This is a genomic window from Mesorhizobium sp. NPDC059025 (assembly GCF_042739655.1).
Taxonomy (GTDB): domain Bacteria; phylum Pseudomonadota; class Alphaproteobacteria; order Rhizobiales; family Rhizobiaceae; genus Mesorhizobium.
Genome location: NZ_JBHYIM010000012.1, coordinates 55726 through 169372, shown reverse-complemented (window position 1 = coordinate 169372; position 113647 = coordinate 55726). Strand labels below are relative to the sequence as shown.

103 protein-coding genes, 1 other RNA gene and 1 riboswitch (2 of these 105 running past the window's edge) are annotated in these 113647 nt (G+C 62.8%); of the genes, 46 read left to right on the top strand and 58 right to left on the bottom strand.

Going from position 1 to position 113647, the window contains the following annotated elements:
• The 3 genes in view from coaE to ACFWYE_RS24775 are tightly spaced (each overlapping or abutting the next) and all read right to left on the bottom strand, a layout consistent with a single transcriptional unit that may run on beyond the window.
• On the bottom strand, window positions 1–582 hold the 5' portion of the coding sequence (coaE, locus tag ACFWYE_RS24785; RefSeq protein ID WP_379114884.1) for a dephospho-CoA kinase. It extends 24 nt beyond the left edge of the window; the window shows 582 of its 606 coding nt (coding positions 1–582); it begins with the start codon at window positions 580–582; the stop codon falls past the left edge of the window.
• The gene (locus ACFWYE_RS24780) at window positions 579–1418 is read right to left on the bottom strand and encodes a shikimate dehydrogenase (protein ID WP_379114883.1); all 840 of its coding nucleotides are present in this window, start codon (window positions 1416–1418) and stop codon (window positions 579–581) included. The genes coaE and ACFWYE_RS24780 overlap by 4 nt, the downstream gene beginning before the upstream one ends.
• The gene (locus ACFWYE_RS24775; RefSeq protein WP_379114882.1) at window positions 1411–2010 is read right to left on the bottom strand and encodes a Maf-like protein; all 600 of its coding nucleotides are present in this window, start codon (window positions 2008–2010) and stop codon (window positions 1411–1413) included. The genes ACFWYE_RS24780 and ACFWYE_RS24775 overlap by 8 nt, the downstream gene beginning before the upstream one ends.
• Window positions 2011–2169: 159 nt before the next feature.
• On the opposite strand from ACFWYE_RS24775, the gene ACFWYE_RS24770 reads away from it, so the two are divergent.
• Entirely contained in the window at window positions 2170–3015 is an 846-nt protein-coding gene (locus ACFWYE_RS24770) for a hypothetical protein (protein WP_379114881.1), read from the top strand.
• A 20-nt stretch (window positions 3016–3035) separates the two neighbouring features.
• Here ACFWYE_RS24770 and ACFWYE_RS24765 read toward each other — a convergent pair whose 3' ends face one another.
• Window positions 3036–3833 (bottom strand): class II glutamine amidotransferase, encoded by a 798-nt coding sequence (locus ACFWYE_RS24765; RefSeq protein ID WP_379114880.1) that lies wholly within the window; start codon window positions 3831–3833, stop codon window positions 3036–3038.
• Window positions 3834–3877: 44 nt separating this feature from the next.
• A complete protein-coding gene (locus ACFWYE_RS24760; protein ID WP_129412364.1) occupies window positions 3878–4099 on the bottom strand; it encodes a DUF6356 family protein in 222 nt (73 codons plus the stop codon).
• 100 nt (window positions 4100–4199) lie between these two features.
• Between ACFWYE_RS24760 and ACFWYE_RS24755 the strand changes: the two genes are divergently transcribed.
• The 9 genes from ACFWYE_RS24755 (at window position 4200) to ACFWYE_RS24715 (ending at window position 10978) form a co-directional block, all read left to right on the top strand.
• Complete coding sequence (locus ACFWYE_RS24755; RefSeq protein ID WP_379065105.1) at window positions 4200–4670, top strand: Lrp/AsnC family transcriptional regulator; 471 nt, start codon at window positions 4200–4202, stop codon at window positions 4668–4670.
• Window positions 4671–4740: 70 nt separating this feature from the next.
• Complete coding sequence (locus ACFWYE_RS24750; RefSeq protein WP_379114879.1) at window positions 4741–5283, top strand: Chromate resistance protein ChrB; 543 nt, start codon at window positions 4741–4743, stop codon at window positions 5281–5283.
• Window positions 5267–6499: an MFS transporter gene (locus ACFWYE_RS24745; protein ID WP_379114878.1), complete on the top strand. Its 1233-nt coding sequence runs from the start codon at window positions 5267–5269 to the stop codon at window positions 6497–6499. The genes ACFWYE_RS24750 and ACFWYE_RS24745 overlap by 17 nt, the downstream gene beginning before the upstream one ends.
• 66 nt (window positions 6500–6565) lie before the next feature.
• Complete coding sequence (gene dut / locus ACFWYE_RS24740; RefSeq protein ID WP_379065099.1) at window positions 6566–7051, top strand: dUTP diphosphatase; 486 nt, start codon at window positions 6566–6568, stop codon at window positions 7049–7051.
• On the top strand, window positions 7051–7710 hold the full coding sequence (locus ACFWYE_RS24735) for an HAD family hydrolase (RefSeq protein ID WP_379114877.1): 660 nt from the start codon (window positions 7051–7053) through the stop codon (window positions 7708–7710). The genes dut and ACFWYE_RS24735 overlap by 1 nt, the downstream gene beginning before the upstream one ends.
• A gap of 199 nt (window positions 7711–7909) precedes the next feature.
• A complete protein-coding gene (locus ACFWYE_RS24730; RefSeq protein ID WP_379114876.1) occupies window positions 7910–8716 on the top strand; it encodes an isocitrate lyase/phosphoenolpyruvate mutase family protein in 807 nt (268 codons plus the stop codon).
• Between the two features lie 109 nt (window positions 8717–8825).
• Window positions 8826–9206 carry a hypothetical protein gene (locus ACFWYE_RS24725; protein WP_379114874.1) on the top strand — a complete coding sequence of 127 codons (381 nt, stop codon included), beginning with the start codon at window positions 8826–8828 and terminating at the stop codon, window positions 9204–9206.
• A gap of 178 nt (window positions 9207–9384) precedes the next feature.
• Complete coding sequence (locus ACFWYE_RS24720; RefSeq protein WP_379065093.1) at window positions 9385–10377, top strand: adenosine kinase; 993 nt, start codon at window positions 9385–9387, stop codon at window positions 10375–10377.
• A 22-nt stretch (window positions 10378–10399) separates the two neighbouring features.
• Window positions 10400–10978 carry a histidine phosphatase family protein gene (locus ACFWYE_RS24715; protein WP_379114873.1) on the top strand — a complete coding sequence of 193 codons (579 nt, stop codon included), beginning with the start codon at window positions 10400–10402 and terminating at the stop codon, window positions 10976–10978.
• Window positions 10979–11060: 82 nt separating this feature from the next.
• Here ACFWYE_RS24715 and ACFWYE_RS24710 read toward each other — a convergent pair whose 3' ends face one another.
• A complete protein-coding gene (locus ACFWYE_RS24710; protein WP_379114911.1) occupies window positions 11061–11990 on the bottom strand; it encodes a LysR family transcriptional regulator in 930 nt (309 codons plus the stop codon).
• 151 nt (window positions 11991–12141) lie between these two features.
• Between ACFWYE_RS24710 and ACFWYE_RS24705 the strand changes: the two genes are divergently transcribed.
• A complete protein-coding gene (locus tag ACFWYE_RS24705) occupies window positions 12142–13674 on the top strand; it encodes an MFS transporter (RefSeq protein WP_379114910.1) in 1533 nt (510 codons plus the stop codon).
• Between the two features lie 15 nt (window positions 13675–13689).
• Here ACFWYE_RS24705 and ACFWYE_RS24700 read toward each other — a convergent pair whose 3' ends face one another.
• Both ACFWYE_RS24700 and ACFWYE_RS24695 read right to left on the bottom strand, forming a co-directional pair.
• Complete coding sequence (locus ACFWYE_RS24700; RefSeq protein ID WP_379114872.1) at window positions 13690–14157, bottom strand: hypothetical protein; 468 nt, start codon at window positions 14155–14157, stop codon at window positions 13690–13692.
• 41 nt (window positions 14158–14198) lie between these two features.
• The gene (locus tag ACFWYE_RS24695) at window positions 14199–16484 is read right to left on the bottom strand and encodes an NADP-dependent malic enzyme (protein ID WP_379114871.1); all 2286 of its coding nucleotides are present in this window, start codon (window positions 16482–16484) and stop codon (window positions 14199–14201) included.
• Window positions 16485–16614: 130 nt separating this feature from the next.
• Between ACFWYE_RS24695 and mutS the strand changes: the two genes are divergently transcribed.
• Together mutS and ACFWYE_RS24685 are read left to right on the top strand one after the other, a co-directional pair.
• A complete protein-coding gene (gene mutS, locus ACFWYE_RS24690; protein WP_379114870.1) occupies window positions 16615–19353 on the top strand; it encodes a DNA mismatch repair protein MutS in 2739 nt (912 codons plus the stop codon).
• 226 nt (window positions 19354–19579) lie between these two features.
• Window positions 19580–19918 carry a protamine-2 (modular protein) gene (locus tag ACFWYE_RS24685; RefSeq protein ID WP_379065084.1) on the top strand — a complete coding sequence of 113 codons (339 nt, stop codon included), beginning with the start codon at window positions 19580–19582 and terminating at the stop codon, window positions 19916–19918.
• A gap of 54 nt (window positions 19919–19972) precedes the next feature.
• On the opposite strand, the gene ACFWYE_RS24680 is transcribed toward ACFWYE_RS24685, so the two are convergent.
• The 8 genes from ACFWYE_RS24680 to ACFWYE_RS24645 all read right to left on the bottom strand — a co-directional run bounded on the left by ACFWYE_RS24680 (window position 19973) and on the right by ACFWYE_RS24645 (window position 28851).
• On the bottom strand, window positions 19973–22030 hold the full coding sequence (locus ACFWYE_RS24680; RefSeq protein ID WP_379114869.1) for a putative bifunctional diguanylate cyclase/phosphodiesterase: 2058 nt from the start codon (window positions 22028–22030) through the stop codon (window positions 19973–19975).
• A 177-nt stretch (window positions 22031–22207) separates the two neighbouring features.
• The gene (locus tag ACFWYE_RS24675) at window positions 22208–22561 is read right to left on the bottom strand and encodes a hypothetical protein (protein WP_379114868.1); all 354 of its coding nucleotides are present in this window, start codon (window positions 22559–22561) and stop codon (window positions 22208–22210) included.
• Window positions 22558–23355, bottom strand: a complete 798-nt coding sequence (locus ACFWYE_RS24670; RefSeq protein WP_379114867.1) for a DUF899 domain-containing protein — start codon at window positions 23353–23355, stop codon at window positions 22558–22560. The genes ACFWYE_RS24675 and ACFWYE_RS24670 overlap by 4 nt, the downstream gene beginning before the upstream one ends.
• 151 nt (window positions 23356–23506) lie before the next feature.
• Window positions 23507–24520 (bottom strand): FecCD family ABC transporter permease, encoded by a 1014-nt coding sequence (locus ACFWYE_RS24665; RefSeq protein ID WP_379114866.1) that lies wholly within the window; start codon window positions 24518–24520, stop codon window positions 23507–23509.
• A 2-nt stretch (window positions 24521–24522) separates the two neighbouring features.
• Complete coding sequence (locus ACFWYE_RS24660) at window positions 24523–25470, bottom strand: ABC transporter substrate-binding protein (RefSeq protein WP_379114865.1); 948 nt, start codon at window positions 25468–25470, stop codon at window positions 24523–24525.
• A gap of 23 nt (window positions 25471–25493) precedes the next feature.
• Window positions 25494–26366 (bottom strand): ABC transporter ATP-binding protein, encoded by an 873-nt coding sequence (locus tag ACFWYE_RS24655; RefSeq protein WP_379114864.1) that lies wholly within the window; start codon window positions 26364–26366, stop codon window positions 25494–25496.
• Between the two features lie 84 nt (window positions 26367–26450).
• Window positions 26451–26657: riboswitch (cobalamin riboswitch) on the bottom strand.
• A 146-nt stretch (window positions 26658–26803) separates the two neighbouring features.
• Window positions 26804–28021: a zinc metallochaperone GTPase ZigA gene (gene zigA, locus ACFWYE_RS24650; RefSeq protein ID WP_379114863.1), complete on the bottom strand. Its 1218-nt coding sequence runs from the start codon at window positions 28019–28021 to the stop codon at window positions 26804–26806.
• A 227-nt stretch (window positions 28022–28248) separates the two neighbouring features.
• Window positions 28249–28851 carry an NAD(P)H-dependent oxidoreductase gene (locus ACFWYE_RS24645; protein ID WP_379065068.1) on the bottom strand — a complete coding sequence of 201 codons (603 nt, stop codon included), beginning with the start codon at window positions 28849–28851 and terminating at the stop codon, window positions 28249–28251.
• A 77-nt stretch (window positions 28852–28928) separates the two neighbouring features.
• Here ACFWYE_RS24645 and ACFWYE_RS24640 point away from each other — a divergent pair, with 77 nt between their 5' ends.
• Together ACFWYE_RS24640 and ACFWYE_RS24635 are read left to right on the top strand one after the other, a co-directional pair.
• Window positions 28929–29540, top strand: coding sequence for a TetR/AcrR family transcriptional regulator (locus ACFWYE_RS24640; RefSeq protein ID WP_379065066.1), 612 nt, complete (start codon window positions 28929–28931; stop codon window positions 29538–29540).
• Window positions 29541–29672: 132 nt separating this feature from the next.
• The gene (locus ACFWYE_RS24635) at window positions 29673–30413 is read left to right on the top strand and encodes an SDR family oxidoreductase (RefSeq protein WP_379114862.1); all 741 of its coding nucleotides are present in this window, start codon (window positions 29673–29675) and stop codon (window positions 30411–30413) included.
• Here the strand turns inward: ACFWYE_RS24635 and ACFWYE_RS24630 are convergent.
• Together ACFWYE_RS24630 and ACFWYE_RS24625 are read right to left on the bottom strand one after the other, a co-directional pair.
• Window positions 30367–31287 (bottom strand): LysR family transcriptional regulator, encoded by a 921-nt coding sequence (locus tag ACFWYE_RS24630; protein WP_379114861.1) that lies wholly within the window; start codon window positions 31285–31287, stop codon window positions 30367–30369. The two genes, ACFWYE_RS24635 and ACFWYE_RS24630, sit on opposite strands and share 47 nt — an antisense overlap.
• Before the next feature lie 19 nt (window positions 31288–31306).
• A complete protein-coding gene (locus tag ACFWYE_RS24625) occupies window positions 31307–31630 on the bottom strand; it encodes a hypothetical protein (RefSeq protein WP_379114860.1) in 324 nt (107 codons plus the stop codon).
• 297 nt (window positions 31631–31927) lie between these two features.
• Between ACFWYE_RS24625 and ACFWYE_RS24620 the strand changes: the two genes are divergently transcribed.
• Entirely contained in the window at window positions 31928–32392 is a 465-nt protein-coding gene (locus tag ACFWYE_RS24620) for a DUF1348 family protein (RefSeq protein ID WP_379065058.1), read from the top strand.
• A gap of 95 nt (window positions 32393–32487) precedes the next feature.
• Complete coding sequence (locus ACFWYE_RS24615) at window positions 32488–33054, top strand: TetR/AcrR family transcriptional regulator (RefSeq protein ID WP_379114859.1); 567 nt, start codon at window positions 32488–32490, stop codon at window positions 33052–33054.
• A 17-nt stretch (window positions 33055–33071) separates the two neighbouring features.
• Here the strand turns inward: ACFWYE_RS24615 and ACFWYE_RS24610 are convergent, their stop codons facing one another.
• The 4 genes from ACFWYE_RS24610 to cueR all read right to left on the bottom strand — a co-directional run bounded on the left by ACFWYE_RS24610 (window position 33072) and on the right by cueR (window position 35491).
• Entirely contained in the window at window positions 33072–33992 is a 921-nt protein-coding gene (locus tag ACFWYE_RS24610) for an NAD(P)/FAD-dependent oxidoreductase (RefSeq protein WP_379114858.1), read from the bottom strand.
• A gap of 7 nt (window positions 33993–33999) precedes the next feature.
• Complete coding sequence (locus tag ACFWYE_RS24605) at window positions 34000–34458, bottom strand: Rrf2 family transcriptional regulator (protein WP_379065052.1); 459 nt, start codon at window positions 34456–34458, stop codon at window positions 34000–34002.
• Between the two features lie 92 nt (window positions 34459–34550).
• A complete protein-coding gene (locus tag ACFWYE_RS24600; protein ID WP_379065050.1) occupies window positions 34551–35051 on the bottom strand; it encodes an MmcB family DNA repair protein in 501 nt (166 codons plus the stop codon).
• A 38-nt stretch (window positions 35052–35089) separates the two neighbouring features.
• A complete protein-coding gene (cueR, locus tag ACFWYE_RS24595) occupies window positions 35090–35491 on the bottom strand; it encodes a Cu(I)-responsive transcriptional regulator (protein ID WP_379065048.1) in 402 nt (133 codons plus the stop codon).
• A 233-nt stretch (window positions 35492–35724) separates the two neighbouring features.
• On the opposite strand from cueR, the gene ACFWYE_RS24590 reads away from it, so the two are divergent.
• Window positions 35725–36336 carry a L,D-transpeptidase gene (locus ACFWYE_RS24590; RefSeq protein ID WP_379065046.1) on the top strand — a complete coding sequence of 204 codons (612 nt, stop codon included), beginning with the start codon at window positions 35725–35727 and terminating at the stop codon, window positions 36334–36336.
• A gap of 168 nt (window positions 36337–36504) precedes the next feature.
• On the opposite strand, the gene ACFWYE_RS24585 is transcribed toward ACFWYE_RS24590, so the two are convergent.
• The 6 genes from ACFWYE_RS24585 to ACFWYE_RS24560 form a co-directional block, all read right to left on the bottom strand.
• The gene (locus ACFWYE_RS24585) at window positions 36505–37074 is read right to left on the bottom strand and encodes a NifU family protein (RefSeq protein WP_379065044.1); all 570 of its coding nucleotides are present in this window, start codon (window positions 37072–37074) and stop codon (window positions 36505–36507) included.
• Window positions 37075–37194: 120 nt separating this feature from the next.
• The gene (locus ACFWYE_RS24580) at window positions 37195–37686 is read right to left on the bottom strand and encodes a universal stress protein (protein ID WP_129412331.1); all 492 of its coding nucleotides are present in this window, start codon (window positions 37684–37686) and stop codon (window positions 37195–37197) included.
• A 244-nt stretch (window positions 37687–37930) separates the two neighbouring features.
• Window positions 37931–38998, bottom strand: coding sequence for a tryptophan--tRNA ligase (trpS, locus tag ACFWYE_RS24575; RefSeq protein ID WP_379114857.1), 1068 nt, complete (start codon window positions 38996–38998; stop codon window positions 37931–37933).
• A gap of 116 nt (window positions 38999–39114) precedes the next feature.
• Window positions 39115–40308, bottom strand: coding sequence for an acyltransferase family protein (locus ACFWYE_RS24570; protein WP_379114856.1), 1194 nt, complete (start codon window positions 40306–40308; stop codon window positions 39115–39117).
• A 92-nt stretch (window positions 40309–40400) separates the two neighbouring features.
• Window positions 40401–41999: a murein biosynthesis integral membrane protein MurJ gene (gene murJ / locus ACFWYE_RS24565; RefSeq protein WP_379114855.1), complete on the bottom strand. Its 1599-nt coding sequence runs from the start codon at window positions 41997–41999 to the stop codon at window positions 40401–40403.
• A 56-nt stretch (window positions 42000–42055) separates the two neighbouring features.
• Window positions 42056–44854 carry a [protein-PII] uridylyltransferase gene (locus tag ACFWYE_RS24560; protein WP_379114854.1) on the bottom strand — a complete coding sequence of 933 codons (2799 nt, stop codon included), beginning with the start codon at window positions 44852–44854 and terminating at the stop codon, window positions 42056–42058.
• 162 nt (window positions 44855–45016) lie between these two features.
• On the opposite strand from ACFWYE_RS24560, the gene ACFWYE_RS24555 reads away from it, so the two are divergent.
• Window positions 45017–47539, top strand: a complete 2523-nt coding sequence (locus ACFWYE_RS24555; protein WP_379114853.1) for a heavy metal translocating P-type ATPase — start codon at window positions 45017–45019, stop codon at window positions 47537–47539.
• Window positions 47540–47774: 235 nt separating this feature from the next.
• Here the strand turns inward: ACFWYE_RS24555 and nhaA are convergent, their stop codons facing one another.
• From nhaA to ACFWYE_RS24505, 10 genes are all read right to left on the bottom strand, one after another.
• Window positions 47775–48968: a Na+/H+ antiporter NhaA gene (gene nhaA, locus ACFWYE_RS24550; protein WP_379114852.1), complete on the bottom strand. Its 1194-nt coding sequence runs from the start codon at window positions 48966–48968 to the stop codon at window positions 47775–47777.
• A gap of 204 nt (window positions 48969–49172) precedes the next feature.
• The gene (locus tag ACFWYE_RS24545; RefSeq protein WP_129412325.1) at window positions 49173–49736 is read right to left on the bottom strand and encodes an ActR/PrrA/RegA family redox response regulator transcription factor; all 564 of its coding nucleotides are present in this window, start codon (window positions 49734–49736) and stop codon (window positions 49173–49175) included.
• 105 nt (window positions 49737–49841) lie between these two features.
• Window positions 49842–51173 (bottom strand): ActS/PrrB/RegB family redox-sensitive histidine kinase, encoded by a 1332-nt coding sequence (locus ACFWYE_RS24540; RefSeq protein ID WP_379065028.1) that lies wholly within the window; start codon window positions 51171–51173, stop codon window positions 49842–49844.
• Between the two features lie 152 nt (window positions 51174–51325).
• The gene (gene hrpB, locus ACFWYE_RS24535) at window positions 51326–53785 is read right to left on the bottom strand and encodes an ATP-dependent helicase HrpB (RefSeq protein ID WP_379114851.1); all 2460 of its coding nucleotides are present in this window, start codon (window positions 53783–53785) and stop codon (window positions 51326–51328) included.
• A 66-nt stretch (window positions 53786–53851) separates the two neighbouring features.
• The gene (locus ACFWYE_RS24530) at window positions 53852–54679 is read right to left on the bottom strand and encodes a dipeptide ABC transporter ATP-binding protein (RefSeq protein WP_379114850.1); all 828 of its coding nucleotides are present in this window, start codon (window positions 54677–54679) and stop codon (window positions 53852–53854) included.
• Window positions 54676–55527: an ABC transporter ATP-binding protein gene (locus ACFWYE_RS24525; RefSeq protein WP_379114849.1), complete on the bottom strand. Its 852-nt coding sequence runs from the start codon at window positions 55525–55527 to the stop codon at window positions 54676–54678. The genes ACFWYE_RS24530 and ACFWYE_RS24525 overlap by 4 nt, the downstream gene beginning before the upstream one ends.
• A 1-nt stretch (window position 55528) precedes the next feature.
• Window positions 55529–56446, bottom strand: coding sequence for an ABC transporter permease subunit (locus ACFWYE_RS24520; RefSeq protein ID WP_129412320.1), 918 nt, complete (start codon window positions 56444–56446; stop codon window positions 55529–55531).
• Between the two features lies 1 nt (window position 56447).
• On the bottom strand, window positions 56448–57455 hold the full coding sequence (locus ACFWYE_RS24515; protein ID WP_379114848.1) for an ABC transporter permease subunit: 1008 nt from the start codon (window positions 57453–57455) through the stop codon (window positions 56448–56450).
• Window positions 57456–57520: 65 nt separating this feature from the next.
• Window positions 57521–59113, bottom strand: coding sequence for an ABC transporter substrate-binding protein (locus tag ACFWYE_RS24510; protein WP_129412318.1), 1593 nt, complete (start codon window positions 59111–59113; stop codon window positions 57521–57523).
• Window positions 59114–59266: 153 nt separating this feature from the next.
• Window positions 59267–60088 carry a hypothetical protein gene (locus ACFWYE_RS24505; protein ID WP_379114913.1) on the bottom strand — a complete coding sequence of 274 codons (822 nt, stop codon included), beginning with the start codon at window positions 60086–60088 and terminating at the stop codon, window positions 59267–59269.
• On the opposite strand from ACFWYE_RS24505, the gene ACFWYE_RS24500 reads away from it, so the two are divergent.
• Entirely contained in the window at window positions 60087–61778 is a 1692-nt protein-coding gene (locus ACFWYE_RS24500) for a long-chain fatty acid--CoA ligase (RefSeq protein ID WP_379114909.1), read from the top strand. The genes ACFWYE_RS24505 and ACFWYE_RS24500 overlap by 2 nt on opposite strands.
• Window positions 61779–61979: 201 nt before the next feature.
• A complete protein-coding gene (locus ACFWYE_RS24495; protein ID WP_379114847.1) occupies window positions 61980–62321 on the top strand; it encodes a hypothetical protein in 342 nt (113 codons plus the stop codon).
• A 30-nt stretch (window positions 62322–62351) separates the two neighbouring features.
• Here ACFWYE_RS24495 and ACFWYE_RS24490 read toward each other — a convergent pair whose 3' ends face one another.
• From ACFWYE_RS24490 to ACFWYE_RS24460, 7 genes are all read right to left on the bottom strand, one after another.
• Window positions 62352–63293 carry a 2-hydroxyacid dehydrogenase gene (locus ACFWYE_RS24490; protein ID WP_379114908.1) on the bottom strand — a complete coding sequence of 314 codons (942 nt, stop codon included), beginning with the start codon at window positions 63291–63293 and terminating at the stop codon, window positions 62352–62354.
• Window positions 63294–63335: 42 nt separating this feature from the next.
• Window positions 63336–64967, bottom strand: coding sequence for an ABC transporter ATP-binding protein (locus tag ACFWYE_RS24485; protein WP_379065010.1), 1632 nt, complete (start codon window positions 64965–64967; stop codon window positions 63336–63338).
• Window positions 64964–66109 carry an ABC transporter permease gene (locus tag ACFWYE_RS24480; RefSeq protein WP_379114846.1) on the bottom strand — a complete coding sequence of 382 codons (1146 nt, stop codon included), beginning with the start codon at window positions 66107–66109 and terminating at the stop codon, window positions 64964–64966. The genes ACFWYE_RS24485 and ACFWYE_RS24480 overlap by 4 nt, the downstream gene beginning before the upstream one ends.
• Window positions 66109–67215, bottom strand: coding sequence for a microcin C ABC transporter permease YejB (locus ACFWYE_RS24475; RefSeq protein ID WP_379065006.1), 1107 nt, complete (start codon window positions 67213–67215; stop codon window positions 66109–66111). The genes ACFWYE_RS24480 and ACFWYE_RS24475 overlap by 1 nt, the downstream gene beginning before the upstream one ends.
• 63 nt (window positions 67216–67278) lie before the next feature.
• Window positions 67279–69138 (bottom strand): extracellular solute-binding protein, encoded by a 1860-nt coding sequence (locus ACFWYE_RS24470; RefSeq protein WP_379114845.1) that lies wholly within the window; start codon window positions 69136–69138, stop codon window positions 67279–67281.
• Window positions 69138–71000 carry an ABC transporter substrate-binding protein gene (locus ACFWYE_RS24465; protein WP_379114907.1) on the bottom strand — a complete coding sequence of 621 codons (1863 nt, stop codon included), beginning with the start codon at window positions 70998–71000 and terminating at the stop codon, window positions 69138–69140. The genes ACFWYE_RS24470 and ACFWYE_RS24465 overlap by 1 nt, the downstream gene beginning before the upstream one ends.
• Window positions 71001–71175: 175 nt before the next feature.
• On the bottom strand, window positions 71176–71784 hold the full coding sequence (locus tag ACFWYE_RS24460) for a c-type cytochrome (RefSeq protein WP_379114844.1): 609 nt from the start codon (window positions 71782–71784) through the stop codon (window positions 71176–71178).
• Window positions 71785–71972: 188 nt separating this feature from the next.
• Here ACFWYE_RS24460 and ACFWYE_RS24455 point away from each other — a divergent pair, with 188 nt between their 5' ends.
• Together ACFWYE_RS24455 and ACFWYE_RS24450 are read left to right on the top strand one after the other, a co-directional pair.
• Window positions 71973–72701, top strand: a complete 729-nt coding sequence (locus ACFWYE_RS24455) for a 3-deoxy-manno-octulosonate cytidylyltransferase (protein WP_379114843.1) — start codon at window positions 71973–71975, stop codon at window positions 72699–72701.
• A gap of 17 nt (window positions 72702–72718) precedes the next feature.
• Window positions 72719–73585 (top strand): prephenate dehydratase, encoded by an 867-nt coding sequence (locus ACFWYE_RS24450; protein WP_379064998.1) that lies wholly within the window; start codon window positions 72719–72721, stop codon window positions 73583–73585.
• Window positions 73586–73675: 90 nt separating this feature from the next.
• Here ACFWYE_RS24450 and ACFWYE_RS24445 read toward each other — a convergent pair whose 3' ends face one another.
• The 3 genes from ACFWYE_RS24445 to ACFWYE_RS24435 all read right to left on the bottom strand — a co-directional run bounded on the left by ACFWYE_RS24445 (window position 73676) and on the right by ACFWYE_RS24435 (window position 75576).
• Complete coding sequence (locus ACFWYE_RS24445) at window positions 73676–74077, bottom strand: RidA family protein (protein ID WP_379114842.1); 402 nt, start codon at window positions 74075–74077, stop codon at window positions 73676–73678.
• 95 nt (window positions 74078–74172) lie between these two features.
• A complete protein-coding gene (nudC, locus tag ACFWYE_RS24440; protein ID WP_379114840.1) occupies window positions 74173–75120 on the bottom strand; it encodes an NAD(+) diphosphatase in 948 nt (315 codons plus the stop codon).
• 36 nt (window positions 75121–75156) lie between these two features.
• Complete coding sequence (locus ACFWYE_RS24435; protein ID WP_379064992.1) at window positions 75157–75576, bottom strand: HIT domain-containing protein; 420 nt, start codon at window positions 75574–75576, stop codon at window positions 75157–75159.
• A gap of 148 nt (window positions 75577–75724) precedes the next feature.
• Between ACFWYE_RS24435 and ffs the strand changes: the two genes are divergently transcribed.
• The 6 genes from ffs to ACFWYE_RS24405 all read left to right on the top strand — a co-directional run bounded on the left by ffs (window position 75725) and on the right by ACFWYE_RS24405 (window position 81210).
• Window positions 75725–75821: signal recognition particle sRNA small type (gene ffs, locus ACFWYE_RS24430), an RNA gene on the top strand.
• A 106-nt stretch (window positions 75822–75927) separates the two neighbouring features.
• Window positions 75928–77739, top strand: a complete 1812-nt coding sequence (locus ACFWYE_RS24425; RefSeq protein WP_379064990.1) for a DNA polymerase III subunit gamma/tau — start codon at window positions 75928–75930, stop codon at window positions 77737–77739.
• 13 nt (window positions 77740–77752) lie between these two features.
• Window positions 77753–78076 (top strand): YbaB/EbfC family nucleoid-associated protein, encoded by a 324-nt coding sequence (locus ACFWYE_RS24420; RefSeq protein WP_054311855.1) that lies wholly within the window; start codon window positions 77753–77755, stop codon window positions 78074–78076.
• 259 nt (window positions 78077–78335) lie between these two features.
• Window positions 78336–79211, top strand: coding sequence for a cell wall hydrolase (locus tag ACFWYE_RS24415; RefSeq protein WP_379064988.1), 876 nt, complete (start codon window positions 78336–78338; stop codon window positions 79209–79211).
• A 108-nt stretch (window positions 79212–79319) separates the two neighbouring features.
• Window positions 79320–79925 carry a recombination mediator RecR gene (gene recR / locus ACFWYE_RS24410; RefSeq protein WP_379114839.1) on the top strand — a complete coding sequence of 202 codons (606 nt, stop codon included), beginning with the start codon at window positions 79320–79322 and terminating at the stop codon, window positions 79923–79925.
• Between the two features lie 22 nt (window positions 79926–79947).
• The gene (locus ACFWYE_RS24405) at window positions 79948–81210 is read left to right on the top strand and encodes a lytic murein transglycosylase (RefSeq protein ID WP_379114838.1); all 1263 of its coding nucleotides are present in this window, start codon (window positions 79948–79950) and stop codon (window positions 81208–81210) included.
• Window positions 81211–81223: 13 nt separating this feature from the next.
• On the opposite strand, the gene ACFWYE_RS24400 is transcribed toward ACFWYE_RS24405, so the two are convergent.
• The gene (locus ACFWYE_RS24400; RefSeq protein ID WP_379064986.1) at window positions 81224–82225 is read right to left on the bottom strand and encodes an LLM class flavin-dependent oxidoreductase; all 1002 of its coding nucleotides are present in this window, start codon (window positions 82223–82225) and stop codon (window positions 81224–81226) included.
• A 299-nt stretch (window positions 82226–82524) separates the two neighbouring features.
• Here ACFWYE_RS24400 and ACFWYE_RS24395 point away from each other — a divergent pair, with 299 nt between their 5' ends.
• Window positions 82525–82953 carry a DUF6481 family protein gene (locus ACFWYE_RS24395; protein ID WP_326892945.1) on the top strand — a complete coding sequence of 143 codons (429 nt, stop codon included), beginning with the start codon at window positions 82525–82527 and terminating at the stop codon, window positions 82951–82953.
• 191 nt (window positions 82954–83144) lie between these two features.
• Here ACFWYE_RS24395 and ACFWYE_RS24390 read toward each other — a convergent pair whose 3' ends face one another.
• Together ACFWYE_RS24390 and ACFWYE_RS24385 are read right to left on the bottom strand one after the other, a co-directional pair.
• Window positions 83145–84293 carry an NAD(P)/FAD-dependent oxidoreductase gene (locus ACFWYE_RS24390; protein WP_379064983.1) on the bottom strand — a complete coding sequence of 383 codons (1149 nt, stop codon included), beginning with the start codon at window positions 84291–84293 and terminating at the stop codon, window positions 83145–83147.
• A gap of 95 nt (window positions 84294–84388) precedes the next feature.
• Window positions 84389–84997, bottom strand: coding sequence for a helix-turn-helix domain-containing protein (locus tag ACFWYE_RS24385; RefSeq protein WP_379064981.1), 609 nt, complete (start codon window positions 84995–84997; stop codon window positions 84389–84391).
• A 200-nt stretch (window positions 84998–85197) separates the two neighbouring features.
• On the opposite strand from ACFWYE_RS24385, the gene ACFWYE_RS24380 reads away from it, so the two are divergent.
• From ACFWYE_RS24380 to ACFWYE_RS24365, 4 genes are all read left to right on the top strand, one after another.
• On the top strand, window positions 85198–86022 hold the full coding sequence (locus ACFWYE_RS24380) for a creatininase family protein (RefSeq protein WP_379114837.1): 825 nt from the start codon (window positions 85198–85200) through the stop codon (window positions 86020–86022).
• Between the two features lie 81 nt (window positions 86023–86103).
• Window positions 86104–87726, top strand: a complete 1623-nt coding sequence (locus ACFWYE_RS24375; protein WP_379114836.1) for an ABC transporter substrate-binding protein — start codon at window positions 86104–86106, stop codon at window positions 87724–87726.
• A 289-nt stretch (window positions 87727–88015) separates the two neighbouring features.
• A complete protein-coding gene (locus ACFWYE_RS24370) occupies window positions 88016–89791 on the top strand; it encodes an adenylate/guanylate cyclase domain-containing protein (protein WP_379114835.1) in 1776 nt (591 codons plus the stop codon).
• A 125-nt stretch (window positions 89792–89916) separates the two neighbouring features.
• Complete coding sequence (locus tag ACFWYE_RS24365; RefSeq protein WP_379114834.1) at window positions 89917–94287, top strand: cytochrome P450; 4371 nt, start codon at window positions 89917–89919, stop codon at window positions 94285–94287.
• Window positions 94288–94356: 69 nt separating this feature from the next.
• Here the strand turns inward: ACFWYE_RS24365 and ACFWYE_RS24360 are convergent, their stop codons facing one another.
• Together ACFWYE_RS24360 and ACFWYE_RS24355 are read right to left on the bottom strand one after the other, a co-directional pair.
• Window positions 94357–95031: a Crp/Fnr family transcriptional regulator gene (locus ACFWYE_RS24360; protein ID WP_379114833.1), complete on the bottom strand. Its 675-nt coding sequence runs from the start codon at window positions 95029–95031 to the stop codon at window positions 94357–94359.
• A 165-nt stretch (window positions 95032–95196) separates the two neighbouring features.
• Window positions 95197–95898, bottom strand: a complete 702-nt coding sequence (locus ACFWYE_RS24355) for a response regulator transcription factor (RefSeq protein WP_379114832.1) — start codon at window positions 95896–95898, stop codon at window positions 95197–95199.
• A gap of 441 nt (window positions 95899–96339) precedes the next feature.
• Here ACFWYE_RS24355 and ACFWYE_RS24350 point away from each other — a divergent pair, with 441 nt between their 5' ends.
• The 5 genes from ACFWYE_RS24350 to ACFWYE_RS24330 all read left to right on the top strand — a co-directional run bounded on the left by ACFWYE_RS24350 (window position 96340) and on the right by ACFWYE_RS24330 (window position 104544).
• Window positions 96340–97782, top strand: coding sequence for a calcium-binding protein (locus ACFWYE_RS24350; RefSeq protein WP_379114831.1), 1443 nt, complete (start codon window positions 96340–96342; stop codon window positions 97780–97782).
• A gap of 218 nt (window positions 97783–98000) precedes the next feature.
• Window positions 98001–98282, top strand: coding sequence for a hypothetical protein (locus ACFWYE_RS24345; RefSeq protein WP_379114830.1), 282 nt, complete (start codon window positions 98001–98003; stop codon window positions 98280–98282).
• Window positions 98283–98550: 268 nt separating this feature from the next.
• Window positions 98551–101298, top strand: coding sequence for a calcium-binding protein (locus ACFWYE_RS24340; protein ID WP_379114829.1), 2748 nt, complete (start codon window positions 98551–98553; stop codon window positions 101296–101298).
• 24 nt (window positions 101299–101322) lie between these two features.
• The gene (locus tag ACFWYE_RS24335; RefSeq protein WP_379114828.1) at window positions 101323–103137 is read left to right on the top strand and encodes a type I secretion system permease/ATPase; all 1815 of its coding nucleotides are present in this window, start codon (window positions 101323–101325) and stop codon (window positions 103135–103137) included.
• A gap of 138 nt (window positions 103138–103275) precedes the next feature.
• On the top strand, window positions 103276–104544 hold the full coding sequence (locus ACFWYE_RS24330) for an HlyD family type I secretion periplasmic adaptor subunit (protein WP_379114827.1): 1269 nt from the start codon (window positions 103276–103278) through the stop codon (window positions 104542–104544).
• Window positions 104545–104624: 80 nt separating this feature from the next.
• Here ACFWYE_RS24330 and ACFWYE_RS24325 read toward each other — a convergent pair whose 3' ends face one another.
• A complete protein-coding gene (locus ACFWYE_RS24325) occupies window positions 104625–104750 on the bottom strand; it encodes a hypothetical protein (RefSeq protein WP_101938428.1) in 126 nt (41 codons plus the stop codon).
• 249 nt (window positions 104751–104999) lie between these two features.
• On the opposite strand from ACFWYE_RS24325, the gene ACFWYE_RS24320 reads away from it, so the two are divergent.
• On the top strand, window positions 105000–105407 hold the full coding sequence (locus ACFWYE_RS24320; protein ID WP_379114826.1) for a GFA family protein: 408 nt from the start codon (window positions 105000–105002) through the stop codon (window positions 105405–105407).
• Window positions 105408–105431: 24 nt separating this feature from the next.
• Here ACFWYE_RS24320 and ACFWYE_RS24315 read toward each other — a convergent pair whose 3' ends face one another.
• Window positions 105432–106691 carry a DNA recombination protein RmuC gene (locus ACFWYE_RS24315; RefSeq protein ID WP_379114825.1) on the bottom strand — a complete coding sequence of 420 codons (1260 nt, stop codon included), beginning with the start codon at window positions 106689–106691 and terminating at the stop codon, window positions 105432–105434.
• A 102-nt stretch (window positions 106692–106793) separates the two neighbouring features.
• Here ACFWYE_RS24315 and def point away from each other — a divergent pair, with 102 nt between their 5' ends.
• The 4 genes from def to truA are packed head-to-tail and all read left to right on the top strand — an operon-like array spanning window position 106794 to window position 109545.
• The gene (gene def, locus ACFWYE_RS24310) at window positions 106794–107324 is read left to right on the top strand and encodes a peptide deformylase (RefSeq protein WP_129412289.1); all 531 of its coding nucleotides are present in this window, start codon (window positions 106794–106796) and stop codon (window positions 107322–107324) included.
• Window positions 107325–107338: 14 nt separating this feature from the next.
• A complete protein-coding gene (gene fmt, locus ACFWYE_RS24305; protein ID WP_379064952.1) occupies window positions 107339–108274 on the top strand; it encodes a methionyl-tRNA formyltransferase in 936 nt (311 codons plus the stop codon).
• Window positions 108271–108780, top strand: a complete 510-nt coding sequence (locus tag ACFWYE_RS24300) for a GNAT family N-acetyltransferase (protein WP_379114824.1) — start codon at window positions 108271–108273, stop codon at window positions 108778–108780. The genes fmt and ACFWYE_RS24300 overlap by 4 nt, the downstream gene beginning before the upstream one ends.
• Before the next feature lie 9 nt (window positions 108781–108789).
• Window positions 108790–109545 carry a tRNA pseudouridine(38-40) synthase TruA gene (truA, locus tag ACFWYE_RS24295; protein ID WP_379114823.1) on the top strand — a complete coding sequence of 252 codons (756 nt, stop codon included), beginning with the start codon at window positions 108790–108792 and terminating at the stop codon, window positions 109543–109545.
• Between the two features lie 7 nt (window positions 109546–109552).
• Here truA and ACFWYE_RS24290 read toward each other — a convergent pair whose 3' ends face one another.
• Window positions 109553–110128: an Lrp/AsnC family transcriptional regulator gene (locus ACFWYE_RS24290; protein ID WP_379064948.1), complete on the bottom strand. Its 576-nt coding sequence runs from the start codon at window positions 110126–110128 to the stop codon at window positions 109553–109555.
• A 48-nt stretch (window positions 110129–110176) separates the two neighbouring features.
• Between ACFWYE_RS24290 and ACFWYE_RS24285 the strand changes: the two genes are divergently transcribed.
• Complete coding sequence (locus tag ACFWYE_RS24285) at window positions 110177–111373, top strand: MFS transporter (protein WP_379114822.1); 1197 nt, start codon at window positions 110177–110179, stop codon at window positions 111371–111373.
• Here ACFWYE_RS24285 and ACFWYE_RS24280 read toward each other — a convergent pair.
• Together ACFWYE_RS24280 and dapE are read right to left on the bottom strand one after the other, a co-directional pair.
• Complete coding sequence (locus tag ACFWYE_RS24280) at window positions 111370–111957, bottom strand: transporter (RefSeq protein WP_379114821.1); 588 nt, start codon at window positions 111955–111957, stop codon at window positions 111370–111372. The genes ACFWYE_RS24285 and ACFWYE_RS24280 overlap by 4 nt on opposite strands.
• Window positions 111958–111967: 10 nt before the next feature.
• Window positions 111968–113155 (bottom strand): succinyl-diaminopimelate desuccinylase, encoded by a 1188-nt coding sequence (gene dapE / locus ACFWYE_RS24275; protein ID WP_379064944.1) that lies wholly within the window; start codon window positions 113153–113155, stop codon window positions 111968–111970.
• 139 nt (window positions 113156–113294) lie between these two features.
• Here dapE and ACFWYE_RS24270 point away from each other — a divergent pair, with 139 nt between their 5' ends.
• Window positions 113295–113647, top strand: the 5' end (the start) of a protein-coding gene (locus tag ACFWYE_RS24270; protein WP_379064942.1) for a 2-dehydropantoate 2-reductase. The gene runs 667 nt beyond the window's last position; 353 of the gene's 1020 nt are visible here — the first part of the coding sequence; its start codon is at window positions 113295–113297; its stop codon lies off the right edge, out of view.

The following is a 113647-nucleotide window of genomic DNA, read 5'->3' as shown; positions in this document are numbered from 1 at the left end:
TTCCCCTGATAGCTCGGCGATGATCGCCCGGATGGCCGCCCGGGTGACGTCAAAGCTGGTGCCGGTATCGACCACATAGTCGGCCAGCCGCCGCTTTTCGGCGTCCGGAACCTGTTTGGCGAGAATTGATTCGAACTTCTCTTCGGTCATTCCGGGGCGCGCCAGCACGCGTCGACGCTGCTGCTCCACCGGTGCGCTCACCACCACGACCTTGTCGACACGGCTGCGGCCACCGGTCTCGAACAGCAGCGGAATGTCAAGCACGGCAAGTGGCTCCCCTGCTTCCCTGTGTCGGGCGAGAAACGCGTCGGCTTCGGCGCGCACCAGTGGGTGGATAATGCCTTCCAGCATCTTGAGCGCGGCTACGTCGCCCAGCACGCGCTGGCCAAGCAGCGTGCGATCCACGGTGCCGTCCCGTGTCACGCCTGGAAAGGCCGCTTCGATCAAAGCTGTCGCCTTGCCGGAGTAGAGCCGGTGCACCGCCTCGTCCGAATCATGCACCGGCACGCCGGCTTCGCGGAACATCTTCGCGGCGGTTGATTTGCCCATGCCGATGGAGCCGGTGAGGCCGAGGACGATCAATGGCTGGCTCCCAGATCCGCAACGACAAGGTCGCGTAGTTCCGGCGTGACCTCCGGCCGCCGGCCGAACCAGCGTTCGAAACCAGGCACCGCCTGATGCAGCAGCATGCCCAGACCATCGACCGTTTTCAGACCGCGCCGCCTGGCTGCGGCAAGCAGCGGCGTTTCCAGCGGCACATAGACGATATCGGTGACGATGGCATGGGCGGGCAGGCCGGCGGGGTCGGCAGGCAGGCCCTCATTGCCGTGCATGCCGAGCGCGGTGGTGTTGATCAGCAGTCCGGCATCGGCATTCAACTCATCGGTCGCCTCGCTGCCATGCGCAGAAACGCCGGCACCGAACTGATCGCGCAGTTCCATTGCGCGCGCTTTCGTGCGGTTGACGATGCGGATGTCGCTGACGCCGCGTTCCTTCAGGGCGTGTATGATGGCACGCGCAGCGCCGCCGGCGCCCAGCACCACGGCGGGGCCGTTGCCGGCCCAGCCCGGTGCGTATTCGTCGAGATTCGCGGCGAAGCCATGCGCATCGGTGTTGCCGCCGCGGAGCTCGCCATCCTCCGTCCACAGCGTATTGATGGCGCCAATCTGTTCTGCTGCCGCGTCCCGGCGTTTGACGACCGCGAACACGGCTTCCTTGTGCGGGATGGTGACGTTGCCACCATTGAAGCCATTCTCGCCAAACGCAGACAGGAACGCGGGCAGATCGCCCGGCATGACATCGATCGCTTCGTAGCTGCCGGCGATGCCGTAGGTCTTCAGCCAATGGCCGTGGATTTTCGGTGAACGCGAATGCGCGATCGGATGGCCGATCACGAAGGCCTTTTTCATTTCAGCCATCGATGGCACCGAGCGACCTGAGTTCGGTCAGCAGTGGCAGCAGCGGCAGGCCGACGATGGTGAAATGGTCGCCTTCGACCTTTTCGAACAGCTGGATGCCTTCACCTTCGATCTGGTAGGCGCCGACGCTCGAGAGCGCTTTCGCGCCGACCCGCGCCAGATGGCGGCCGATGAAGGCGGGATCGAGCTTGCGCATGGTGAGATTGGCGACGCCGACATGGCGCCACAACACCGCGCCGTTGCGCACCAGCACGGCGGCACTGTTCAGCTGATGTGTCTTGCCTGACAAAGCCAGCAGATGGCGGCGCGCCCCTTCCATGTCGGCTGGCTTGTGGAACACCTCGTCGCCCAGCGACAGTGTCTGGTCGCAGCCCAGCACCAGGGCTCCCGGCAATCGCTCGCTCACTTCGGTCGCCTTGGCTTCGGCCAGGATCGTCGCCACATCCTCCGGCGAAGCGCCGCTGTCCTTGAGCGGCGCCTCCAGCGCGCGCTCGTCGACATTGGCCGGTACCGCTTCGACATCGATGCCGGCATTCTTCAGCATGGCCAGCCGAAAAGGGCTGCCTGACGCCAGGATGAGTTTTTCGGCCACTCCTGCCTCCTTACGCTTGTTAGCCTCCGGCTATAACATGCCGGGTGACGTTGGAAGGATGAAATCCGAAACCCTTTTGCGACTGCGGTTTTATGGTGCCCTTTTGTCGGCACGGGCAAAGCCAGATCGTGCGTGATTGAACGTTGGGAGAAAAAGTTCTTGGACACAAAGCGGCGCGCGCTTCTGGGCCTGATTGGAGCATTGCCTGCCTGGCGGACTTCGTTTGCGGCGACGTCCGGAGTGGGAGAGAGCCCGACAGAACCATCCGAAACCGAAGCTGTCAAACCGCGCCACGTCCTTTGCTTTCTTGGCAGGGATCGCGATTTGAGCCCCTTGCTGGATGCGGCGTCGAGTGCCGTTCGGGATTTCGCCGACGGATTCATCGCAGATGAAGCCTATTCCCAACCTGAACCGGACAATCGGATGGTTGAATCCTTCAATGTCTGTTGGGATCGGGTCGAGCCAGGTGCCTGGACGGAAGCTGACGAAGCTGCCGTCGCCAGCCATCAATCCGTTCTCTACGTGCTCGGCCCGCCGATGACGAAAAGCAATGCGGTCACCGTTACCATCGGAGCCTTGTTCCTTGTCGACCACATGATCGACAAGGGTGCCGTGGCCGTCAAAGGCGAGAGCGCCGGCATAGCGCATGGGCTGGTTCGCTGGAAACAGCTTGCACTCCAGGGCGCTGCAGCCTTGAAGGCGGACGATGCTCTCGGACAAAGGCGGATCGGGCGGCTTGCCTTCGCCAAGCGCCCCTTGTCGGCCCGGGGCTATCTGGAAAGTGTGGGCTTCCACCTCGTCGGATTGCCGGAGGTCTATGTGCCGATATCCCAGGCCAGCGAGCGCGAGGCTGTCGCGACCATGGACGCCGTCGCCGATGAGATTGCCACACAGGGGCTCGAGGCGATCCTTAAGAAACGCGGTGCAAGTCTTTCGTTCGAATCCCAATATGCGGAGGACGAATTCAAGTTCAATCCGTATGGAACAGTCAAACTAGCCGGCTGACGGAGTGCAGTCTGGTCGGCCTATTCGGCCGCGATGGGAAGCGTCTCGGCGGTGGGTGTAAAGGACTGGATGGTTATCCCGGCCTTCGTCATGGTGACGAAACTCGCCGGCGGGATGGCCTGCCATTCGGCTCCTTCGCAATCGAACGGCTCAGAGACGATGCAGCGGCCGCCGTGAAACGCCGACGTATAGAGCGTCGGCGCCTGGCCATCGGTGGAATAGCGCACGGCATGCACGGCCTCGCCGTCGGAGAACGCGGCGGTCAGTTTCAACGCCGGATCGACACCCGCCCGCCGGGCAGCGTCGAGCACGCGTCTGGTCGCCTTTTCCAGCGCGCTTTGCGGATCGCTTTCCAGCCCCTCGTCCACCATCAGGAAGAAGAACAGTTCGGAATCGGTCGTGCCTTCGATCTGGTCATAAAGCGCGTCCGGCAAAGTCGCTTCGAGCGTGCGCCGAATGCGGTCGAAGCCGCCGATCTGGCCATTGTGCATGAACGACCAGCGACCGGAAACAAAGGGGTGGCAGTTGGCGCGGCTGGTGGCGCCACCGGTCGAGGCGCGCACATGCGCCAGGAACAGGCCGGAGCGGATCTGCCGGCACAGGCTCTTGAGATTGGGATCCGACCAGGCCGGCAGAATGTCGCGGTAGAGGCCCGGTTCAGCGCGGCCGCCATACCAGGCAAGCCCGAAACCGTCGCCATTGGTCGGTGATTTTGCCTCCTGCGCGCAATGGCTCTGCGCGATCAAAGAATGACAAGGCGCGCTGACGATGTCTTCCAGGAAGACGTCTTCACCGAGATAGGCCGCCCATCGGCACATGTTTCAACGCCCTTCAGGCACACTGGCTCCAGCCACTTTCTGGATCACGCCTGCGGACGCCGGTTGTGCGTGCGCTCGTAAAGCTGGCGGATGATCCCGCTTGCCGTAGTTTCGAACAGGAAGGGTAAGAAAGCATGAATGAGCGCCGCGCCGCCGGCCATGAACAGTCTGCTGGCGAACCAGCCGGCGAAGCGCATGTGTTCGAAATAGCTTTCATCGACCGAATGCGGGTGGTCGGTGAACAGGCGGGCGATGCGCGTCGTCATGGTGATTCTCCCATCTTTGCGCCATCGTCCCACGCAATCTCGGGACTTTGATCCCAATTTGTCCTTGCTAGGCATTCTCGATTGGGACAATCATCCCAAAATGACCCATGAACTCGATACGATCGATCGAAGAATCCTGGCCGAACTGCAGCGCGACGGCACGTTGTCGGTCGACCAGCTCTCGGAACGGGTCGGCCTGTCCCGCAACGCCTGCTGGCGCCGGGTCAAAAGACTGGAGGACGAGCGCGTCGTTACCGGCCGGGTCGCGCTGGTCGATGCCGACAAGCTCGGCCTCGGTCTCTCGGTGTTCATCATCGTGCGCACCTCCAGCCATGATCCGGACTGGCTAGCCAGGTTCCGCATGGCGGTGACGTCCTTTCCCGAGATCACCGGTGTCTACCGCATGTCCGGCGATCTCGACTACGTGCTTCGCGCCCGCGTCGCCGACGTGAAGGCCTACGACCGGCTCTACCAGCGCCTGATTGCCAAGGTGCCGTTGTCCGACGTGTCGGCTTCCTTCGTCATGGAGGAAATCAAGGAAACGACCGTCGTCCCGGTGGAGATTCGCTAGCGCCGGATCGCGGCCCTCGACTGCCGCGGTTAATGCCTGTATGTTACAGCGGTAACATTTGGGCTCAACCATGGTTTCCCTTTCCTGGCTCCTGCTGACCTATAAGGTACCGCCCGAACCGGCGACGAAGCGTATTGCGCTGTGGCGGAAGCTGAAAGGCATGGGCGCGGTCTATCTGCAGAACGGTGTCTGCCTGCTGCCCAGGACCGACGATCACATCCGCCGCCTGAAGATGATCGAAAACGACATCCTCGAAATGGCGGGCGAGTCCGTCATTCTGGAGACCGTGGCTCTGGATCGCGTGCAGGAGGACAAGGTCGTGCAGCGCTTCCGCGCCGATCGCGACGACCAGTATCGTGAGTTTCTGGGCCGCTGCGCGGATTTCGAGGCCGAGATCGCCAAGGAAGTCGCCATCAGCAAGTTCACCTACGCCGAGCTGGACGAAGAGGACGCGGATCTCAGGAAGCTTCAGGGGTGGCTCGAGAAAATCCGCAAACTCGACTTCTACGAAGCGCCGCTGGCCGAGGAAGCAGCGGAACGCCTGCGTGCCTGCGAGGCTCTGCTGGACAGCTACGCCAAACGAGTCTTCGAGGCCCATGACGAGAACCGTTGAGACGAACGACACTACCGGCGGCCCGGCACCCCGTCGGGGTCTCCCGGCCGGCGTCTGGGCGCTCGGTTTCGTCTCGATGTTCATGGATATCTCCTCGGAGATGATCCACGCGCTGCTGCCTGTCTACATGGTTGCGGTGCTCGGCACCTCCAGCCTGACCGTCGGTATCATCGAAGGCATCGCCGAGGCCACCGCCTCGATCACCAAGGTGTTTTCGGGAGCGCTCAGCGACTGGCTCGGCAAACGCAAGATGCTGGCTGCGCTGGGTTATGGGCTGGCTGCGATCACCAAGCCGGTCTTTCCGCTGGCGCCGTCGATCGGCTGGCTGGTCGCCGCTCGTTTCATTGACCGCATCGGCAAGGGCATTCGTGGTGCTCCGCGCGATGCGCTGATCGCCGACATCACGCCGCCGGAACAGCGCGGCGCCGGCTTCGGCCTGCGGCAGTCGCTCGACACCATTGGCGCTTTCATCGGCCCGCTCCTGGCCATCGCGCTGATGTGGGCGACCGCGGATCATTTCCAGGCAGTTTTCTGGATCGCCGTCATCCCGGCCTTTTTCGCCGTCTTCCTCATCATCGTCGCAGTGAAGGAACCTGAGCGGCCGGCGGGCCTGCGCAAGGTTCGCATGCCGCTCAGGCGCTCGGAGCTGCGCCTTCTGGACGCAACCTTCTGGCTGGTCGTGGCAGTCGCGACCGTCTTTACGCTCGCCCGTTTCAGCGAGGCCTTCCTGATCCTGCGCGCGCAGTCGATCGGCCTGTCGTTGGCGCTCGTGCCGATCGTGCTGGTGGTGATGAATCTGGCCTACTCGCTGTCGGCCTATCCGGTCGGTGTGTTTGCCGATCGCGTCAGCCGGCCGGTGCTTCTGGCCGTCGGCCTTATGCTTCTGGTGGTCGCCGACCTCGTGCTCGCCCTGGTTCCCGACATCCGGGGTCTGCTCATCGGCGTCGCTCTGTGGGGGCTGCACATGGGTTTCACACAAGGCCTGCTGGCAACGTTGATCGCCGATGCGGCACCGGCGGAGTTGCGCGGTACCGCCTTTGGCGTGTTCAACCTGATCACGGGCGTCGCCCTGCTGGTCGCCAGCGTGGTGGCCGGTTTCCTCTGGGATCAGATCGGACCGCAGGCCACCTTCCTGGCCGGCGCTGCTTTTGCGCTTGTGACCCTTGTCGGCCTGCTGTCTTTTCGAGCCCGGCTGTCAAAGCCTGGCAGTCGGTGAAAGATTCGCGTTGAAACACGGGTAACCGGTTGACTAACCGCGCGGCTCGCCCGATAGGATCGCGCCATGCACCCGACACCTCAAAATCAATCCGTCTTCGGCCAGACGGTCGGTTTCGTCCGCCTGCCGCATGGCGAGGGGCTGGCGCTGCCGGCCTATGAAAGTGCCGGCGCCGCCGGCATGGATCTCAGGGCTGCCGTTCCCGAGGATCGGCCGCTGCTCATCCTGCCCGGCCGCCGCGCCCTGGTGCCGACCGGGCTGGTAATGGAAATCCCCGAGGGCCTCGAAGGCCAGGTTCGCCCCCGTTCCGGCCTTGCGCTGAAACATGGCATCACCTGCCTCAACACGCCCGGCACGGTCGACAGTGATTACCGCGGCGAGGTCAAGGTGCTGCTGATCAACCATGGCGATGAGGAGTTCTACGTCGAGCGCGGCATGCGCATCGCCCAGATCGTCTTCGCGCCCGTCGTGCAGGTCCGTTCCGAGGAACGCAGTCTCGCCGGTGGCACCGATCGCGGCGGCGGTGGTTTCGGATCGACCGGAACTGCCTGATGGTGCTGCCGGGCCTGGTCATCTTCGACTGTGACGGTATCCTGGTCGATACCGAGAACATGGCCAATGAACGCCTGGCGCTGTGGCTTACCGAGGCCGGCTATCCGGTCGATTTCAACTATTGCCGCAAGCACTTTTCCGGCCGTTCGATGATCTCCGTGCGCAACGAGATCCTCGAAGTGGCAGGCATCGATCTCGGCGAGGATTTCGCTGATCGCTGGAACGTCGGCCTGCCGGAGCTTTTTGCGAAAGGCGTGGACGAAATCCCCCATGTGCGCGGCGTGATCGATGCCGTGCGCGCGGCCGACATTCCCTATTGTGTCGCTTCCTCGGCGCGCGTTTCCAAGATGCACATTACGCTCGGCGTCACCGGGCTGCTTCCGCTGTTCGAACACGCCATGTTCAGTTCCACCATGGTCGGACGCTCGAAACCGTTCCCGGACCTGTTCCTGCATGCGGCCAGGGAAATGGGTGTTGAGCCGGCCGATTGCATCGTCATCGAGGATTCGGTGGCCGGCACCACGGCCGGTATTGCCGCCGGCATGCGGGTCTTCTCCTACCACGGCGATCCGCACTCCGATCCCCAAGGGCTGGAAAAGGCGGGCGGCATCCTCTTTGCCGACATGCGCGACTTGCCTGGGCTGATCCCGCTGCGCTGAGCGATCCTAAAGCTTCATGACCGTTTCGTCGCACCTGCTGCCGGCGTTTTGGCAGGAGTGTACCGCGCAGGCTGCCTGAGCCAATCGCATTCGTTTGCTGCGTTTGGGCGGTCTCGGTAGTCTTCAGCTCCTGAAATTCGCCACAGCCGTCTTTTAGATCGAAGGCTGCGGCCGGCGCGTCTTTAGCGGAGAGACTTCGATGGACAAGGGCAAGATTTTCCGAGACCTGCACGCAGAAACCTTTGTCATCCCCAACCCGTGGGATGTTGGTTCGGCCAAACTGCTTGCTTCGCTGGGCTTCAAGGCGCTGGCCACGACCAGTGCCGGCTACGCCTTCTCGCGCGGCCTGCCGGACGGTGCGATCGGCTTCGAGGAGATGATGCAGCATTGCCGCGAGATCGTGGCCGCCACCGGCCTGCCTGTCTCGGCCGATCTGGAAAAGGGCAAGGGCGACAGCGCCGAAAGCGCTGGCGAGACCATCTTTGCCGCCGAGGCCGCGGGGCTGGCAGGGTGCTCGATCGAGGACCATACCGGCGATGCCGACAACCCGATCTACGATTTCACCCAGGCCGTGGAACGTGTCGCCGCGGCGGCGGAAGCCGCCCGGGCCCTGAAGCACGATTTCGTCTTCACGGCGCGCGCCGAGAATTTCCTGCACGGCCGTCCCGATCTCGACGACACCATCCGCCGCCTGCAGGCCTACCAGAAGGCAGGTGCCGACGTGCTTTATGCGCCCGGTCTCTCCGACATCGCTTCGGTGCGTGCGGTCTGCCAGGCGCTCGAGAAACCGGTCAATGTGCTGTCGACCGCGGATTTCACGGTGCCGGCCCTGGCTGGAGCCGGCGCCAGGCGCATTTCCGTCGGTTCGCAACTCGCCTGTACGGCTTTCAGCGCTCTTGAACGGGCAGGTCGCGAGATGCTGGATGTCGGGTCCTTCACCTTCAACCGGGCCAACAGCATGACCTACAGGAAGATGACCGAACTGTTTTCGTCAGATCAAGGATGAGTACGACGACACGAGATCGCATGCCCGAACATTGCGGAGGTCTGCGGCCGCGCCTACTATAAGGCAGCGCTATCGTCGACGACGCGCCTGGCCGAGGGTTCCTGCTGCGATGAGTGTTGCGATACGTGCCGTGTTGATCGCTGCCGTGCTGTCGGTCGGCTTCGGCCCCGCGGCGCTCGCCGACGAGAAGGGCGAGTTTGCCGTGCTGGTCGAGGCGCTGCACAACGAGATCGCCGGCTGCTGGATGCCGCCGGATATGAAAGGCACGAAGCCGGCGCCGATCATCGTCAAGGTCCGCCTCAAGCGCGACGGCTCCCTGGCCGCCAAGCCGACGGTTGAAAATCCGCCCAAGGCCAAGGAAGCCAAGCTGCTCGCAGCCAGCGCCGTGCGCGCTGTCGAGCGCTGCGCGCCTTTCCGCAGCATGAAGCGCACGCGCATTCCTTACGAGCGTTGGCGCGAACTGAAACTCAACTTCGCGCCGATGTTCTGAGCGGCATTGCTGCCGCGCCCATTCAAAGCAATAGCTTGCAAAAAATCGGTATTCCGCTAGACCCGCGCCCGGCCGGCGTGGCAGAAAGCCGGGGTTTTGGGCTACCAGAGCGCCGCGTGTCCGAAAGGACGTGCAAAGATCGCTTTGGAATATTGATTTATGCCGCGCGGAGACCTGAATGCCGGATTACGACGTTCTGTGCATTGGCAATGCCATTGTCGACATCATCGCCCAGTGCGACGAAGCTTTCCTCGCCGACAACGGCATCATCAAGGGCGCGATGAACCTGATCGACGCCGAGCGTGCCGAACTTCTTTATCGCCGCATGGGTCCCGCACTGGAAGCCTCCGGCGGCAGCGCTGGCAACACGGCCGCGGGTATCGCCAGCTTCGGCGGCCGTTCCGCCTATTTCGGCAAGGTCTCCAGAGACCATCTCGGCGAGATCTTCACCCACGACATCCAGGCCCAGGGCGTTGCGTTCGACACAAAGCCGCTGATCGGTACGCCACCGACGGCGCGCTCGATGATCTTCGTCACGCCGGACGGCGAGCGCTCGATGAACACCTATCTCGGCGCCTGCGTCGAGCTTGGCCCCGAGGATGTCGAGGCCGACAAGGCGGCCGGTGCGGCCGTGACCTATTTCGAAGGTTATCTGTGGGATCCGCCCCGCGCCAAGGAAGCCATCCGGCTGACCGCGCAGCATGCGCACGCCGCCGGCCGCCAGGTATCGATGTCGCTGTCGGATAGTTTCTGCGTCGACCGCTACCGTGGCGAATTCCTCGACCTGATGCGTTCGCGCACGGTCGACATCATTTTTGCCAACAGCCACGAGATCAAGTCGCTCTACCAGACCTCGTCCTTCGATGAGGCGCTGGCGCAAATCCGCAAGGATTGCCGCATCGCCGCCGTGACACGGTCGGAAAAGGGTTCCGTCATCGTCAATGGCGACGATACCTTCGTCATCGAGGCCACCAAAATCAGCGAACTGGTCGATACCACGGGCGCCGGCGACCTCTATGCGGCGGGTTTCCTGCATGGCTACACCAAAGGCCGCGATCTCAAGACCTGCGGTGACCTCGGTTCGCTGGCCGCGGGCCTTGTCATCCAGCAGATCGGGCCGCGCCCGCGTCAGAACCTCAAGCTCGAAGCCGAACAGGCAGGGCTGGGCTAGCCCAGCCAACAAGGATCAAGTCATGGCCAGCCCCTACCCCGAGATCACCCTGGTGCGGCATGGCGAGACCGAATGGAGCGCCACCGGCAAGCACACCGGTCGCAGCGACATTCCACTGACTGTCAAAGGCGAAGACGCTGCGCGCAGACTCGTCGAGCGGCTGCAGGACAGAACCTTCAGCGCGATCTGGTCAAGTCCGTCCTCACGCGCCCGCCGCACGGCGGAACTGGCCGGTTTCGCCACGGCGGAAATCAGGCCCGACCTCGCCGAATGGGATTACGGCGCCTATGAGGGCCTGAAAACCAAGGAAATCCTGGTCGACCGCCCGGGCTGGAGCCTGTTTCGCGACGGCTGCCCGGATGGCGAGAGTGTTATGCAGGTCGGTGCCCGCGCCGATCGCATTGTGGCAGCGTTGCGCGAAGTGGGCGGCAATGTGCTGTTGTTCTCGTCGTCGCATTTCCTGCGCACGCTCACCGCTCGCTGGCTCGGCCTGCCGGCATCGCAAGGGGCGCTGTTCGTGCTCGATACGGCCAGTGTCTCCGTTCTTGGCTACGAACACGACATGAGCGAGCCGGTGGTGCGCCGCTGGAACCAGACCTGATCTGTCGCGAGACGGTTTTGCATCCGGAATTGCGTAGACAAGAGCCGGAACTTTTCCGCGTTTGCGAGGAAGCGGAAACCTTCTAGGAAGCTGCCGGCTCCGGTCGGGCAAGCGTCTCGCAGCGGTCGGCGAACAGCCTTTCCGACAGGAAATCCACGAACACCCTGACTTTCGGCGACAATTGCCGGTTGGATGGCCAGAGCAACCGAAACTGGCCAGGTGCATCGAGATAGCGGTCCAGCAGTGTCACCAGTTCGCCCTTCGCGAGCGGCCCGCGCACCAGGAAATCCGGCATGCAGCCGATGCCGAGCCCGGCCAGTGTGGCGCCGCGCAGCGCTTCCATATTGTTGCAGGTCAGCACGATCTTCGGGCGTGGTTCCGCTTCGCCGGCCGGCAGGACGAGCGGCCAGTCATAAAGCTTGCCGCTGTTGGGGAAGCGGAAGCGGACCGAGAGATGGCCGTCGAGATCGCGCGGGCAGGCCGGCGTGCCGTGGCGTTCCAGATAGGAAGGCGAAGCGCACAGCAATTGCTGGAAAGGCCGGAGCGAGCGCGTCATCAGCCGGGAATCCGGCAGGTCGCCGCTGCGCAGCGCGACATCGACGCTTTCGTCGATCAGGTCGACAATGCGGTCGTTGAAATCGAGATCGAGCTCGACCTCCGGATAACGCGAGGCAAACTCCGGCAGCACCGGCAGGAAAAGGTGGTAACTCACCACCGGCGCGCTCACCCTCAGGCGTCCGCGCGGTGTTTCGATGGCTTCGGCCAGCATGGCCTGGGCATCGTCGAGGTCGTCCAGGACGCGCCGGCAGCGCTCATGGAACAGACGGCCCTCCTCGGTCAGCCTCAGGCTGCGCGTCGAGCGCTGCAGCAGACGAACTCCGAGCTGCTCCTCCAGCTTTGTCACCGCCTTGCCGACCGCCGAGGGTGACAGCCGCAGCACCCGCCCGGCGGCAACGAAACTGCCGAGATCGGCGGTGCGCACGAAGGCGGCAAGCCCGCTCAGCCGGTCCAGCGATCGATCCATTCGAGCGTTTTTCTCCATTATATCTGGAGTACGAGCCCCATTCTGCTCTGATTGGTGCAAATCTATCATGAACGGGTCTTTCAACAAGCCCGTTGGCTGGTTCGCGCAGGCGACCGCTGCGGAAACCTCCGTGGACATCATGGCAAATTCGAAGAAGGCCCCGGGCGCGGCCGAAAAAGCGCTTGTTCTCGTCGCGGTGTGCCTGGCGGCACTTTCGATGCCGCTCACCTTCACCGGGCCCGCCGTGGCGCTTCCGGCCATCGGCCGAGCACTCGGCGGCAGCCCGATCGCCCTAAACTGGGTGACCAACGCCTTCATGCTGACCTTCGGTTCCTCGCTGATGGCGGCCGGTGCATTGGCCGACGCCTATGGCCGCAAGCGCATGTTCCTGACCGGCGTGGCTGCGTTCGGCCTGTTTTCGACACTCGCCTCGGTGTCGCCCTCCATCCTCTGGCTCGATCTTGCCCGGGCCGCGCAAGGCCTTGCGGCAGCACTCGCCTTCGCCGGCGGCGCGGCGGCCCTGGCGCAGGAATTTGAAGGTCCAGGACGCATGCGCGCCTTTTCCCTGCTCGGCACCTCCTTCGGCATCGGCCTTTCCTTCGGTCCGATTACCTCGGGCCTCCTGATCGACGCCTTCGGCTGGCCCTCGATCTTCGTGCCGGTCGTCGTCGCGGCAGCGCTTTCTTTCGGGATCGCTGCCCGTTTCATGCGCGAAAGTCGTGATCCCGCCGCAACCGGGCTCGACTGGCCGGGTGCGACAAGCTTCACCGCCGCGCTTGCTCTGCTCACCTACGGCTTCCTCAAGGCACCGGAGGCCGGCTGGAGCGATCCGGCGGTGGTCGGCCTCCTGGCCGGCGCGGTGCTGTTCTTCGCCATGTTCGGCATCGTCGAGCGCAAGGTGAGACGGCCGATGCTGGACCTTTCGCTGTTTCGCTACCCTCGTTTCGTCGGCGTGCAGCTGCTGGCCGCGGCACCCGCCTATGCCTTCGTCGTGCTGCTGGTCCTGCTCCCGGTCCGCTTCGTCGGCGTCGAAGGCATGGGGGAAATTGCCGCCGGCCGCCTGATGATTGCGCTGTCGGCACCATTGCTGGTTCTGCCGCTGGTCGCCGGATGGCTCACGCGCTGGTTGCCGGCTTCCGTGCTGTGCGCCACCGGCCTTGTCATTTCCGCCGTCGGTCTGTTCTGGTTGTCCGGCGTGCCGGCCGGCGCACCTGCCGTTACACTGGTCCTGCCCATGCTCACCATCGGTGTCGGCATCAGCCTGCCCTGGGGCCTCATGGACGGTCTCGCCGTTTCGGTGGTGCCGACCGAACGCGCCGGCATGGCCACCGGCATCTTCAACACGACACGTGTCGCCGGCGAAGGCCTGGCGCTGGCGGTGGTCAGCGCCGTGCTGTCGGCACTGACGGCCGGCCACCTTGCCAGTGCCGGACTTGGCCTGCCCGAAGAGCGCGTCGCCGCGGCGCAGCGGCTTGTCACCGGCGATCTCGCGGCGGCGCAGGTGTTGCTGCCGACAAGCGGCCATGACCAGCTGCTGGCGCAATACGGCCTCGCCTTCTCCAGCCTGCTCATCGTGCTCACCGTCATCACGATCGTCACGGCGGTCGTGGTGTTCCTGTTCATGGGGCGAAAGACGGGAGAAGCGGCCGTGGCCGAAGTTGTTGAGGCCTGAGGACGGATAAAAGGATTAGCCCGCCGTCCATCCTTTCTCGCGCAGCGCCGCGCCCACCACGCGGCGCTGGTCGAGCTTGAGATAAAGCAGCTCGACATCGTCGTGGTCGCGCACGGTGAGATGTTTGCCCGCGATCATGGCCGTGCGTACCTGCGAGCGGGCGAAGCGGTGGCGCTTGTCACCCTGCTGCACGATCAGCTCGGTGGCCGAAACGCTTACCGTCGGTTCGTCATGCACGATCAGGAAACCGGCGCCGATGCCGAGCAGGCCGCCGATGATGGCGAGCGCCCAGGGCGACAGTTTCTGGCCGATCGCCACCGCAAGCCTGAGCGGCTCATCCCATGGCACCCACGGCAGTTGCAGCAGCCAGCCGGCGAGATCCGGCAGGAAGGCCACGAACGCGCCGCCGCCGATCACCGTCGCGATGAAGACGGAGATCTGGTCGGTGCGTTTCATTTCGATGACGATGGGTTCGTCGGTCATGGCCGTGGAAAACGCGAGACGGACTCAGGGGAAGATAAGGCTCAAGTCCCCGCCGAATACGCCGCAATCGCGGCCATGTTGACGATGTCGCTGTCCTTGGCGTTGAGGCCGACGATCTGCACCGGCTTGTTGAGACCGACCAGCAGCGGGCCGATGACGGTCGAGCCGCCCAGCTCCTGCAGCATCTTGGTCGAGATCGAGGCCGAGTGGAACGCCGGCATGACGAGCACGTTGGCCGGCCCGGTCAGCCGGCAGAACGGATACTGTGCCATCACGCGCGGGTTGAGCGCGACATCGGCGGCCATCTCGCCGTCATATTCGAAATCGACCCGGCGCTTGTCGAGGATACGCACCGCTTCCTGCACGCGTTCGGAACGTTCACCCTGCGGGTGGCCGAAAGTGGAATAGGCCAGCATCGCCACGCGCGGCTCATAACCCATGCGGCGGGCGAAACTGGCCGCCTCCTCGGCGATGTCGGCGATCTGCTCGGCATTCGGCATGTCGTGCACGGCGGTGTCGGCCACCAGCACGGTGCGTCCTCTGGCCAGCACGATCGACACGCCGATGACGCGATGGCCGGGCTTGGCGTCGATGACGCGGCGCACATCGTCGAGCGCCGTCGAATAGTTGCGCGTCACGCCCGTGACAATGCCGTCGGCATCGCCCAGCGCCACCATGCAGGCGGCGAAATGGTTGCGGTCGTTGTTGATCAGCCGCTGGCAGTCGCGGAACAGATAACCTTTGCGCTGCATGCGCTCGTAGAGGAAGTCGGCATAGATGGCGTTCTTGCGCGACAGCCGGGCGTTGATGATCTCCAGGCCCGGCTTGTCCAGCTCGATGCCGGCATGGCGGGCATTTTCCTTGATGATGTCGTCGCGGCCGAGGAGAATGGCGGTGCCAAGCTTCTGGTTCACATAGGCGACCGCGGCGCGCATCACCTGTTCCTCTTCACCTTCGGCGAAGACGATGCGCTTGGGCTGGCGCCGCACGCGGTCATAGATGCGCTGCAGCGTCGAGGCGATCGGATCGCGGCGGGCCGACAGTTCATGCTCATAGCGGTCGAGGTCGAGGATGGGCTTGCGGGCCACGCCACTTTCCATTGCCGCCTTCGCCACCGCGATCGGGATCGCCGAGATCAGGCGCGGATCGAACGGCACCGGAATGATGTAGTTGGGACCGAATTTCGGCCGGTTGCCCTGATAGGCAGCGGCGACATCGTCGGGCACATCCTTGCGGGCAAGCTCGGCCAGGGCCTGGGCAGCGGCCACCTTCATGGCATCGTTGATGGTGGTGGCGCGCACGTCCAGCGCGCCGCGGAAGATGTAGGGAAAGCCCAGCACGTTGTTGACCTGGTTCGGATAGTCCGAACGGCCGGTGGCCATGATGGCGTCGGTGCGGATCTCGGCCACTTCCTCGGGCGTGATCTCCGGGTCCGGATTGGCCATGGCGAAAATGATCGGGTTCTTGGCCATGGATTGGATCATGGCATTGGTGAAGGCGCCGCGTGCGGAAAGGCCGAACACCACATCGGCACCGTCAAGCGCATCGGCCAGCGAGCGCGCATCGGTCTTGACCGCATGCGCCGACTTCCACTGGTTCATGCCTTCGGTGCGGCCCTGGTAGACGACGCCCTTGGTGTCGCACAGGATGACGTTTTCCGGCGAGAAGCCCATCGATTTGACCAGTTCGATACAGGCGATGCCGGCAGCGCCGGCGCCGTTGCAGACGAGCTTCGTCGTCTTCATGTCGCGGCCGGTGATCGCCAATGCGTTGATCAGGCCGGCAGCGGCGATGATGGCGGTGCCGTGCTGGTCGTCATGGAAGACCGGGATGTCCATCAGTTCGCGCAGGCGCTGCTCGATGATGAAGCATTCCGGCGCCTTGATGTCCTCCAGGTTGACGCCGCCGAAGGACGGTCCGAGGAACCTGACGCAGTTGATGAACTCGTCGGCGTCTTCTGTGGCCACTTCGAGATCGATGGAATCGACGTCGGCGAAGCGCTTGAACAGCACCGACTTGCCTTCCATCACCGGCTTGGAGGCAAGTGCGCCGAGATTGCCGAGGCCGAGAATGGCGGTGCCGTTGGAAATGACGGCGACCATGTTGCCGCGGGTTGTGTAGTCGAAGGCGCGCGACGGGTCTTCGGCGATTGCCTTCACCGGCACCGCGACACCCGGCGAATAAGCGAGGCTGAGGTCGCGCTGCGTGGCCATCGGCTTGGTCGGCACGATCTCCAGCTTGCCCGGCCGTCCCATGGCATGGAATTCCAGCGCCTCCTCGGCGCTCACCGAAGGGCCTTGTCCGTCCTGTCCATTTCTGCTGGCCATGCTTTTGTTTCTTCCCCTTCGGCGTGCCTGAGGCGCACTCAATTTCTTTGTGGAGCGTTCGGGATTAAGGCTACACTTCAGGTGAGTAAAGCGCCAAGCAATTGCCTTCGGATTTTTTGGAAACAGTTTCTTGAACGACGAAACCCCCATCGCCACGCAAGACAGCGCGCCGCTGGCAAGCGATGCCGCGCCAGTGCCTTCCACGGCCGGCGCCACGCCGATGATGGAGCAGTATCTCGAGATCAAGGCGGCGAATGCGGATTCGCTGCTGTTCTATCGCATGGGCGATTTCTACGAGCTGTTCTTCGAAGACGCCGAGAAGGCAAGCCAGGCGCTGGGCATCGTGCTCACCAAGCGCGGCAGGCACCAGGGTACCGAGATCCCGATGTGCGGCGTGCCGGTGCATGCCGCCGACGACTACCTGCAGAAGCTGATCGGACTTGGTTTCCGCGTCGCCGTATGCGAGCAGATCGAGGACCCCGCAGAGGCCAAGAAACGCGGCTCGAAATCGGTGGTCAAGCGCGACGTCGTCCGTCTTGTCACGCCGGGCACCATCACCGAAGACAAGTTGCTGGCGCCGTCGGAATCGAGCTTCCTGATGACGCTGGGCCGGATCAAGGGCGGCGCCGAGCAGAGCTTCGCGCTGGCCTGGATCGAGATTTCCACCGGCGTTTTCCGCGTTGCCGAGACCAATGCCGAACGCCTGCTGGCCGACATCTTCCGTGTCGACCCGCGCGAGCTGATCGTCGCCGAACCTGTGTTCTATGATCCGGAGCTGAAGCCCGTTTTCGATGTGCTCGGCCGCGTCGCCAGCCCGCAACCGGCCAGCCTGTTCGATTCTGCCTCGGCCACGGCGCGCATCGCCCGTTTCTTCAATGTGGCGACGCCGGATGCCTTCGGTACGTTCAGCCGCGCCGAGCTTTCCGCCATCTCCGGCGCAATCGCCTATGTCGAGAAGACGCAGAAGGCCGAACGCCCGCCACTGTCGCGGCCTGAGCGCGAGGAAAACGGCGCGACGCTGTTCATCGATCCGGCGACGCGCGCCAACCTGGAATTGCTGCGAACCCTGTCCGGCAGCCGCGAAGGCTCGCTGTTCAAGGCCATCGACCGCACCGTCACCGGTGGCGGTGCGCGGTTGCTGGCCGACCGGCTGATGGCGCCGCTCACCGACGCCGCCGCCATCGGCGCCAGGCTGGATTCCGTTTCCTTCTTCCGCGACGAGACACGTCTCGCCGAAGCGTTGCGGCTGGCGCTCAAGGGTGTCGCCGACATGCCGCGCGCCTTGTCGCGACTGGCTCTGAACCGCGGCGGCCCGCGCGACCTCGGTGCGCTGCGCGCCGGCTTCCTCGCCGCCGGCGACATCGCGCAGGTCTTTGCGCGCGTCGCACCGCCCGCGGAACTGGCGACAGCCCTTGCTGCCATCCACGCCTTGCCGAAGCCGCTCGCCGACCATCTCGCCGGAGCGCTTGCCGACGAATTGCCGCTGCTGAAGCGCGACGGCGGCTTCCTGCGCAGCGGTTACGACGCCGAGCTCGACGAGATGCGTGCGCTGCGCGACGAGACGCGCAAGGTCATCGCCGGAATGGAGCGCGACCTGATCGAAGAGACCGGCATCCGCTCGCTGAAGATCCGGCACAACAATGTGCTCGGCTATTACATCGAGGTGACGGTCAACCATCAGGCGATCATGACGGGCACCGATGAAGCCAAGGCACGCTTCATCCACCGCCAGACCATGGCCAATGCCATGCGCTTCACCACGACGGAACTGGCGGGGCTGGAGACCAGGATCGCCAACGCCGCCGACCGAGCTCTGGCCATCGAGCTCGGCGCCTTCGATCGTCTGCTTGCCGAAGTGGTCGCCGAGGCTGATGCCATCCGTGCCGGGGCCGATGCGCTGGCGGTGCTCGATGTGTCGGCCGCGCTCGCTGCCCTGTCGGTGAGCGAGAACTGGTGCCGGCCGCAGGTCGATGCTTCGCTCGCCTTCGAAATTGTCGGTGGCCGCCATCCGGTGGTGGAACAAGCGCTGCGCCGTACCGGAGAAGGCCCGTTCGTCGCCAATGATTGCGACCTCTCTCCCGAAGGCGATGCCAGGAATGGCGCCATCTGGTTGCTGACCGGCCCGAACATGGGCGGTAAGTCGACCTTCCTGCGCCAGAACGCACTGATCGCCATCCTGGCCCAGACCGGTTCCTTCGTGCCGGCGGCAAGCGCCCATATCGGCGTGGTCGATCGCCTGTTTTCCCGTGTCGGCGCGTCCGACGATCTCGCACGTGGTCGCTCGACCTTCATGGTCGAGATGGTCGAAACCGCAGCCATTCTCAATCAGGCCGGGGAGCGCGCGCTGGTCATCCTCGACGAGATCGGCCGCGGTACCGCCACCTTCGACGGTCTCTCGATTGCCTGGGCGGCTGTCGAGTATCTGCACGAGAAGAACCGCTGCCGCTCGATCTTCGCCACGCATTTCCATGAAATGACGGCGCTGAGCAACAAGCTTTGCCGGCTGCACAACGTCACGATGCGGGTCAAGGAGTGGGAGGGCGACGTCGTTTTCCTGCACGAGGTCGGCAAGGGTGCGGCCGACCGCAGCTATGGCGTGCAGGTGGCGCGGCTTGCCGGCTTGCCGGAAGCGGTGGTGGCGCGCGCCAAGCAGGTGCTGCACCAGCTGGAGGAAGGCGAGACCTCGGGCAAGGCCGACCGGCTGGTCGACGACCTGCCGCTGTTTTCGGTGGCGGTGAAGCGCGAAGCCCCCAAACCTGCCAAGACCGATGCGCTCGGCGAGGCACTGGCCGCCATCAGCCCTGACGAGATGACGCCACGCGAGGCGCTGGAAGCGATCTATCGGCTGAAAGGGCTGATGGATCGCTGAGGGCTAAGGAGGCTGCGGTCGAGCTACGCCTTCAAACCGGGACTTTTTCCATCGCAATGACGCCATCATGCGCGTCGGCCCATCGCGGGGCGATCACACAGGCGCATTTGCACGATGTCGGCTCCAGCGGCGCGAAGTCGATCGCTGGACCATCAAAAAGCATTCAGGAACAAGTCAGATATCGCTATGTTGTCCGCTGTGCGGGGAGCGCAGATCGGAGGAACCAATGGATCGACGGTTATTTCTGACGGGAATACTCGGCGTTGCAGGTGCCGCAGTCGTCATGACGGCAATACGTCCGGGCCAGGCGGTGGCAGGTGTGCCCACGACTGGCGGCGGCATATTGGATGAACTGGAAAAGTCCGACGCGGAGATGACCGTGCTCGATGACGGTGCCGAGGCCAATGTCGAGCTGATCGATCACCGTCCCTGGCATCGTCGCCCGAGGCATCACCGGCCTCCGGGCCGGCCCCGCTGGCGCCGTGTCTGCCGTCGCGTTTACCGTCGTGGCCGCTGGCATGTTCGGTGCTGGCGTGAGCGCGTCTGGGTCAGGCGCTGGGCCTGATGGAGCGATGAAACCCCGGCCATGGCCGGGGTTTTCTGCGCGGGATAACTGTTCTCATCCGGTCGAGATAGCCAGATCGTCGCCGAGATTCACGATGGCCTGGCGCTCTGCGGAAGTCGGCAAGATGTTCTCCCTCGGTCCCGGACGCCCGAGGTAGTAGCCCTGTGCTTCATGGCAGCCTTCGATGCGCAGGATCTGCAACTGGGCGGCGGTCTCGACACCCTCGGCCAGAACCGGAATCCCGAGGCTCTGTCCCAATGCAAGAACGGAGCGGACGATGGCCATGGCATGGGTGTTCCGCTCCATCTCCCGCGTGAAGGACCCATCCAGCTTGATCTTGTCGAAGGGAAAGCTGCGCAGCGTATCGAATGACGAATAGCCGATGCCGAAGTCGTCGATCGACACCTTCACGCCCAATGCCTTGATCTGACGCAGGATGTGCAGGGCCCGGCTCTTGTCGGCAATGAAGGTTGATTCGGTGATTTCCAACTCCAGCCGGGACGGCGACAATCCTGTCTCGACGAGGATGTCGCGTATCAGGCCTGCAAGATCGTTATGGACGAACTGGACAGGCGAAAGATTGACGGCGATCTTGTGGGGTCTGGACAACCGGCCTGCTTCTGCGCAGGCCGTCCGCAAGACCCATTCGCCGATCGCGAGGATGAGGCCGGTTTCCTCGGCGATGGGGATGAAAACCGAAGGTGAGATCGGTCCTCTCGTGGGATGTCTCCAGCGCAGCAGCGCTTCATAGCCAAGTACATCGCCGGACTGGACGGATTTCTGCACCTGGTAATGGAGCTCAAGCTGGCCGAGTTCAAGGGCGTGGCTGAGTTCCGACGCAAGGGCATGATGCTCGCGCGCTGCCTTGTCCATCTGCGGTTCATAGAAGCATGTGGCGCGGGTGATGTCGGCTTTTGCGCGATACATGGCAAGATCGGCATTGCTGATGAGCACCTGCCGGTCGTGGCCGTCGTCGGGAAACAAGGCGACGCCCAGGCTCGCCCCCGCCGCCAGGTCGACATTACCGATATGAAGCGGCTCCGAAAAGACCTGTTCGAGACGCTTCAGGAAATCGTCGAGTTGCTGGCGCTCGATGAAAAGCTTGACGCACATGAACTCGTCGCCACCGATGCGCGCGGCAAATTCGTCATTCTGGAGAAGATCGCCAAGACGATGGCCGATCGTTGCCAGCGTGGCATCGCCGGCCTGGTGTCCGCGCAGATCGTTGATCTCCTTGAAGCGATCGAGATCGATGCCGATGATGGCGACTTTTGCGATCGTATAGCGTGCCCGCTCCATTTCCTGATCGAGGTGCTCGATGGCACTGGTCCGGTTGGGCAGTCCGGTAAGGGAATCGGTCATCGCCAGCTTCTGCAGGCGATCGAATGCTTCCTGCGAGGTCTGCTCGTCGATGAGATAGCTGATGACGCCGGCTCCCAGGACCAGCATGCCTACGCCGACGACGGCAAAGGCGGCCAGGGTCGATGAGGTGGTGCTGTCGGCCGCCGTGGAGAACGGCGTCACCGAGATGGCGGCCATTCCGGTGAAATGCAGGGATGCCACGGCAAGCACAAACAAACCAACCGGCAGATACCGGGTCTCGCCCAGCCATGGCTTGATTGCCTGCCTGAGGGAAACGCCGGCAAACAGAACCGACAGCGCCACCGAGGCGAGCACGTAGTCCAGGTTCCAGTCGATCAGCCCGTCGACGCGGTAGGCCATCATGCCGCTGTAGTGCATCGCCGCGATCGCGATACCGACGACACCGCCGCCGACCTCGGCGGCCAGGGGAAAGCGGAAGCTGATCGAGAGCCAGAAGCCATAGGCACAGCCGGCAACCGCGATCAGCAGCGAGACCATCGTAAAGGCCGGGTCGAAGGTGACCGGAGCTTCATGCTCATAGGCGATGACGGCGATGAAATGCGTGCACCAGATCGATGAGCCGGCGGCCTGCGCCGCAAGGAAGATCCAGCCGGCCCGCTGCCAGCCGTCACGCGCCTCGGCCTGTCGGAAAAGCCTGAACGTCACCCAGCTGCCGGCTATGCAGACAAACACGGCAAGCAGCACGAGCCACGGGTTATGCTCCGTGACCAAGCATGAGACGACACGCATCAACGCCCCCGGCGCCATTCTGTCAGGTCGATCGTCGCTCGGATTGTTGCGGATCCAGGCTAACGACCGTCGGCGCCAAGACGTTGCCAAGCAATCGCTAATATTCTGATAGCATCGATGGTTAAATACGATCGGCTCCGGGCGAAGGGACAAGTCAACGCCGCGATGCCCCTGTCCTTAGCGCGTTGCCGAGCGATCCGCCCGAACCAGCTTCAGCCAAGGTGCGAGATGGAAGGCGCTCATCAGCAGATACATCAGCACCATGCCGCCGAGCGGCATGCCCATCGCGGATGAGCAGAGCGTCTCGGCTGGCCCAGCCATGATCGCGGTCAGCAAGGCCATGGCGGCGAAAGTCGGCGCTGCGGCCAGCACCAGCCAATCCGATGCTGTCATTGTGGGTGCGTTGTCGAGCGCAGCGCTGTCGGTTGCCGCCTGCGCTGCGGCATTCACGACGGGCTTGTCGACAGTGCTGGTACTGGTCCGGCGAGGATTCTCCTCGTCGGCCCAGATGGAGCAGCACGAGCGGCTCATGATTTCGCACTCGTTGGTCTGGCGCGCATCGCTTCTTCGCCGGCGTCGGAAATCGCGACCCATCCCTTGTCAGGCTCGGCTTCGGCAACGTAGCTGTCGTTCCAGTTCCACCATTTATAGGTCGGGGTCTGCGGATAGCCCTCGGGCGAATCCTCCCAGACTTCCTGGCGGCCAAGCGGCGTGATGTCGAGATAGTTCCAGGTGCCGCCCATCTGTTCGTCGGCACGGTCGGCGATGAAGTAGGTGCGGAAGATGCGATCGCCGTCGCGCAGGAAGACGTTGTGACCATGCCATTCGTCCACGCCGAAATCGACGTCGAAGCTGTCGACGATGGTGACCCAGGGAATACGGTCCCAGCCCATCCGGACCTTCACACGCTGGATGTCCGCCTGCGGTGCGCGCGAAGCAAAGACCAGCGTGGTGTCACGGGCATTGAGATGCGAGACATGGGCGACCTGGTCGGCCACCATCGAGCAACCCCGGCAGGCATGGTCAGGCCAGCCATACACGCCGGGCTCGAAGAAGGCGCGGTAAAGGATCAGCTGACGACGGCCGGCGAAAAGGTCATGCAGGCTTGCCTTGCCGTTCGGGGTCTCGAAGACGTAGTCCTTGGTCACTTCCACCCAGGGCATGCGGCGGCGCTCTGCGGCCAGTGCATCGCGTGCGTGCGTGTGGGCTTTTTCCTTCACCAGCAGTTGCTGGCGCGCCTGCTCCCACGCCTCGTGATCAACCACCGGCGGCCTGTGCAGGGCGGCCAGGATCTCGTCTCGTTTGTTTTCGGCGGATGCGGTCATTGTTCTGAACCTCCTTGTCAGGGCGATGCCGTGCCTCGAGGTCGAAGCGTCGTTGCTCGACACTCGGTGCTGGTGCCAGTCTGCCTTCGGAGGCCGAACAGTGTGAGTAACAAGTGTGGCGCTATTCCGGAGCGATGGAATGGCCGGTTGCTCAGAACCGCTTGCGCAGGAGGGTGGCAACCACGAACAGGGCGCCGATCGAGCTGGTGATGATGCCGATCGGCAATTCCTGCGGCGGCAGCAGCGTGCGCGCCAGCAGGTCGCTGGCAAGCAGGAGCACCGCACCGAAGACGGCGCAGGCGATGGCCAGTCGCAGATGCAGCGGGCCGGCGAAGCGGCGCGCGACATGCGGGATCATCAATCCGACGAAGCCGATGACGCCGGCAACGGAAACCAGGATCGCCGTCGACAGCGCTGCGGCGAGGAATGTCAGTGTCCGGAAGCGCGTTACCGGAACGCCAAGACTTTCGGCGGTGGTTTCGCCGGCCAGGAAGGCGTCGAGCCAGCGATGATAACGTAGCGCGAAGCAGAGAATGACGGCTGCTCCGGCAATCGCCAGGCCGATATTGCCCCAGCGGGCGAGGCCCAGCCCGCCCATGGTCCAGAACAGCACCGAATGGGCGGCGCGCTGGTCGCCGGCGAAGACCAGATAGTTGGTCAGCGCCGTGAACAGGAAGGACACGGCGAGACCGGCAAGGATCAGCCGCTCCGGCCCTTGGCCGCGGATACGATTGACGAGCAGCAACACGACGAAGGCTGTCAGGATACCGCCGACGAAAGCGGCGATCGGAAGCGTCCACACGCCAAGGCGGTCGCCAAAGACCGTGATGACCGAAACAGCACCCGCCGCGGCACCCGAGGACAGGCCGAACAGGAATGGATCGGCCAGGTCGTTGCGTGTCACCGTCTGCAGAAGTGCGCCGACCACAGCGAGACCGGCGCCGACGCAGACGGCGAGGATCGCGCGCGGCAGCCTGAGGTCGACGATGATCTTCTCCACCGGCGCGGTCACGCGGCCGGCGTCCAGGCCGACGGCACGAGCGAGCGCTGCAATGACATCGCCCAGTGGAATGACGGTCGAGCCATAGGCGATGGATAGCAGCGCCAGCGCGATGACCAGCACCAGACCTGTGCCGATGGCCACGCCGTATGCTCGGCTTGGCACGTTCAGAAGGCCTCCGGGTGCATTGCCTTGGCGATCTTGTCGATGGCCTCGATGTTGGCCGGGCCGGGCGTCAGTTCCGCGTAGCGCAGGGCAACGAAACGCTCGTTCTTGACGGCGTCCGTCTCCTTCATCGCCGGGTGCGTCTTCAGGAAGTTCAGCAGTTTCCGGTAGCCGGCGTCGTCCTGGTAGTCGAGCAACACCAGGAATTCCGGGTTCCGGGTGGCGACGGTTTCCCAATCGGTGTTGCCCCAGTTGGTCGGCAGGTCGTCCATGATGTTCCTGCCGCCGGCCGCTTCGATCATCGCCGTGGGGATCGCGAATTTGCCGGCGGTGAAGGGTTTGTCCTCGCCGGAATCGTAGAGGAATACACGTGTGCCGCCGCGGGCGCCGACCTTGGCGGTGATGCCGGCAAGCCTTTCCTTCCATCCGGCAACCAGCGTGTTGGCCTCGCCTTCCTTGCCGAAGATCTTGCCGAGCTTCTCGACGTCGCCGAACAGCAGATCCATCGAGGCCGCCGGCCGGTTCTTGTCGAGGTGGACGCAGCTTTCGCTGAGCACCAGCGTCTTGATCCCGTGCGGCGCCAGCGTGTCGGGCGTCACGTCGCCGCCGGGCTTCATGCCGTAATACCAGCCGGCAAAGAAGAAGTCCGGCTCCACCGCCAGGAGATTCTCCAGCGTCGGATATTTGGGCGCGAGTTCCGGGATGGAACCCTGCGCCTTCTTGAAGGCGTCATCGACCTTGTACCAGCCGGTGATGCCGGTCAGGCCGACGATCTCGGGTTGGAGACCCAGCGCAAAGGCCATTTCCGACATGTTGAGATCGTTGATCACCGCGCGCTTCGGCGCGGCGTCGAAGGTCAGCGGAATGCCGCAGCTGTCTACAGTGACCGGGAAGGCAAAGGCGGTCGACGAGAGAAGCGTGGCGGCGAGGCAAAAAGCGAGGCGTTTCATGGCGGCTCCGTGGATGGGGCGGTTCATCGGGAAAGGCGTATCGGCACGTCGAAGACCGTCAGCTCGCGATCCTGTTCGTCCGGATGAGGCAGTCTGAGCACGTCGATGCCAAAGACCTCGCGCACCAGTTCTGCAGTCAGGGTCTCGCGCGGCGTGCCGAGCGCGACGAGGCGCGCCTTGCTCATCACGGCGACATGGGTGGCGAAGGGGGCAACCAGCGGCAGATCGTGCAGCACCGTGACGACAGCGATGCCGAGCCTGGCGACGAACTCCAGCAATTCGCCGCGGGCGCGCGGGTCGAGATGGTTTGTCGGCTCGTCAAGGAACAGCACGTGCGGCTGCTGTGCGATCGCCCGCGCCAGCTGCGCGCGCTGGCGCTCGCCACCGGAAAGCGAGCCCATGCGGCGATCGCGCAGGGAGAGCAGGCCGGTACGTTCCAGCGCGTCGATTACGACGTTGCGGTCGTCGCTGCGGCGACGAAGCCCGGCATGCGGGATACGGCCGAGCCCGACATAGTCGTGGACCGCAAGCTGGGCATCCGGCTGATCCGACTGGCCGACCACGGCGATGCGTCGCGCGCGTTCCGCCATCGGCAGTCGGTCGAGCGGTTCGCCATCGAGGCTCACCAGGCCGCTGACAGGTTTGAGCATGCCGCACAGCATGCGCATCAGCGTCGTCTTGCCGGCGCCGTTTGGACCAATGATGGCGAGCCTTTCGCCGGCGCGCATGTCGAGGCAGACGTCCTCGACGAGGGTGATGCCCTTTTCCGGCCGATAGCTAAGGTCGCGCGCCTGCAGGATAACCGCACGCGCGCAAGCACCTTCATCGGCGCGCTGCGGTGCGTCGTCGGGAAAATGCGTCGCGCCATCACGCTGAAAAACGGCAAAACCTTCCAACTGATCCCTCATTGATCAGGTGCGGAAGGATGGCCAGAACGACGGCAGGGCCGCCCTTGTAGCGTCCTCCCGGCACACCCCGTCCGGTCAACTCACTGTGATGGCAGGTCTCCTGGCTCGCGGATCGTTGCGCGGTCCTGCCTTCCCGGCACTTTGGCCAGTGGCGTTCTCGGACTTTGCTACCGCTTACAGTTGCGGGGGCAGCCACGGTCTTGGCCCTTGCGGACGTCACCGTATTCCCTTTTCACCCCGGACCTTTCGATTCGAGGCACCATCGTCGCGGACCCTATTGTGACCGCCGCCGCCTGGCAATGGCGATTCTTGGCTGGGACCTGTGGTAGCGTGCCGCTCCGCCGGCGGAATGTAGCGGGCGCGCCGCGGATGACAGTCACAATTCTGGTGGCGTCCCTTGAACAGGGAAATCAGGGATTTGATGATCATGCCGCCTGTCCGCTCCAGCTCGGAAACGGGTCCGGCAGGTCGCGCCACAGCTGCGGCGCGAAGACGGGCTCGTCCACCAGGCAGGCATCGAGCTCGGCGCGGATGCGGCTTTCGTCCATCGGGTCGCAGCCGATGAAGACCAGTTCCTGGCGGCGGTCGCCCCACATTGGATCGAAATAGGGTTTCATGGCTTCCTGCCATGACGGACTATCGGGCCAGCGGTTGCGGGGAACCGCTGACCACCAGAGCCCGCGCCTGCCGGTTCGCACCAGGACACCGGCCTGGCTCAATTCCCCGACATGATTGGGGCGTGTCGCCAGCCAGAAGAAACCCTTGGCGCGCACCACACCCGGCCACGGCCTGCTGATGAAGGCCTGCAACCTGACGGGATCGAATGGACGGCGCTCGCGGTAGACGAAGGAACGGATGCCGTATTCTTCGGTTTCGGGGATGTGGTCCCTGAAACCGTTCAGCTCCTTGAACCAGAGCGGGTGCTGTTCGGCCTTGTCAAAATCGAAACGGCCGGTATCGAGCACCTTTGCGAGCGGCACGCGGCTGAAATCCGTCTCGACGAGCTCGGCCTGCGGGTTGAGCGAGCGGATGATCTTGCGGGCCAGGTCAAGGTCCTTTGCCGAGGTGTCGGAAACCTTGTTGAGCACGATCACATCGGCAAATTCGATCTGCTCGACCAGAAGATCGACGAGCACACGTTCATCCGAAGCGCCGAGTGCCTCGCCGCGGTCGCGCAGGAAATCCGACGAGGAATAGTCTCGCAGCAGGTTCGCGGCATCGACGACCGTCACCATGGTGTCGAGACGCGAGACGTCGGCAAGGCTGTTGCCCGCTTCGTCGCGGAACTCGAAGGTCGAAGCGACGGGCAGAGGTTCCGAAATGCCGGTCGACTCGATCAGCAGGTAGTCGAACCTGTCTTGTTCGGCGAGCCGCCGCATTTCTGCCAGGAGATCGTCGCGCAAGGTGCAGCAGATGCAGCCATTGGTCATCTCGACCAGCTGTTCGTCGGTCCGAGAGAGATTTGCGCCACCGTCGCGTACCAGCGCGGCGTCGATGTTCACCTCGCTCATGTCGTTGACGATGACGGCAACCCGGCGTCCGTCGCGATTGTGCAGGATGTGATTGAGAAGTGTGGTCTTGCCGGCGCCGAGGAACCCGGAAAGGACGGTTACGGGAAGACGCCTTCGATTGTGCGTGGGCATGACTGCTTTCCAGAAGCTGCGGTGAGGCGGAACCCTGAGGGGGCGCCCGTGGTGAGGAGTGACCAAATTCGTGGGAAGGCCACTGAGGTATTGTTACGTTGTAACATAACAAAGCCGAAAGGCAAGCAGCATGCGTTCGGGTGGAGAAACGGTTCCGTTCAGCAGCGGTTTCGGTCTTGGCTGCCGCATGGGAGCTTCCTCCTGGAAATCCCATGCGGCGAAGAATTCTACGCCGCCACGCGTTGCTGTTTCTGGAACAGCCGGTAGCCGATGGCATGGGCCTCGGCTGGAAGCTGTGCTTGATCCTGCGCTTCCGGGAAGAGCAGCAATTCGGATGTTACAACTTTGGCGCCGCAATAATCGAAGATGCCGTGGTCGATCTGGGTCTTCATGGCGCCGAAATAGCCATGCCTGGCATAGGTGCGCTGGCTGGCCCCGCCGATCGCGACGAGATGCACGTTCAGCCACTGCAGTTTCTTCGTCAGCCTGCCGCCCGGTGGCTCATCATAGGCCCAGCCGTTGGAAAATACGCGATCGATCCAGCCCTTCAGCAGGCCGGGCATCGACCACCAATACACGGGATAGACCAGGACCAGATCATCGGCTCGGTCGATGCGCCCCTGTTCGGCGATGACGTCGGCATCAGGGGTCGCCTGGTGCAGGTTAACGGCGATGTCGCTCTTGCCGAAACGTGGATCGAACCTTTCTGCGGCCAGATCGGCGATTTCGAAACTGTTGCCCGACGCCGCGATGCCTTCGCCGACGCGGCTGGCGATCAGATGGGTGAGCGAATTGGGGTCGGGATGCGCGACGACGACGAGCGCGTGCATGACGAAGCTCCTGGGGGGTGTTGCAGGGAAAGGATCAGGCTTATATACTTTTAGTAAGTTACTTTTGGTATATAGCGATGTCAAGCGACCATTTGAAGGATCCGCCGGCGCGTCCGCGTCGCCAGCGCCTGCTGCGGGAAGAGCGGCATCGCCAGCTTCTCGATATCGCCTGGCGCATTGCGCGGGAGGAAGGCACCGAGGCGCTGACGCTCGGACGGTTGTCGGAACAGGCGGCGGTGACCAAGCCCGTGGTCTACGATCACTTCGCTACGCGCTCGGCTCTGCTGGCGGCGCTCTACCAGGAATTCGATGAGCGCCAGAACCTGGTCATCGATACGGCGCTGGCGGCAAGCGAACCGACGCTCGATGGTCGTGCCTCGGTGATCGCTTCGTCTTATGTCGATTGCGTGCTGGAGCAGGGCCGCGAAATCCCCGGCGTGGTGGCCGCCCTTGTCGGGACGCCGGAACTGGCGACGATGAAGCGTGAGCACGAGGCGGTATTCCTCGAGAAATGCCGGGCAGCTCTGGCGCCGTTTGCGCGCAGTCTCACCACGGCGCGCCTCTGCAGCATGCTGGGGGCGGCTGCCGGTCTGTCCGCTGCTGCGGCTTCGGGAGAGATCACTGCGGATGAAGCCCGCGAGGAACTTTATCAGACCATCCTGGCCATGGCGGCGCGCGGCGCCGGCTAAGTGCAGTTGGTGCGGAGCTGCCATCGGAGTTTCCGATGACGACATTCGTATCTTCCCGTTTCCCTTTGCGCCCGCCCGGGCAGAAAACTCCGCCTGGGCCATCCGAACGAAGGCTGGCCAAATGGAGAGCTCATGGATACGACAACTGAAAACAGGGCCGAGCGCGTCCTGATCGCCGGTGGCAGCTCCGGCATGGGTCTGGCGCTGGCGGGACTGCTTCTGTCGGAGGGAGCCGAAGTAACGATCGTCGGGCGCTCGCGGGCAAAGCTGGATGCGGCCGGCAGCGGCCTGGGCAACCCATCTTTGTTGCGCATCGCCGTCGCCGACATCGCCAGGGAAGATGACGTCAGCAGGCTTTTTACCGATATCGGCCTGCTGGACCACATCGTCTCGACTGCCGCCGACATCGGTGCCTCCTACAGGCTGTTGCCGGAGCTCGACATCGCGGAAGCGCGCAGGGTGGTCGATTCGAAATTCTTCGGACCGCTGCTGTTGGCCAAGCATGGCGCGCCGGTCTTGTCCGAGAAGGGGTCGATCACCTTCACGTCGGGCATCAATGCCTATCGTCCGGCCGCGCGCGGCTCTGTGACGGCGGCCATGAATGGCGCGCTTGCCTCGCTGGTGCGCGCGCTCGCGGTCGAACTCGGGCCTGTCCGCGTCAATGCGGTTTCACCAGGTTGGGTCGACACGCCAATCTGGCAGCACGTTGCCGGTGACGCCAAGGCGGCAACGCTCGATGCCATGGCTGCCCGCCTGCCAGTGGGTCGCATAGGCCAGCCGCAAGATATTGCCGATGCCATCCGTTTCCTGATGCGAAATGGCTTTGTCACCGGAACGGTGCTGCACGCCGAAGGCGGGCATCGCCTGGTTTGAATTGCCGGCGCGCGGCTTCCAGGAAAAGACGCACAGCCGGCCGCTTGCCGCGCCTGTTGTGCCAGATCATGGAGACCGGGACCGGTGAATTGCCGCCGGTCCATGGCAGCGCCACCATGCGCGTGTTGCCGGCCTCGGCGGCAATGCGCGGGATGAGGGCGCAACCGGCGCCTTCCGCCACGAGTTTCTGGATCGCCGCGATCGAGCCGAGCTCGACGGCGATGCGCGGCCGCGCACCATTGTCCGCAAAGGCCGCTTCGAACATCTGGCGATAGACACATCCCTGTTCGGTCACCAGGAACGGCTCGTTGCGCAGGTCATCGGGACCTGCCGCGACTTGTCCTGCCAGCCGGTGGCCGGCAGGCAGCGCAACGACGAGTTCTTCTTCCGCCACCACTTCGTGTTTGAGTTCCGGCGTATCGGGCGGTTCGCCGAAAACGAAGGAAACATCGAGGGCGCCGCTCCTCACGCCGCCGCGCAGGTCACCGCTGCCGGCGCTTCTCAGCTGCAGCCCAACCTCCGGATGCTCGGTGCCGAAGTATGCAAGCAGTGGAGGCAGGTAGCCTGCGCACAGCGTTTCCAGCCCACCAATCGCCAGCGTGCCCGCTATCGTGTTTGCAGCCGCTGCCACCGCTGCGCGCGCTTCGTCGGCGCGGGCCAGAAGTTCGTGGGCATGATCGAGCAGGCGCTGGCCTGCTTCGGTCAGTTTCAGCTTGCGGCCGGTGCGGTCGAAAAGCGCGGCATTCAGATCAGCCTCCAATGCCTGGATCTGTTCGCTCACGCTCGACTGGGCAAGGTGGATGCGCTCCGCGGCTCGCGTGATGTTGAGATCGGAAGCAACGGCAACGAATGTCTTCAAATGCCTGAGCTGCATGGTCTGTCCATAATGGCAATCACCGTCTCTCGAACCGTTCGCGAGCCGCGGCCTGGCAGCTGTGAAAAAGTCCGATGAAAAGCAGTTCGCGCACCGCGAGCTTCTTCCGGCCCCAATAGCTGGCCGTCTTCATCGCGTCCGGGTCGGATGTTTCCGCAAGCGACGATTTCAGCATGCTGCCGGTGCAGTTGAGCACCAAGGCCTGAATGGCCGTACGCCCGCATGTCCTGGCTTCGGGTGTCATCGATGCGGCGGGAAAGGGGTGAAATGCGGCGCGAGAACCTCGCATCAGGAACGAACTCTGTTCACTGGAATAACCCGTTGCTGCAAGCAGCTTGGCCATCCTGGCCCGTTCGCCTGCCAGGGTCAGCTGACCACAGCTAGGTGTGGCATTCCCTTCCGTGACGGATATCACCGTCAGAATTCCGACAACGGCCGCTGCTATCCATTTCGGAGTGAGGCTCAGGACATTGAACATGGAACGCGTGCCTCCCTGGAATGACAGTGAGATTGCGCAAAATGCGGGACGCGTAAAGGCCGACACGCGCAAATCGGTTTCAGGGGAGTTGACGTGCTTTGTACCGATTGGTACAAAGATCTCAACCCGCCTGACAAAAGCGTGAGCCTGATGGAGATCCCGATGAGTCGTCCGCCCCTGCCGCCTTTCAATGCCGAGACCGCCGCCGAGAAGGCGCGCAAGGCCGAGGACGCCTGGAACAGCCGCGATCCCGAGAAGGTGTCGCTGGCCTATACCGAGGACAGCCTTTGGCGGAATCGCGCCGAATTCGTCAGGGGGCGGCCTGAGATCGCTGCCTTCCTTGCGCGCAAGTGGGCGCGTGAGCTCGAATATCGCCTGATTAAGGAAGTCTGGACCTGGAATGAGAATCGCATCGCCGTGCGCTTCGCTTACGAGTGGCGCGACGACAGCGGTCACTGGTTCCGCTCCTACGGCAACGAAAACTGGGAATTCGACGAGGCCGGTCTGATGCGCAGGCGCGTCGCATCGATCAACGACCTGCCGATCACCGAGGCGGAGCGCAAGTTCCACTGGCCCCTTGGTCGCCGGCCCGACGATCATCCGGGTCTCAGCGATCTCGGGCTTTAGAGTGGGATTCGATCAAGATGAACCCCACTCTATCTCCTTGTTTGTCGCATGATCATTATCCGAAAAGTCTGCAACTTTTCGGGATCATGCTTTGAATGCGCAAGGGTGCGGCCGGCAGGGATGAACTGATCGCGGCGATAGCCGAAGTGTTTCGCGCGCATGGCTATGCCGGCGCCAGCCTGTCGCTGATCACTGAGGCGACAGGGCTTGGCAAGGGCAGCCTCTACAACTTCTTTCCAGGCGGCAAGGACGAGATGGCGGCGGCCGTGCTGGCGCATATCGACCGCTGGTTCGAAGACGAGGTTTTTTCGCCGTTACGAAAAGCGGATCAATCGCAGGATGGCATCAGCCGAATGCTGGCCGCGACGGACGCGTACTTCTACTCGGGCCGCCGCGTCTGCCTGGTCGGCGCCTTTGCGCTGGACGATGCACGAGATCGTTTCGCTGCCGAGATCAGATCGTATTTCGAGCGCTGGGTGGCGGACCTGGCCGGCGCGCTACTGCGAGCGGGCCGGCCGGAGGCGGAAGCCGTACGTTTGGCCGAAGAGAGCGTTGGCGGCATCCAGGGTGCGCTAACGCTGGCACGGGCTTTCGACGATCCCGCGGTGTTTTCCCGCACCATGGCGAGTATCCGCCAGCGGCTGGGCGTCGCCGGAGCCTGATCTATCCAGATGCTGGCTCAGGCTGCATCCAGACCTTCGAAGATCAGGCTGTGGTGCACGGCGGCACCCGCGGTGACGCCATCGGCGGAGGCCCAGGTGGCATTGTGCATGCCGCGCGCCGCATCGCCGGCGGCAAAGGCGCCGGGCACGCTCGTGGCCTTCTTGCCGTCGGTGGCGATGATCGGGCCGAAGAACCCGTCTTCAAAGGCGCAGCCCAGCTTTTCGGCCAGCGGGCTGGCCATCGCCGTGCGCGGTGTCAGGTAAAGGGCGGTCGTGGCGATCCGCCGACCGTCGGCGAGCACGACCGCCTGTAGCGTCCGCCCCTCGCCTTCCAGGGCCTCGATGCGTGACGGTTCGATGGTGACACCGCGTCGCGCGAGCTTCGCCAGCACACCGGCGTCAGGCATCGGCTGGCCGTTGAGGAACAGCGTCGTCGGACCCCATTCCGTGATCATCAGAGCCTTTTCGGCGCAATGCGGCGTGGTGGCCAGCACGCCGAGCGGCGCGCCGCCGAATTCATAACCGTGGCAATAGGGACAATGCAGCACACTGACGCCCCAGCGCTCGGCCAGGCCGGGCATATCGGGAAGGGTGTCGGTGATGCCTGTCGCAAGGACCAGGCGGGAAGCCTCCAGCGTCGACCCTGATGCGAGCGTGACCGTAAAGGCGCCCTCCTGTCCGCCGGCATCCACGGCCTCATCGGCGACAAAATAGACATTGGGATAGGCGGCGAGTTTTTCGCGAGCCGTTTCGATCATGCGGGCAGGCTCGACGCCGTCCTGGCCGAAGAAGCCGTGCGAGGCGGTGGCGAAGCGGTTGCGCGGCTTGCCGGCATCGATGACGGCGACGTTGCGGCGTCCGCGCGCCAGCTGCATGGCTGCGGACAAGCCGGCATAGGAGCCGCCGATCACGACGGCATCGAAGGGTTTTGCAAACATCCGCACATCAGGCTGCATGGGGATTGGCCTTCTTTGTCTTGTTGCGTTTCCAGCGTTCATGAAAATCGGCGGCCAGATCGGCCAGCGTCACCTCGCCGAGCCGCTGGATCAGAAGTGCTTCCGCCTGGCGGAAAGCGTCATTGAGCGCTGCGTTGACCGCCTGCTCCACCAGGCAGTCCGGTGCCTCCTGGCGGTTGCCGAGCGCAAAGACCATCGGCTCGCCGAGCGCTGCGTAGACGTCACGCAGCGAGACGCTGCCGAGGTCGCGGCTGATGGTCCAGCCGCCGCCATGACCGCGTTCGGACTGCACGATGCCCATGTCACGCAGGCCCGCCATGATGCGCCGGATCACCACGGGATTGGTGCTCAGCGTCCTTGAGAGCTGTTCCGAGGTCATCGGCCGGCCTTCCTCGGCCATGTGAAGCAGGACGTGCAGGACGCCGGAAAGTCGACTGTCTCGTTTCATGCAACTTTATATGTTACGAGAAAGTCCGAGAGTCAAGGTTGTACGAACCGGCATTCAGAGATCTGCCGGCTTCAGGAACAGGCGGGCAGGCGCTACTCGCTTTCGCCGTCGAGCGCTGGCACGGCAACGCCGGCCAGTTCCGCGGCCAGCAGCCTGGCTGCCCCGGCGCGCGCGATCCTCAGCATCAGTGCCTTGCGGGTGGCGGCCGCGATGCGGTGTTCCGGCGCGTCGCGCAGCATTTCGGCGCCATAGCCGTCGGACAGGATGAAGCCGCATTCCTCGGGGAAGATCTCGGCCGGCACACCGGGATGCGTGGCGAAGAAGAAGCGGTCGCAATGCAGCCGGTAATCCGGCCATTTGCGGTCGACCCGAAAGTCCTCGATCGAGGATTTGACCTCGATGATCCAGATGTCGCCCTGGCGGGTAAGCGCGACAAGGTCGGCGCGCCGTCCGGTCGCCAGCGACAGTTCAGGCAGGACATGCGCGCCCATCTGGGTAAGCAGTCGCTGCACGCCGCGCCGTACCAGCATGGCGCGCTCCGACTGGCGGCCGTCGATCAGCGGATTTGGGGAAAGCGGTGAGACAATGGGCATGACCCATCATGCCCGATTCCGTTCACGGTTTGAACCCTTCAGTCCACCGTCTCCAACTCTCCTGCCATCTCCTCAAGGATCGGGCAGTCCGGGCGATTGTCGCCGTGGCACGCGTGGATCAGCTTGTTCAAAGTCGCCCGCATGGATTGCAATTCGCGCACCTTTTCCTCGATCGCCGAGACGTGCGCGGAGGCGATCGCCCGCACGTCCTGGCTGGCGCGCTCGCGATCCTGGTACAGCGCCATCAATTGGCGGCAGTCGTCGATGGAAAAGCCGAGATTGCGAGCGCGCTTCAGGAAAGCAAGCCGGTGAACGTCGTCGCTCGAGTAGTCGCGATAGCTGTTGTCCGAACGCTCGGGAGAGATCAGTCCGATCTCTTCATAGTAGCGGATGGTCTTGGCCGGCAGTCCGGAGTGGCGGGCGGCATCGCCGATATTCATGATTTCGTCCTCTGCGGCCTTTGCTGGCGTGTTTATGAGGCCGCTTTCTTTGTTTTTGCTCGATAATCCTGTGACAGATGTTGCCGAAATGCCATAGCCGGTGCCTTACCGGCAGACACACCCCTCCATATAAGCATCGGCTGCTTGGCAAGCAAAAGAAATGCCAGCATGAATGCGTTAACGATTTTTATCGAATCGCCGCGGATCAACGGGACGGAGCGTAGAAACTGTTCATGCGCTTGAAATCTGCCATCGTCGTCGCGGCGCTCGCCGCCTCGCTTGCCGGCTGCAGCACCATCGGCCAGATGCGGCTTTTCACCAACGACTATGGTGGCGTCAGTGACGCCGGCTATCAGCTGCCGCGCATCCCGATCGAGAAGGTCCCGCGCCAGTTCCATCGCCAGATCGTAGCCTACGACACCAATGAGAAGCCGGGTACGATCGTCGTCGATACCGGCAACAAGTTCCTCTATTTCGTGCTGCCGGAAGGCGAAGCGGTGCGCTACGGCATCGGCGTCGGCCGCGAGGGGTTCGAGTGGAATGGGACGGCTCGCGTCGCCATCAAGCGCGAGTGGCCGACCTGGACGCCGCCGTCGCAGATGATCAAGCGCCAGCCGGAACTTGCGCAGTTCCGCAACGGTATGGACCCCGGGCTGAAGAACCCGCTCGGCGCGCGCGCGCTTTATCTGTTCAACAAGGGTGACACCGGCTATCGCCTGCACGGCACGCCGGAATGGTGGTCGATCGGCAAGGCGATGTCTTCGGGCTGCATCCGGTTGATGAACCAGGACATCATCGACCTCTACAACCGTGCCGAAGTCGGCGCCAAGGTCATCGTGATGTAAGCACCTGCCTCCAAGGAAGGTGCAAAGCAGGTTTCGTACGCGGACCGTCTAGGCAACACGGACGTCCCAAACAGAAAACCGGGCATGATGCCCGGTTTTTTGTTGATGGGTCTGGAAACAGAAAACCCGGGACGAGGTCCCGGGTTTTCGCTGGAAGGAAGTCGGCGCTTAGGACACCTGTTCGACATGCTCCACTTCGGGCACGAAGTGACGAAGCAGATTCTGGATGCCGTGTTTCAGCGTCGCGGTCGAGGACGGGCAACCGGCACAGGCGCCCTTCATGTGCAGGAAGACGGTGCCCTTCTCATAGCCGCGGAAGGTGATGTCGCCACCGTCCTGTGCCACCGCAGGCCGAACCCGCGTGTCGAGCAGTTCCTTGATGGTGACGACGATCTCCGCGTCTTCCTTGTCGTAGAACTCGCCTTCGTCGTCGGCGGTGGTCGATGGAGCGGTGCTGGCCATGACCGGTTGACCGGACATGAAGTGTTCCATGATGGCGCCGAGGATCGCTGGTTTCAGATGCTGCCAGTCGGGACCATCCTTGGTCACGGTGATGAAGTCGTAGCCGAAGAACACGCCAGTCACGCCCGGGATTCCGAACAGACGACCGGCCAGCGGTGATGCTTCGCTCGCGGCGCCAGCGTCACGGAAGTCGGCGGTGCCTTCGCGCAGCACTTCCTTGCCGGGCAGGAACTTCAACGTCGCCGGATTGGGGGTCGACTCGGTCTGAATGAACATGGCTGTCTCCGGCCCGTATCGTGCGGGCGATAGTTTGGAATGGTTCTAAATAAGCCCAATCCGCCGGGCATTCAAGCAAAAGCCGGCACGGCTGTCGAATCTAATGCAGATATAGGGCGGTCAGGCCAGGCTTTCGATATCGTCGTCGGAAAGGTTTTGCGGAACGACGGTAACCGGGATCGGGAAAGCTGCGCCTTTGCCGGCGATGGACGCGACCAGCGGGCCGGGCCCTTCCTTGCCGGCGCCTGCCGCCAGAACCAGGATGGCGATATCCTGGTCTTCCTCGATCAGCTTGTGAATCTCCTCGGCGCGCTTGCCTTCGCGGACGACCAGTTCGGGTTCGATACCAACCTTCTGCCGTACCTTGCCGGCATAGGCGTCCAGCGCGGACCGTGCCGTGGTGTTGGCTTCCTCGCGCATGATCTTTTCAACGCCCAGCCAGTGCTGGAAATCGTCCGGCTCGATGACATAGAGCAACACAAGAACGCCGCCCGTGCTCTGCGCACGTTTCGAAGCATAGGCCACGGCGCGCTCGCATTCCGGCGTGTCGTCTATGACCGCCAGGAATTTGCGGCGGTGGCCGGCTTCACGACTGAGGCGTTTGGAGACCATGGCTATCCTGTTCGATAAGGCAATTCCAGGAAAAGTGTGCGGCGGTTTCCGTCCGGAATTGCGTAAACAAAAAGTCAGAGCGTTTCTGCCTTTCCGTGAAAAACGAAAACGCTCCAGCTTTGCCGCAATCTGCCACTCGCGCGGGGTCTCATGCAAGCGGCCCCGCCATGCGGTCAGGCCGAGGCTTTCCTGAAAAAGAAAGGCGACCGTGAGGGTCGCCTTTCAGGATTGGATCAATGGTTTTTCAGCCCTGCAGCAAACCGATGATGTCGCGCACCGTCTTCATGTTGGCCTCGGCCAGCACACCGGCGCGTTCGCCGCCATTGCGCAGCACCCCGTCGATGTGGCCGGGATCCGCCATGAGACGACGCATCTCGCCGGCGATCGGCGCCATCTTCTCGACCGCAAGGTCGGCGAGCGCCGGCTTGAATACCGAGAACTGCTGGCCGCCATACTCCTTCAGCACGGCTTCCTTGCTGGTGTCGGCGAGCCCGGCATAGATGCCGACCAGGTTTTCCGCTTCCGGCCTGCCGGCCAGGCCGGCAATTTCGGAAGGCAGCGCTTCGGGATCGGTCTTCGCCTTCTTGATCTTCTTCGAGATCGTATCGGCATCGTCGGTCAGGTTGATGCGCGACAGGTCGGACGGATCCGATTTCGACATCTTCTTGGATCCGTCACGCAGGCTCATGATGCGTGCGGCCGGCCCGCCGATGACCGGCTCGGTCAGTGGGAAGAAGCCATTCACCGTTTCATCGCCCATCTGGATCTCCACGCCGACGCCGAGCTCGGCAATGCGGTGCGAGAAGTCGTTGTTGAACTTCTGGGCGATGTCGCGGGTGAGCTCCAGATGCTGCTTCTGGTCGTCGCCAACCGGCACATGGGTGGCGCGGTAGACCAGGATGTCGGCAGCCATCAGGCTCGGATAGGCAAGCAGGCCGAGCGAGGCGTTCTCGCGATCCTTGCCGGCCTTGTCCTTGAACTGGGTCATGCGGTTCATCCAGCCGATGCGCGCCACGCAGTTGAACACCCAGGCGAGCTCGGCGTGCTGCATCACGCGGCTCTGGTTGAAGACGATGTGTTTTTCCGGGTCGATGCCGGCGGCCAGGAAGGCGGCGGTGATCTGCCGGGTCTGATCCTTGAGGTCTTCATGCACGAGCTGGGCGGTCAGCGAATGCAGGTCGACGACGCAGTAGATGCAATCCATCGTTTCCTGCAGGGCGACGAACTTCCGGATCGCGCCGAGATAGTTGCCGAGGTGCAGATTGCCGGTCGGCTGCACGCCGGAAAAGATAAGCGGTTTGAAGGCGGTCATGATGGTTTCCTTGGCTTGTGGAGGGCCGTTTCGCGCGCGGCGAAATTTCGGACGGCGCGTTATGGACGAAGCGGGCTTCGCGTTCAAGAGGCGGCGGGATTGCGCGGGTGCGAGAGCTAACCTTCGGCCACGATTGCCGGTTGGCGACCGGCGCTGCCTTTGCGACGGTCCGGCAGGCCGACCAGGATGCGGTAGGGCGCGGGCCAGAGGTCGGCGAGCATGGCTGCAAGCAGCGACCAGCCCGCGGTGATTGCGATCACCAGGCCAAGTTTACTCCACAACGACAGGTCAAGCGGCAGCACATAATACAGCGCCATGACCACGAAGGTCTGGTGGACAATGTAGAGCGGGAAGATCTTGGCATTCAGCCAGGTGAGCGCGGCACTCTTGCGGTTCAGGTGGAGTGCGGCAAAACCGATGGCGGCAAGGATCACCGTCCAGGCCAGCGAGAAGGTCAATGTCTTGTAGAGCACCATCTGCATGCCACCGGTTTCGCCGCCGATGCCGGCGGCCTTGCTCATCCAGGAATAGCGCCACAGCAAGGCGGTCAAGGCAGCGGCAAGGCCAAGGCTGATCCACCGTTTCGCCACGACGGTGGGTACTATGGCGGAGTGATGCTTGGCGACCAGAAAACCCAGGCCGAACCAGCTTGCCCAGACCGCGAACCAGGCACCGTCATTGTAGAGAACGTTGGTTTCGCGCGGGAAGAAGGGCAGGAAGATCAGGTGCAGCACGAGCGGCAGCAGCACGAACAGATAGATGGCCGGTGTACGGGCCATCCGCTCGAACCAGTCCGCCAGCCTGTGGCCATGCGAATGGGTGAGCAACGAGAAGATAGGCGTGCAGATTACCGTCATCACCAGCAGGTAGGCGACGAACCACATATGCGCCCAGGAAAAATTGCCGGTCGGGTAGCGGCCTTCAGTGAAATAGCGCAACACCCAGAATTCCAGCAGCGAACCCTGGAAGCGGCCATCAAGCAGGCGCTCGTACCAGACCTGTGGCACGATGATCACGCACATGGCAAAGATCAGCGGCAGGAACAGCCGCACCAGGCGACCTTTCAGGAATTCTACGGCCGTTTGCGAGCGGAAGGCGAACCAGGTGCCCATGCCGGAGACGAAGAACAGCAGCGCCAGCCGCCATGCCCGGGGAAACAAAGTCACCAGCGACAGCGTCTGGCTCTTCTCGGGACTGTTGAACAACCAGTCGAGATCATAGAGAAACGCCGCCGACGAATGATAGAGGATCAGCAGGCCGAAGGCCGAGACGCGCAGCCAGTCGATGTAGTGAAGCCTGGTGTCCTGCATGGGGCCCGCGCTCTCTTTGCGCGAGGCTGTGTTGCCTCGGCCGATCAGGCTCCTCTTAAGCGGGAAACCTTAAAAAATCGGGCTGGGTCGTCTTATTCCATGTCGGCTGGTGTGGCTGGCGTCTTGGCGCCGCCGCGCTTGATGTTGCGGCGGATCATGCCGAGATCGGCGCCGCCGATGGCGAACGCGACCACGAAGTAGATCGCTGCACCGGCCGCGCACAGCGTGGTCAATGTGACCGCCTTGGTGGCCAGGTGCGAGGCCGACGACAGCTCCGTGGCAAACCAGCGTTCGCCGAAATAGAGCGCGACGCCCATCAGCGCCGCCGCCAGGACCAGCCGGGGGATGCGCTTGAGCAGCGGGATGTCGCGGCCCCAGTGGCCGCGCCTGATCAGCACGGCAAGCAGCATGACGGCGTTGAGCCAGCCTGCCACCGCGGATGCCACCGCTATGCCCGGAGCGCCCATCGACGGAAACAAGGTCAGCGCGACGGCGACGTTCACCACCACCGAAATGGCAGCGAAGATCATTGGCGTGCGCGTATCCTCGCGCGCGAAATAGCCGGGTGTGAACGCCTTGATCAGCACGAAGGCCGGCAGGCCGAGGCCGAAGATTGCAAGGATTGCGGCCACCGTCGGGGTCGAGTTGTTGGCGGCGAAGGCACCACGCTCATAGAGCAGCCGCACGATCGGATCGGACAGCACCAGCAGGGCGGCCGCCGCCGGCAGCGTCATGAACAGCGTGAATTCGACCGAACGGTTCTGCAGGTTGGCGGCCTCGACCATGTTGCCGGATTTCAATGCGCGCGACAGCTCCGGCAGGAGCACGATCGCTACCGCAATGCCAACCACGCCGAGCGGCAGCTGATAGACACGGTCGGCATAGGCAAGCGACGAAACGGCACTGTTCTGGCCGGATGCGATCGCCGTGCCGATCAACTGGTTGATCTGGGTGATGCCACCGGTGATCGCCGCCGGCAGCGCCAGCCACAGCAACCGTTTCACGTTTGGCGTCATGTGCGGCCGCCGGAAGCCGATGCGCATGCCGGCATTGCGGACCGCGATCCAGACGATCGCCAGTTGCACGATACCTGCCGCCAGCACGCCCCAGGCCAGGCCGTAGCCGACATAATGCGCGTCCTTGCCTTCGTACCAGGCATAGGCAAGCACGGCGATGAGGATGATGTTGAGGAATACCGGTGCCACCGCGGCGGCGAAGTAGCGGCGCAGCGAATTCAGCATGCCCGCCATCATGGCACCGAGCGACATGCAGATGAGATAGGGGAACATGATGGTAGCGAGCCGCACCGTCACGTCGAATTTGCCGGGAATATCAGCGAAGCCCGGCGCCACCAGGTAGCGCACGATCAGCGGCATCGCCAGTTCCATGGCGATCGTCAGCACCAGCAGCACCGAAAACAGCACGCCGAAGACTTCCTCGGAGAAGCGCTTGGCACCGTCGATGCCGTTCGCCTCGATCTCCTTGGAGAACAGCGGCACGAAGGCGGCGTTGAAGGCGCCCTCCGCAAACAGGCGGCGGAAGGTGTTGGGCAGCTGGAATGCCGCGTTGAACGCGTCCGCCACCGGTCCGGTGCCGAGCGCGGCCGCCATGAACATCTCGCGCGTGAAGCCGAGGATGCGGCTCATCAGCGTGCCCGAGGCAACCGTCGCGAATTTCTTGACGAGGCTCATGCAGCGGTCCTGTGCCAGGCACTGGTAAAGAAACGATGAGGCATGGGGTTCTACCGTTATTCCGCCGCGGCCTTGGTTTTACTGCGCGCGCCGTGGTTTCCCTCCAGCGTCGCGATCAGCCGCTCGCGGATGGTCTTCAGCCGGTTCGGGCTCTCGATCTTCTGGTTGGTCAGATCGGTGACATAGAAGGTGTCGATCACCTTCTCGCCGAAAGTGGTGATGTGCGCCGAGGCAATGTCGAGGGACAGGTCAGAAAGCGTGCCGGTGATCTCGGAGAGCAGGCCCGGCCGGTCCAGTCCCTCGACCTCGATCACCGAAAAGCGGTTTGACAGCGTGTTGCGGATTTCGGCGCGCGGCTGGATGCGGAACGTCTTGGCGCCGCGTTTGGGCTTGGTGCGCTTCTCGATCATTTCCGGCAGCCAGGCCCGGCCCGACAGGACGTCTTCGATCAGCTTGCCGACGCGTTCCCCGCGTCTGCGCTCGTCTTCGTCGCGGTCGAATTCCCGGTTGATCAGGATCGTGTCCAGGGCGCGGCCATCGGCGGTGGTGAAGATCTGCGCATCGACGATGTTGCCGCCGGCAGCCGCGCATGCTCCTGCGATGACCGAAAGCAGGCGCGGGTGGTCCTGCGCCAGCACGGTTACCTCGGTGACCGCCTCGAACTCGTGCGTTTTGACCATGGTGGCGAGTTTTTTGCCGGCAGCATCGGCCTCGCGCACGAAGGCGGCGTGGCGTAGCTGATCCTTCAGGTCGACGGTGAGCAGATAGTTTTCATAGTGCAGGCCGACGAGATGCTTGCGCTCTTCCTGCGGCCAGTCGGACAAGGCCTCCTCCAGCCGCTCGCGCGCCGCGGCCGTGCGTTCGGCGCGCGACATTTCGGAGAAACCGCCGGTCAGGAGCAGCTCCGTTTCGTAATAGAGCGTGCGCAGCAGCTGGCCCTTCCAGCCGTTCCAGACACCGGGGCCGACGCCGCGGATGTCGCAGACGGTGAGGATGAGCAACATTTTAAGCCGTTCGACCGACTGCACGACATTGGCGAAATCCTCGATCGTCTTGCGGTCGTTGAGGTCGCGCGTCTGTGCCGTCATCGACATGATCAGATGGTTTTCCACCAGCCAGGCAACGGTTTCGGTGTCGGTGGCGGAAAGGCCCATGTGCGGGCAGAGGCGCCGGGCGATTTTCGCACCGGCTTCGGAATGATCCTCGGGCCGGCCCTTGGCGATGTCATGCAGCAGTACGGCGACGTAAAGCGCCTCACGCTGGTTCTTCAACTCACCGATCAGCTTGTGCGAGAGCGGATGGATCTTCTCGCCGCCGCCGCGCTCGATCTCGGACAGCACGTCGATGCAGCGCAACAGATGCTCGTCCACGGTATAGTGGTGATACATGTTGAACTGCATCATGGCGACGATCTTGCCGAAGTCCGGGATCAGCTTGCCGAGCAGACCGGCCTCGTTCATGCGGCGCAGGTTTAGTTCCGGCTGGCGGTCCGAGGTCAGGATGTCGAGGAACAGCCGGTTCGCCTCGGGATCGCGGCGCAGGTTGCGGTCGACCAGCTTGAGTGAGCGGGTCACCAGCTTCAACGCATCCGGGTGGTACTCCAGCGCGTGCCGGTCGGCAAACCAGAACAGCCGCAACAGGTTGACCGGATCGCGGTCGAAGACCTTGCTGTCGGCGATGTTGATGCGATCGTTGTCGACGATGAAATCGGCGGTCCCGGCCAGCTTGCGGCGGCGGCGCGAGAAGGTCAGGAACAGGCGGTTGAAGCCGGACACGTGGCTCGCCTGTTCTTCCTCGAGCGCCGCGCAGAAGATGCGGGTCAGGTCGCCGACATCCTTGGCGACCAGGAAGTAGTGTTTCATGAAGCGTTCGACGGCCGAAAGGCCGGGATGGCTCTTGTAGCCTAGCCGGTCGGCGATATCGCGCTGGATATCGAAATGCAGCCGCTCCTCGGCCTTGCCAGTCAGGAAATGCATGTGGCAGCGCACTGCCCAGAGGAAGTCCTCGGCCTTCTGGAACTGGGCGAACTCGTCGCTCGTGAACACGCCCTGGGCGACCAGTTCCTCCACCGTACGCTCGCGGTAGAAATATTTGCCGATCCAGAACAGCGTCTGCAGGTCGCGCAGGCCGCCTTTTCCGTCCTTGATGTTGGGCTCGACCAGATAGCGGCTCTCGCCACCCTTGCGGTGCCGTTCGTCGCGCTCAGCCAGCTTGGCCTGTGCGTATTCGGCGCCGGTGTTGCGCACCACTTCGCGGTCGAAACGGGTGATCAACTCGTCGCACAGTGCCTTTTCGCCCCAGACGAAGCGGGCTTCCAGCACTGCGGTACGGATCGTCATATCCGACCGCGACAGCCTGAGGCATTCTTCGATGTTGCGGGTGGCGTGGCCGACCTTCAGGCCCATGTCCCACAACATGTAGAGCATGTATTCGACGATCTGCTCGCCCCAGGTGGTCTGCTTGTAAGGCAGCAGGAAAAGCAGGTCGATGTCGGAGCCTGGTGCCAGCGTACCGCGTCCGTAGCCACCGACGGCGACGATCGCCATGCGCTCGGCGGAGGACGGATTCTTGGCACGATAGACATGGCTGACAGCGAAATCGTAGAGCGCGGCGATGACCTCGTCCATCAGATGCGAGAGCCGTGCTGCGCAGGCCGTGCCGCCGCCGTCGACCATCAGCAGGCGTTCGGCGGCCTTGCGGCCTTCGAACATCTTGGCTTTGAGCAGCTTCAGCACGGCTGTGCGTACCGCTACGCCCGATCCGTCGCCGCCTGTGTCGGCGGTCAGCGCCGACAGTTCCTCGCGCAGCCGCCTGCCGTCGATGATCTCGTCAAGCTTGAGGGGAATCTTCGCCATTGGCCTTCAGCAGCGCCTTTCCGGCGGCGTCTATAGCCTGTTTTGACGGCTATGGGTATGGGCACCCGCCAGCCTGAAGGCGACGCGTGATTTGCCCCTTGACCTTCCAGTTACTGGAAGCCCTATCTGCAGTCAAAAGCGGAAGAACCAAGGGATTCGGCTATGACGAAGGCGCATGACGGGCATCACGACCACAGCCACCATCAACACGCCAGGGATGGGTCGTGCTGTTCGGGCGCCAAGCCTGCAAGCGACGCAGTCCTGCGCGATCCGGTCTGCGGCATGGAGGTCAGCCCGAATGCCGGCAAGCCGACCCTCGAGCGTGGCGGGCGCCTTTTCCACTTCTGCTCGGAAGGTTGTCGCGGCAAGTTCGAAGCGCATCCCGAGGCGTTCCTCACCGCCAAGGATCCGGTCTGCGGCATGGATGTGGACCGTGCCAGTGCCAGGCATTTCCTGCGCCATGAAGGCGAGAAATTCTATTTCTGCTCGGAACGCTGCCAGACGAAATTCGAGGCCGACCCCAAGGCCTATCTCGGCGACCGTCCAACGCCCGCGCCTTTGCCCGCGGGCAGCCAATACACCTGCCCAATGCATCCCGAGATCATCCGTGACAAACCCGGATCCTGCCCGATCTGCGGCATGGCGCTGGAGCCGATGATGCCGACGGGCGAGGAAGGTCCCAATCCGGAGCTGGTCGATTTCACCCGCCGCTTCTGGGTAAGCGCGGTCCTTTCCATTCCCCTCCTGGTCATCACCATGGGGCCAATGGTCGGCCTGCCGTTCCTGCGTGACTGGCTGGGCGAACAGGCCGCTGTCTGGGTCGAGCTCGTTCTGGCGACACCGGTGGTGCTGTGGGCGGCGCTGCCCTTCTTCGAACGCGGCTGGGCCTCCATCGTCAACCGCAGCCCGAACATGTGGACGCTGATCTCGCTCGGCGTCGGCGCGGCCTATATCTACAGCGTCGTCGCCACGCTATTCCCGGACATCTTCCCGCATCAGTTCCGTGGCCATGGTGGCGCCGTGCCGGTGTATTTCGAGGCAGCCGCCGTCATCATCGCGCTGGTCTTCCTTGGTCAGGTGCTGGAATTGCGCGCGCGCGAAAAGACCGGTTCCGCGATCCGGGCGCTGCTCGACCTCGCCCCGAAGACGGCGCGATTGATTGGCGCCGACGGTTCCGAGAAGGATGTGCCGCTTGACCAGGTCAAGGGCGGCGACCGACTGCGCGTGCGGCCGGGCGAAGCGGTGCCGGTGGATGGCATCGTGCTGGAGGGCCGCTCCTCCGTCGACGAATCGATGATTACCGGCGAGCCAGTGCCGGTCGAGAAGATCGAGGGCGATGCGCTGACCGGTGGCACGCTGAACAAGAATGGCTCATTGGTCATGCTGGCCGAGAAGGTCGGTTCGGAGACGACGCTCGCCCGCATCGTCGAACTGGTCGCCAAGGCGCAGCGCAGTCGTGCGCCGATCCAGAGCCTGGCCGATCGTGTGTCCTTCTATTTCGTCCCGGCGGTCGTGCTGATCGCCATTGTCGCCTTCATTGCCTGGGCGGTGTTCGGGCCCGAGCCCAGCCTGGTATTTGCCATTGTCGCGGCCGTGTCGGTGCTGATCATCGCCTGTCCCTGTGCGCTGGGACTTGCGACGCCGATGTCGATCATGACAGCCACCGGGCGTGGCGCGCAGGCCGGCGTGTTGATCAAGGATGCCGCCGCGCTGGAGCGTTTCGCCTCGGTGAACACTTTGGTGGTCGACAAGACCGGCACGCTCACCGAAGGCAAGCCGAAGCTCACCGACGTCATCGCGGTGGACGGTGTGTCCGAGGAGGAACTCCTTGGATTGGCGGCGGCGCTGGAGAAGGGTTCAGAGCATCCGCTCGCCGAGGCGATCGTCGACGGCGCCGAGGAGCGCGGCCTGAAGATCGCGGGCGCCGCCGACTTCGAGGCCGTCACCGGCAAGGGCGTGTCCGGCACCGTATCCGGCCACAAGGTGGCGCTAGGCAACCTGGCCATGATGACGGACCTCGGACTGGATGCCGGCACCCTCGCCGATCGTGCCGGCGCGCTGCAGATCGACGGCAAGACAGCCATGTATGTGGCGATCGACGGCAGGCTGGCGGGCATCGTTGCGGTTGCCGATCCGATCAAGGCCACCGCCGCCGAAGCAATCCGCGCCCTGCATGATGAGAACATCACCGTGGTGATGGCGACCGGCGACAATGAGCGCACGGCCAAGGCGATTGCCAAGCGGCTCGGCATCGACCAGGTGCGCGCCAACATGCTGCCTGAGCACAAGAGCGCGCTGATCGAGGAACTGCGCAGCCGCGGCGGCGTCGTCGCCATGGCAGGCGACGGCGTCAACGATGCGCCGGCGCTGGCCGCTTCGGATGTCGGTATCGCCATGGGAACGGGCGCCGACGTGGCGATGGAAAGCGCCGGCATCACTCTGGTGAAGGGCGACCTCACCGGCATCGTGCGGGCGCGCAAGCTTGCCAAGGGCACGCTGGCCAACATCCGCCAGAACCTGTTCTTCGCGTTCCTGTACAACGTCGCCGGCGTTCCGGTGGCCGCTGGCGTGCTTTATCCGGTGTTCGGGGCGCTTCTGTCGCCGATGCTGGCAGCAGCGGCGATGAGCCTGTCTTCGGTATCGGTCATTGCCAATTCACTGAGATTGCGCACACTCAGGCTTTGATTCTTGCGGCATCCTTCCTCTGGACGGATGCCTGCCCAGGCACCACTTAGGGCCTGCAACAAGGAGACGCGAATGAACCTGATGAAGAAAATCGTCCTCGCCCTGATGGCGGCCGGCATGCTGGTTGCAGTGTTGCTGGAAACCGCGCCAGCCTAGGATAGCCGGCGGGCAATCCGGTCAAGTCAGATTTCGCAAAAGCCGGCGTCTTCGTCATGAAGCGCCGGCTTTTTTGTGCTTATTCGTCTTCGCCGTGATCCGCGACACCTGGCGCCGCCAGAAGCAGAGCCGCGCCTGCCAGCGCCGCGACCAGCGAACCGGCAAGGATGCCGACCTTGACCGCATCCTGCAGCGCCGGGTTGTCGGCAAAGGCCAGCAGCCCGATGAACAGGCTCATCGTGAAGCCGATGCCGCACAGAAGCGCGATACCGGTCATCTGCATCCAGCCGGCACGCACCGGCAGGTCGGCCAACCCGAGCTTGATCGCCAATGCCGACGCGCCGAGCACACCCACCAGCTTGCCGACGACAAGGCCGGCGGCGACGCCGAGCGTCAGCGGCTCAATCAATGTTGCGGGCGTGAAGCCGGCCAGCGAAACGCCGGCATTGGCAAAGCCGAAGATCGGGATGATGATCAGCGGCACGAAACGGTGCAGCGCGTGCTCCAGCCGGTGCAGCGGCGAATGCTCCAGGTCGTGCGCGATGCCGGGCGTTGCCCTGAGCGGAATGGTCAGCGCCAGCGCGACGCCGGCAAGGGTGGCATGCACACCCGACTTCAGCACCAGCACCCACAACACCGCGCCGAGCACGAGATAGGGCGTGAGCGACAACACACCCATGCGGTTGAGCGCGATCAGGATGATGATGACGGCCAGCGCCGCGGCGAGGTAGGCGAGCGAGAGGCCGCTTGTGTAGAACAATGCGATGATGATGACGGCGCCGAGATCGTCGATGATGGCGAGTGCTGTCAGGAACACCTTGAGCGAGGCCGGGACGCGGTTGCCGAGCAACGAGAGCACGCCGAGCGCAAAGGCGATGTCGGTGGCGGTCGGGATCGCCCAGCCGGGCAGGGCCGCGGCATTGTCCCGGTTGATGACGATATAGACCAGCGCCGGCACAACCATGCCGCCGGCGGCCGCGATGCCCGGCAGCATGCGGCGCGGCCAGGTCGACAGCTGGCCATCCAGCATCTCGCGCTTGATCTCCAGGCCGACTAGCAGGAAGAACACCGCCATCAGCGCGTCGTTCACCCAGTGCAGCACGCTGAGCGGGCCAAGATAGGCATGCAGGGCGGCGAAATAGGTTTCCGCCAACGGCGAATTGGCGACGATCAGCGCAAGTGCCGCAGCCGCGATCAGGATGATGCCGCCCGCGGCCTCGCCGTCCAGGAATTCGCGGAAAACCGAGATCGGACGCGGGTTGTCGTTCACCATGTCTGCTCCTTAAGCAATTCCGGAAAGTGCTTGGCTGTTTTGCGTCCGGAAAGGTTGGAGCGTTTCCGCGTTTCGGTGAAAAGCGGAACGCTCTGGATCGGGTTGTGGCTGGGCCGATGATGCCGAAGGCAGGGCGATGCGGCAAGCAAAGCCGCGTCGCCTGCGACAATAATGGCGGGGTCTGGACGGATTCTCGCCGAAAAATCAGCGCGGGGCGCGTTTGGCCAGGATGCGCTGCAGCGTGCGGCGGTGCATGTTCAGCCGACGCGCGGTCTCCGAAACGTTGCGTTCGCACATTTCATAGACACGCTGGATATGTTCCCAACGTACCCGGTCGGCCGACATCGGATTTTCCGGGGGCACGACGCGTTCGGCGCCGGTGCGCGTCAGCGCCGCAAAGATATCGTCGGCGTCGGCGGGCTTGGAAAGATAGTCGATGGCGCCGAGCTTCACCGCTGTCACCGCGGTGGCGATGTTGCCGTAGCCGGTCAGGATGATGGCACGCGCATCAGCGCGTTTCTCTCGGATTGCGGCAACGACGTCGAGCCCGCTGCCGTCGCCGAGACGCATGTCGACGACAGCATAGGCTGGCGGATTGGCGCGGGCCTTCACCAGCGCTTCCTCGACGCTTTCGGCGGTCTCGACCACGAAACCGCGTCCTTCCATGGCGCGTGCCAGGCGGGTGAGAAATGGCTTGTCGTCCTCGACGATCAACAGCGAGGTATCGTCGCCCGTCACCATGCTGCCTTGGGCATCTTCACCGCTCATGATGGTCCTTGTCCTTCTTCTTTATTTTTCGGCTCAGATATAGCGACTAAGCCGTAATTGTCCAATTTTGAGCGGTTTTCAGCCCGGTTTCAGGGGCGTTCTGCGTTATTCCGCCGCATCGAAACCAGCAGGATGCATTGCCGCTGCATTGACGAACACCTCCCGCGGCCAGTCGATGCGCACCACGGCTCCTTCGCCGGGGCCGCCCGAATTCTGGAATTCGATATTCGCGCCTGAACGTTCGATCAGTGTCTTGGCGATGAACAGGCCGAGCCCGAGCCCGCCGCCGCCACGTTCGGTTCCTTGTCTGGTCGACATATAGGGCTCGCCGATGCGGTCGATGATCTCCGGCGGAAAACCGCGCCCGTCGTCGGTGATCGACAGCGTCACACGCTGATCGTTCCAGCCCCAGCGCACGGTGATCGAGGAGCGGGCGAAGTCGACCGCGTTTTCGACCAGATTGCCGAGCCCATAGAGCACGCCGGGATTGCGGCGGCTTACAGGCTCGGTACCGATGCATTCGCCTGGCTGCAGGTCGATCTTGATGCCGAAGTCGCGATGCGGCGTCACCACCTCCTCGACCAGCGAGGTCAACGACAGCTGTGCAAGCAGCGGCTCGCCTTCCGAGGAGAGATTGGTCAGGCGCTTGAGGATTTCGCGGCAGCGTTCGCTCTGGCTGCGTAGCAGGGAAACATCCTCGCGGTACTTCGGATCCTTGCCCAGCGTCTTTTCCATCTCGCGTACCACCAGCGTGATGGTGGCGAGCGGAGTACCCAGTTCATGCGCAGCGGCGGCCGCCAGGCCGTCGAGCGCCGAAAGATGCTGCTCGCGCTGCAGCACCAGTTCCGTGGCGGCTAGCGCGTTGGCCAGCTGACGCGCTTCCTTGGCGACACGGAAGGCATAGATGCCAGTGAAGGCGATCGAACACAGCACCGCCACCCATACGCCTGCCACATAGGGAACTGGCATCACCAGCGTAATGTTCTCATACCAAGGCAAGGATTCATGGAAGAAGACAAGCAGCGTCGCTGCAGCGACGACCAATGCACCGAGAATGGCCGTGAGCCGCAGCGGCAATGATGTTGCCGAGATGACGACCGGCACGGTGAGCAGCAGCGCGAACGGGTTGGTGAGGCCGCCGGTAAGATAGAGCAACCCCGCAAGCTGCAGACTGTCGAACACCAGGATGCCGAAGGCGGCGGGCGGCGCCAGCCGATGCGCGGCGGGGTAGCGGAAGGCCAGGAACAGGTTCATCCAGGCCGAACAGGCGATCAGCGTGAAGCAGAAGCTCACCGGCAGCGGGAATTTCAGCACATAGGCGACGACCAGAACGGTCATGCTCTGTCCGACGATGGCCAGCCAGCGCAGCCAGATCAACGTGTTGAGCCGCAACCGGTCCGTCGGCTGGAAGTCGGGAGAGCGCTGGATCTTGATCATCAGGTCTTCTATCGCGGGTGCCTTGACGGCGCCAGTTCGGTACCCGGAGCGTTTCCGTTTTTCACGGAACTGCGGAACCGCTCTAACTCTCTGTTTTTATACAATTCCAGACACAAACCGCTGTGCACTTCTGCAGGAATTGCTTTGGCAAATCAGGTGCCGCGCGGCTTGGCGCGGCTGGTGGCGGCCGCCTCGAGCGGATTTTCCGACCAGACATGTTTCGGGTAGCGGCCGCGCATGTCGGAGCGCACGTCGGTCCAGGAACCGCGCCAGAAGCCGGGCAGATCGCGTGTCGTCTGGATCGGCCGATGCGCGGGCGACAGCAGTTCCAGGGTCAACGGCACTGTGCCACTGGCGATTGAGGGGTGGCGATCGAGGCCGAACAGTTCCTGGACGCGAATGGCCAGCACCGGTGTTTCGCCATCGTAACGGATCGGCACATGGCTGCCGGACGGCGCGTTGAAATGCGTCGGTGCGAGTGTGTCGATCCTGCGCTGAAGGTCGTGCGGCACCAGCGCGATCAGGCCGCTCGTCAAGGCGCTTCCCGAGATGGCGTTGAGCGAAGCCTCGCCGCTCAGGAAGGGCGCCAGCCAGTCATCGAGCCGTTCGATCAATGCATCGTTGGTCATGTCCGGCCATGGCGAGCCCAGGCCGCGATGCAGCCAGGCAAGGCGGTTGCGCAGGCTTTCGGCTTCCTTGCTCCACGGCAGCAGGGCAAGGCCGTGTTCGCGGATCGCTTCGATGACGGCATTGTCGGCATCTGCTCCCACCGGAGCAGGCAGCATCCGTTCAGCCAGCACGATGGCGCCGAGGCGAACCGTCTCGCGCACGCGCACCGAGCGCCTTTCCCGATCGAAACTGGTTTCGCGGCGTGTTTCGATGCGGTCGGAAAGCACTTCGCGGATTTCCTGCTCGCTCACCGGCGCTGCTGCGGTGATGCGGGCGTTCTGCGCCCTGCCCTGCAGATCGGCCACGACCAGAAATGTCTCGCCGGCGAGCCCATCGGCCGTATCCAGCATGGCGCCGGACCCGTTGGCGAGCACGAAACGCCCGCGCTCGCCACGCGCCCTGGCGACACGATCGGGCCAGGCATTGAGAAGAAGCGCCCCTGTGCTGACCGTTTCGGGTGCCGTGGAAGAAACAGTGCGTGCCAGCCTGTCGGCCAGTTGCCGCGCGGCGTTGGCGCGGGGCGAACGATCGGAAGCGAAACGCATCAGGCGCCGTTCCAGGTCGGCGCTGTCGCCACCCAGCCCGCGCTCGGTGAGAAGGACCGCCAGCCGTGCCGCGTCTGCTGCACGGCCGTGGTCGGCAGCCTCGGCCACCATATGGGCGAGCCGCACCGGCAGCGCGAGCTTTCGCATGGCGGAACCGGCTTCGGTCAGGCGTCCGGCATCGTCGATCGCATGCAAAGCCCTCAGCAGCGTACGTGCTTCTGCCAGCGCCGGCGCTGGCGGCGCGTCCAGGAAGGAAAGGCTGGCCGGATCCGCGACACCGAAAGCGGCGCAATCCAGCATCAGACCGGAAAGATCGGCTTCGAGCATCTCGGGTGGCGTGAAGGCCGGCAGTGCCGCGGTCTGTTCGGAACGCCAGAGCCGGATGGCAACGCCCGGCTGTGTGCGCCCGGCGCGGCCGGCGCGCTGTTCGGCGGAGGCGCGCGAGGCACGCACGGTCTCCAGCCGCGTCAGGCCGCTCGCCGGTTCATATTTCGGCAGCCGTGACAGCCCGGAATCGATGACGACGCGCACGCCGTCTATGGTGATCGAGGTTTCGGCGATCGCGGTTGCCAGCACAACCTTGCGCCGACCTTCCGCCGCCGGGCGAATGGCGGCGTCCTGCGCCTTGCCGTCGAGCTGGCCGTAAAGGGGAACGACATCGGTGCCGGCACCGACGCGGCCTTCGAGTTGTGCCGCCGTGCGCTCGATCTCACGCTGTCCGGGCAGGAAGGCGAGGACGCTGCCGGGTTCATCCACGAGTGCCGTTCGCACCGCCCTGGCCATCGCTTCTTCGACAGGCATACCCGAGGGGCGCTCGTCGTAGCGGATTTCGACGGGAAAGCTGCGCCCCTCGCTTTCGATGACGGGAGCACCGGACAAAAGTTTCGCCACACGTGCGCCGTCGAGGGTCGCCGACATCACCAGAAGGCGCAGGTCCGGTCGCAGCGCGCCCTGGACATCGAGGGCGAGCGCCAGTCCGAAGTCGCCATCCAGCGAGCGCTCGTGGAATTCATCGAAGATCACTGCCGACACGCCCGGCAGTTCCGGGTCATCGAGGATCATGCGCGCCAGAACGCCCTCGGTGACGACCAGGATGCGTGTCCTGGCCGACGTGCGGTTTTCCATGCGCATGGCGTAGCCGACCGTGCCGCCAGGCTCCTCACCGAGCAGGGCAGCCATGCGCCTGGCGGCTGCGCGGGCGGCAAGCCTGCGCGGTTCGAGCAGCACGATCTTTCCGGAGCCGAGCCAGGAGGCGTCGAGCAGGGCGAGTGGCACCAGCGTCGTCTTGCCTGCTCCCGGCGGTGCGACCAGCACGGCGCTGTTGCCATTGTCCAGCGCCGCAGTCAGCGCGGGCAATACGGCGGTAACGGGCAGATCAGGCAGGCGTGGCGGGCTCATCAGGCAGATGCCTGCGAGCGCCGAACACGCGCTTCGGGGGCCGAGACGAGAGACATGGAAGGTGGCCTAGGCCGCCTTCTTGCGGGCAAGCCTCGCCTTGATGCTGTCGACGTCGGCGCGCGGCGTCGCGGCGAACAGCGTCTTGGTGTAGCTGTGCTGCGGGTTGGCGAAGACCTCGTCACGCGGGCCATATTCGACGGCCTCGCCGAAATACATCACCATGACGTCGTCGGCGATGTAGCGCACCACCGACAGGTCGTGGCTGATGAAGACATATGTCAACTGGAACTCGTCCTGCAGGTCGGCAAGCAGGTTGAGAACCTGTGCCTGCACCGAAAGGTCGAGCGCCGAAACCGGCTCGTCCAGCACCAGCAGGCTCGGGTTCAGCATCAGTGCACGCGCGATGGCGATGCGCTGCCGCTGGCCGCCCGAGAACATGTGCGGATAGCGGTTGTAGTGCTCTGGTCCAAGGCCCACCTTCTTCAGCATCGCCATGGCGCGGTCGCGGCGCTCGGAAGCTGGAACGTCGGTGTTGATCACCAGCGGCTCGCCCAGTATGTCGCCGATCTTCTGGCGCGGGTTGAGCGAACCATAAGGGTTCTGGAACACGATCTGCACCTTGCGGCGCATCTCCTTGGAGAGACCGTCCTTGGCGATATCCACCTTCTTGCCGTCGATGAACAGCTCGCCGGCGCTTGGTGCATCGATCAGCGTGATGATGCGTGCAAGGGTCGACTTGCCACAGCCGGATTCACCGACGATGGCCAGCGTCTTGCCCTTCTCGACGGAGAAGGAAACACCCTTCACCGCATGCACCGTGCGCGCCGGCCGGAACATGCCGCCACCGACATGGTAGTCGCGCTTGATGTCTTTTCCTTCGACGACGACGGTCATGACGCGGCTCCCGAAACGGCGGGCTCAAACAGCATGTCGGAGACGGTCGGCAGCCGGTCGCCGGTGGCGTTGTCCGGCAAGGCCGCAAGCAGCGCGCGCGTATAGTTGCTCTTCGGATTCTCGAACAGCGACAGCACGTCGGCTTCTTCCATCTTCGTGCCCTTGTACTGCACGACGACGCGATCGGCCGTTTCGGCGACCACGCCCATGTTGTGGGTGATCATGATGAGACCCATGCCGTGTTCGGCCTGCAGCTTCATCAGAAGGTCGAGGATCTGCTTCTGGATCGTCACGTCGAGCGCGGTGGTCGGCTCATCGGCGATCAGCAGCTTCGGGTTGCAGGCGATCGCCATGGCGATCATCACGCGCTGGCACTGGCCGCCCGACATCTGGTGCGGGAAGGAATTGAGCCGCTCCTCCGGTTCGGGAATGCCGACAAGCTTGAACAGCTCGATGGCGCGTGCGCGACGCTGGGCCTTGTCCATGCCCATATGCACGCGCAGCACTTCCTCGATCTGGTAGCCCGCCGTGAAACACGGATTGAGGCTGGCAATCGGCTCCTGGAAGATCATCGAGATGTCCTTGCCGATGATCTTGCGCCGTCCCGCCGGATCGAGCGCCAGAAGGTCGATGCCGTTGAAGCTCATGCGGTCGGCCTTCACTGTCGCTGAGGGCGGCAGCAGGCCCATCACCGCCAGCATCGACACCGATTTGCCGGAGCCGGATTCGCCGACGATCGCCAGCACTTCGCGTGGCTCGATCGTCAGGTCGATGCCTTTCACCGCCATGAACGGCCCGCTCGAGGTGTCGAACGAAACCGTCAGGTTCTTGATCTCTAGCAATGCCATGTCACGACCTCTTCAGCTTGGGGTCGAGCGCATCGCGCAGACCGTCGCCGATCAGGTTGATGGCGAGCACGGTGATCAGGATGGCGAGGCCGGGGAAGGTGACGACCCATGGCGCACGCAGGATGAACTCGCGCGCGGAGGCGAGCATCGTGCCCCATTCCGGCGTCGGCGGCTGTGCACCCATGCCGAGGAAGCCGAGCGCGGCGGCTTCGAGGATGGCGTTGGAGAAGGACATCGTCGCCTGGACGATCAGCGGTGCCACGCAGTTCGGCAGGATCGTCACCACCATCATTCGCCAATGGCTGGCGCCGGCGACCTTGGCCGAGACGACATATTCGCGGTTCTTCTCGGCCATCACCGCGGCGCGGGTCAGGCGCGCGAAGTGCGGCTGCAGCACCAGCGCGATGGCCAGCATGGCGTTGAACAGGCCAGGCCCGAGGATGGCCACCAGCACAAGCGCCAGCAGCAACGACGGGAAGGCGAGGATGATGTCCATAACACGCATGATCAGCGTGTCGACCCAGCCGCGGAAGTAACCGGCCAACACACCCAGCACGATGCCCGAGGACAGCGCGAAGACGACGACGATGAGGCCGATGAACAGCGAATAGCGCGCGCCGAAGATCAGGCGTGAGAGGATGTCGCGGCCGACGGCGTCGGTGCCCAGGATGAACATCGACTTGCCGCCCTCCTGCCAGGCCGGCGGAGTGAGCAAGGCATCGCGGTACTGTTCATCCGGCATGTGCGGCGCCACCAGCGGCGCGAATATCGCCACCAGGACGAGGAGAGTGAACACCACCAGGCCGATGACGGCGCCGGTGTTCATGGAATAGTAGTGCCAGAATTCGGCGAATGCGCGCTGCTTGGGGCCGGATGGCACGGTGGCGGCGGTGGTCTCGCCTGCGGTTTGATCTGTCATGTCACTGCACCCGTATACGTGGGTTGATGACGGCATAGAGCACGTCGACGACGAGGTTCACGGCCATGACGATGAGGGCGATGATAAGCAGCCCGCTCTGCACGACGGCATAGTCGCGCTTGCCGATGGCGTCGATCATCCACTTGCCGATGCCCGGCCAGGAAAAGATCGTCTCGGTCAGGATGGCGCCGGCCATCAGCGTGCCGACCTGCAGGCCGATCGTCGTGATGACCGGGATGAGCGCGTTGCGGAACGCGTGCAGGCCGATGACTCGACGCGGCGAGAGGCCCTTGGCGCGCGCGGTACGCACATAGTCCTCGCCCAGCACCTCGAGCATCGCCGAGCGCGTTTGCCGCGCGATGACCGCGAGTGGAATGGTGGCGAGCACGATCGAAGGCAGGATCAGATGGCTTAATGCGGACCAGAAGGCGCCGGGTCGTCCGGAAAGCAGACTGTCGATCAGCATGAAACCGGTGACGGGCTTGAAGAAGAACTGCAGGCCGATGCGGCCGGAGACGGGTGTCCAGCCGAGATAGCCGGAGAAGAAGATGATGAGCAGCAGGCCCCACCAGAAGATCGGCATCGAATAGCCGGTCAGCGCCACGCCCATGGTGGCCTGGTCGAACCAGGAGCCGCGCTTGACGGCGGCGAAGATGCCTGCGGGAATGCCGATCAGGATGGCGATGATCATGGCAACGAGAGCCAGCTCGAGCGTCGCCGGGAACAGCGTCATGAATTCGCCGAAAACCGGCCGCTTGGTGGAAAGCGAGATGCCGAAATCACCACCGAGAACGCGGACGATGTAGTCGTAGTACTGGACGATATAGGGTCGGTTGAAACCGAAACGTTCGATCAGTTCGGCATAGCGTTCGGGGCTCACGCCGCGCTCGCCAGCCATAGCGAGGATCGGGTCTCCTGGAAGCAGGCGCACAAACGCGAAGGCCGCCAGCGAGATGCCGAAGATGGTTGGCACAATCAGTGCCAGCTTGTGGAGTAGATAGCGGAACATGGGCCTTAATAAAACGGCGGCGCCGAAAGTCCAGCGCCGCCGTTCCCTATTTCGCGTTGAAACGCTTATTCGGTGACGTCAACACCGTCGAAACGGTGAATACCGAGCGGATCCATGGCGAAACCGACGACTTTCTTGTTCATCGGCATGAACACCTTGGAGTGAGCGATCGTCAGCCATGGGGCCTCGCGCTTGAACACTTCCTGGGCCTTCTCGTAGATCTCGGTGCGCTTGGCGACGTCCGTGGTGGCCTTGCCCGCCTGGAGCAGGTCCTCGAACTCCTTGTTGCACCAGATCGCGTAGTTGGACTGGCCGATGGCCGAGCAGCCGAGCAGGAAGAGGAAGTTGTCCGGGTCGCCGTTGTCGCCGGTCCAGCCGAGCTGGAAGGCGCCGTCACGATCCTTGGCCTTGCCGCGTTCGCGATACTCGGTCCACTCGTAGGAGACGATCTCGGCCTTGACGCCAACCTTGGCATAGTCGGCCTGGATCATTTCGGCGACGCGCTGCGCACCCGGATTGTACGGACGCGACACCGGCATGGCCCAGATCTTCATCGAGAGATCCTTCACGCCCGCGTCGGCCAGCATCTTCTTGGCCGCTTCGGGATCGTAAGGATCGTCCTTGATGTTCTTGTTGTAGGACCACATCGTCGGCGGGATCGGGTTGACGGCCACCTGGCCGGCGCCCTGATAGACCGCGTCGATGATCGCCTGCTTGTTGACGGCCATGTTGAGGGCCTTGCGGACCTCGACCTTGTCGAACGGAGCGACCGTCGTGTTGTAGGCCATGTAGCCGACGTTCAGGCCTTCCTGCTCGGCGACGTTGAGGTTGGTGTCAGCCTTCAGGCCGGCGATATCCGCAGGGGCCGGATAGGACATGATATCGCATTCGCCGGCCTTCAGCTTCTGCGCGCGCACGGCCGCATCCGGCGTGATGGCGAAGATCAGGTCGTCGATCTTCTGGCGGCCGCCGAAATAGCCGTCCCAGGCCTGATAGCGGATGACCGCGTCAACCTGGTAGTCGACGAACTGGTAGGGGCCAGTGCCGACAGGCTTCTGCGAGAACTGCGGCAGGGTGCCGGCCTTCTCGAGCTGGTCGGCGTATTCCTTCGAGACGATCGAGGCGAAGTCCATGCCGAGGTCCGGCAGGAAAGCCACTTCCGGTTTGTTCAGCACGAACTTGACGGTGTGGTCGTCGACAACGACGATTTCCTTCAGCAGGTCCGGGAAGCCCATGCCGGCGAAGTATTCCCAGCCGGTGCCGGCCAGGTAGCTGTACCACGGGCTTTCCTTCTTCCACTGACGCTCGAAGGAGAACTTGACGTCTTCGGCGGTGAGTTCGCGGGTCGGCGTGAACCAGTCGGTCGTCTGGAACTTCACACCCTTGCGCAGCTTGAAGGTGTATTCCTTGCCGTCGTCGGAAACGGTCCAGCTCTCGGCCAGGCCGGGCGAGATGGTGGTCTTGCCGTGGTCGAATTCGACCAGGCGGGAATAGATGGTACGCGATGACGCGTCGAAGTCATTGCCGCCGCTCCACGGCGATGGGTCGAAACCCGCTGGCGACGCTTCCGAGCAATAAACCAACTGCTTGGCGTTCGCCATCCCACCCATGACGGTTGCGGCCAGCAACGCGGCCGCAAAAGTCAGTTTCGTTTTCATTGAGCACTCCCTGGTGTTCTGCCAAGCCCCTCTAGGCTCGCGAAGCGCGCATATAAGCACCGTTTTTGCGGCATTGGAACTACCTGTCTGTCCCCCATCCTGTTATGGAAATAAAATTCTATAAACCGGCAAATATCTGACAACATTATTGCTTCAACTGCTCATCACGGGAATATGAAGGCCCGTATCTTTCGTTGAAGTGCAAAAACCTCCTACAGCTGTTTGCGACGGAAAAGGACGCGCCCAGCGGGTTGTCGGCACCCTGTTGCAAATTCCGGCCAAGCTGCCGTTGGGGCAAGACTTGCACGCGAACGAATAGTCGCAATACATAGTCGGCAGCAGGGTTTTTCGGCGCGGACAGCGCCAGTCGCACGGCGCAGCAGCCCCCGCCCAAGAGGGGTCGAGCCGACCCATATCGTCGAGGGAGGAACAGGTGGCGAAGGCAACGAAGACAGCAGGTTCGGTCAAGTCAACGGCCAAGGCAAGGGCGCCTGCCGAAACAAAACCTGCGGCGGCAAAGCCGACCCAGGCCAGTACGAAGACGCCGGCCGCCAGCAAGCCGGTCAAACCGGCAGCCGCCAAGGCTGCGCTGGCAACCAAACCTGCTGCAAGGCCAACCGCGGCTGCAACGGCGAAAACCGCCACTGCTGCGGCCGCCAGGGCAACCAAACCAACAGCGCCGGCAACCAAAGCTTCCGCAAAGCCGGCGGCCGCGAAATCCGAAGCTGCAAAAACAGCCTCGTCCTCCGCGAAGGCGGTCGCGTCGAAGCCGGTCGAGAAAGCCAAGCCAGCAAAGCCCGCTGCAACAGCAGCAGCCAAAACAGCCTCGGCTCCCGCCAGGCCGAAGGCCGCAGCGGCCAAGCCTGCAGCGACCGCGAAGCCGACTGCCGCCCAGCCTGCCGCGAAGAAGGCCCCGGCCAAGGCGAGCAAACCGGCCAACACGCCAAAGGCGTCAGCGGCCCTTCCCAAGGCCATTGCTTCACTCGCAGCAGGTCAGCCTGCGAAACCATGGCTTGCCAGCTATGCAAGCGTGGTTCCGGCGGAAATCGCCGGCCTGCCGGCGGAATCCATCGGTGACCTGCTGGTCACGGCCTGCAAGAAGTTCGCATCGCATCCAGCCTATACCTGCATGGACAAGTCGATGACCTATGGCAAGCTGGAGCGGCATTCGACCGCCTTCGCCGCCTATCTGCAATCGAAGGGGCTGGCGAAGGGCGCGCGGGTCGCGATCATGATGCCGAACGTTCTGCAATATCCGGTCGCGATGATGGCGGTGCTGCGGGCGGGCTATACGGTGGTCAACGTCAATCCGCTCTATACCCCGCGCGAACTCGAGCACCAGCTCAAGGATTCCGGCGCCGAAGCGATCATCATCCTGGAGAATTTCGCCACCACGCTGCAGGCCGTCATCGCCCGCACGCCGGTCAAGCATGTCATCGTCGCTTCCATGGGCGATATGCTGGGCGGTCTGAAGGGCATGATCGTCAATCTGGTCGTGCGCAAGGTCAAGAAGCTGGTCCCGGCCTGGTCTTTGCCGGGGCATGTCAAATTCCCTGCAGCTCTGCGTGAAGGGGCGGGCAAGGCCTTCAAGCCGGTCGCCGTCACCCGCAGCGACGTCGCCTTCCTGCAATATACCGGCGGCACCACCGGCATTTCGAAGGGCGCCACCCTGCTGCACAGCAATGTGCTGGCCAATGTCGAGCAGAACCGCTTGTGGCAGGAAACGGCCTTCGTCAAACGGGCGCGGCCGGATCGCCTGATCTTCGTGTGCGCGCTGCCGCTCTATCATATCTACGCCCTGACGGTGAATGCGCTGATGGGCATGCAGCAGGGCGCGCAGAACATCCTGATCCCGAACCCGCGCGACATTCCCGGCTTCGTGAAGGAACTTCAGAAATATCCGATCAACGTGTTCCCGGGACTCAACACGCTGTTCAACGCGCTGCTCAACAACGAGGACTTCCGCAAGCTCGACTTCAAGCCGCTGCTTCTGGTCTTCGCCGGCGGCATGGCGGCGCAGCGGCCGGTCGCCGAACGCTGGAAGCAACTCACCGGCGTCAACATCTCGGAGGGCTACGGCCTGTCGGAGACCTCGCCGGTCGCGACGGCGAACCGCTTCGATGCCGATGAGTTCACCGGCACGATCGGCCTGCCGATCCCGTCGACCGAAATCTCCATCCGCGACGAGGACGGCAATCCGGTACCGCTCGGCGAAGTCGGCGAAATCTGCATCAAGGGCCCTCAGGTCATGGCCGGTTACTGGAACCGGCCCGACGAGACCGCCAAGGTGATGACCGACGATGGCTACTTTAAATCCGGCGACATGGGTTTCATGGACGACAAGGGCTACACCAAGATCGTCGACCGCAAGAAGGACATGATCCTGGTCTCCGGCTTCAACGTCTATCCAAACGAGCTCGAGGAAGTCGTCGCCCAGCACCCGGGCGTGCTGGAAGTCGCGGCGATCGGCGTTCCAGACGAGAAGTCCGGCGAGATCCCGAAGCTCTTTGTCGTCAGGAAGGATCCGGATCTCACCGCCGAGGCGCTGCTGGAATATTGCAAGCAGAACCTCACCGGCTACAAGCGGCCGAAATACATCGAGTTCCGCACCGAACTGCCGAAGACCAATGTCGGCAAGATCCTGCGGCGCGAACTGCGCGGATAGGCCCGAGCGGTACGGCTCCGCATTCCAAAGTCTTCCAAGCACGGTTGCGGGTATAGCCGCAGCCGTGCGAAATGGGCGGCCTGACTTTGAGCGTTCCGTTTTTCACGGAAAGGCGGAGACGCTCCAAGTTTTGTTTTCGTCCGCATTTTTGCGACGCCGGGTGGCTCCACCTGGCTGCAAAATGCCTTAGGAGATTCGCCGATGGCGCCGAGATCACCCGCCTTCCTGTTCCTGCTGTTGCTGGCCGGCTGCGCTGGTGATGCTTCGCTGGTGTCGCGCCAGGATGCGGCCGTGCAGACATCGATCCAATACGACAAGATCGAGTGCAAGAAGCTGATCGCCCAGCGCAACGCGGTCGCAAGCGCCGGTGGTGTCGCCACCGACGCCAAGCCGGTTTTTGCCGAAACTCCGTTGGGACTTGGCCCGGTGCTGCCGGATGTCCGGTCGACGAAACAGCGGTCAGCCGACCAGGCCGCTGGCCAGGTCGACGCCATGAACCGCTCGCTGATCAGGCGTCAGTGCATTCCCAAGCCTGCTGCTTGATCCGGTCGCGGCAAGTGCGTGCGGTGGGGCTCAATAGCCTGCCGCGCGGTCGACCGTGTTCTGCAGCGGTTCGCCGCGCTCGAGGGCCGACATCTGCGCAAGCATGATCGGCACGAGGTGATTGGGATCGGATGTCGCCGCCGCATGCGGTGTCACATAGACCTTCGGATGGCTCCACAGCAGACTGGTCCTGGGCAAAGGCTCGACCTCGAACACGTCAAGGCTCGCTTCCTTCAGGATGCCATCGTCCAGCGCGCGGACGATGTCATCGTCCTTCTGCAGCCGGCCGCGGCCTGCATTGATCAGCACGGCGCCGCCGAGCCCGTTCCTGCGGCGCAGTTCCTTGAGCAGCCCGTAGTTGATGATGCCTTGCGTGGTCGTCGTCAGCGGCAGCAGCACCACCAGGATGTCGGTGGCGTTGAGGAAGGGGATCAGGCCATTGTCGCCGGCATAGGTGGTGACGCCTTCCATCGGCCGTACGTTGCGTGACCAGCCATTGACACAGAAGCCAAGGGACAAAAGCACCGAGGCTGCGGCTCTGCCCAACGTGCCAAGTCCCATGATACCGACGGAGATGTCGCTGGCCGGCCGCTGCTGTGGTTCGTGCCACGTCTTCTTCTGCTGCTGGTAGCGATAGAGCGAGCCCTGGCGATGATGGTCGAGCACGCGCCACACCACATATTCTGTCATGTACTGGGTCAGGTTGTCGGCGACGACCTTGACGATCGGGACGTCAGGCAGGCCGGGATCGTTGAAGATATGATCGACGCCGGCGCCGATCGAAAAGATGGCGCGCAGGTTCGGCAGGCTGGAAAGCAGATTGGGCTTGTGCTTCCAGACCACCGCGTAGGCGATCGAAGGATCGTCCTTTCCGGCAGGCTCGGTCACCACTTCGCGCTCGGCGGAAAGCAGCTCGTGCCAGCGCTGCGGATGAAATCCGGTGACCGAGAGCAGGACGCGGCCCTTTTCCAGAACGGACATTCTTCTTTCTTTCCCCCGAGGGTTATGGAGCCGCTACTCGCTGACGGCGCCGAGCGGCGCTGTCTCGATGCGGAAAGCGGCCGAGATCAAGGCCCGAGTATACTCGGTCTGCGGCCGCTCGAAAATTTGTTCGGATGGTCCAGCCTCGACGACCTTGCCGTTGCGCATGACGATGACGTCATTGGCAAGGGCCCGTATCACCTTGAGGTCGTGGCTGATGAACAGATAGGCCAGATTGTGCCTGGACTGCAGGTTTCGCAGCAGGTCCACTACCTGTGCCTGCACGCTCATGTCGAGCGCGGAGGTCGGCTCGTCCAGCATGACGAAACGGGGCTTCAGCACCATGGCGCGCGCGATCGCCACACGTTGACGCTGGCCGCCCGAGAATTCGTGCGGATAACGGAAGCGGGTGGAAGGATCGAGCCCGACTTCGGTCAGGACGTCGACGACACGCTGGTCGCGCTCGTCGGCCGTCAGCTTCGGCTCATGGATCTTCAGCCCTTCCTCGATGATCTCGGCGATCGACATGCGCGGGCTGAGCGATCCGAACGGATCCTGGAAGACGATCTGCAACTCGCTGCGAAGCGGCCGCATGGCGCTGAAGGAGAGTTTGTTGATGTCGCGCCCGTCGAACTGGATCGCACCCGTCGAAGAGATCATGCGCGACAGCGCCAGACCCAGTGTCGTTTTGCCGGAACCGGATTCGCCGACGACGCCCAGCGTCTGGCCGGCACGCACGGTCACGTCGATGCCGTCCACGGCCTTCACGTGGTCGACCACGCGACGGAAGAAGCCCTGCTTGATCGGGAACCAGACCTTGATGTCGTCGCCGCGCATCACGGCCTTGGCATTCGCATCGGCGGCCGGCGGCCGGCCCTTCGGCTCGGCGGCAAGCAGGTGGCGCGTATAGGCATGTTGCGGGTTGGCGAAGATCTCCTTGGTGGGACCGGTCTCGACGATCTTGCCCTTGGTCATCACGCAGACCCGGTCGGCGATCTTGCGCACGATGCCGAGGTCATGGGTGATGAACAGCATCGACATGCCGTTCTTCGTCTTGAGCTTGGCCAGCAGTTCCAGGATCTGTGCCTGAACCGTCACGTCGAGTGCGGTGGTCGGCTCGTCGGCGATCAGCAGCTCGGGTTCGTTCGCCAGCGCCATGGCGATCATGACGCGCTGGCGTTGGCCGCCGGACAACTGGTGCGGATAGGCGTCGAGCCGCTTTTCCGGTTCCCGGATACCGACTTCGTTGAGCAGTTCGATCGTGCGCTTGCGTGCCTGCGCCTCGCCCATGCCCTGGTGGAGCCGCAGGATTTCGCCGATCTGCCGCTCGATCGTGTGCAGCGGGTTCAGCGATGTCATCGGCTCCTGGAAGATCATGGTGATCTTGTTGCCGCGCACGCTGCGCAGCTGCCGCTCGTCGAGCTTGAGCAGGTCCTGGCCGCCGAACAGGATCTGGCCCGAAGGATGGCTTGCCGGCGGATAGGGCAGGAGCTTGAGCACGGAAAGCGCCGAGACCGACTTGCCGGAGCCGGATTCGCCGACCAGCGCCACCGTCTCGCCCTTGGCGATATCGAAGGAGATATGGTCGACGGCGGTCGAGACCTTGCCGCCCTGCAGGAAGGCAACCGAAAGATCGCGGACGGAGAGAAGAGGCGTCTCGCTCACTTGAAGGTCTTCCTCGGATCGAAGGCGTCGCGGGTGGCTTCGCCGATGAAGATCAGCAGCGACAGCATCACCGAAATGACGACGAAGCCGGACAGGCCGAGCCAGGGTGCGTTGAGGTTGCGCTGCCCCTGTTTCAGCAATTCGCCGAGCGAAGCCGAGCCGGGCGGCAGGCCGAAACCGAGGAAGTCGAGCGACGTCAGCGTCGAGATCGACCCGTTCAGGATGAACGGCAGGAAGGTCAGCGTCGCCACCATCGCGTTGGGCAACAGGTGGCGGAAGATGATCGTGCCGTTCGGCACACCAAGGGCGCGGGCCGCGTTGACATATTCGAAGTTGCGGGCGCGCAGGAACTCCGCCCGCACCACACCGACGAAGGCGACCCAGGAAAACAGCAGCATCAGCCCGAGCAGGATGAAGAAGCCTGGTGGCAGCACGGCGGCGACGATGAGCAGCAGATAAAGCACCGGGATCGCCGACCAGATTTCGATGAAACGCTGGAACAGCAGGTCGGTCCAGCCGCCGAAATAGCCCTGGATCGCGCCAGCGGAAACCCCTATCAGCGCCGAACCCAGCGTCAGGATCAGGCCGAACAGCACGGAAATGCGAAAGCCGTAGATGACGCGTGCCAGCACGTCACGCGCCTGGTCATCGGTGCCCAGCCAGTTCCAGTTGCCGACGATGCAGTCGGGGTCGGCCGTTTTCTGCGGATATTGCGCGCAGCGCTTTTCGGCATCGTACATCCAGGAAGGCTTGGATGGGGCCGGCTCCGGCACGGCGTTGTTGACCGAGCGGAAGGAATAGCGGATCGGCGGCCAGATCATCCAGCCATTGGCATTGATCTCGTCGCGGATCACCGGGTCGCGATAGTCGGTGACAGCGTAGAAACCACCGAATTTCTCTTCCGGATAGGCGACGAGCACCGGGAACAGGATCTCGCCCTTGTAGGAAGCGATGATCGGCTTGTCGTTGGCGATGAATTCGGACCCCAGCGACAGCACGAAAAGCACCAGGAAGATCCACAACGACCAGTAGCCGCGGCGATTGGCCTTGAAATTGGCCCAACGGCGCTGGTTGAGCGGCGAAACTCTCGGTCGTCCGACAGGTGCTGCATCGGCGACAGGATTGCCTGCGACATCCGCCATCACACATCTCTCCGCTCGAAGTCGATGCGCGGATCGATCCAGGTGTAGGTAAGGTCGGAGATCAGGCTGACGAACAGGCCGATCAGCGACATGATGTAGAGATTGGCGAACACGACGGGATAGTCGCGGTCGACCACCGACTTGAAGCCCAGCAGGCCAAGTCCGTCGAGCGAGAAGATGTTCTCGATCAGCAGCGAGCCGGAGAAGAAGGCCGAGATGAACGCGCCGGGGAAACCGGCGATGACGATCAGCATCGCGTTGCGGAAGACGTGGCCGTACAGCACCTGCCGTTCGGACAGGCCCTTGGCACGCGCCGTCACCACATACTGCTTGCGGATCTCTTCCAGGAAGGAGTTCTTGGTCAGCAGGGTCGAGGTGGCGAAGGCCGACAGCACCATGGCCGTCAGCGGCAGTGCAAGGTGCCAGAAATAGTCGAGGATGCGCTGCGGCCAGGACAGCTGGTCCCAGTTGTCGGACGTCAGGCCACGCAGCGGAAACCAGTCCCAGAACGAGCCGCCGGCGAACAGGATCATCAGCAGGATGCCGAATAGGAAGCCGGGAATGGCGTAGCCGATGATGACGATGGCGCTGGTCCAGGTGTCGAAGGAGGAACCGTCCTTCACCGCCTTGCGGATACCGAGCGGGATCGAGATCAGGTAGGAAAGCAGCGTGATCCACAGGCCGATCGAGATCGAAACCGGCATCTTTTCCAGGATCAGGTTCACCACCGAAATGTCGCGGAAGTAGCTGTCGCCGAAGTCGAAGCGCGCATAGTTCCACAGCATAAGCCCAAAGCGCTCGAGCGGCGGCTTGTCGAAGCCGAACTGCTTCTCCAGCTTGGCGATGAATTCGGGATCGAGCCCCTGCGCGCCACGGTATTTGGAGTTGACGTTGCCGGCCGGATCGAAGTTGTTGCCGCCGGCGAGATCGTTGCCGCCACCGCCACCGAGGCGGTCAGAGGCACTGCCGCCCTGGTTGGTCAGCTTGGCGATGACCTGTTCGACCGGACCGCCGGGCGCGAACTGCACCACCACGAAGGAGATCGCCATGATGCCGAACAGCGTCGGGATCATCAGAAGCAGCCGGCGAAGGATATAGGCACCCATCAGGCCACGCCTTCCGGGAGGCAGAGGAGTCGATGCTTATGATGTCGGATGCCACGCACCCTGTCAGGCCTTGCCAATCTTTGCCGCCTTGTCCTTGTCGAACCACCACAGCGATTCAACCGGGAAGGCATAATCGGGCTTCGGCTCCTTGAAGCCGAACATGTCCCAGAATGCGACCCAGTGATTCGCGTTGTGATAGTTTGGAATCCAGTCGTGCCGCGCGCGCAAGACCCGGTCGAGCGCGCGCATGGCCGTAACCAGGCTTTTCCGGTCCTTGGCAGCGCCGACGGCGTCGACCAGCGTGTCGATCGCTGGATCGGAGATGCCGGCATAGTTGCGGGTTCCCGGCATCGCCGCGCTGCGCGAATGGAAGAACTGTTCCATTTCGTCCTGCGTCGGTGACGGTGAGAACAGGAATGCTGCGATGACGAGATCGAAGTCGTATTCCGAGAGACGCCGCTGATATTGCGGCGTGTCGACGATGCGAGAGGTGGCGTCGATGCCGACGGCGCGCATGTTCTCGACGAAAGGCGAAAATCGCTGCGACAGCGTCTCTTCGTCGCTCAGCATTTCCAGTGTCAGTCTTTCGCCCTTGTCATTCTCGACGAAGGAACCGTTGCGTTTCCAGCCGGCGTCGGCGAGCAGTTTCGAGGCCTTGCCGAGCATCTTGCGATCGCGGCCCGAGCCGTCGGACACCGGTTGCAGGACGGCTTCGCCGAAAGCTTCTTCCGGAATCTTGCCGCGCAGCGGTTCGAGCAACGCGAGTTCCTCGGCGCCTGGCTGGCCGTCGGCTCGGAAGTCCGAAAGTTCGAACAACGATTGGGAGCGATTGTAGAGATCGTAGAAGAAGTTGCGCTTTGCCCATTCGAAATCGAAGCAGAGCCCGATTGCCTGCCGCACCCTGGCGTCGTTGAAGCGGTCGCGGCGGTGGTTGAGCGCCATCGCCTGCATACGCGGGCGCTTTTCGGTCGGGAATTCGCGCTTGATGACCCTGCCTTCTTTGACCGATGGAAAATCATAGTCGAGTGCCCAGCTGCGCGAGACCGATTCTTCCCGGTAGAAGGTGTCGCCTTTCTTGAGGGCTTCGAAATTGGCCCGGCGGTCGAGGTAGAAGTCGATGCGCAGGCGATCGAAGTTGTTCTGGCCGCGATTGACGTTGAGATCGCGTGCCCAATAGTCGGCAACGCGCTCATACTCGATGGTCTGGCCGGGAGAAACGCGCCCGACCTTGTAGGCGCCGGAGCCGAGCAGCGGGCGCATGCCGCCCTTGAAGCCGTTGGCTTCGATATCGGCCTTGGACAGGATAGGAAAGCCGATGACCGACAGGACGAGCCGCTCGCTCTGCTTGCCGTCGAAGACAAGCCGCAACGTCTGCTTGTCGTCGGCAACGGCATCGGCAAGACGGGCCAGCGGAATGGAAAAATCCGGAGCGCCGTCACTTTTCAGAAGCTTGTAGGAAAAGGCGGCGTCTTCGGCAGTCAGCGGCGAACCGTCATGGAACCGCGCCTCTGGTCGCAGCTTGAAGGTGAAGCTGTTGCGGTCGGGCGCGATCGTCACGGTTTCCGCGACCAGCCCGTACATCGAATCAGGCTCGTCCAGCGCGGACGCCATCAATGCGTCGAAGCACATGTCCATGCGTGGCGGGGAGTCGCCCTTCAGGATGAAGGAATTCAGCGTGTTGAAGGTCTGGGGGTTCTGGTTGAACACCCAGGTGAAAGGCGCGAAATTAAACGTGCCGCCCTTGGGGGCGTCCGGATTCACATAGTCGAAATGCGTGAAACCGGCCGGGTATTTCAGGTCGCCGAAGGCAGACAGTCCGTGCAGCGGTGCTTCGGTCGGGCTGTTCGCAAAGACCCGACTTGGCAGAAGCGCAACGGCTGCAGTGGCTGCCCCCAATGCCAGCACGTCGCGGCGGGTTGCCATCAATTGAGGCCTTTGTATTTGGCGGCCAGCGCCTTTTCCTTGTCGACATCGATCCACCAGGAATCGGTGTCCGGCCCAAGATAGGTCGGCTGCTTGTCGGGGATGCCGAACTTGTTCCAGTAAGCCAGCCACACGTCGGGTCGCGTGAACTGTGGTACCGAGTAGTAATTCCACAACAGCACGCGGTCGAGCGCGCGTGCGGCAGCGCTGAGATCGTCACGGTCGGTCGCGAAGATGACGCGGTCGACCAGCGCATCGACGACAGGATCCTTGATGCCGGCGTAGTTGCGTGAGCCAGGTGTATCGGCGGCCTTTGACGACCAGAAGTCACGCTGCTCGTTGCCCGGGGAATCCGACTGCGGCAGCACCTGCGTGATCATGTCGTAGTCGAAATTGTTGACGCGGTTGATGTACTGGCTGCTGTCGACAAAGCGCAGCGTCGCAGTAATGCCGATCTTGCGCAGCATGTCGATATAAGGGTTCAACGTCGCCTCTGCACCTTGCCGGAAATCCAGGATCTCGAAAGCAAAAGGCTGTCCGGTCTTGGTGTTGACCATCTTGCCACCCTGGATCGCCCATCCGGCCTCCGCGAACAGGTCGACGGCCATCTTCAGGATCTTGCGTTCCGCCTGGGGATTGTCGAATGCCGGTATCGAGAATTGCTGGGTAAAGAGTTCCGGCGGCAGCTTGTCTTTGTACGGTTCGAGGATCTCCAGTTCCTTGCCTTGCGGCAGGCCGCTGGAAGCAAGATCCTTGCTGCCCATGTAGTAGCTGGTGAGGCGGGTGTTCAGGCCGAACGACATACGGTTGATGGCTTCGAAATCGTAGAGATAGGCCAGCGCCTGTCGCACATGCCGGTCCTGAAACAGTGGCCGGCGGGTGTTCATCATGAAACCCTGATAGGTGGCGCGAGAGGTGGCCTTGAACTCCTTCTTGATGACGTCACCGGCCTTGACCGCCGGGAAGTCGTACCTCGTCTTCCAGCCGCGCCCGCTGTTCTCGGCGTTGATGTCTTCCAGTCCGCCTTTGGTGAAGGCGAGCCAGGCGGCGCTGTCGTCAAGGAAATAGACATAGCGCCTGATATCGAAGTTCTCGCGGCCGATCTTCACCGGCAGCTTGGCGCCCCAGTAGTCGGGCACACGTTCCCAGACGATCTCTGTCCCCGGCTTGAAGCTTTTTATCTTGTAGGCGGCCGAGCCCAGAGGAATCTCCAGAGTCGGCTTGGTTATGTCGCGCTTGTTGCCCTTGGCGTCGGTGCCTTCCCACCAATGTTTGGGCAAGATGGCGAGGTCGCCGATGATCTTGGGCAGTTCACGATTGCCCTTCTGGTCGAAGCGGAACTCCACTTCGCGCTCACCCACCGCCACCGCCTCGGTGACGTTCGCGAAATAGCGATTGTACATCGGGCTGTTGGCCTTCAGTACGTTGAACGACCAGATCACGTCATCGACGGTGATCGGCTTGCCGTCATGCCATCTCGCCCGTGGATCGAGGCGATAGGTGGCCGACGAATAGTCGGCAGGATATTTATAGGCGTCGGCGATCAGCGGGTGGCTGACGCTGCCTTCGTCGATGGCCTGTTCCATCAACGTTTCATAGAGCAGGCCTCCGCCATACGGGACGAAGCCGGCGGCAGGCGAACCCTGCACGATATAGGAATTGAAGCTGTCGAAGGTGCCGACGACCGTCGAATTGAGCGTTCCGCCCTTCGGGGCGTCCGGGTTCACGTAGTCATAGCGCTGGAAGTTCTCGCCATATTTCGATTCGCCAATGAGCGAAGAGGTGGTGCGCCATTCATCGGCGGATGCCGCATGGATGCCGATGGCGAGGGCGGCACCTGCCGCCAGGAACTTCAATGGCATCCCGAGCCGGAAACGCTGCATTCCTCATCCTTCTGCCTGTTGACGGCATATTCGAACAGGCACTTTAGCTTATTCGCGGCCAGCGAAAACCGGCTGAAACCACCTAATTCCATGCGCGCAACAAAAAAGCCGGGTCAAACCCGGCTTTTTCGTGATTGCAGCGATTACAAATTCGTCAGTTGGCCGGCTTGGCGTCGGCTGGCGCAGCCGCTGGAGTGGCTGCAGGCGCAGCACCGGCCTCAGGCAGAGGCGCCGGGCTGTCGGACAGCGTGCGCAGATAGGCAAGCAGGTTGCCGCGGTCCTCATCCTTGGGCAGGCCGGCGAAGCCCATGGCCGTACCCTTCACGAGACCCTTCGGCGAGGTCAGGAAGTGGTTCAGGTTCTCGAACGTCCACTTGTTGTCGCCCTTGGCGAAATCCTTCATGCCGGCCGAATACGCAAAGCCTTCGTGATGGGCGACCGGGCGATTGACGATGTCCCACAGATCCGGACCGATCTTGTTGGGGCCGCCCTTCTCGCCGCTGTGGCAGGCCTGGCACTTCTTGAAAACGGTGGCACCGGCTTCGGCCTTGCCTGCCGCCAGAAGATCGGCAACCGGCGTCGCCGCCTTGGCTTCCTTGCCGCCGCCGCCGCCGGCTTCGGGTTCAGCCGCCTCGATCGTGAAGCCGGGCTTCTCGGGCTTTGGCGAGGCGAACAGCGAGTCGGATACGATACCGACCGAAAAAACCACGAACACGGTTCCGAGCAGGCCGGCCAGTACCTTGTTGACTTCGTTGGAATCCATAAACCCCAGCTCCCTTTTCCGGCAGACCGTTCCGTCCTTCCGGCTGTCGGTATCGAGACCCTCCCCGTCGAGGGGGTCAAATCGGGCGGAAACTAGGTCTTTTGCTATTCGGTTGCAACACCTATAAGGGCGCTTCCTGTGAGACCTTTTGCCACTTTTCGCCCTGCCCGTTCCGTTCCGCGCCAATCATGTCGACATTGATCCTGATTCCCGCCCGCATGGCTTCCACCCGGCTGCCCGGCAAGCCGCTTGCCGACATCGCCGGCAAGCCGATGATCGTGCATGTCGCCGCCCGCGCCGCCGAGGCCGATCTCGGCCGTGTGGCGGTCGCGACGGACACCGAGGCGGTGGCCGAAGCGGTGCGCGCGCATGGTTTCGAGGCGGTGATGACCCGCGCCGACCATCAGTCCGGCTCGGACCGTATTTTCGAGGCGCTCAGCACCTTCGATCCGAAAGGCGAGATCGAGACGATCGTCAATGTCCAGGGCGACCTGCCGACCGTCGAGCCGGCCATCATCCGTGCGGCGCTGAAGCCGTTCGAATACAAGGCCGTCGACATCGCCACGCTTGGCGTCGAGATCGTTCGCCCGGAAGAGAAGACCAACCCCAACGTGGTCAAGATCGTCGGTTCGCCACTGTCCGAGACACGGCTGCGGGCGCTTTATTTTACACGCGCAACCGCCCCCTGGGGGGACGGTCCGCTTTATCACCATGTCGGGCTCTACGCCTATCGCCGCACCGCGCTCGAACGGTTCGTGGCGCTGAAGCAGTCGGTTCTGGAGCGCCGGGAAAGCCTCGAGCAACTGCGCGCGCTGGAAGCCGGCATGCGCATCGATGCCGAAATCGTGCGCTCGGTGCCGCTCGGCGTCGACACGCCCGAGGATCTGGAACGCGCGCGCGAAATCCTGTCTCACTGACGAAGGCCTGGCCAAGAATGTCTCCTGCCCCCACCAACCGCATCTCGTTCCAGGGCGAACCCGGCGCCAATTCCGATACCGCCAGCCGCAACATGTTTCCGACGATGGAGCCGTTGCCCTGCCCGACATTCGAGGATGCCTTCAACGCCGTGGAGACCGGCAAGGCCGATCTCGCGATGATCCCGATCGAGAACACCATCGCCGGGCGCGTCGCCGACATCCATCATCTTCTGCCGGAATCGAAGCTGCACATCATCGGCGAATATTTCCTGCCGATCCATTTCCAGCTGATGGTGCTGCCAGGCGTGCAGCGCTCCGAGATCAAGACCGTGCACAGTCATATCCATGCGCTCGGCCAATGCCGGAAATACATCCGCAAGAACGGCTGGAAGCCGGTCGTGGCCGGCGACACCGCCGGTTCGGCGAAATTCGTGGCCGCCGAGAAGGATCGCACGATGGCCTCCCTGGCGCCGCGGCTGGCTGCTTCGCTCTACGGCCTCGATATCCTGGAAGAAAATGTCGAGGATACCGATTCCAACGTCACCCGCTTCGTCGTCCTGACCAAGTCGAAGCACTGGGTGCAGCGCCCCTCGCCCGACACCAGGATGATGACCACCTTCATCTTCCGCGTGCGCAACGTGCCGGCCGCGCTCTACAAGGCGATGGGCGGCTTCGCCACCAACGGTGTCAACATGACCAAGCTGGAGAGCTATCAGCTCGGCGCCTTCACCGCGACGTTGTTCTACGCCGACATCGAAGGCCATCCTGAGGATCCCGGCGTCAAGAACGCGCTCGAGGAACTGCGCTTCTTCTCCAAGGAAGTGCGCATCCTCGGCGTCTATCCGGCCAGCGATTCGCGCGAGCAGTGGAAAGTGGCGGACTAGAGCGTTTCCGTTTTTCACGGAAACGCTCTAAGTTTTTGTTTTCGTTGCATTTTTGTAACGCCAGGTGATTCCACTTGGCTACAAAATGCTCTAAGGCAATACCGCTTCCGCTTCGATCTCGATCAGCCATTCCGGCAGCGACAGGCCGGTGACGATGATCCAGGACGAAGGCGGCGGATCGGTCGGGAAGTAACGGCGCAGGGCCTCCGTGATCGGCCCCTGGTCGTCTTGGGCTGCCTGCGCGATATAGATGCGCAGCATCACGACGTGCGAAAGGTCGCCGCCGGCCTGTTTCAGCAGATAGTCGATGTTGTCGAGGGCCTTGACCGTCTGCGGACCCATCCCGCCCTCGACGGTCTTTTCATGTTCATCGACGCCGACCTGGCCGGACAGGAGCATCCTGCGCCCGCCTTCGACCACCACTGCCTGGCTGAAACCATATTGCCGGCTGTCGAACAGTCCGGCGGGGTTGAGTGTCTGGCGTCGGATCAAGGAATGCTCCTGCTTCAAGGGTAGCGACCTCCACACGGCTCCGCGTGGAAGTCGTCATATCGGAGCGAGCAGCGGCTATTTCCAGACCGCTGCGCTCAGCCTCCGCTATCCAGCCAGGCCTTGATCAGGTGATGCGCGATGGCGCCCGGCGGGGGCGTCATCAGCCCTTCCGGATGCCGCCGCTCCAGCATCAGCCGCGTCTCGTCGCGCGAAAACCAGCGGCAGTCCTCCAGTTCGCTGAGGTCGGCCTGGATGTCCTCGTTCAGCGCTTCGCCAAAACAGCCGATCATCAATGAATAGGGGAACGGCCAGGGCTGGCTGGCGTGGTAGACGACGCGGCCGAGCCGGATGCCGGCCTCTTCCAGGGTCTCGCGGCGCACCGCTGCCTCGATCGTTTCGCCAGGTTCGATGAACCCTGCGAGCGAAGAATACATGCCGGGCGCGAAATGCGGGCCGCGGCCCAACAGGCATCGCTCGCGCGAGACCGTCAGCATGATCGCCACCGGGTCGGTGCGTGGAAAATGGTCGGTGCCGCAGGCCGGGCAATGGCGCTTGTAGCCGCCGGCGCGCATTTCGGACGGATTTCCACATTTCGAGCAGAAACGATGGCTGGCATTCCAGGACAGCAGCGCGGCCCCCTGTGCCAGCGCGCCTAACGCGGCTTCGTCGATCAGCCCCTGGATATAGACCGAGCGGTGATCGATGGCCTTGATGGTTTCCGGCAGTGCTTCCGGGGCCATGGCCGCGGGCGCCGCCAGGATCGGTTGCCCCTCGGCGTATCCCAGCAGGATCGCCGCTGAAAGCGTGGTTTCGACGCCGGCGCTTTCGGCCAGGTCGAACCAGGGATCAAAGGCGCCACCATCCTTCAGCTTCAGATAGAGGCGACCGTCGCGCATCGGCAGGATGCGCGCCGCGGGATCCTTGAGCGCGATTTCCACGCAATCGTCGGAGCGATTCTCGGATTGGCGGTCGATGCGGTTGCCGGCAAAGCCGACGAATTGACTGGGCTCGCGCAAGGGTGCGTCGAACAGGCGAAAGGTCATGGAGAGACTCGGGAACTCGGCGAAGTTGTCGGCGCGTTATAGCGCCGCCTTGATCTGTTCGGCAAACCGATGGAGATCGGAACGTTTGTAGGGCTCCCGCGGCCCATGGCCCCAGACCGGCCCGGGCCAGGCCGTGTCGCCTTCGTTGCGGGCGATGACGTGGACATGCAGCTGGCGCACGATGTTGCCGAGTGCGGCAGTGTTGATCTTGGTGCACGCGGTGGCTTGCTTCAGCGCCTGCCCTACCATGTTGGCCTCGAAGGTCAGCATCGCCTGGTCCAACGGGGTGAGGTCGTGCAACTCTTCGATGCCGGGTCGCTGCGGCACCAGGATCAGCCAGGGCCAGCGGCAATCGTTCATGATGCGCAGTTCGCACAGGCCGAGCCACAGCAATTGTTCGCTGTCCGCCTCCAACCGGGCGTCCAGCGAAAATCCGGCCTTGAGGCCAGGCAGCATCGGCATTCCCCCAGAGATTTGACAGGAGGCTAAAACGGCGCCGGTTTCGTCGCAAGCCCTTCATTCTGTCTGCCCCAAGAAGCCATGGCTGTTCCGGACCCTTGCTTGACCCTTGCATTCTGGCGTCAAATTGCCGATATGGGGGTTGGGAGGTTGGTGGTGGACGATCCACTCGCCAACCGGGTCAGGTCCGGAAGGAAGCAGCCCTAACGAGCCCGGAACGGGTCATTGTTCCAGCCTCCCGCCTCTTCGCTCTTCTCCCGCGGTCCTTCTGTCGCGAACAATGATGGCGCGCAGCTTGGCGGGCGAAACTTATTTGCGGAAACAGGCTCCAGGGAGCAGTCAGGGCGGATGAGCGAAGCCGGAAACAATCCCGCACCGGAAAAGGCCCCTGGCGGTTATCGCGTCCTGGCGCGCAAATACCGGCCATCCAATTTCTCCGAACTGATCGGCCAGGAGCCGATGGTTCGGACACTCACCAACGCCTTTTCCACCGGACGTGTCGCACAGGCGTGGATGCTGACGGGTGTGCGCGGCGTCGGAAAGACAACCACCGCGCGCATCCTGGCGCGAGCGCTCAACTACAGGACTGCCGAAATCGATCGCCCTTCCGTCGATCTTTCGGTGCCCGGCGAGCATTGCCAGGCGATCATGGAAGGTCGCCACGTCGATGTCATCGAGATGGATGCCGCCTCCCATACCGGCATCGACGACATTCGCGACATCATCGATCGTGTCCGCTACGCGCCTGTCTCCGCGCGCTACAAGGTCTACATCATCGACGAGGTGCACATGCTTTCCACGCAGGCCTTCAATGGCCTGCTGAAGACGCTGGAAGAGCCGCCGCCGCATGTGAAGTTCATCTTCGCCACCACCGAGATCCGCAAGGTTCCGATCACGGTGTTGTCGCGCTGCCAGCGTTTCGACCTGCGTCGTATCGATGCCGCGATGATCAAGGCGGATCTGAAACGCATCGCCGGCCTCGAGCAGATCGAGGCCGACGACGATGCGCTTGCCATGGTCGCCCGCGCTGCCGAAGGCTCGATGCGCGACGCCCAGTCGATCTTCGACCAGGCCATTGCCCACAGTGCCGGCAATGTCACGGCGGAAGCGGTGCGCGCGATGCTCGGCCTCGCCGACCGCGCCCGCATCGTCGACCTGTTCGAACACATCATGAGAGGCGATATCGCCTCTGCACTGCAGGGGCTCAGGGCGCTCTACGATGTTGGTGCCGATCCCGCGGCCGTGCTGACCGATCTGGCCGAATTCACCCACCTCGTCACGCGCTTGCGATTCGTGCCAGGAGCGGCAGACGATGCAGCGCTCAGCGAGGATGAACGCACGCGCGGCGTCGAATTTTCGCGCACCTTGTCGGTACGGGTGCTGTCCCGTGCCTGGCAGATGCTGCTCAAGGGCATCCCGGAAGTGCAAAGTTCCAACCGCCCGGTGAGTGCCGCCGAGATGGTGCTGATTCGACTTGCCCATGCCGCCGACCTGCCGACGCTCGATGAGGCCCTGAAGTCGCTGGAGAACGGGCAGCCGGCGCCTGGCACAGCCGCGCGCGCGAATGGCGCCCCTGCTCCCGGTGGCGGAAACGGTGGCGCGGCCATGGCCACCGCATCGGTTCGCATGCCGGTCACGCCCGGCGGCGGACAGACCATGCGCCTGGTCGAGCCCGTTCAATCTCCCGCTTTCGTGCCGGCACCGGAGCCGGCACAGGAGCAGCAGTCCGTACCGGTCAAATCCCTGGCCGACATCATCGCTCTTGCCGATCAGAACCGCGACATCGCCTTCAAGGTGCAGATCAAGCGCTACGTTCGTCCGGTGAGCTTCGAGCCGGGTCGCATCGATGTGACGTTGACCGAAGACGCGCCGAAGATGCTGCTCAACGAAATGACCTCGAAGCTGCGGGCCTGGACGGGCCGCAGCTGGCTGGTGTCATTGTCGAAGGAAGAGGGCGGCCAGACGATGGCCGAGGTCGAGACGACGCGTCGCGAGATCGCCTTCTCCGACGCGCGCGCCGATCCGGCGGTGGCGGCCATTCTCGCCCGTTTTCCAGGCGCGAAGATCATCGACGTGCGCATTCCCGATGCGCCGAATGAAGAAAGCGAAGATGCCGACCAGCCGGTGGAGCCGGCTTCGGACGACGACATCGATTTTTGAGAAGGATCAGACGATGAAAGATCTGCTCGGCCTGATGGGCAAGGCAAAGGAAATGCAGGCCAAGTTCCAGTCCATGCAGGAGGAGATCGCGAATCTCGAAGCCACCGGCCAGGCCGGCGGCGGGTTGGTCAATGTGACGCTGACCGGCAAATTCGAGATGAAGGTGCTGAAGATCGATCCATCCCTCTTCAAGGAAGACGAGGTCGAAATCCTGGAAGACCTTATTTTGGCCGCCCACAACGACGCCAAGGTCAAGGTCGAACAGATCATGCAGGAAAAAACCAAGGCTTTGACTGCCGGTTTGCCTCTGCCGCCCGGCATGAAGCTGCCATTTTAATTCGAAGGAATAAGTATTTCTGAAGGAAGCAAGAGAAATCGCTTAGAATATCAGGTGTGTTTCTCTTGCTCCTTTTTTGTTACAGGATGAAATATTGCGTTATATCCTGGGCTTAACCACTCGGTAACGACTTCGTTAAATCCACGAATTGTTCACCTTGTTCGGCAAAGTAAGGCTTTGGCCATCTTTTTGCCCGAAAGTGTCTCATTCTTGCCGCATATCCTGGGGACAAGGCGGCAGCAAGAATGAGGGACGTTTGTTGATCGCCACGCGTTGGAAAAAGCTGATCGCCCTCGGGACGGTTGTCCTAGGCCCGCTCTTCCTGGCTGCTTGCAGCCAGACCACCGGCAGTCACGGCCTGTCCGTTGCCAAGCTCTCCGATTCGGTTGCCCCCAGTTCCAAGGTCGGCGCTTACCGCTACACCAGCCGCGACAAGGAATGCCTGGCGCGCGCGATGTTCTTCGAATCGAATCGTTCCAGCCGCGATGGCATGGTCGCCGTCGGCACGGTGGTGATGAACCGCCTGCGCTCGGGCAAGTATGGCGACAACATCTGCACCGTTGTTGGTCAGCCAGGCCAGTTCGCGCCGGGCGTGATGACCCGTCGCATGAACTCCAAGGCCTTGCCTGATGTCATGGATGCTGCCGAGGCGGTGCTCAAGGGCGAACGCTCGACCAAGGCCAAGAACTCGATGTTCTTCCATACGGCCGGCCTCAAGTTCCCTTACAAGAACATGCACTACGTGCTGGTCGCTGGTGGCAACGCCTTCTACGAGAAGCGCGGCCGCAACTGGCAGCCGCTGCCGGAAGAAGGCGCCACCATGATGGCCTCGGCGGCGCCGGTTGCTCCGGTTGAGACCGTTGCTGTCGCCTCGGCTGCCACGATCCCGGCGACGGCGTTTGTTTCGACAAAGCCGGCGCCAGCCACGGCCGCCGCGCCGGTTATGGTGGCCTCGGCCGAACCGGCCCGACTTCCGTTCAAGACCGCTTCGGCGGTGCCAAGCGAAAGGCCGCAGCCTGTTCTGGCCTCGGCGACGACATCCGAGCCTGACGTCGTGATGTCGTTCCAGTCGACGCCGGAAAACACCGATGCCATCGGCGCTCTGATCGTGTCGGAAAGCCGCCCGCTGCAGTGATTCGTATGGAGGGCTGAGCCTCGGGCTACCGACAGCGTTCATCAGCAACGGCGCGGGCGCCGTTGCTGCTCAGTTCCAAAGCGGCTGAAAAAATCCTACATCGGTGCGATGTCCAAGCGAATCGCCGGTCCTGAAATCGAACGCCTGATCCAGCTTCTGGCCAAGGTGCCCGGGCTGGGACCGCGTTCGGCGCGCCGCGCGGCCCTGCACCTCATCAAGAAAAAGGATCAACTCCTGGCACCCTTGGCCAATGCCATGGGCGAGGCGGTCGAGAAGGTGCGCATCTGCTCGACCTGCGGCAACGTCGATACCGCCGATCCTTGCATGATCTGCACCGACCCGCGCCGCGATGAAGCCACGCTGATCGTGGTCGAAGATGTTTCGGATCTTTGGGCGCTGGAACGGGCGGCGGCCATGAATGTTCGCTACCATGTCCTCGGCGGCACGCTTTCGCCGCTCGACGGCATCGGTCCCGACCAGCTGAATATCCGTTCACTTGTGGATCGGATCGCTGCCGGTGCGGTCAAGGAAGTCATTCTCGCCGTCAACGCCACGGTCGAGGGGCAGACGACGGCACACTACCTTACCGACCAGCTCTCCAGCTTTGATGTGAAAGTGACAAGGCTTGCGCATGGCGTGCCGGTGGGTGGCGAACTCGATTATCTCGACGAGGGCACGCTGGCCGCGGCGTTGAAGTCGCGCACGACATTCTGAACGAGATTCTCGAGGAGACAGGATGAACCGTTTCCCTGGCAGCTTTCTGTTCCCCTCGCTGAAACGGCTGTTTCTGCTCGCTGCCCTTGTTGCGAGCTTCGCGGGTTCCGTTTCGGCTGCGACCGTCGATGACCAGTTCCGGACCTGGCTGCAGAACGATCTCTGGCCGGAGGCCAAGGCAAAGGGCATTTCGCAGGCGACGTTCAATGCTGCCTTCGACGGCGTGAAATCGAATCTCAAGCTGCCCGATCTCGTGCTGCCGGGGGAAAAGCCGAAGACACCGAAGAAACAGCACCAGGCCGAGTTCGGTTCTCCAGGCGCCTATTTTGCCGAAAAGATCGTGGCGGCGGTTTCCAATGGCGGACGTGCCCGCGCTGGGAAATACGCCGCGACGCTGCGCCAGATCGAGAAGCGCTACGGCGTGCCGGGATCGGTGGTGCTGGCGATCTGGGGCCGCGAAAGCGGCTTCGGCGCGGCGAAGATCCCCTACGATGCCTTCGAAGTGTTGGGCACCAAGGCTTTTCTGGCAACGCGCAAGGACATGTTCCGTCAGGAACTGCTGGCAGCGCTGGAAATCGTGCAGCGCGGTCTTGCTCCGGTCGGAGCGATGAAATCGTCCTGGGCCGGCGCGCTCGGGCAGCCGCAGTTCATGCCGACCTCATTCCTCAAGCACGCAGTCGACTTCGACGGCGACGGCAAGACCGACATCTGGAACTCGGTACCGGACGTCATGGGATCGATCGCCAACTATCTCGTCCACTACGGCTGGGTGAAAGGGCGCGGCTGGGGCTACGAGGTCACCGCGCCGGATACGGTCTCCTGCGCGCTGGAAGGGCCTGATCGCGGCAAGCCGGTCTCGGCCTGGAACAAGCTCGGCATCAGGCGGGTCGACGGCAAGCCGTTCCCGCCCGGCGAAAATGCAGCCGAGGCATTCCTGATGATGCCCGCCGGCCGCCATGGCCCGGCATTCCTGGTGACACCGAACTTTTATGTGCTGAAGGAATACAACACCTCAGACCTCTATGCGCTGTTCATCGGCCTGGGCGCTGATCGCATAGCGCAGGGCGATCACCGGTTTTCGGCGGAATGGGGAGCGGTGGGAGGACTTTACAGGTCGGATATCGCCAGCCTGCAGCGCGTGCTGGAAAAGAAGGGCTATGACGTCGGCAGCGCCGATGGCCTTCCGGGCTTCAAGACGCGGCGTTCGATCGGCGAATGGCAGGCCAGGAACGGCCGCGCCGCGACCTGCTATCCCGACGCGGAACTGGTGCGGGCGCTGAAATAGCCCGCAACGGCGATCACGCAGCCTTCGACATGCCCCGATGGATATCTGCAAGCATCTCGAAGGAACGCACCCGGGCGGCGTGATCGAAGACCTGGGCCGTCACCATCAGCTCGTCGGCGCCGGTGCGCGCGATGAAAGCCTCGACGCCCTGCTTCACCGTTTCAGGCGAGCCGACCACGGCGCAGGACAGCGCCTGATTCAGCATGGTGCGCGCCACGGGATCGAGATCGCGGTCAAAATTCTCGACCGGTGGCGGCAGCCGACCCGGGCGGCCACTGCGCAGGTTCACGAAAGCCTGCTGCAGCGAGGTGAACAGCAGCCTTGCTTCCGCGTCGGTCGGTGCCGCGATCACATTGATGCCGAGCATGACGCGCGGTTTGTCGAGATGCTGGGAAGGCTCGAACCGCGTGCGATAGACCTCGAGCGCGTGGTCCAGCTCCGCCGGCGCGAAATGCGAGGCGAAGGCGTAGGGCAGGCCGAGCATGGCGGCGAGTTGCGCGCCATAAAGACTGGAACCGAGGATCCAGACCGGCACGGCTTCACCCTCTCCTGGCACGGCACGGATGCGTTGGCCGTCTTCGGCAGGCTCGAAATAGGCCATCAGTTCAACGACGTCGCGCGGGAAGTTGTCGACGCCGGCATCGAGGTTTCGACGCAGTGCGCGTGCCGTCATCATGTCGGTTCCAGGGGCTCGGCCGAGACCGAGGTCGATGCGGCCGGGATGCAGGGCGGCCAGCGTGCCGAACTGTTCGGCAATCACCAGCGGCGCGTGGTTGGGCAGCATGATGCCGCCGGCGCCGACGCGAATGGTCCTGGTGCCGGCTGCGACATGGGCGATGACGACGGCGGTCGCGGCGCTGGCAATGCCAGGCATGTTATGGTGCTCGGCCAGCCAGTAGCGCTTGTAGCCCAGCCGTTCGGCGTGGCGGGCAAGGTCCAGCGTATTGGCAAGAGACTGCCCTGGTGTGCTGCCCTCGCCGACGGGCGAGAGGTCGAGAACGGAAAGATCGGTCATGCGCGTGTCCGCTGGCTGGTCCGAGGGCATATAGGGTGAGGTTAGCGAAGTACCAAATCTGGAGATTGGGCCAGCCGTTGAAGCACCCTTCCGACAATTGGAATCAATTTCGGAAAGCACGGGGCGCGGGTTCGAAGTCTTGTGTGCCCATCGCGCGTTCGAAATGACGCGCGGCCCGCTAATATGTCGTTGCGCTGCAACATGCGCGTTCTATTCATGGCTGGCATACCGAATTGGTGCTTGATCTCTGCTTTCGCGCGCGTATGTAAGCCCCGCACATAGATTTCAGGGAACTGGACTTGGCTATCTACAGGGAAAAAGACATTTTCGAGCGGCGCAATGCCGCGAACGAGGCAAAGAAGGCGCTCCTGGAGCGCTTCAAGGCAAAGCCCGCAGCGGACGATCCGGCAGTGCTGGCTCGCCAGGCGGAACGCAAGGCGATCCTCGAGGCACGCGCTATCCGTGAAGCCGAGAAGGCTCGGCTGAAGCAGGAACGCCTGGCACGCGAAGCCGCTGAAAAGGCGGAGCGTGAAGCCGCGGCGGAGGCTGCGAGACTCGAAGCTGAAGCGAAGGCGCGCGAAGAAGCCGCATTGCGCGAGGCGGAAGAGAATGATCGCATCTCGCGCCTGCTGGCCGATGAGGCCGAACGCAAGGCCAAGCGCGATGCGCGCTATGCCGCGCGCAAGTCGCGCGTCGGCCGCACGCCTCCGGGTTTCTCGGCGCGCTGATTGCTTTGGCAGCGAAAAAATAGCCCGCTTCACGCGAGATGAAGCGGGCTTTTTGCATGTGCCGCGAAGCGGTTTGAGCATGATCCCGGAAAGTTGCGGACTTTTCGGACAAGATCATGCGGCAAACAAAGAGTTGGAGTGTTTCCTTGAAAAACGGAAGCGCTCTGGTCGCCGGATTGGTCCCGGTCTTGCTATCTGTCGAGCCGTTTCGGGCTGAGCATGGCATTGTCGAGCCCGAAGTCGGCGATGCGCGCCGGCAGTGGCTGGCCGCGCACGAGGGCGGCGCAGGCTTCTCCCATGGCGGCGGATGTCTGGATACCGTAGCCACCCTGTGCGACCAGCCAGAACAGGCCGGGCACCTTCGCGTCGAAACCCCCGACCAGATCGCCATCGCTGACAAAGGATCGCAATCCTGCCCATACGCGGCTGGGGCGGCCGACCGAGAGCGTCGTCAGTTCTTCGATGCGATGAATGCCGAGCGCAATGTCTTCCATTTCGGGCTGAACGTCCTGCGGCGCCATCAGGTCGGCATTGGCTGGTGAGCCGAGCAGCAGGCCGGCATCGGGCTTGATGTAGCAGCTTTCATCGGCGGTGATGAACATCGGCCAGCGGGTGACGTCGTGACCGGCGGGCGGCGCAAAGACGAAGGCCGTGCGCCGGCGTGGTTCCAATCCGATCGGGCTGGCGCCGAACAACGCGCCGATCTCATCGCCCCAGGCCCCCGCGGCGTTGATCACGATCGGCGCAATATACTCCCTGCCCGAAGCGACAAGGCGCCAGTCGGCCCCGCTTTGTTCGGCCGCGGTCACTTCCGCGTTGCCGATCACGGTGCCGCCGGCGCGTTTCAGGCCGCGCAGATAGCCCTGATGCAGGGCATGCACGTCGATATCCTCGGCATTGGGATTGTAGACGGCGCCGGTGACGCCTTCCGGCCGCAACACCGGGACCCAGGCCCTGGCGCCTTCGAAATCGAGTCGTTCACCCGCCAGTCCGATCGAACGGACCGCATCCTGATGTTCGGCAAGCAGGTGTTCCTGCTCCGCGGAAGCCACGACCAGCATGCCGCGCGGCGTCAGGATCGGATGCTCCGCGAAGCCGGCCGGAGGATTTTCAAGGAAGGCGCGACTCGCTGCCGTCAATGCGCGCACCTGGCGCGTGCCGTAGGTTTCGCTGAACAGCGCGGCCGAGCGGCCGGTCGAATGGTATCCGGGCTGGCTCTCGCGCTCGAGCAACACCGTCTTCAGGTGCGGCGCCAGCCAGTAGCCGACGGAAGCGCCGGCGATGCCGCCACCGATGATCAGGACATCGGCTTTTACAGGCCCGGCTTCTTGCGTCGTCATTGGCAATCCTTCGGCACCAGCGATCGGTCGCCGGCGCGCATACAAATTTCCTATCCGCTAAGCATTTTCAAAATTTGAAAACGGCGTCAAGCGCTTCAGTGGTCCAGCATCTCGATCAGCGCCGACTGGAAATCCGGCTGCGCGCTGGAGCAGACCGCGAGCACGAGCCCATCGCCTTCGCCGACGGCGAGATAGGCGTGACCCATGGTGCTGTCGATGTAGATGCTCTCGCCTTTCTCGAGGCGGACCGGCGCGTAGTGCTCGGTGTGCACCTCGATAGCTCCCTCCAGTACATACAGGAACTCCTCGCCGGAATGCTTGATGAGCGGGCCAAACTCGTCCAGCGAGCGGGTGGTGATGCGCGTCAGCACCGGAACCATGCGCTTCTTGGTGATTTCCGTGCTGAGGTAGAGATAGTCGTAATTCTGGGTTTTCTGCTGCAGCCCGTCGCCATGCAGGTTGATCGAGCGCCGGGTCAACGGGTGACCGGGTACCTCAGGTTCGGCCACCAGTTCGGCCATCGACAGGCCGAGCCCCTCGCCGATTTGCAGGAGTTTGTCATAGGAAAGCGACATCTGGTCGTTTTCGACCTTGGACAGCGTCGAGATCGCCACGCCGGTCTTGCTGCTGACATCGCTCAGCTTCCAGCCATGTTTCTGGCGCAATGCCTTGAGGTTCGATCCGAGTTTCGGGTGCTTGGCCATCAATCCCCAATAGTTGGTCCAGTGTGTCGATTGGACGATAGCCGTTGACAATATCGACAACAAGGAAAATCATTTAGCGGATCAGAAAATGAAATTCTCGCCGCGTGGGTGGGAATAACAAACCAGATGGTCAGCGCTTGCTGGAGCCGACCGCCAATAGGCTCGGCCCGGCGATGCAACCGCTGTTTGAGGAGGAATTCATGGCTCGGGAAGTCGAATGGGCGCGCATGACGGCGCCGGAGTTGCGGGCGATCGCCGAGCGCGGCAATGCGCTGGCCATCCTGCCGGTCGGTTCGCTTGAACAGCATGGGCCGCATCTGCCGGTGATCACCGACACGGCGAGTGCTGCAGCTGCCGCCGTGCGTGGGGCGCGGCTGGTTTCAGACGACGTGCCGCTGGCCGTCCTGCCTGGCCTTTGGCTTGGCATGAGCGAGCATCATCTGCCGTTCGGCGGCACGATCACATTGGACTATGCCGCCTATCACGGCGTGTTGCGTTCGATCGCGCGTTCGCTGAAGGCGATCGGCTTTGCTCGCCTGCTCATCGTCAACGGCCACGGCGGCAATGTCGATCCGCTGGCCGTCGCCGTGCGCGAACTGGCCGTGGAATTCGACATGCCGATCGTGGCGACGACACCATGGTTCCTCGCGCAGGAGGAAACCTCGGCGCTGTTCGAATCCGACGATGGCCCCAAGCATGCCTGCGAGGGCGAGGCCTCCGTCATGCTGGCTATTGCCGGTGACATCGTCAAAACCGACAAGTTCAAGGAAGCCGAGGCGCTGCAGGCGGGCCAGAACGAGGCGCCGCACGGTGCATCGCGTTTCTACTCCTTCTCCGAGCGCGCACCGAAGACCGGCACCTGGGGCTTCCCCAGCAAGGGCACTGCAGAAAAGGGCGAGAAGTTCCTGGCCCTGCATGCGCGTGAGGTCGCCAGCCTCATCACCTCGGACATCCTGTGGACGCGACCGGATCCGGTCTGGCGTGCCGGCCGCGGGCTCGAAACCACCGGCGGCAGGGCCGAGTAGCTGTAAATCCAGCGATGGTCCGCGCTGTGAGGGGCTGGCCATCGCATGACTGCCAACAACAACCAGAAAAAGGGGAAGATCATGACTGTTTCACAACGCAGCCGCTCGGCTGCGCGGCTCGTCACAGGGGTCGCCGTTGCCCTTCTGTCCGGCCTCTTTGGCGGACAGGCACTGGCCAAGAGCCTCGTCTACTGCTCGGAAAGCTCACCGGAAGGGTTCGACCCGGCACTCTACTCCACCAATTCCACCTGGGATGCTTCGTCCAAGCCGATCTACAGCCGCCTGGTCGAGTTTGAACAGGGCACCACCAACGTGGTCCCTGGTCTCGCAGAAAGCTGGACGATTTCGGACGACAAGCTCGAATACACCTTCAAGCTGCGCAAAGGTGTGAAGTTCCAGACCACAGACTATTTCACGCCGAGCCGCGAGCTCACCGCCGATGACGTGATCTTCTCGCTGGATCGCCAGCGCCTGAAAGACAACCCCTGGTACGGCTACATCGCCGGCTCGAGCTGGGAGATCTTCGAAGGCATGGAGATGCAGAACCTGATCAAGGACATCTCCAGGATCGACGACAACACGCTGAAGATCGTCCTCAACCAGCCGTCCGCTTCGCTTCTGGCCATGCTGGCGATGGATTTCGGCTCGGTTCTGTCGAAGGAATATGCTGACAAGCTCCTGGCCGCGGGCACCAAGGAAAAACTGAACCAGCAGCCGATCGGCACCGGGCCTTTCCGTTTCGTCGACTATCAGCAGGATGCCGTCATCCGCTTCCAGGCAAATCCCGATTATTTCGGCGAGAAGCCGAAACTCGACGAGCTGGTCTTCGCCGTCACCGTCGATCCGACCGCACGCATCCAGCGACTGCGGGCAGGTGAATGCCAGATGGCGCCTTACCCGGCACCGGCCGATATCGCGGAGCTCAAGGCCGATCCCAACCTGACGGTAATGGAAAAGCCGGGTCTGAACGTGGCATATCTCGCCTACAACACGCTGATGCCGCCTTTCGACAAGGCGGACGTGCGCCGCGCGCTCAACATGGCCATGAACAAGCAGGCGATCATCGACGCCATCTTCCAGGGCACGGGCCAGGTCGCCAAGAACCCTTTGCCGCCAGGCATGTGGGGCTACAACGATGCGGTGGCGGACGACAAATATGATCCGGAAGCGGCCAGGAAGATGCTGGAGGCGGCTGGCGTCAAGGATCTCAAGATGAAGATCTGGGCGATGCCGGTCAGTCGCCCCTACATGCCGAACGCGCAGCGTACCGCGGAGCTGATCCAGGCGGATTTCGCCAAGGTGGGGGTCACGGTCGAGATCGTGTCCTATGAGTGGGGCGAGTATGTGAAGCGCGCCCGCGACAAGGACCGCGATGGTGCCATCATCCTTGGCGCGACCAGCGACAATGGCGATCCCGACAATCTGATCAGCTACTTCTTCGCCTGTTCGGGTGTCGGCGGTGCCAATTTCGCCAACTGGTGCTACCAGCCGGTCGAAGACCTGATGCAGAAGGCGCGCATCACCTCCGACCAGTCGGAACGTACCAGGATGTATCACGAGCTTCAGGTCCTGTTCAAAGAACAGGCGCCCTGGGCCACACTCGACCATTCGACCGTATCGCTGCCGATGTCGAAGAAGATAACGGGCTACGTCATGGACCCGCTCGGTTCGCACCGTTTCGAAAGCGTCGATATCGCCGAATAGGTCCTGCACGCTCCGTGGCGGTTTCGCTGCGGAGCGTTTCATCTATCGGCATATTGCAGTTAGATGCCGACCTCGGTCAAAATTGCACGGCAAGTCAGTAGTTGTTTGTACTCTAATGATTTGCGGGTGTCCAAATCCGTGCTAGCGTCCTCTTGGCTTTGCCCAGGTGGGGACAATGGCGAAGTACTTCAAATCGTTCTGCGATTCAAAGTATCTGCCATCGGCCTTGAGACCGCCGGTTCAGGCTTGTGTCGGCTTGAGGGCTAACGAGGTTTTGAGATCAACATGAATGGTTGATCAGCAGGCGATCCGGCAGCTTTCCACCATCTGCGCCATCGACGCAGTCGGCTTCTCGCGCCTGATGAACGAAAATCAGGAAACGGCCGTCAGGATCTTCCATGAGCGGCGAAACCTGATAGCTGAAACGGTCGGCGAATTTGGTGGCCGTATCTTCGGGGCGGCGGGCGACAGCCTGATGGCGGAGTTCGGCAGCCCTGTCGAGGCGCTGCGCGCCGTGCTGGAAGCTCAGCTTCGGCTCGACAAACTCAATGCAAGCGAGGCGGAAAACCTGCGCATGCCGTTCCGCATCGGCGTCGCGACGGGTGTGGTCATCCAGAGCGAAGATGGGACTTTCGGCGACTGCGTGAACATATCGGCACGGTTGCAGGAGTTCTCGCCGCCGGGCGGTGTCGCGATAACAGGCACAACGCACGAACATATCAGCGGCAGGTTTTCGGTCGAATTCACCGATCTCGGCCCGATGCAGCTCAAGAACATCGCCTTGCCGGTCAGGATCCTGGTTACCGCGCCTGCCTCAGCCCAGACGAAGTCTCTCGCATTCGCCGCGGTTCGCTCGTCCATCGTGCAGCCCGTCAACACCGATTCCAGGGATCATCAACCGGCCATCGCGGTGTTGCCCTTTCAGAACAGCAGTCCCGACCGATCGACGGACTATCTGGCGGACGGCATCGTCGACGACATCATTCACGGGCTTGCGGCGACACGGTCGCTCCCGGTCATCGCGCGCGATTCCAGCTTCCAGTTCCGCGATCAGTGGCTGGGAACCGCAGCGATCGGCAATCTTCTTGGCGCGCGCTATCTGGTGACGGGCTCGGTTGCCAGCTTCGACAAGCACATCCGGCTGAGTGCGTCGCTCACCGACAGCAGCAACAGCCGTGTGGTCTGGTCCGGCCGGTTCGAGCGCGGCCTTGAGGAACTCATCCAGCTCCAGGACGATCTCGGTGGAGAAATCGTGTCCACCCTTGAGCGAGAGGTCGATCGGGTCGAACAGGTGCGTACCTTCCAGATTCCGTGGGAGCGGCTGCAAACCTGGCAACTTGTGCGCCGTGGCCGCTGGCATATGCAACGGCGCACGCGCGCCGACATGGATGCGGCCCTCAAGCTGTTCCAGCAGGCCTATGACGAAGACCCCAATTCGGGCACGGTGCTCAGCGAACTGGCCTGGTGGTATCTCTGGCGCGGCTGGCTCAACCGCGGCGAGCCCGATGATCTTGCCCGCGTTGCCGAGTTGTCGCAGCGGGCATTGCTGGTGGACAGTCAGGATGCCCGTCCATATGCGTTTCTGGGCTCCATCGAAGTGCTGCGGCGACGCCCGCTTGTTGCGCAGGATTTCCTGCAGCAGGCGCTTCACTACAACCCGAGTTTTGTGTTGGCCTACCAGGCCATGGGCAGTGCCCGGCTCATGGCGTCGCGTCCGCAGGAGGCGATCACCGTTCTGAAGCGGGCTGATCGCTTGTCGCCTTTCGAGAACTATCGCTTTCACACGCTGGGTGAACTGGCAGCGGCGTACACGCTGCTGGAGGATTGGCCGGCTGTCATAACAACCGCCGAGCGTTCGCTGTCTTTTGCCCAGGACTATTTCTATCCGCGATTTCTCAAGATCGGCGCGCTTGTGCGCAGCGGGCAAGTCGGGGAGGCTCGTGCCGAGCGCGTTCTGTTCGAGGCCAGGCATCCGCGATTCAGCCGTAGCTGGATCGATTGGATCCCGTTCGCGGACGGCTCCATCAACCAGCGGCTGCTGGACAATTTCGACGCGGCCGGCTGAGCCAGGCCAAGGCTCGAGTTTATGCCGCTCCGCCAGGCAGCAATGTGAAGCGGATCACTTACCCGGTGAAGGCCGGTTCATAGCATAGCCTGCACGTCTTTGCGTTTTCCGGGGGGATCGTCGGAATGGGCTTCTCGACCAAATATTATGAAGGAGTTCTCAAGGGCCAGGCCAGCCTGCCTCTTGGCAGTGAAACACCGCCGTTCGACTTCGAGCGCAAGCGCAAGACGACCCTTGTGGGACGCGCCATCGGCTGGTTCCTGGAAACCCCGGATTGGTGGCTCCGAATCCTGCGCAGTCTCCTTCCACGCTTCCGCGTGGGCAAGGTCGTGTTCCTGCTGGGCTTCGAGGATGTCCGCGAAGTCCTCGAGCGTGAATCGGAATTCGAAACGCCTTATGGCCCCGAGTTGCGCGAGTTTTCCGGAGGTCTCGATTTCCTGCTCAGTCTGAAGGACGGCAAGCTTTATCGCACGCAAAAGTCCGTGGTCCTCAGCGCGTTTCCACCCAGCGAGGTCGAGGAGCGGGTGCGGGACATAGCGGCCACGCATTCGCAGGAGATCGTGCGTCATGCCGGCGAGAAATTCGACGCGGCCACCGAATTGATGCGCGTTGTGCCGATACGTATCTGCCGGGAGTATTACGGCCTGGATATCGAGGACGATCGGCAATTCGGCGACTGGGCCATCTCCATAAACCACATCCTGTTCGGGGATTGGAACGCGGACCCCGTCACGCGCGAACTGGCCGTGGCGGCGGCCAAGAACATGTTCGCGGCGGTCGACCGCTCCATCGACATCGCCCAGGCGGCGATCGACCGCGGAGAGGTGGTCGACAATCCGCTCGGGCGGCTCATCCATATGTCGAAAGACGGCGGCCAGGTTGCTGGCCGGCAGGAGGTGCGCGCGATCATGATCGGCATGGTCGTCGGGTTTGCGCCGACGAACCTGCTTGGGGGCACCAATTGTCTCGATGCCGTTCTGAGCCGGCCGGAGATCTTCGGCTGCATCAAGAAGGCTGTCGACGAAGAGGACAACGCACGCCTGGACAAGGCGGTGCTCGAGGCCATGCGCTTCAAGCCGCATTGGATCTGGCCCTGGCGCTACACGCGCGAGGAGAAGACGATCGGCGTCGGCCGATCGCGCCCGTACAGGATTCCGGCCAACGTGTCGGTTCTGCCCTTCACGCGCTCGGCCATGTTTGATGCGTCGGTCGTCCGCGACCCCTGGACGTTCAATCCTGACCGCAGCTTGAGCGAGAACATGGTTTTCGGGGTCGGCATTCATCGCTGCATCGGTGCCGCGATCGCCAGCGTTCAGGTTGCCGAGGCCTTCCGTGCCTTATTCGAAAGGCCAGGCTTTCGACGGGCTCGCGGCAAGGAGGGCAAGCTCACGCGCATCGGTCCCTATCCGGACAGGCTGATGGTGGAGTTCGATGCGCCGGCCGAGAACCGTCTTGTCGAACAGGCGCTGGTCACCGTGTGCGTGCCGGTGCGCGCCGGGGCCGATGCGAAACAGCTCCAGAAGGAAGTCGATCTCCTCGGCAATCCTGCAGCTGAGGCAATCCGAACGGCTCTGAACGAGACCGGCATCATCCACTTCGCCAGTCTCGCAGCCATTTCGACAAGCGATGCCGGAAAAAAGACCGGGGATGGCTTCCATCTCGTGCTCGAACTGTCGGGCGACGGCAGCAAACGCGCGGTGATCGAGGCATTTGTCGCCGCGACGAAGACGCAACTGCAACCGATATTCGAGCGTTTTGCGGCCGATTCGCTCAAAGGCCCACTGGAAACCTTTCTGCTCAAACATGCGATCGATGTGTCGCCGCAGTTCGGCGAAATGTCGGGGCTGGTGTTCGCTGGCACGCCGGGACATTCCGTTGCGCGCATCAAGGCCGAGCAGTTGCTGGCGAACAGGCTTGCGGAGCTTGTCGAACAACAGACCCTGCTCGCCCCGCCATCCACGGCGGTGATATCGGACAGCTCCTCGGCCGGAGAGATATTGAAGGACGTGCGCAAGGAGCTGGAGAAAGAAGAGCATTTCGACTGGGCGTTCTCGCCCGCGCAAAGTCTTCTGGAAAAGCCGGGCGGCACGCTTCTGTCGGCTACAGTGCACAGCATCTTCAACCTGCGCACCGCAATACCGCTGGTCGTCCTGGTCGGGGTTTTCACCTGGCTGACCTACTACCTGCAATTCGACAAAGGCGTGCATTGGTTCCGCACCGTGGCGCGCCTTGGCGATTCCTTCATCCTGGCCGTCGGCGGACTGATCCTGGCGATGGGGATGCTGCTCTTGGTCGTGGCCTTGCGGTTGCGGCATATCGAGCAACGCGAGGAGATCAGCACCGCTGGAATAAAGCTCGACAATTTGGCGAAGCTTCAGGAGCGCGAGGACAAGGAAGGATACGTCCAGAACCACATGACCGCCGTCTCCGTCATCAAGCCGGGATGGTGGTTGAAACCTGGAGTGCTTCGGCGGGTCCTGCTGCGGTTTTCGTTCTACGTCATTTCAATCGCTGCCCGGCGCGCATACAGGCCAGGGTATCTCGCCGACATAAATACAATCCATTTCGCGCGCTGGGTCAGGATTCCACGCACCGACCGCCTCGTTTTCTTCAGCAATTATGGCGGCAGCTGGGAAAGCTACCTTGAGGATTTCGTCACCAAGGCCTCCGCCGGCCTGACCGGCATCTGGAGCAACACCCGAGGTTTTCCCAGGACACGTTTTCTGTTCCTGGACGGTAGTCGAGATGGCGACCGCTTCAAGCGCTGGGCTCGCGCCGAGCAGATTCCGACTTCTTTCTGGTATTCGGCCTATCCGGAGCTGAACACCACGATAATCCGTAAGAACTCGCGCATCAGGCAGGGCTTCCATGCCGCGCGCGCGAGCCAGGCACGCGACTGGCTGAGCCTGTTCACTTCGTTGCCTCGGCAGGATGGCATCAAACCGTCGCTGACCCGGACGCTTCTGAACCAGGCCAGTGAGACGTCGGTAGAGAGCCTGGAAAGCGGCGAAATACAGTCCCTCATATTCGGACCGCTCGGCAATCTCGAACATGCCGTCATGCTTGCGTTCGAAGTCGGTGGCGGGAGTTCTGTAGCGCAACGACAGGAGGTGCTGGCGCATCTTTTGAAACACACGAGTTTCGGCGACAGCAAACCGCCGTCGCGTGCGATGTTCTGTGTCTTTGGCCCTCAGGGCCTGACCAAGCTGGGCTTCGCCGGCAATCCAGACAGCGATGCACTCGGCAGTTTTCCGCCGACCTTCAGGCAAGGCATGGCGAATGACTATCGTAGCCGCATCCTTGACGATCAGGGCGACAGCGCACCTGAAAACTGGTCGTGGGGTTCCAAGACGACACCCGTCGATCTCGCCATGATCTGCTATGCCGCCGACAAGGCAAAGCTGGATGGAATGGTGCTGGACATAGGCAAGCTTGCCAACAGAACCGGGCTGATATCAAGGGCAGTCGTTCCACTCATGATCGACCGCAGCAGCGCCAGATGTCCGGTGAAACATGTCGCGGAGGGTGATGAGGAGAAACGCCCGGCGCGGGAGCATTTCGGTTTCGTCGACGGTGTATCCCAGCCGGTGATCAAGGGCACACGGCGCCGGCGCAACCACAATTCAAGCCCCATTCACCAGATCGCTGCAGGCGAATTCCTGTTCGGCTATCGGGATGAGCACGGCTTCTACCCGCCCAGCCCGACGACACCCGCGGAGTTTGACGCAGAGGGGCGCCTGCTGGCGATCGACGCGGACGGCCAACCGGTCGACGGCCGGGCTGCCACGCATGATTTTGGCCGCAACGGTTCGTTCGTCGTCATCCGCCAGCTCGAGCAGCATGTAGAGCGTTTCAACGACTACTGCCGCGAGGAGGCCGCCAATCTGCGTGGCAGCGGCACGTATGATTTCGAAGCCGTGGATGAAGAGTGGATCGGCGCCCGCATTGTCGGGCGATGGAAAAACGGCTCGTCGTTGACCAGGAATCCGGATGGACCCGGGCGCGAACTCGACAATGAGTTCACCTACGGCGCCGAAGATCCGCAGGGACTGCATTGCCCCCTTGGGGCCCATATCAGGCGTTCCAACCCCCGTGATTCCCTCGGCACCGACATCGACACCCAACTGCGCATCTCGAAGCGGCATCGCATCCTGCGAGCGGGTCGGAGTTACGTTCTTGACCGCAACGGCAAGACGGAGAAAGGGCTGCTGTTCATCTGCTTCAATGCGAGCTTCGAACGGCAATATGAATTCATCCAGCAGACCTGGATGTCGGCGCAGAATTTCCACGGCTTGCGCGGTGAAAAGGACCCGCTGATCGGCAGGCAGCCCGGCGATGCAGAGGCGCCGAGGGGACGCTTTACCATCCCGCGATGGGAAGGGGCGGTGGAACTGACGACCCTGCCGTCGTTCATAACGACGCGCGGCGGAGGCTATTTCTTCATGCCGAGCCGTGCAGCGTTGCAGTTCCTGCACTGGCGTCTGGCCACCAGCTGAGTGCGTGCCCGATGATCAAGGATTGAGATCGGGGCCTCTGATCGGCAAGCCTGGCCGATCAGAGGCAACTTACTCTGAACTGACGCGTCGCAGGCGGGCCGGATCATTGACTTTGACGTGACCACGTTTTGTCGCGATCAGGCCGCGGCCACGCCAGTCGTTGAGAAGTTTGTTGACGGATTCCCGCGTCGCCCCCAGCGTCTGCGCGAGTTCCGATTGTGAGATGGCGATCCAGCCCGCGGCATCGGAAAGCAGTTCGCTAAGATGCAGCAGCCGCTTGGCGAGCCTGGCCTCGATGGCGAGGAAGGTATGGTCGCCGAGCTCTTCGCTGATCCACCTCAGTCGCTTGCACAGCAGTTCGATGATGGCTCGACCCAGCAAAGGGTCCCGCTCGATGCGGTCAAGCACCTGCTTGCGCGTCAGGGACACGATGGAGCATTCCGACCTGCAGATGGCTGTCGCTGTCCTGCGGCCACCGTCCAGCACCCCGATTTCGCCAATGAGGCTCGGCGGGAATTGCAGGTTGGCGACAAGTTTGTCGCCTTCGGCTGAGAAGATCGAAATCTCGACCGAGCCGGCGAGCAGACCGTAGACACGGTCGGATGGATCGTCCTGGAGAAAAAGCAGTCGACCCGCGGGGTATTTTTCCGGCTTGGCGTCGCCGAACATCCGGTCCAGCAGGTCGCGGTCATAGTGGGCGAACTTCGCCAGTGTGTGTTTAGGTTCCTGATCCAGACTGGTCATCAACATCGGTGCCCCCAACGTGATCTCAGTTCAAGTGAGATTCTGCTTTTGTTTGTTCTGAACTTCGTTTGCTGCCTTGTCCGTGGGAAAGTCTACGCGCGGCAGCGCGGCTTGGATAGCGGACGGGAAGCGGATTTGTTTCTTGCCGGCGCGCTGCCAAGCCGTCTAAGCAAGGGCCGGCTCCGGCCCACCCGCGGCATGATCCCCTTTCATCAGAGCCATGATGGCTACCTGGGTGCGGTTTGTCGCCCCAAGCTTGCTCATGATCTGCCGAACATGAACCTTGACGGTCGATTCCTGCATGTCGAGCTCGCGCGCGATAAGCTTGTTGGATTTGCCCGAGCGGAGGCGGTCGAGAACCTGGTTCTGCCTGGGTGTCAGGCCGCTGCCCGTCGCTGCGCCCGAATGATGGCGAGCACGGTCTCTGCCGTCTGCGATCTCCAACAGGGCTTCGCGAGGGAAGTACGCGCCGCCATTCATGATGAAGGCAAGTGCCTGGTGCACCACGGCCAGCGGCGTGGTGGTCGAAATGAAAGCCTGGAAGCCGAAGCTCACGGCGCCCACAGCCTCTTCCGCTTCCGTCCGGTCCGAAAGAATGGCGCAGGGTGTTGTCGGGAACTGCTCCCGCACACTCCGCAGGACCGCCCGCGTCTGCAGATCATGCAACGATGAGCCGCCGATATTCAGGACGATAAGTGAAACGATATTGCCTGGTTGAGAATAGAAACCGATGTTTTCCGGCTCTATCGCATGGGCCGATTTGCCGAGAGGGCTGACCCATTCGTTGATCAAGGTCGTAATGCCGGCGCATCTCAGCGCCAGAGTATCAACTACCAGCACAACCGCCTTTTGTGCATCCCCAGTCATTTAAGTCTCCTCGGTTTGTGGGCGCTTGCCTGTGCGCCACCGGAACCCTCTTTCCGATCCGTTTCATATCGAGCGTTTCCGTGGAAATCGGAAAAGCTCTAACTCATTGTTTGTGCAATTCCTGACGCAAAAACGCTGCGCGCTTTTGCTGGAATTACTCCAGTCGTATCGCAATGAGGACACCTCCGATGTGAGGCGCTTCACATGCATCGGGCCGCTATCGAAAGCGCCTGCCGTGAATGCCGGACGAGCCGCCGAATTCCCTTGGACTTCCAAGGCTTACCCTGTCGACCAAGGTACAGAACCCGCCTTAGGTGCACCATCCGCTCCAACGGTGCTCAGCCGGAAGGCGTAGGTCTGCAATCAAGGCGATCAGCGCTATGAAGCCGTTTCCGGCACCTCCTTGCAGACTATGCTTGTCGCGCAATGGAGGAGTTTGCCATGGGCACGTCGAATTCAAGCAAAGGCCACCAGCACGGCTGTGGCAACCATCCGCCCCAGGCCGTGCAGGTGCGCACGGTGACGGCGCAAAGTGCAATCGGCGTTTCCGCACAGGCAAGCGCGGATGCCTTCGGTCAAGCGACGTTTTCCAACACGCAGGTCCATCTGACCACCATCGACCGTGGACTCGCTTCGTTTGCCATCGCAGCGGTCGGAGCACAGGCGGCCGCGCGGGCCTATGGCGATCAATCGCCATTCGCCATGGCGTCGGCGATGGTCGCGATGACTGACGCCGATGTTTCGGTTACCAACAGCAGGACGGTCACCGGTTCCGACTCACACGGAATGAGCCAGCAGACGGTCGTTTCGGCGATCGGTGCGAGCTTTGCGTTCGAAACGGGCCTCGCTCCTGCCCATCAGGCCCATGACGCTGCCGTAGAGAGTTGCCGTTCCGGCATAGGGTCGCTGCAGGGCAATCTGGCAACTTTTGATGCGAATGTGATCGCACATGGCGAGAACAGCTTTGTCGACCTCCAGGCCGATGCCGTTGCTTTGGACGATCAATATTCCTCGAGCGTCGTTTCGGCCACGTCGGCTGTCGACAGCCAGGTTGTCTACACAGAGTATGTCGGCACCAGATGGGACGACAACATCGTAACGGGCAATGGCGACTCGCTTGTCCGTGGAGATCGTGGTGACGACACCATACGTGCCGGCGGTGGTGATGATTGGCTTTTTGGCGGCAATGGCGACGACCGCATCAGTGGTGGTGGCGGCAACGACACAGCCTTTGGCGGCGATGGCCGCGACAATCTCGGTGGCGGCGATGGTGACGATTGGCTGTTCGGTGGTGATGGCAAGGACACCCTTTCAGGTGACGCCGGCAACGACCTGATCGTCGGTGGCGATGGCAACGACCTGATCACCGGTGGCAACGGCAATGACCTGCTCGACGGAGGCGATGGCCGTGACGACATTTCGGGCGGCGCCGGCAACGATGTCTTTCGGCTAGGCTCCTCTTCCGGCGACGGCGACGATTTGATGAGGGGAGGCGCGGGGGGCGACACCTATCTCATCACCGGAACGTTCGACGACGATACCATCGTCGATTTTTCGGTCAGTGGCGGTGACCGGCTTGCCATCGACGATCTCGATGTGTTGATCGCCGCCGGTTCGCGGACGATTTCGATGGAACGCGACCGAGGCGATCGGGATGACCTTGTCGTGACGCTACGCCAGGATGGGGAGCGTTCGACGCTCACCTTGGACGAATTCTTCGCCAACAATCCCGAATTTGGCGCGATGCCGATGCGCGGAGCGTTCAGCGCGCAGCAAACGGCCACGATCATGCATGCCATAGCCGTGGATGCCGATACCAATCCGGCGTTGACGGATGCGCAACTCACCTTTCAGCTGGGGGACCTTCTGGCCGTCTTTGGCTGAATAGCTGAAAATTGAAACTTTTGGCATCCACCCTCTGAGGGTGGATGCTTTTTTATTTTTCAGTTTATATCACATTCGCTTTGATATATCTAAAGTATTACTCTGCAAGATAGAGAATTTACGTCACTTGAATATTTGATGATTTCGACGATGAGTTCTAGGATTTGAATGTGCCGGACAATAATTCCGGACATCATCAAAGCGACAAGGAGAGTGAAATGACTTTTTACTGTGATCCTTCCGACGTGAATCTGGACGCCTCGTACGATTTCGATTCCAACATCGATATCGACTTCGACCTGTATTCGGATATCGACAGCAACCTCGACGTCAATCACGACATCGACGTCTGCGTCGACATCAACGGCAACGAAGCCACGTTTGCGATCGACGTCCAGGCCTATGGCCATGACGCTGCAACCGACCTCAATCTCGTCGTTGCGGTTCAGGAAAACGAGTGGTCGAGCATCACGGCAACCGGCTACGCGGCTGCCGGCTGATGACCTTCGCAGTCGACTGCGGCGCATCCTCCCATCGCTGCAGCCCGACCGAAAAAGGCTCCGCTTCGCGCGGGGCCTTTTTTCATAGGCTAGGTCGGTGCTTAGATCCGAGAAGAGCCACTTGATCCTACCAAAGACGTCGTCGTCTACGCCTGAAGTGTAACTCCACCTAAGCGTTGTGCCGCCGGCGCCGCATCGCCGCTAAGCTCCAGTTGGGTGCCCTTGCAGAAATCCTGTCTAGGCAAAGGGCAGACGGAGAGAGGCTCAGATGCGCAAGATATCGATATCCCGTCAGATCGGCAGCCAGAAGATCACCGCTGCGGCCAACGAGGCAGTATCTGCACCTGCGTCCTCGACGGCAGCCTCCAACCCGCGCATATCGGCGGGACTGGCTGCATTGGCGGCGGATCCCTTCGTGCTGATCCAGCTCTCCAACAACGCGGACAATTTCACCCAGCCGGTGGATGGGAGCTATCGCATCGAAGGGCTGGGTGGCAGTGACGTCATCACCGTAGCGGCTGCCTCTCTCGGCGGCGACCATCTGGATGGCGGAGCCGGCAACGACACGCTGAACGCCGCCGCCACCGACGATGTGCTCGATGGCGGCGACGGCAACGACATTCTCAACGGCGGTGCGGGCAACGACCTGCTGCGCGGTGGTGCCGGCGCGGACACGCTGAACGGTGGTGACGGCATCGATACGGCCGATTATTCAACCTCGAGCCTGAAGGTGATGGTGGGATTGCCCATGGATCCGCAGCGTACCGCGCGTGGTTCCGGCGGAGATGCCGCGCTGGATGTGCTGAGCGGAATCGAAAACATCACCGGTTCGGCGTTCCACGACACGTTGACCGGCAACAAGCTCGACAACCAGCTGATCGGCAATGCCGGTGACGATTTGCTGCGCGGCATGGACGGCAACGATGTTCTGATCGGCGACGGCGCCAATGACGCCAACCAGGATGGCATTGCCGACGACGTTGACGGCGACGGAATTCCGGATGGGATCGATGCCCCCGGCGGCGGCAATGACACGCTCGACGGCGGCTTCGGCGACGATCGTCTCTTCGGCGGAAGCGGCAATGACACGCTCATCGGCGGCTTCGGCGATGACACGCTTTATGGTGGCCCAGGCGATGATCTGCTGACCGGCGGTGACGGCGATGACTTCATGGATGGCGGCAGCGGCAATGACGAGCTGATCGGCAGCCTCGGCGACGATGTCATGCATGGAGGCGAAGGCGATGATTTCCTGACCGCGTCGATCGGCGACGACCAGCTGTTCGGCGAAGCTGGCGACGATGATCTGCAGGCCGGCGACGGCAACGATCTGGTCGACGGCGGCGCTGGCAATGACCGGCTGGTCGGATCTTCCGGCGACGACCGTCTTCTCGGCGGGGTTGGCAACGACATCCTGCAGGGCGACGCTGGTGCTGACTACATGGATGGCGGCGCGGGTGTCGATACCGTGGACTATTCGCAGGGCGGTGCCGTCGGCATCAACCTTGCGACAGGTTCCGTCAGTGGAGCTGCGGCGGGCGACCAGCTGATCGGCATCGAGAACATCGTCGGCTCCGGACAGAACGACATCCTGGTCGGCGACGCCAATCCCAACACCTTTGCCGGCAACGGTGGTGCCGACACCTTGATTGGCCAGGGCGGCGTCGACACGGCCGACTATTCCACTTCGGCGGCTGCGATAACGATCCATCTCAACACCACCGTCGCCGATCCCCTGGCAGTCGGCACAGGCGCCGGCGGCGATGCCGAAGGCGATCAGCTGCAATTGATCGAGCGCGTCATCGGTTCGGCCTTTGACGACATGCTGGTAGGTGGCGAATTGAACGACATCTTTGTCGGAGGCGCGGGTGCCGATCGCATCGATGGCGGCCTGGGTACCAATGACACCGCTGAGTATTCGACTTCATCGGCGGCCGTATCGGTCAACCTCGCCGGCGCGACGGCGGCCGGTGGCGATGCGGCAGGCGATATCCTGAGCGGCATCGAAAACCTGATTGGCTCATCCTTCGACGACACTCTCATTGGCGACGGCTTGACCAATCGCCTCGATGGTGGCGCCGGCAACGATTTCCTTCGTGGCGGCGCCAATGCCGGCACCGAATTCCTTATCGGTGGTGATGGCGTCGACACTGCCGACTACTCGACGTCCGCGGCGGCGGTTCGCGCCGTTCTCTCCGACAGTCTGACATCCGGCGTGCTGTCGAGTGGTGGCGATGCGCAAAACGACGTGCTTGTCGCGGTGGAGAACATCATAGGTTCGGCATTCAATGACGAACTCATTGGCGCCTCGGGTGCAAATCGCCTCGAGGGAGGTATGGGCAACGATATCCTCAATGGCGGCGATGGGGCCGATGTGCTAGGTGGAGGAGACGGTATTGATACGGCTTCTTATTCAAGCTCCACGGCGGGTGTCTTCGTGCAACTCGATAACACTGGTGCGGCGATTGGCATTGGTGGCCATGCGCAAGGCGACCAGCTGAGCGGCATAGAGAACCTGACCGGGTCGAATTTCAGCGACCTGCTCATAGGCAATGCGCTGACCAACACGCTTGTAGGCGGCGGCGGCAACGACCGGCTGATCAGCGGCGGCGGTAATGACCAGATGCGCGGCGGCAGCGGCGCCGACATTCTTTCGATCACAGGTACGGGCACCAAGACCGTCTTCGGCGACGGTGTTTCCGACGGCGGTTTGGCGGGCCAGGACACATTCCGGGTGCTGGGTGGCACAAACAATCTGATCTTCGACTATCAGGCGGGCGAAGATGTCTTTATCCGCTCAAACCCGGGTTCCGTCTCGGCGTCCTTGGCGTCACTCACGGTCAGCGGCCTCGCCTACTGGGTCGCGCGGGTCGCCAGCACCGCGCCTGGCATGGAGAGCTCGACCTTCGTCGTGCTCGGCGAGCGCACGACCACAAATCCGGATGCCGCCATAACCAACGCGTTCAGCAGCTTCGTTTCGCACGACCTGTTCGTCGATCCCGCGCTTCTGGCCTGAGTGAACTGAAAACGGAGGGATGGCATGGCAATCGCCGGTTCACGAGCCCGCAAGGCAAGAAAGACGGAACTCGACGATGCGATGGGGCAAGTGAAGTCCGCAATGATCATCGTTGCGGTCTTCAGTCTTGCCATCAACCTGCTGATGCTGGCTTCGCCTATCTACATGCTGCAGGTCTACGACCGCGTCCTGGTCACCGGCCATCTGGAAACGCTGGTGCTGCTGACGATCATGGCCGGCGTAGCGCTGCTCGTGCTTGGCCTGCTCGACATGCTGCGCAACATCATCATGGCGCGCGCTGCGAACTGGCTGAGCGATCGCCTGGGTCCCGTCATCATTGCCGGCAGCGTCCGCGCGCGCCTGCTTGGCGATCAGGCCGGCACCCAGCCGCTGCGTGATCTTGGCCAGGTGCAGTCATTCCTGTCGTCGCAGGCCTCGACCGCACTGTTCGACCTCCCATGGACACCGGTCTTCCTGTTGCTGATCTGGCTGCTGCACCCGGCGCTCGGTGCTTTCGCGCTCGCCGCGACGATCCTTCTCGTCCTGCTGGGCGTTCTCAACGAGATGGTGACACGTAAATCGTCCCTGGTCGCGAGCACCTCGCAGATTCAGGCCCTCCAGCACGCCGACATGACGATCCGCAACGCGGAAGTGGTCCGCGCGATGGGGATGCTGCCAGGCCTGCTTGATCGGTTCCGTGTCAGCAACGATGCCTTTCTCGGCGCCTCCGATGTGGCTTCGCAACGCGGCGCAACCATCGTCGGCATCACGAAGTTCGTGCGGTTGTTCGTCCAGTCGGCAACGCTTGGCCTCGGCGCCTATCTGCTGCTGCAGGGCGCCGCCACGGGCGGCGTCATGATCGCGTCGTCGATCCTGCTCGGTCGCGCCCTGGCACCTGTCGAGCACCTGATGGCGATCTGGCGCAATCTCGGTCAGACGCGTATCGCCTATGCAAGGCTGACGGAGCGCTTGCAGAATGTCAGCGCAGAGCCCTACCGCATCCGCCTGCCGGAGCCGGAGGGGCGCATCACGCTTGAGAACGTCTCCTACTTTGTCCAGCCCGGGCGGCCCGCCATCATCGACAATCTGAGCGTCGCGTTCCAGCCCGGCGAGGCCGTTGCGATCATCGGCCCGTCGGCCAGTGGCAAGAGCACCTTGTGCCGCCTGATCGCCGGCATCGTTTTGCCAACGTCCGGAACCGTGCGCCTCGACGGCACCGATGTCCAGCACTGGAACAACGAGCAGCTCGGCGAGGCAATGGGATACCTGCCGCAGGATGTCGAGCTGTTTTCCGGCAGCGTGCGCGACAACATTTCGCGCATGGCCAAAGCCGAGGACCAGGCGGTGATCGATGCAGCCAGGCTGTCGCATGCCCATGACATGATCCAGCGCCTGCCGCAGGGTTACGAGACGCCGATCGGCGATTCAGGTTCACGCCTGTCAGGTGGCCAGCGTCAACGCGTCGGTCTTGCCCGCGCCGTGTTTGGATCTCCGAGGATCGTCGTGCTCGACGAGCCAAATGCAAATCTGGACCAGGTGGGTGAATCCGCTCTGGCGGCCGCGATCGCCGAGTTGAAAGCACAGGGGAGGACCTTGATCATCGTTGGCCATCGTCCGTCGACGCTTGCCCAGGCCGACAAGGTGCTTTTCCTGCGCGATGGCCGCCTGCATCTGTTTGGGCCGCGCGACGAGGTTCTGGTCCGCTTGCGCTCCATCGCCAAGGAGGGGGAGCGCGCGCCGCTGCATGTGATCAGGGCCGAAACGCAGGCCGAGGAAGACACGGATTCCAAACCGCAGACGAGTGGGCCATCTGAGTCTCAGGTCGAACAGATCGCTTGAGATGGGTGTGTGAGATGTTTCCAGGGGGAGAGTGGGATGGCAGAACTTCAGCCCGGTAAATCGCAGGCGCTCGTCCGGAGTTCGCCGAATGTCATCGACGTCAGGGTCGAGCCGCCCAGATTGCAGGAGGTTGTCCGAATGCCTGTTCGCTACGGGATGGCTCTCGCCTATCTGTTCATCATCGGCGGTATTGCCTGGTCGGCCTTGGCGCCGATGGCGGAGGGAGCGACAGCGACCGGCATTGTCAGTCCCGATGGGAGCCGGCGTACCGTTCAACATCTAGAGGGTGGCATCATCAAGGAGTTGAGGATACGCGACGGCGATCTGGTTCGTGCGGGCGATCCGCTGGTCACCTTGCAAAGCACGCAGGCGGCGGCCCTCTATGACCTCTATCTGGAGCAGGCTCGAACGCTGCAGGCGACACAGGCGCGCCTGAGCGCTGAGCAGGAGGACAAAAGCGAGATCAATTTTCCACCAGACCTTCTGGCCAGCGCCGATGAGCGGGCCAGAAAGATCATCGCCGGCCAGACCCTGCTGTTCAACCAGCGTCGTTCCTCGCTCGAGGCGCAATTGCAGATCCTCGATGTTCGCAAGCGCCAGTTCGAAGAGCAGTTGTTGGGTCTGCGGGCGCAGGTGGTCAGCGTCGACGCGCAGCTTGCGCTGACCGAACAGGAACACAGCGTCAAGAAGAGCCTGGTCGACAAGGCACTGCTGGCTCGCTCCGAGACACTGAAGCTGGAGCGGTCAAAGGCGGCGCTGGACGGTGATCGCGGCAGCTTCATGGGTCAGATCGCCGAAGTGGAGCAGAAGATCGGTGAACTGGACACCCAGAGCATGTCGCTGAGAGCCACACAGTCGGCCGATATCGCCGATCAGCTGGAGAAGGCGAGGGCAGGTTACATCGATGCGGCTGAACGGCTGAATGCCAGCAAGGATGTACTCGACCGCACCGTCATCACCGCACCGGTCACCGGCAAGATAGCCAACCTCAAGTTCAAGACCTCTGGCGGTGTGATCGGGCCGGGCCAGGCCATCCTCGACATCGTGCCGACCAATGAGGAACTGTTGATCGACGCGCGGGTATCGCCCAGCGACATCGATGTCGTGGCCGCGGGCCTTCAGGCGACCGTTCACCTGACGGCCTATTCCAGTCGCGGCATGCCGCGTGTCACGGGGACGGTCAAATCGGTGTCTGCCGACAGGGTGACCGACGAAACAACCGGCCAGTCCTATTATCTTGCCAGGGTCGAGGTGCCGCAAAGTGAACTGGAAGCGTTGGACGATGGCATCGTCATGATGCCCGGCATGCCCGCCGAAGTGCTGATCGTGACGGGAAAGCGGACGGTTCTTGCCTATCTGATGGAACCGTTCATGGCCGCATTCCGGCGCGGGCTGCGCGAGGTGTAGGGCACGTTTCCCGGAACACTGGACTTACAGCCGGCGCGACAGGCGCCGGCTGCGAAGCGCTGGTTGCGTGCCAGCTGGCCTCACTTGTCCTTGATGCGCGTTGCCTGCACGGGCGTTGCCTTTATCGCCGGTGCGGCTGCGGGCTTCTTGGCGTCTTTCTTGGGTTTGCGGGCTTCCTTGCCCGGTCTCATCGAACCTTTAGCCATGATTCGCTCCTCCGTTGGGACAGGAACCAATGAAACAACAGATCTTGCAAAGAGCAAGGCACCCGCCAGAGCATGATCCCAAAAAGTCGCAGGCTGTTCGAACCAGGATCATGCGGCAAAACAAGGGGATGAGCGGAATGCCGGGTCGTCTGGCCGCATTCCGCTCCAACACTGATGAGGCCAGTTGCAAACAGCCATTGCCCGGCTGCTCTGCAGCGCTAGATTGCCTGAAACATCGGGAGAAAAACCATGAAGATCGACGGTAGCTGCCATTGCGGCGCGATTGCCTATGAAGCGGAGGTCGATCCCGGCACAGCCTCGATCTGCCACTGCGCCGACTGCCAGCAGCTTACCGGCACGGCTTTTCGCCTCACGGTTCCGGCGCCGGAAGCGCAGTTCCGGCTCATCAAGGGCGAGCCCAAAATCTATGTGAAGACCGGCAGCAGCGGCGCCAGGCGCCTGCAGGCCTTCTGTGGGGAGTGCGGTTCACACCTTTACGTCGTCGGCGCTGGCGATGGCCCGAAGGTCTACGGCATCAGGATCGGCACCACCCGACAGCGGCAGGATCTCGTGCCGCGATCGGAAAAATGGCACGGATCGGCGCTGCGCTGGCTGCCGCATTTCGAGAGCGTAGAGACGACGATCGAGGCGCAATGAGCGCCGGCATGCGGCCAGGAACGATCAGGCGTCGTCGGGATCGACCACGCGGAGCCTGAGCTGCCCGGTCTTGGAGTCTGCGCTCCGTGGCGCGGACCCGTTTTTGGCTTGCCCGGCCGCCGTTTCGTCGGCGCTTTCCGTTCCCCCGAATTCCAGCGCCTCGATCTTCTGGCCGCGCTTGGTGACCTTGGAAGAGGAAACGAGGATATCGTCGATATCCTTCGAGGCCTGGCCAAAATGGGTCTGCAGCTTGCGGACCCTTTCATCGAGGCGCGAGACGTCCTCCATCAGCCGGATCACTTCGCCCTGGATCAGGTGAGCCTGTTCGCGCATGCGCGCATCCTTCAGGATCGCCTGGATGACCTGGATCGACAGCATCAGCAGTGACGGCGAGACGATGACGACGCGGGCGCGATGGGCACGCTGCACCAGCGCCTCGAAATTTTCGTGGATCTCGGCGAATACCGATTCCGAGGGCACGAACATGAATGCGGTATCCTGGGTCTCGCCCTGGATAAGATATTTCTCGGCGATGTCGCGGATGTGCACCTCGATATCGCGCCGGAACGCCTGCGCCGCCACCTTCTGCAGCTCGGGGCTTTCGGCGGCGCGGATGGCGTTCCAGGCCTCGAGCGGAAACTTGGCGTCGACCACCAGCGATGGCGCGGCGTTCGGCATTTTCACCAGGCAATCCGGCCGGCTGCCATTGGTGAGTGTTGCCTGGAATTCGTACGAGCCGTGCGGCAGTCCGTCGGCAACGATCGCCTCCATGCGCGATTGGCCGAAGGCGCCGCGCGTCTGCTTGTTGGAGAGGATCGCCTGCAACTGCACCACCTGTCCGGCAAGTGACTGGATATTGCCTTGCGCGGTGTCGATCACGGCCAGTCGCTCCTGCAGCCTCGCAAGGCTTTCATGCGTCGACTTCGTCTGCTCGGTCATCGTCTGACCGATACGGCCGGTCATCGCGTCGAGCCTCTGGCCGATTGACTGCGTCAGTTCGGCCTGGCGCGCGCCGAATACCTCCGCCAGCGCTCCCATGCGCCCCTGCATTTCGGCCTGGCTCTGCAGAATGCCGGCCATGCGGGCTTCGGCATCACGAGCATGGTCGGCAGCTTCGGCTGCGGCGATGCTGCGCGCCTTGGCGGCACGCCACAAGGCGACGATCAGCGCCAGGAACAGGACAAGGACGAGAAACACGACGAAACCCAGCGCCTGGCCCAGCGTGACTGTGGTCGCACCGAGCCGGGCTACAGGTTCGGAAAGGATGGAACTGAGGTCGTTCATCCGACCAGCATAAACGATTCTTGCGACAGGAGAAGATCAAACCATGAACATGCTGGCGGCAGTGCGGTTGACGCTTTCCCTGCAAGGTTTTAGGTGAGCGATATGTCGATCAAGCCGCTCATCATTCTTCCCGATCCCGTCCTGCGCCAGGTTTCCAAGCCGGTCGAGCGCATCGACGAACCGTTGCTCAAGCTGGCCGATGACATGCTGGAGACAATGTACGACGCTCCGGGCATCGGTCTGGCCGCGATCCAGATCGGGGAGCCTCTGCGCATGCTGGTAATCGATCTCGCCAAGGAAGGCGAGCCGCCTGCTCCGCATGTCTTCATCAATCCGGACGTTCTCGAAAGCGGTTCCGAGCGCTCGGTCTATGAGGAAGGTTGCCTGTCCATCCCTGACTATTATGCCGAGGTCGAGCGGCCGGCCACCGTCCGGGTCCGTTACTTGGATCGCGACGGCCGCCTGCAGGAGATCGAAGCCGATGGGCTGATGGCCACCTGCCTGCAGCACGAGATCGATCACCTGAACGGTGTGCTGTTCATCGACCACATCTCGAAGCTGAAGCGCGATATGGTGGTCAAGAAATTCAAGAAGCTTGCCCGCGACAAGGCGCCAAGCCGCCTGGTGGGCTGACCCGGGACACATTCATGGCGCTTCGCGTGGTCTTCATGGGCACGCCTGATTTTTCGGTCGCGACGTTGCGTGCGCTGGCCGGGGCCGGGCATGACATTGTTGCCGTCTATACCCAGCCACCGCGTGCCGCCGGCCGGCGCGGCCTGGAATTGACGCCTTCGCCGGTGCAGCGTGAGGCTGAGCGGCTCGGCATAGCCGTGCATACGCCAGTCTCGCTGAAGGATGAGGCCGAACAGGTCGCGTTTCGGGCTCTGGACGCCGATGTTGCCGTTGTTGTCGCCTATGGTCTGCTGCTGCCAAAGCCCGTCCTCGATGCGCCGCGCCTTGGCTGCCTCAACGGTCACGCCTCGCTTTTGCCACGTTGGCGTGGTGCAGCACCGATCCAGCGTGCCATCATGGCCGGCGATGCCGAAACCGGCATGATGGTCATGAAGATGGAACAGGGGCTGGATACCGGTCCGGTCGGATTGGTTGAAAAACTGGCGATCGATCCCGATATGACGGCCGGCGAACTGCATGATCGACTGATGGTGGCGGGCGCCGGACTGATGGTCGAGGCCTTGTCACGGCTGGAGGCGGGCACGTTGAGCTTTGTGGAACAGGCCGCCAAGGGCGTGACCTATGCCGCGAAGATCGATAAGACGGAGACCCGGATCGACTGGACCCGCCCCGCGGATGTGGTCCACAATCATGTTCGCGGCATTTCGCCTTTCCCCGGCGGATGGTGCGAGGCCACGATTGGCGGCCGTGTCGAACGACTGAAGTTGCTTCGTTCGACTGTAGTCGATGGCATGGGGGAACCGGGAGGAATTCTCGACGACCGGCTGACGGTCGCCTGTGGGTCAGGCGCGGTCAGGCTGGTCGAGGTGCAGCGTGCGGGTGGCAAGCCCGTTACCGCACAGGAGTTCCTGCGCGGCGCAAAGTTGGAAGAAGGAATGAAACTGTCATGAGCATGATGTCGATACGCGCGGCGACGCCGCGGGATCGCGAGGCGATCCGCCTCGTTGAAGAACATGCTTTCGGCCAGCAGACCGAAGCTGGTCTCGTCGATGCGATTGTCACCGAAGGCGATGCCGTCCTGGAACTGGTCGCTGAAGAAGAAGGCCAGGTTGTCGGCCATATCCTGTTCTCGCGCCTCTATGTCGAGAACGGTGGCAGGCAGTTCCCTGCGGTGGCGCTTGCGCCGCTTGCGGTCGAGCCGGATTTCCACGGCACGGGCATCGGTGGCGCGCTGGTGCGCGAGGCTCACATCCGCCTCAAGGATGCCGGCGAAAACCTGTCAATCGTGCTGGGCGATCCAGCCTACTATGGCCGTTTCGGCTACAGCCACGAGCGTGCAGCCGGTTTCGCCAGCGAGTATCAGGGCGAAGCGCTGCAGGCCCAGGCCTGGGGCGAGGCGCCTCAGAACGGTGAGCTGGTCTACGCTTCGGCTTTCGGCACCGCGCTGGCGGCATAGCGTCCGGACGTGCCCCGCTATCGCCTCGACATCGAGTATGACGGCGGGCCTTATTCCGGCTGGCAGCGGCAGGCTGCGGGCCAGCATTCGGTGCAGGCCGCGATCGAACAGGCGATAGAGCGTTTCTGCGGCGATGCCATCTCCATAAGGGGGGCTGGCCGCACGGATGCCGGCGTGCACGCCACGGCCCAGGTCGCGCATGCGGATCTCAGCAAGGAGTGGCCGGCCGATACCGTGCGCGACGCCGTCAACGCCTACATGCAGCGCGCTGGCGAACGGGTCACCGTATTAAGCGCGGCTGCCGTGCCGGGTGATTTCGATGCGCGTTTCTCGGCCGTCGGCCGGCATTATCTTTACCGCATCGCCAACCGTCGCGCGCCTCCGGCGCTGGACATGGGCAAGGTGTGGTGGGTGCCGAAGCGGCTCGATGCCGAAGCCATGCACGAGGCGGCGAAGGTTCTGCTCGGCCGGCACGATTTCACCACCTTTCGTTCCACGCAATGCCAGGCCAACAGTCCTTTGCGCACGCTGGAGCGGCTCGATGTCACGCGGCAGGGCGAGGCGATCGAAGTCCGCACCTCGGCGCGCTCTTTCCTGCACAATCAGGTCCGCTCCATGGTCGGCTCGCTGAAGCGCGTCGGCGAAGGCGCATGGACCGCCGCCGATCTAAAGGCTGCGCTGGAAGCGCGTGACCGCGCGGCTTGCGGTCAGGTCGCTCCACCCGACGGTCTGTTCCTCACCGGCGTCGACTACCCCGAATCCTGATCTTCGCCTACTCGCTCCTGGTCGTCGCATCGATGCTGCGCCGATGCTCGATCGGTTGCGCCATGTGGCTCGGCATTGGCCAGACTTTGGTCGAGCCGGGCTGCACCGGTCGTTCCAGATAGGTCGACAAGACCACGTAGCTGCGTGTGGTCATGACACCCGGCGTGTCATACAGCCTGGCCAGCAATCCCTCCAGCGCGCGCGTGTCCCTGGCGCGAACCTTCAGCAACATGCAGGCATCCCCGGCGACCGAGTGGATCTCTTCCACTTCCGGATAGGCGGAAATCGCCATCAGCTCGGGGGTCTTGCCCCAGCCGCGCGTGTCGACGTGGACGAAGGCGAGCAATGGCTTGTTGACGGCCACCGGATCGATCAGCACCGAAGTGCTGCGGATCGCGCGGCTGCGGCGCAACCGCTTCACGCGCTCATGCGCGGCGGGTGCCGAAAGCCCGGCCTTCTCGCCGAGTTCGGCATAGCTGACGGTGGCATCCTCGCAGAGGGCGCCTAATAGCTTTCTGTCCATCTCGTCCAGCTCCCGTTCCGGAACACTGTTTTGCTGAACGTGATCTGTTTCTTGCCTCATTGTGGAAATTCCCCTTGTTACGGAATGTCATTCCGCCATCATGCGGCAATGACGAAGACGGATCAATCATCTCCCTTGTTTGCTGAACCCGCTGACCGGTTGCCGGCTGTCGCCTATGTGCTGACCTTCTGCATCGCGGTCATCGGATCCAACTCGCTGGTGCTTGGGCCGATCGCGCCGGAGGTGGCGCGGACACTGGGCTCGAGTGTTGCGCTGGTCATGTCGGCATCGGCTGCCTTCGGGCTGGGCACGGCTGCGAGCGCACTTCTGATGGCGCGCCATGTCGACAGATTAGGTGCCAGACGCATGCTGCTGTGGGCGCTGCTCGGACTGGCGGCGGCACTGGGCTTGAGCGCGCTCTCACCCGCCGTGCCGGCACTGGCCGGCGCGCAACTGATGGCTGGTGTCGCCTCCGGCATCGCCTTGCCGGCAATCTACGCCAGCGCTGCCGCGGTGGCGCCGCCCGGGCGCGAGAGCCGCACCATCGGCCTGGTTCTGACCGGCTGGACGTTGAGCATGGTCGCCGGCGTTTCGCTGTCGGCCGTGGTGGCCGACTATGTTCACTGGCGCGCCGTCTATGCGGTCGTGGCAATGCTTGCCCTCATCGCGTCGCTCACCTTGAAGGTCAGTCGCTACCGCGATGTGCCTGCGACTGGTCCGGCACCGCAGCCGCTCGCTGCGCTGCGCATCGTCGGCGTCAAGCCGCTGCTCATCGCCTGCGCGGCGTTCATGAGTGCCTTCTATGGGATCTACGGCTATCTGGGCGATCATCTGCACAGTGGCCTCGGCGAGCCGGTCAGCGCCAATGGCATCGTCGCGCTGGTCTATGGCATCGGTTTTGGCGCGGCAGCTCTTCTTGACGGCATCGTCGACCGGTTGGGCTCTCGGCGTGTCATGCCGTTCGCTTTCCTGGCCGTAGCGGCCGTCTATCTCGGTTTCGCACTGGCAGGGGGCAGCTTCGTTGCGGTGCTGGGGCTCACCTTCCTGTGGGGGCTCACCAACCACTTCGGCTTGAATGTGCTGATCATGCGGCTCGCGGCGATCGATCCTTCGCGTCGCGGCACCATCATGGGCCTCAACAGCGCCGTCACCTATCTCGCGGTGTTTGCAGGAACGACCGGCTTCGGTCCGCTCTACGCGACATGGGGTTTTGCTTTCGCGTCCGCGACGGCGCTCTGCCTCATGCTGATCGCCGCAGCGGCCGGGAGCTGGCGATCGCGGGATCGGGTTGGATTGCCCGGCTAGTCCACAAACATCGACACGCCCACCAGCCACTGCAGTGCGAACAGCGCGACCAGCGCGGTGGCGAACATACCGGCAAACACCGCGGTGGCCATCGCCGCACCTTTGGCGATCGCCTGGTTGGTCATGCGCCAGCTAAACACCAGCGAGACAAAGAAGAGTGCAAGCGAGACAAGGCCGCTTGCCTGTTCGGCGGCCGGGAAAAGCAGCCGCATGAGGGCGCCCGGCAGCATCAGCCAGGCGATGATGGCGGAAGCCCAGTTGCTGGCCACCACATAATGCACGAAACGTCCGCCAAGTCCGACGCGGGGCGCAATGATCGCCAGCGCCAGCACGGGCAGGATCCAGGTGCCGATGTCGACGAAAGCCAATCGCAACAGCAATTCAAATCGGCTCGCGGCGGTCTCGCCTGTGTTGGCGATGCCGACCCAGCCGACGATCATGGCGGGCGCCGCGACGGCGATGGCAACAAAGGAATTCCAGAATCCGTCCACCGAGAGGTCGAGCAGGCGCAGCCCGTCGGCCTTGCCCAGCATCATGCGCCAGGCTCCGTTCAGCGACGATTGGATTTCATCGGCTGAAAGCATCGCGGCCTGCTTACCCGAACCAGTCCTCGATGAAACGCTGATAGATCACGGTCAGCGTTTCGAGATCGTCGAGTGCCACGCGCTCGTCCACCATATGCATGGTCTGGCCAACCAGGCCGAATTCGACCACCGGGCAATAGTCCTTGATGAAGCGGGCATCGGATGTGCCACCTGACGTAGACAGCTGCGGCTTGCGGCCGGTGACGGCGGCAACCGAGCCGCTGAGCGTGTCGATCAGCTTGTCGTCGCGCGTCAGGAAGACATGGCTCGGCCGATCCTTCCACACGAGTTCGAAGTCGATCGGCTCCTTGCGGCCTTTGCGGTATTTCTTGCGACCGCTGGCGGCGTCGAGCCTGTTGTGGATTTCGGCCTGCACCGTTTCCGCATCCCAGGTGTCATTGAAACGGATGTTGAAGGTGGCGCTTGCCTTGGCCGGAATGACATTGGTGGCTGGGTTGCCGACGTCGATCGACGTGACTTCCAGATTGGTCGGCTGAAAATCCTTCGTGCCCTTGTCGAAGACGGGATTGAGCAGCGCGTCGGCGAGCGTCATCAGGCCGCGCACCGGATTGTCGGCAAGATGTGGATAAGCGACGTGGCCTTGGCGGCCGTTGACGGTCACCGTTCCCGACAGAGAGCCGCGGCGACCGATCTTGATCATGTCGCCGAGCACGTTCGGGTTGGTGGGTTCGCCAACGATCGAGGCATCCCACTTTTCGCCCTTGGCGGTGGCCCACTCCAGGAGCTTCACGGTGCCGTTGATCGAAGGGCCTTCCTCGTCACCGGTGATCAGCAGCGAAACCGAACCCTTCGGAGCGCCTTTCGCCGCGATATGGCGGGCGAGTGCAGCAATGAAGCAGGCGATGCCGCCCTTCATGTCAACCGCACCGCGGCCATACATCTCGCCGTTGGCGATCGCTGCCGAGAAAGGCGGATGCGTCCACGCCGCTTCATCACCGACAGGCACCACATCGGTATGTCCGGCGAACATCAGATGTGGGCCATTGCCGGAGCGCCGCGCGTAGAGGTTCTCGACGTCGGGCGTGCCGTCTTCCTGGAACACCGGGCGCTCAATGGCGAAGCCGAGCGGCCTCAACATGGCTTCCAGAGCCGACAGGGCACCACCTTCTGCCGGTGTCACCGACGGGCAACGGATAAGAGCGGCGAGATTCTGGGCGGGATCGGTCGGCAGGGTCATGTGCGCAGCGTTATTCCAAAGATGGGATCGTGTCACGGCCCTTGAAGTGGGAGGGCCTGCGGTTCTTGGCAAGCCTTCTTGATCTGGTCAACAATAGGCTGACGGCCACTTAGCCGCCGTGCCTTGCTCGGAGATTGCGATGACATTGCGTGACGCGTCCGTTGTTGTCGCCGGCGCCGGCAGCATCGGCTGCTACGCCGGAGGATGCCTGGCACTGGCGGGACGGAAGGTGACGCTGCTGGTCCGGCCACGAATAGAGCAGGCACTGCTGCGCGGCGGCCTGCGTGTCACCGATCTCGAAAAGCGCGACCGGCGGCTGAGCCAGGCCGCTTTTGTCGTCGAGACGGGTGCTGAAGCGGCGCTCAAAGGTGCGGACATCGTTCTCGTCACCACCAAGAGCGGCGCGACGGAAGAGATCGGCAGACAGATCGCGGCGTACGCACCCGCCCACGCAATCGTTGTCAGCTTGCAGAACGGTGTCGACAATGCCGA

Coding starts and splice junctions, on each gene's coding strand:
- ACFWYE_RS24780 (WP_379114883.1), bottom strand. CDS start 1,418: ATGGCTGAAATGAAAAAGGCCTTCGTGATCGGCCATCCGATCGCGCAT.
- ACFWYE_RS24765 (WP_379114880.1), bottom strand. CDS start 3,833: ATGTGCCGATGGGCGGCCTATCTCGGTGAAGACGTCTTCCTGGAAGAC.
- ACFWYE_RS24760 (WP_129412364.1), bottom strand. CDS start 4,099: ATGACGACGCGCATCGCCCGCCTGTTCACCGACCACCCGCATTCGGTC.
- ACFWYE_RS24755 (WP_379065105.1), top strand. CDS start 4,200: ATGACCCATGAACTCGATACGATCGATCGAAGAATCCTGGCCGAACTG.
- ACFWYE_RS24750 (WP_379114879.1), top strand. CDS start 4,741: ATGGTTTCCCTTTCCTGGCTCCTGCTGACCTATAAGGTACCGCCCGAA.
- ACFWYE_RS24745 (WP_379114878.1), top strand. CDS start 5,267: ATGACGAGAACCGTTGAGACGAACGACACTACCGGCGGCCCGGCACCC.
- dut (WP_379065099.1), top strand. CDS start 6,566: ATGCACCCGACACCTCAAAATCAATCCGTCTTCGGCCAGACGGTCGGT.
- ACFWYE_RS24735 (WP_379114877.1), top strand. CDS start 7,051: ATGGTGCTGCCGGGCCTGGTCATCTTCGACTGTGACGGTATCCTGGTC.
- ACFWYE_RS24730 (WP_379114876.1), top strand. CDS start 7,910: ATGGACAAGGGCAAGATTTTCCGAGACCTGCACGCAGAAACCTTTGTC.
- ACFWYE_RS24725 (WP_379114874.1), top strand. CDS start 8,826: ATGAGTGTTGCGATACGTGCCGTGTTGATCGCTGCCGTGCTGTCGGTC.
- ACFWYE_RS24720 (WP_379065093.1), top strand. CDS start 9,385: ATGCCGGATTACGACGTTCTGTGCATTGGCAATGCCATTGTCGACATC.
- ACFWYE_RS24715 (WP_379114873.1), top strand. CDS start 10,400: ATGGCCAGCCCCTACCCCGAGATCACCCTGGTGCGGCATGGCGAGACC.
- ACFWYE_RS24705 (WP_379114910.1), top strand. CDS start 12,142: ATGGCAAATTCGAAGAAGGCCCCGGGCGCGGCCGAAAAAGCGCTTGTT.
- ACFWYE_RS24700 (WP_379114872.1), bottom strand. CDS start 14,157: ATGACCGACGAACCCATCGTCATCGAAATGAAACGCACCGACCAGATC.
- ACFWYE_RS24695 (WP_379114871.1), bottom strand. CDS start 16,484: ATGGCCAGCAGAAATGGACAGGACGGACAAGGCCCTTCGGTGAGCGCC.
- ACFWYE_RS24685 (WP_379065084.1), top strand. CDS start 19,580: ATGGATCGACGGTTATTTCTGACGGGAATACTCGGCGTTGCAGGTGCC.
- ACFWYE_RS24680 (WP_379114869.1), bottom strand. CDS start 22,030: ATGCGTGTCGTCTCATGCTTGGTCACGGAGCATAACCCGTGGCTCGTG.
- ACFWYE_RS24675 (WP_379114868.1), bottom strand. CDS start 22,561: ATGAGCCGCTCGTGCTGCTCCATCTGGGCCGACGAGGAGAATCCTCGC.
- ACFWYE_RS24670 (WP_379114867.1), bottom strand. CDS start 23,355: ATGACCGCATCCGCCGAAAACAAACGAGACGAGATCCTGGCCGCCCTG.
- ACFWYE_RS24660 (WP_379114865.1), bottom strand. CDS start 25,470: ATGAAACGCCTCGCTTTTTGCCTCGCCGCCACGCTTCTCTCGTCGACC.
- zigA (WP_379114863.1), bottom strand. CDS start 28,021: ATGCCCACGCACAATCGAAGGCGTCTTCCCGTAACCGTCCTTTCCGGG.
- ACFWYE_RS24645 (WP_379065068.1), bottom strand. CDS start 28,851: ATGCACGCGCTCGTCGTCGTCGCGCATCCCGACCCCAATTCGCTCACC.
- ACFWYE_RS24640 (WP_379065066.1), top strand. CDS start 28,929: ATGTCAAGCGACCATTTGAAGGATCCGCCGGCGCGTCCGCGTCGCCAG.
- ACFWYE_RS24635 (WP_379114862.1), top strand. CDS start 29,673: ATGGATACGACAACTGAAAACAGGGCCGAGCGCGTCCTGATCGCCGGT.
- ACFWYE_RS24630 (WP_379114861.1), bottom strand. CDS start 31,287: ATGCAGCTCAGGCATTTGAAGACATTCGTTGCCGTTGCTTCCGATCTC.
- ACFWYE_RS24625 (WP_379114860.1), bottom strand. CDS start 31,630: ATGGCCAAGCTGCTTGCAGCAACGGGTTATTCCAGTGAACAGAGTTCG.
- ACFWYE_RS24620 (WP_379065058.1), top strand. CDS start 31,928: ATGAGTCGTCCGCCCCTGCCGCCTTTCAATGCCGAGACCGCCGCCGAG.
- ACFWYE_RS24615 (WP_379114859.1), top strand. CDS start 32,488: ATGCGCAAGGGTGCGGCCGGCAGGGATGAACTGATCGCGGCGATAGCC.
- ACFWYE_RS24610 (WP_379114858.1), bottom strand. CDS start 33,992: ATGTTTGCAAAACCCTTCGATGCCGTCGTGATCGGCGGCTCCTATGCC.
- ACFWYE_RS24605 (WP_379065052.1), bottom strand. CDS start 34,458: ATGAAACGAGACAGTCGACTTTCCGGCGTCCTGCACGTCCTGCTTCAC.
- ACFWYE_RS24600 (WP_379065050.1), bottom strand. CDS start 35,051: ATGCCCATTGTCTCACCGCTTTCCCCAAATCCGCTGATCGACGGCCGC.
- cueR (WP_379065048.1), bottom strand. CDS start 35,491: ATGAATATCGGCGATGCCGCCCGCCACTCCGGACTGCCGGCCAAGACC.
- ACFWYE_RS24590 (WP_379065046.1), top strand. CDS start 35,725: ATGCGCTTGAAATCTGCCATCGTCGTCGCGGCGCTCGCCGCCTCGCTT.
- ACFWYE_RS24585 (WP_379065044.1), bottom strand. CDS start 37,074: ATGTTCATTCAGACCGAGTCGACCCCCAATCCGGCGACGTTGAAGTTC.
- ACFWYE_RS24580 (WP_129412331.1), bottom strand. CDS start 37,686: ATGGTCTCCAAACGCCTCAGTCGTGAAGCCGGCCACCGCCGCAAATTC.
- trpS (WP_379114857.1), bottom strand. CDS start 38,998: ATGACCGCCTTCAAACCGCTTATCTTTTCCGGCGTGCAGCCGACCGGC.
- ACFWYE_RS24570 (WP_379114856.1), bottom strand. CDS start 40,308: ATGCAGGACACCAGGCTTCACTACATCGACTGGCTGCGCGTCTCGGCC.
- murJ (WP_379114855.1), bottom strand. CDS start 41,999: ATGAGCCTCGTCAAGAAATTCGCGACGGTTGCCTCGGGCACGCTGATG.
- ACFWYE_RS24560 (WP_379114854.1), bottom strand. CDS start 44,854: ATGGCGAAGATTCCCCTCAAGCTTGACGAGATCATCGACGGCAGGCGG.
- ACFWYE_RS24555 (WP_379114853.1), top strand. CDS start 45,017: ATGACGAAGGCGCATGACGGGCATCACGACCACAGCCACCATCAACAC.
- nhaA (WP_379114852.1), bottom strand. CDS start 48,968: ATGGTGAACGACAACCCGCGTCCGATCTCGGTTTTCCGCGAATTCCTG.
- ACFWYE_RS24545 (WP_129412325.1), bottom strand. CDS start 49,736: ATGAGCGGTGAAGATGCCCAAGGCAGCATGGTGACGGGCGACGATACC.
- ACFWYE_RS24540 (WP_379065028.1), bottom strand. CDS start 51,173: ATGATCAAGATCCAGCGCTCTCCCGACTTCCAGCCGACGGACCGGTTG.
- hrpB (WP_379114851.1), bottom strand. CDS start 53,785: ATGAGCCCGCCACGCCTGCCTGATCTGCCCGTTACCGCCGTATTGCCC.
- ACFWYE_RS24530 (WP_379114850.1), bottom strand. CDS start 54,679: ATGACCGTCGTCGTCGAAGGAAAAGACATCAAGCGCGACTACCATGTC.
- ACFWYE_RS24525 (WP_379114849.1), bottom strand. CDS start 55,527: ATGGCATTGCTAGAGATCAAGAACCTGACGGTTTCGTTCGACACCTCG.
- ACFWYE_RS24520 (WP_129412320.1), bottom strand. CDS start 56,446: ATGACAGATCAAACCGCAGGCGAGACCACCGCCGCCACCGTGCCATCC.
- ACFWYE_RS24515 (WP_379114848.1), bottom strand. CDS start 57,455: ATGTTCCGCTATCTACTCCACAAGCTGGCACTGATTGTGCCAACCATC.
- ACFWYE_RS24510 (WP_129412318.1), bottom strand. CDS start 59,113: ATGAAAACGAAACTGACTTTTGCGGCCGCGTTGCTGGCCGCAACCGTC.
- ACFWYE_RS24505 (WP_379114913.1), bottom strand. CDS start 60,088: ATGGCCTTGGGAAGGGCCGCTGACGCCTTTGGCGTGTTGGCCGGTTTG.
- ACFWYE_RS24495 (WP_379114847.1), top strand. CDS start 61,980: ATGGCGCCGAGATCACCCGCCTTCCTGTTCCTGCTGTTGCTGGCCGGC.
- ACFWYE_RS24480 (WP_379114846.1), bottom strand. CDS start 66,109: ATGGCGGATGTCGCAGGCAATCCTGTCGCCGATGCAGCACCTGTCGGA.
- ACFWYE_RS24475 (WP_379065006.1), bottom strand. CDS start 67,215: ATGGGTGCCTATATCCTTCGCCGGCTGCTTCTGATGATCCCGACGCTG.
- ACFWYE_RS24470 (WP_379114845.1), bottom strand. CDS start 69,138: ATGGCAACCCGCCGCGACGTGCTGGCATTGGGGGCAGCCACTGCAGCC.
- ACFWYE_RS24465 (WP_379114907.1), bottom strand. CDS start 71,000: ATGCCATTGAAGTTCCTGGCGGCAGGTGCCGCCCTCGCCATCGGCATC.
- ACFWYE_RS24460 (WP_379114844.1), bottom strand. CDS start 71,784: ATGGATTCCAACGAAGTCAACAAGGTACTGGCCGGCCTGCTCGGAACC.
- ACFWYE_RS24455 (WP_379114843.1), top strand. CDS start 71,973: ATGTCGACATTGATCCTGATTCCCGCCCGCATGGCTTCCACCCGGCTG.
- ACFWYE_RS24450 (WP_379064998.1), top strand. CDS start 72,719: ATGTCTCCTGCCCCCACCAACCGCATCTCGTTCCAGGGCGAACCCGGC.
- nudC (WP_379114840.1), bottom strand. CDS start 75,120: ATGACCTTTCGCCTGTTCGACGCACCCTTGCGCGAGCCCAGTCAATTC.
- ACFWYE_RS24435 (WP_379064992.1), bottom strand. CDS start 75,576: ATGCTGCCTGGCCTCAAGGCCGGATTTTCGCTGGACGCCCGGTTGGAG.
- ACFWYE_RS24425 (WP_379064990.1), top strand. CDS start 75,928: ATGAGCGAAGCCGGAAACAATCCCGCACCGGAAAAGGCCCCTGGCGGT.
- ACFWYE_RS24420 (WP_054311855.1), top strand. CDS start 77,753: ATGAAAGATCTGCTCGGCCTGATGGGCAAGGCAAAGGAAATGCAGGCC.
- recR (WP_379114839.1), top strand. CDS start 79,320: ATGTCCAAGCGAATCGCCGGTCCTGAAATCGAACGCCTGATCCAGCTT.
- ACFWYE_RS24405 (WP_379114838.1), top strand. CDS start 79,948: ATGAACCGTTTCCCTGGCAGCTTTCTGTTCCCCTCGCTGAAACGGCTG.
- ACFWYE_RS24400 (WP_379064986.1), bottom strand. CDS start 82,225: ATGACCGATCTTTCCGTTCTCGACCTCTCGCCCGTCGGCGAGGGCAGC.
- ACFWYE_RS24390 (WP_379064983.1), bottom strand. CDS start 84,293: ATGACGACGCAAGAAGCCGGGCCTGTAAAAGCCGATGTCCTGATCATC.
- ACFWYE_RS24385 (WP_379064981.1), bottom strand. CDS start 84,997: ATGGCCAAGCACCCGAAACTCGGATCGAACCTCAAGGCATTGCGCCAG.
- ACFWYE_RS24380 (WP_379114837.1), top strand. CDS start 85,198: ATGGCTCGGGAAGTCGAATGGGCGCGCATGACGGCGCCGGAGTTGCGG.
- ACFWYE_RS24375 (WP_379114836.1), top strand. CDS start 86,104: ATGACTGTTTCACAACGCAGCCGCTCGGCTGCGCGGCTCGTCACAGGG.
- ACFWYE_RS24370 (WP_379114835.1), top strand. CDS start 88,016: ATGGTTGATCAGCAGGCGATCCGGCAGCTTTCCACCATCTGCGCCATC.
- ACFWYE_RS24365 (WP_379114834.1), top strand. CDS start 89,917: ATGGGCTTCTCGACCAAATATTATGAAGGAGTTCTCAAGGGCCAGGCC.
- ACFWYE_RS24360 (WP_379114833.1), bottom strand. CDS start 95,031: ATGACCAGTCTGGATCAGGAACCTAAACACACACTGGCGAAGTTCGCC.
- ACFWYE_RS24355 (WP_379114832.1), bottom strand. CDS start 95,898: ATGACTGGGGATGCACAAAAGGCGGTTGTGCTGGTAGTTGATACTCTG.
- ACFWYE_RS24350 (WP_379114831.1), top strand. CDS start 96,340: ATGGGCACGTCGAATTCAAGCAAAGGCCACCAGCACGGCTGTGGCAAC.
- ACFWYE_RS24345 (WP_379114830.1), top strand. CDS start 98,001: ATGACTTTTTACTGTGATCCTTCCGACGTGAATCTGGACGCCTCGTAC.
- ACFWYE_RS24340 (WP_379114829.1), top strand. CDS start 98,551: ATGCGCAAGATATCGATATCCCGTCAGATCGGCAGCCAGAAGATCACC.
- ACFWYE_RS24335 (WP_379114828.1), top strand. CDS start 101,323: ATGGCAATCGCCGGTTCACGAGCCCGCAAGGCAAGAAAGACGGAACTC.
- ACFWYE_RS24330 (WP_379114827.1), top strand. CDS start 103,276: ATGCCTGTTCGCTACGGGATGGCTCTCGCCTATCTGTTCATCATCGGC.
- ACFWYE_RS24325 (WP_101938428.1), bottom strand. CDS start 104,750: ATGGCTAAAGGTTCGATGAGACCGGGCAAGGAAGCCCGCAAACCCAAG.
- ACFWYE_RS24320 (WP_379114826.1), top strand. CDS start 105,000: ATGAAGATCGACGGTAGCTGCCATTGCGGCGCGATTGCCTATGAAGCG.
- ACFWYE_RS24315 (WP_379114825.1), bottom strand. CDS start 106,691: ATGAACGACCTCAGTTCCATCCTTTCCGAACCTGTAGCCCGGCTCGGT.
- def (WP_129412289.1), top strand. CDS start 106,794: ATGTCGATCAAGCCGCTCATCATTCTTCCCGATCCCGTCCTGCGCCAG.
- fmt (WP_379064952.1), top strand. CDS start 107,339: ATGGCGCTTCGCGTGGTCTTCATGGGCACGCCTGATTTTTCGGTCGCG.
- ACFWYE_RS24300 (WP_379114824.1), top strand. CDS start 108,271: ATGAGCATGATGTCGATACGCGCGGCGACGCCGCGGGATCGCGAGGCG.
- ACFWYE_RS24290 (WP_379064948.1), bottom strand. CDS start 110,128: ATGAGGCAAGAAACAGATCACGTTCAGCAAAACAGTGTTCCGGAACGG.
- ACFWYE_RS24285 (WP_379114822.1), top strand. CDS start 110,177: ATGACGAAGACGGATCAATCATCTCCCTTGTTTGCTGAACCCGCTGAC.
- ACFWYE_RS24280 (WP_379114821.1), bottom strand. CDS start 111,957: ATGCTTTCAGCCGATGAAATCCAATCGTCGCTGAACGGAGCCTGGCGC.
- dapE (WP_379064944.1), bottom strand. CDS start 113,155: ATGACCCTGCCGACCGATCCCGCCCAGAATCTCGCCGCTCTTATCCGT.